The 87,362-nt window shown below is 73.4% G+C and carries 81 protein-coding genes and 3 tRNA genes (1 of these 84 running past the window's edge); 43 read left to right on the top strand and 41 right to left on the bottom strand.

The window, feature by feature from the left end:
* Window positions 1-519: 519 nt before the first annotated feature.
* From ABD948_RS13950 to rpmH, 8 genes are read right to left on the bottom strand one after another with little or no spacing between them, the layout of a single operon-like run.
* Window positions 520-1,569, bottom strand: coding sequence for a ParB/RepB/Spo0J family partition protein (locus ABD948_RS13950; protein ID WP_345266766.1), 1,050 nt, complete (start codon window positions 1,567-1,569; stop codon window positions 520-522).
* Window positions 1,566-2,624 carry a ParA family protein gene (locus tag ABD948_RS13945; RefSeq protein ID WP_345266764.1) on the bottom strand — a complete coding sequence of 353 codons (1,059 nt, stop codon included), beginning with the start codon at window positions 2,622-2,624 and terminating at the stop codon, window positions 1,566-1,568. Before ABD948_RS13945 ends, ABD948_RS13950 begins: the two co-directional genes overlap by 4 nt.
* Window positions 2,625-2,684: 60 nt before the next feature.
* Window positions 2,685-3,425, bottom strand: coding sequence for a 16S rRNA (guanine(527)-N(7))-methyltransferase RsmG (gene rsmG, locus ABD948_RS13940; protein ID WP_345266820.1), 741 nt, complete (start codon window positions 3,423-3,425; stop codon window positions 2,685-2,687).
* Between the two features lie 34 nt (window positions 3,426-3,459).
* Window positions 3,460-4,059 carry a Jag family protein gene (locus tag ABD948_RS13935; protein ID WP_345266762.1) on the bottom strand — a complete coding sequence of 200 codons (600 nt, stop codon included), beginning with the start codon at window positions 4,057-4,059 and terminating at the stop codon, window positions 3,460-3,462.
* Window positions 4,060-4,063: 4 nt separating this feature from the next.
* Window positions 4,064-5,050, bottom strand: a complete 987-nt coding sequence (yidC, locus tag ABD948_RS13930; RefSeq protein ID WP_345266818.1) for a membrane protein insertase YidC — start codon at window positions 5,048-5,050, stop codon at window positions 4,064-4,066.
* 36 nt (window positions 5,051-5,086) lie between these two features.
* The gene (gene yidD / locus ABD948_RS13925; protein ID WP_345266760.1) at window positions 5,087-5,422 is read right to left on the bottom strand and encodes a membrane protein insertion efficiency factor YidD; all 336 of its coding nucleotides are present in this window, start codon (window positions 5,420-5,422) and stop codon (window positions 5,087-5,089) included.
* A complete protein-coding gene (rnpA, locus tag ABD948_RS13920) occupies window positions 5,419-5,811 on the bottom strand; it encodes a ribonuclease P protein component (RefSeq protein ID WP_345266758.1) in 393 nt (130 codons plus the stop codon). The genes yidD and rnpA overlap by 4 nt, the downstream gene beginning before the upstream one ends.
* 20 nt (window positions 5,812-5,831) lie before the next feature.
* Window positions 5,832-5,969, bottom strand: coding sequence for a 50S ribosomal protein L34 (rpmH, locus tag ABD948_RS13915; RefSeq protein ID WP_345266756.1), 138 nt, complete (start codon window positions 5,967-5,969; stop codon window positions 5,832-5,834).
* A 573-nt stretch (window positions 5,970-6,542) separates the two neighbouring features.
* Here rpmH and dnaA point away from each other — a divergent pair.
* From dnaA to gnd, 3 genes are all read left to right on the top strand, one after another.
* A complete protein-coding gene (gene dnaA, locus ABD948_RS13910) occupies window positions 6,543-8,099 on the top strand; it encodes a chromosomal replication initiator protein DnaA (RefSeq protein ID WP_425576599.1) in 1,557 nt (518 codons plus the stop codon).
* 416 nt (window positions 8,100-8,515) lie between these two features.
* Entirely contained in the window at window positions 8,516-9,655 is a 1,140-nt protein-coding gene (gene dnaN, locus ABD948_RS13905) for a DNA polymerase III subunit beta (RefSeq protein WP_345266754.1), read from the top strand.
* A 71-nt stretch (window positions 9,656-9,726) separates the two neighbouring features.
* Window positions 9,727-10,635 carry a phosphogluconate dehydrogenase (NAD(+)-dependent, decarboxylating) gene (gene gnd / locus ABD948_RS13900; protein WP_345266752.1) on the top strand — a complete coding sequence of 303 codons (909 nt, stop codon included), beginning with the start codon at window positions 9,727-9,729 and terminating at the stop codon, window positions 10,633-10,635.
* Between the two features lies 1 nt (window position 10,636).
* Here the strand turns inward: gnd and ABD948_RS13895 are convergent, their stop codons facing one another.
* Both ABD948_RS13895 and ABD948_RS13890 read right to left on the bottom strand, forming a co-directional pair.
* Window positions 10,637-11,071 (bottom strand): DUF2752 domain-containing protein, encoded by a 435-nt coding sequence (locus ABD948_RS13895; RefSeq protein ID WP_345266750.1) that lies wholly within the window; start codon window positions 11,069-11,071, stop codon window positions 10,637-10,639.
* An 8-nt stretch (window positions 11,072-11,079) separates the two neighbouring features.
* Entirely contained in the window at window positions 11,080-11,676 is a 597-nt protein-coding gene (locus ABD948_RS13890; RefSeq protein ID WP_345266748.1) for an NINE protein, read from the bottom strand.
* Window positions 11,677-11,779: 103 nt separating this feature from the next.
* Here ABD948_RS13890 and recF point away from each other — a divergent pair, with 103 nt between their 5' ends.
* The 8 genes from recF (at window position 11,780) to ABD948_RS13850 (ending at window position 20,004) form a co-directional block, all read left to right on the top strand.
* Window positions 11,780-12,916: a DNA replication/repair protein RecF gene (recF, locus tag ABD948_RS13885; RefSeq protein ID WP_345266746.1), complete on the top strand. Its 1,137-nt coding sequence runs from the start codon at window positions 11,780-11,782 to the stop codon at window positions 12,914-12,916.
* Complete coding sequence (locus ABD948_RS13880; protein WP_345266744.1) at window positions 12,909-13,514, top strand: DciA family protein; 606 nt, start codon at window positions 12,909-12,911, stop codon at window positions 13,512-13,514. Before recF ends, ABD948_RS13880 begins: the two co-directional genes overlap by 8 nt.
* Window positions 13,515-13,846: 332 nt before the next feature.
* Window positions 13,847-15,997, top strand: coding sequence for a DNA topoisomerase (ATP-hydrolyzing) subunit B (gene gyrB / locus ABD948_RS13875; RefSeq protein WP_345266742.1), 2,151 nt, complete (start codon window positions 13,847-13,849; stop codon window positions 15,995-15,997).
* A 148-nt stretch (window positions 15,998-16,145) separates the two neighbouring features.
* Window positions 16,146-18,821: a DNA gyrase subunit A gene (gyrA, locus tag ABD948_RS13870; RefSeq protein ID WP_425576598.1), complete on the top strand. Its 2,676-nt coding sequence runs from the start codon at window positions 16,146-16,148 to the stop codon at window positions 18,819-18,821.
* Window positions 18,821-19,465 carry a DUF3566 domain-containing protein gene (locus ABD948_RS13865; protein ID WP_345266738.1) on the top strand — a complete coding sequence of 215 codons (645 nt, stop codon included), beginning with the start codon at window positions 18,821-18,823 and terminating at the stop codon, window positions 19,463-19,465. The genes gyrA and ABD948_RS13865 overlap by 1 nt, the downstream gene beginning before the upstream one ends.
* Before the next feature lie 151 nt (window positions 19,466-19,616).
* A tRNA-Ile gene (locus ABD948_RS13860) sits at window positions 19,617-19,690 on the top strand.
* 56 nt (window positions 19,691-19,746) lie between these two features.
* Complete coding sequence (locus ABD948_RS13855) at window positions 19,747-19,884, top strand: DLW-39 family protein (RefSeq protein WP_345266736.1); 138 nt, start codon at window positions 19,747-19,749, stop codon at window positions 19,882-19,884.
* Window positions 19,885-19,931: 47 nt separating this feature from the next.
* Window positions 19,932-20,004 (top strand) — tRNA-Ala (locus ABD948_RS13850).
* 25 nt (window positions 20,005-20,029) lie between these two features.
* Here ABD948_RS13850 and ABD948_RS13845 read toward each other — a convergent pair.
* Both ABD948_RS13845 and ABD948_RS13840 read right to left on the bottom strand, forming a co-directional pair.
* Entirely contained in the window at window positions 20,030-20,947 is a 918-nt protein-coding gene (locus ABD948_RS13845) for an HNH endonuclease (RefSeq protein WP_345266734.1), read from the bottom strand.
* 94 nt (window positions 20,948-21,041) lie between these two features.
* The gene (locus tag ABD948_RS13840; protein WP_345266732.1) at window positions 21,042-21,245 is read right to left on the bottom strand and encodes a hypothetical protein; all 204 of its coding nucleotides are present in this window, start codon (window positions 21,243-21,245) and stop codon (window positions 21,042-21,044) included.
* A gap of 92 nt (window positions 21,246-21,337) precedes the next feature.
* On the opposite strand from ABD948_RS13840, the gene ABD948_RS13835 reads away from it, so the two are divergent.
* Window positions 21,338-22,111 (top strand): enoyl-CoA hydratase/isomerase family protein, encoded by a 774-nt coding sequence (locus tag ABD948_RS13835; RefSeq protein WP_345266730.1) that lies wholly within the window; start codon window positions 21,338-21,340, stop codon window positions 22,109-22,111.
* Between the two features lie 29 nt (window positions 22,112-22,140).
* Here the strand turns inward: ABD948_RS13835 and ABD948_RS13830 are convergent, their stop codons facing one another.
* On the bottom strand, window positions 22,141-22,725 hold the full coding sequence (locus tag ABD948_RS13830) for a GrpB family protein (RefSeq protein ID WP_345266728.1): 585 nt from the start codon (window positions 22,723-22,725) through the stop codon (window positions 22,141-22,143).
* A 298-nt stretch (window positions 22,726-23,023) separates the two neighbouring features.
* On the opposite strand from ABD948_RS13830, the gene ABD948_RS13825 reads away from it, so the two are divergent.
* From ABD948_RS13825 to ABD948_RS13815, 3 genes are all read left to right on the top strand, one after another.
* On the top strand, window positions 23,024-26,407 hold the full coding sequence (locus tag ABD948_RS13825; protein WP_345266726.1) for a S8 family serine peptidase: 3,384 nt from the start codon (window positions 23,024-23,026) through the stop codon (window positions 26,405-26,407).
* Window positions 26,408-26,577: 170 nt separating this feature from the next.
* Window positions 26,578-27,030, top strand: coding sequence for a hypothetical protein (locus tag ABD948_RS13820; protein ID WP_345266724.1), 453 nt, complete (start codon window positions 26,578-26,580; stop codon window positions 27,028-27,030).
* Between the two features lie 40 nt (window positions 27,031-27,070).
* Window positions 27,071-28,726 (top strand): ABC-F family ATP-binding cassette domain-containing protein, encoded by a 1,656-nt coding sequence (locus tag ABD948_RS13815; protein WP_345266722.1) that lies wholly within the window; start codon window positions 27,071-27,073, stop codon window positions 28,724-28,726.
* Between the two features lie 46 nt (window positions 28,727-28,772).
* Here ABD948_RS13815 and ABD948_RS13810 read toward each other — a convergent pair whose 3' ends face one another.
* The gene (locus ABD948_RS13810; protein WP_345266720.1) at window positions 28,773-29,741 is read right to left on the bottom strand and encodes a TerC/Alx family metal homeostasis membrane protein; all 969 of its coding nucleotides are present in this window, start codon (window positions 29,739-29,741) and stop codon (window positions 28,773-28,775) included.
* A 278-nt stretch (window positions 29,742-30,019) separates the two neighbouring features.
* Here ABD948_RS13810 and ABD948_RS13805 point away from each other — a divergent pair, with 278 nt between their 5' ends.
* A complete protein-coding gene (locus tag ABD948_RS13805; protein WP_345266718.1) occupies window positions 30,020-30,985 on the top strand; it encodes a hypothetical protein in 966 nt (321 codons plus the stop codon).
* 9 nt (window positions 30,986-30,994) lie between these two features.
* Here ABD948_RS13805 and ABD948_RS13800 read toward each other — a convergent pair whose 3' ends face one another.
* The 6 genes from ABD948_RS13800 to ABD948_RS13775 all read right to left on the bottom strand — a co-directional run bounded on the left by ABD948_RS13800 (window position 30,995) and on the right by ABD948_RS13775 (window position 38,022).
* Complete coding sequence (locus tag ABD948_RS13800) at window positions 30,995-31,777, bottom strand: MBL fold metallo-hydrolase (protein WP_345266716.1); 783 nt, start codon at window positions 31,775-31,777, stop codon at window positions 30,995-30,997.
* Window positions 31,778-31,799: 22 nt separating this feature from the next.
* Window positions 31,800-32,528 (bottom strand): sterol desaturase family protein, encoded by a 729-nt coding sequence (locus ABD948_RS13795; protein ID WP_345266714.1) that lies wholly within the window; start codon window positions 32,526-32,528, stop codon window positions 31,800-31,802.
* Window positions 32,525-33,277, bottom strand: a complete 753-nt coding sequence (locus ABD948_RS13790) for a FadR/GntR family transcriptional regulator (protein ID WP_345266712.1) — start codon at window positions 33,275-33,277, stop codon at window positions 32,525-32,527. Before ABD948_RS13790 ends, ABD948_RS13795 begins: the two co-directional genes overlap by 4 nt.
* Window positions 33,278-33,434: 157 nt before the next feature.
* Window positions 33,435-35,792 (bottom strand): transglutaminase-like domain-containing protein, encoded by a 2,358-nt coding sequence (locus ABD948_RS13785; RefSeq protein ID WP_345266710.1) that lies wholly within the window; start codon window positions 35,790-35,792, stop codon window positions 33,435-33,437.
* Window positions 35,793-35,805: 13 nt separating this feature from the next.
* Window positions 35,806-37,047 (bottom strand): DUF58 domain-containing protein, encoded by a 1,242-nt coding sequence (locus tag ABD948_RS13780; protein WP_345266708.1) that lies wholly within the window; start codon window positions 37,045-37,047, stop codon window positions 35,806-35,808.
* Window positions 37,048-37,056: 9 nt separating this feature from the next.
* Window positions 37,057-38,022 carry an AAA family ATPase gene (locus ABD948_RS13775; protein WP_345266706.1) on the bottom strand — a complete coding sequence of 322 codons (966 nt, stop codon included), beginning with the start codon at window positions 38,020-38,022 and terminating at the stop codon, window positions 37,057-37,059.
* A gap of 65 nt (window positions 38,023-38,087) precedes the next feature.
* On the opposite strand from ABD948_RS13775, the gene ABD948_RS13770 reads away from it, so the two are divergent.
* Genes ABD948_RS13770 through ABD948_RS13755 form a run of 4 tightly spaced genes read left to right on the top strand, consistent with a single transcriptional unit; the run spans window position 38,088 to window position 41,298 of the window.
* Window positions 38,088-38,891, top strand: a complete 804-nt coding sequence (locus ABD948_RS13770) for an SURF1 family protein (RefSeq protein ID WP_345266704.1) — start codon at window positions 38,088-38,090, stop codon at window positions 38,889-38,891.
* Window positions 38,888-39,331: a DUF3817 domain-containing protein gene (locus ABD948_RS13765; RefSeq protein ID WP_345266702.1), complete on the top strand. Its 444-nt coding sequence runs from the start codon at window positions 38,888-38,890 to the stop codon at window positions 39,329-39,331. Before ABD948_RS13770 ends, ABD948_RS13765 begins: the two co-directional genes overlap by 4 nt.
* Window positions 39,332-39,343: 12 nt before the next feature.
* The gene (locus tag ABD948_RS13760) at window positions 39,344-40,225 is read left to right on the top strand and encodes a patatin-like phospholipase family protein (protein WP_345266700.1); all 882 of its coding nucleotides are present in this window, start codon (window positions 39,344-39,346) and stop codon (window positions 40,223-40,225) included.
* Entirely contained in the window at window positions 40,222-41,298 is a 1,077-nt protein-coding gene (locus ABD948_RS13755) for a 1-acyl-sn-glycerol-3-phosphate acyltransferase (protein WP_345266698.1), read from the top strand. Before ABD948_RS13760 ends, ABD948_RS13755 begins: the two co-directional genes overlap by 4 nt.
* 89 nt (window positions 41,299-41,387) lie before the next feature.
* Here ABD948_RS13755 and ABD948_RS13750 read toward each other — a convergent pair whose 3' ends face one another.
* Complete coding sequence (locus tag ABD948_RS13750; protein ID WP_345266696.1) at window positions 41,388-42,182, bottom strand: hypothetical protein; 795 nt, start codon at window positions 42,180-42,182, stop codon at window positions 41,388-41,390.
* Between the two features lie 186 nt (window positions 42,183-42,368).
* Between ABD948_RS13750 and ABD948_RS13745 the strand changes: the two genes are divergently transcribed.
* Window positions 42,369-42,878, top strand: coding sequence for a peptidylprolyl isomerase (locus tag ABD948_RS13745; protein WP_345266695.1), 510 nt, complete (start codon window positions 42,369-42,371; stop codon window positions 42,876-42,878).
* A 104-nt stretch (window positions 42,879-42,982) separates the two neighbouring features.
* On the top strand, window positions 42,983-43,804 hold the full coding sequence (locus tag ABD948_RS13740) for a rhomboid family intramembrane serine protease (protein WP_345266693.1): 822 nt from the start codon (window positions 42,983-42,985) through the stop codon (window positions 43,802-43,804).
* A gap of 262 nt (window positions 43,805-44,066) precedes the next feature.
* Here the strand turns inward: ABD948_RS13740 and ABD948_RS13735 are convergent, their stop codons facing one another.
* Entirely contained in the window at window positions 44,067-44,540 is a 474-nt protein-coding gene (locus tag ABD948_RS13735; RefSeq protein ID WP_345266691.1) for a cell division protein CrgA, read from the bottom strand.
* A 114-nt stretch (window positions 44,541-44,654) separates the two neighbouring features.
* Between ABD948_RS13735 and ABD948_RS13730 the strand changes: the two genes are divergently transcribed.
* Complete coding sequence (locus ABD948_RS13730; RefSeq protein WP_345266689.1) at window positions 44,655-45,464, top strand: DUF881 domain-containing protein; 810 nt, start codon at window positions 44,655-44,657, stop codon at window positions 45,462-45,464.
* On the opposite strand, the gene pknB is transcribed toward ABD948_RS13730, so the two are convergent.
* From pknB to ABD948_RS13695, 7 genes are all read right to left on the bottom strand, one after another.
* Window positions 45,454-47,352 (bottom strand): Stk1 family PASTA domain-containing Ser/Thr kinase, encoded by a 1,899-nt coding sequence (pknB, locus tag ABD948_RS13725; RefSeq protein WP_345266687.1) that lies wholly within the window; start codon window positions 47,350-47,352, stop codon window positions 45,454-45,456. The two genes, ABD948_RS13730 and pknB, sit on opposite strands and share 11 nt — an antisense overlap.
* Window positions 47,345-48,856, bottom strand: coding sequence for a serine/threonine-protein kinase (locus tag ABD948_RS13720; protein WP_345266685.1), 1,512 nt, complete (start codon window positions 48,854-48,856; stop codon window positions 47,345-47,347). Before ABD948_RS13720 ends, pknB begins: the two co-directional genes overlap by 8 nt.
* Complete coding sequence (locus tag ABD948_RS13715; RefSeq protein ID WP_345266683.1) at window positions 48,853-50,325, bottom strand: peptidoglycan D,D-transpeptidase FtsI family protein; 1,473 nt, start codon at window positions 50,323-50,325, stop codon at window positions 48,853-48,855. The genes ABD948_RS13720 and ABD948_RS13715 overlap by 4 nt, the downstream gene beginning before the upstream one ends.
* A 76-nt stretch (window positions 50,326-50,401) precedes the next feature.
* Complete coding sequence (locus ABD948_RS13710; RefSeq protein WP_345266681.1) at window positions 50,402-51,817, bottom strand: FtsW/RodA/SpoVE family cell cycle protein; 1,416 nt, start codon at window positions 51,815-51,817, stop codon at window positions 50,402-50,404.
* A complete protein-coding gene (locus ABD948_RS13705; protein ID WP_345266679.1) occupies window positions 51,817-53,292 on the bottom strand; it encodes a protein phosphatase 2C domain-containing protein in 1,476 nt (491 codons plus the stop codon). The genes ABD948_RS13710 and ABD948_RS13705 overlap by 1 nt, the downstream gene beginning before the upstream one ends.
* Complete coding sequence (locus ABD948_RS13700; RefSeq protein WP_345266677.1) at window positions 53,289-53,759, bottom strand: FHA domain-containing protein FhaB/FipA; 471 nt, start codon at window positions 53,757-53,759, stop codon at window positions 53,289-53,291. Before ABD948_RS13700 ends, ABD948_RS13705 begins: the two co-directional genes overlap by 4 nt.
* Entirely contained in the window at window positions 53,752-54,474 is a 723-nt protein-coding gene (locus tag ABD948_RS13695) for an FHA domain-containing protein (RefSeq protein ID WP_345266675.1), read from the bottom strand. Before ABD948_RS13695 ends, ABD948_RS13700 begins: the two co-directional genes overlap by 8 nt.
* A 257-nt stretch (window positions 54,475-54,731) precedes the next feature.
* Here ABD948_RS13695 and ABD948_RS13690 point away from each other — a divergent pair.
* Window positions 54,732-54,818, top strand: a tRNA-Leu gene (locus ABD948_RS13690).
* 348 nt (window positions 54,819-55,166) lie between these two features.
* Entirely contained in the window at window positions 55,167-55,667 is a 501-nt protein-coding gene (locus tag ABD948_RS13685) for a hypothetical protein (protein ID WP_345266673.1), read from the top strand.
* Window positions 55,668-55,682: 15 nt separating this feature from the next.
* Here ABD948_RS13685 and ABD948_RS13680 read toward each other — a convergent pair whose 3' ends face one another.
* The 3 genes from ABD948_RS13680 to ABD948_RS13670 form a co-directional block, all read right to left on the bottom strand.
* Window positions 55,683-56,939 (bottom strand): RNA polymerase sigma factor, encoded by a 1,257-nt coding sequence (locus tag ABD948_RS13680; protein ID WP_345266671.1) that lies wholly within the window; start codon window positions 56,937-56,939, stop codon window positions 55,683-55,685.
* 4 nt (window positions 56,940-56,943) lie between these two features.
* Window positions 56,944-57,132: a YciI family protein gene (locus ABD948_RS13675; RefSeq protein WP_345266669.1), complete on the bottom strand. Its 189-nt coding sequence runs from the start codon at window positions 57,130-57,132 to the stop codon at window positions 56,944-56,946.
* 288 nt (window positions 57,133-57,420) lie between these two features.
* Window positions 57,421-57,831: a hypothetical protein gene (locus ABD948_RS13670; protein WP_345266667.1), complete on the bottom strand. Its 411-nt coding sequence runs from the start codon at window positions 57,829-57,831 to the stop codon at window positions 57,421-57,423.
* A gap of 179 nt (window positions 57,832-58,010) precedes the next feature.
* On the opposite strand from ABD948_RS13670, the gene ABD948_RS13665 reads away from it, so the two are divergent.
* From ABD948_RS13665 to ABD948_RS13645, 5 genes are all read left to right on the top strand, one after another.
* On the top strand, window positions 58,011-59,417 hold the full coding sequence (locus ABD948_RS13665) for an MFS transporter (protein ID WP_345266665.1): 1,407 nt from the start codon (window positions 58,011-58,013) through the stop codon (window positions 59,415-59,417).
* 201 nt (window positions 59,418-59,618) lie between these two features.
* Window positions 59,619-60,596: an SDR family NAD(P)-dependent oxidoreductase gene (locus ABD948_RS13660; protein ID WP_345266663.1), complete on the top strand. Its 978-nt coding sequence runs from the start codon at window positions 59,619-59,621 to the stop codon at window positions 60,594-60,596.
* An 8-nt stretch (window positions 60,597-60,604) separates the two neighbouring features.
* The gene (locus tag ABD948_RS13655) at window positions 60,605-61,117 is read left to right on the top strand and encodes a hypothetical protein (protein WP_345266661.1); all 513 of its coding nucleotides are present in this window, start codon (window positions 60,605-60,607) and stop codon (window positions 61,115-61,117) included.
* A gap of 39 nt (window positions 61,118-61,156) precedes the next feature.
* Window positions 61,157-61,639 carry a glutathione peroxidase gene (locus tag ABD948_RS13650; protein WP_345266659.1) on the top strand — a complete coding sequence of 161 codons (483 nt, stop codon included), beginning with the start codon at window positions 61,157-61,159 and terminating at the stop codon, window positions 61,637-61,639.
* A 9-nt stretch (window positions 61,640-61,648) separates the two neighbouring features.
* Window positions 61,649-62,122 carry an SRPBCC family protein gene (locus ABD948_RS13645; RefSeq protein ID WP_345266657.1) on the top strand — a complete coding sequence of 158 codons (474 nt, stop codon included), beginning with the start codon at window positions 61,649-61,651 and terminating at the stop codon, window positions 62,120-62,122.
* A 27-nt stretch (window positions 62,123-62,149) separates the two neighbouring features.
* On the opposite strand, the gene ABD948_RS13640 is transcribed toward ABD948_RS13645, so the two are convergent.
* The 3 genes from ABD948_RS13640 to ABD948_RS13630 all read right to left on the bottom strand — a co-directional run bounded on the left by ABD948_RS13640 (window position 62,150) and on the right by ABD948_RS13630 (window position 66,620).
* Window positions 62,150-63,427 (bottom strand): FAD-binding protein, encoded by a 1,278-nt coding sequence (locus ABD948_RS13640; RefSeq protein WP_345266655.1) that lies wholly within the window; start codon window positions 63,425-63,427, stop codon window positions 62,150-62,152.
* 160 nt (window positions 63,428-63,587) lie between these two features.
* A complete protein-coding gene (locus ABD948_RS13635) occupies window positions 63,588-65,960 on the bottom strand; it encodes an MMPL family transporter (RefSeq protein ID WP_345266653.1) in 2,373 nt (790 codons plus the stop codon).
* A 45-nt stretch (window positions 65,961-66,005) separates the two neighbouring features.
* Window positions 66,006-66,620, bottom strand: a complete 615-nt coding sequence (locus ABD948_RS13630; RefSeq protein ID WP_345266651.1) for a TetR/AcrR family transcriptional regulator — start codon at window positions 66,618-66,620, stop codon at window positions 66,006-66,008.
* Window positions 66,621-66,811: 191 nt separating this feature from the next.
* On the opposite strand from ABD948_RS13630, the gene ABD948_RS13625 reads away from it, so the two are divergent.
* Window positions 66,812-68,170, top strand: coding sequence for an NAD-dependent malic enzyme (locus ABD948_RS13625; protein WP_345266814.1), 1,359 nt, complete (start codon window positions 66,812-66,814; stop codon window positions 68,168-68,170).
* Between the two features lie 279 nt (window positions 68,171-68,449).
* Here the strand turns inward: ABD948_RS13625 and katG are convergent, their stop codons facing one another.
* The 3 genes from katG to ABD948_RS13610 all read right to left on the bottom strand — a co-directional run bounded on the left by katG (window position 68,450) and on the right by ABD948_RS13610 (window position 72,040).
* On the bottom strand, window positions 68,450-70,690 hold the full coding sequence (gene katG, locus ABD948_RS13620) for a catalase/peroxidase HPI (RefSeq protein WP_345266649.1): 2,241 nt from the start codon (window positions 70,688-70,690) through the stop codon (window positions 68,450-68,452).
* A 57-nt stretch (window positions 70,691-70,747) separates the two neighbouring features.
* Window positions 70,748-71,188: a Fur family transcriptional regulator gene (locus tag ABD948_RS13615; protein ID WP_345266647.1), complete on the bottom strand. Its 441-nt coding sequence runs from the start codon at window positions 71,186-71,188 to the stop codon at window positions 70,748-70,750.
* A 210-nt stretch (window positions 71,189-71,398) separates the two neighbouring features.
* Window positions 71,399-72,040, bottom strand: coding sequence for a hypothetical protein (locus tag ABD948_RS13610; protein WP_345266645.1), 642 nt, complete (start codon window positions 72,038-72,040; stop codon window positions 71,399-71,401).
* 203 nt (window positions 72,041-72,243) lie between these two features.
* Here ABD948_RS13610 and ABD948_RS13605 point away from each other — a divergent pair, with 203 nt between their 5' ends.
* The 5 genes from ABD948_RS13605 (at window position 72,244) to ABD948_RS13585 (ending at window position 76,853) form a co-directional block, all read left to right on the top strand.
* A complete protein-coding gene (locus ABD948_RS13605) occupies window positions 72,244-72,627 on the top strand; it encodes a hypothetical protein (RefSeq protein WP_345266643.1) in 384 nt (127 codons plus the stop codon).
* 57 nt (window positions 72,628-72,684) lie between these two features.
* Entirely contained in the window at window positions 72,685-74,355 is a 1,671-nt protein-coding gene (locus tag ABD948_RS13600; protein ID WP_345266641.1) for a vWA domain-containing protein, read from the top strand.
* Window positions 74,356-74,476: 121 nt separating this feature from the next.
* Window positions 74,477-75,928 carry a fatty acid desaturase gene (locus ABD948_RS13595; protein ID WP_345266639.1) on the top strand — a complete coding sequence of 484 codons (1,452 nt, stop codon included), beginning with the start codon at window positions 74,477-74,479 and terminating at the stop codon, window positions 75,926-75,928.
* A 2-nt stretch (window positions 75,929-75,930) separates the two neighbouring features.
* A complete protein-coding gene (locus tag ABD948_RS13590) occupies window positions 75,931-76,122 on the top strand; it encodes a ferredoxin (protein ID WP_345266637.1) in 192 nt (63 codons plus the stop codon).
* An 83-nt stretch (window positions 76,123-76,205) separates the two neighbouring features.
* Window positions 76,206-76,853 carry a TetR/AcrR family transcriptional regulator gene (locus ABD948_RS13585; RefSeq protein WP_345266635.1) on the top strand — a complete coding sequence of 216 codons (648 nt, stop codon included), beginning with the start codon at window positions 76,206-76,208 and terminating at the stop codon, window positions 76,851-76,853.
* 15 nt (window positions 76,854-76,868) lie between these two features.
* On the opposite strand, the gene ABD948_RS13580 is transcribed toward ABD948_RS13585, so the two are convergent.
* The gene (locus ABD948_RS13580; RefSeq protein ID WP_345266633.1) at window positions 76,869-77,663 is read right to left on the bottom strand and encodes a GTP-binding protein LepA; all 795 of its coding nucleotides are present in this window, start codon (window positions 77,661-77,663) and stop codon (window positions 76,869-76,871) included.
* 208 nt (window positions 77,664-77,871) lie between these two features.
* On the opposite strand from ABD948_RS13580, the gene ABD948_RS13575 reads away from it, so the two are divergent.
* Window positions 77,872-79,155, top strand: coding sequence for a M15 family metallopeptidase (locus tag ABD948_RS13575; protein WP_345266631.1), 1,284 nt, complete (start codon window positions 77,872-77,874; stop codon window positions 79,153-79,155).
* Window positions 79,156-79,207: 52 nt separating this feature from the next.
* On the opposite strand, the gene ABD948_RS13570 is transcribed toward ABD948_RS13575, so the two are convergent.
* Together ABD948_RS13570 and ABD948_RS13565 are read right to left on the bottom strand one after the other, a co-directional pair.
* Window positions 79,208-80,050 (bottom strand): alpha/beta hydrolase, encoded by an 843-nt coding sequence (locus ABD948_RS13570; protein WP_345266629.1) that lies wholly within the window; start codon window positions 80,048-80,050, stop codon window positions 79,208-79,210.
* 36 nt (window positions 80,051-80,086) lie between these two features.
* The gene (locus tag ABD948_RS13565) at window positions 80,087-80,641 is read right to left on the bottom strand and encodes a DinB family protein (protein ID WP_345266627.1); all 555 of its coding nucleotides are present in this window, start codon (window positions 80,639-80,641) and stop codon (window positions 80,087-80,089) included.
* A gap of 114 nt (window positions 80,642-80,755) precedes the next feature.
* Between ABD948_RS13565 and ABD948_RS13560 the strand changes: the two genes are divergently transcribed.
* The 6 genes from ABD948_RS13560 to ABD948_RS13535 form a co-directional block, all read left to right on the top strand.
* Entirely contained in the window at window positions 80,756-81,721 is a 966-nt protein-coding gene (locus tag ABD948_RS13560) for an NADPH:quinone oxidoreductase family protein (RefSeq protein ID WP_345266625.1), read from the top strand.
* A 66-nt stretch (window positions 81,722-81,787) separates the two neighbouring features.
* A complete protein-coding gene (locus tag ABD948_RS13555; RefSeq protein WP_345266623.1) occupies window positions 81,788-83,752 on the top strand; it encodes a M13 family metallopeptidase in 1,965 nt (654 codons plus the stop codon).
* A gap of 106 nt (window positions 83,753-83,858) precedes the next feature.
* A complete protein-coding gene (locus tag ABD948_RS13550) occupies window positions 83,859-84,692 on the top strand; it encodes a hypothetical protein (protein ID WP_345266621.1) in 834 nt (277 codons plus the stop codon).
* A gap of 29 nt (window positions 84,693-84,721) precedes the next feature.
* A complete protein-coding gene (locus tag ABD948_RS13545) occupies window positions 84,722-86,446 on the top strand; it encodes a helix-turn-helix transcriptional regulator (protein WP_345266619.1) in 1,725 nt (574 codons plus the stop codon).
* Window positions 86,447-86,494: 48 nt separating this feature from the next.
* Window positions 86,495-87,031, top strand: coding sequence for a hypothetical protein (locus ABD948_RS13540; protein ID WP_345266617.1), 537 nt, complete (start codon window positions 86,495-86,497; stop codon window positions 87,029-87,031).
* A 60-nt stretch (window positions 87,032-87,091) separates the two neighbouring features.
* Window positions 87,092-87,362: the 5' portion of a hypothetical protein gene (locus ABD948_RS13535; RefSeq protein WP_345266615.1), read on the top strand. It continues 260 nt past the right edge of the window; 271 of the gene's 531 nt are visible here — the first part of the coding sequence; the start codon lies at window positions 87,092-87,094; its stop codon lies beyond the right edge, outside the window.

Raw genomic sequence — 87,362 nt, 5'->3', positions numbered from 1 at the left:
CATCGGCCGGATGCGCAACCACCCACCCACCATGGACTACGTCACCCGCCGACGCGCCGAAGGACTCTCCAATCCCGAGATCATCCGGTGCCTCAAACGACACCTCGCCCGCGCCGTCTACCGAGCCCTACGGACCGACCTCATGACCCCTTGACATCTATAGGACCGTTCCAGCACGGCAAGCGCCCTCCCGGGCGCCCAGCTCGAGGTGCCTACCCGTGAGTCAGGGGATTTCGACTCGCCTGACGCGGGTTCGCGAGCTCACCCGCGGGCTCGCTCAATCCTCACTCGCGACGCGTTGACCTCCGTCGTCGGTCAACGCTGTTCGTTGGCCGCTGGTTGGGCCGGGCGAGCGCCAGCGAGCCTGTGTCGAAACCCGGTGCGCAGACCGCCCTCCCGAGTGGCCCGACTCGTCGTCAACCGTGAGTCGGAGGATTTCGACGCGCTGACGCGGGTTCGTCCCTCACCCGCGTCGCTTGCTCAATCCTCGCGCACCCACGCCCCGACCTCCTTCGTCGGTCAGGACTGTGCGCTCGGGTCGATGGTGTCGACGATGCGGCGCAGGTCCTCGAGCGTGGCGAACTCGATGGTGACCTTGCCCTTGCGCTGCCCCAGGTCGACCTTGACCCGGGTCTCGAGCCGGTCGCCCAGCCGGTCGGCGATCTCGGCGAGTCCCGGGGCGCTGGGCTTGCGCCGCGCGGCACGCGGGCCGGCTCCGGCTCCGTGGTCGCCGACCGCGACGATCTCCTCGAGCCCCCGGACGCTGATGCCCTCCGCGACCACCCGGTGGGCCAGGCGGTCCTGCAGCTCGGGGTCCTCGACGGCGAGCAGGGCGCGGGCGTGCCCGGCCGAGAGCACCCCGGCCGCCACCCGGCGCTGCACGCCGGTGCTCAGTCGCAGCAGCCGCAGGGTGTTGGAGATCTGGGGGCGCGAGCGCCCGATCCGGGTGGCCAGCTCCTCGTGGGTGCAGCCGAAGTCCTCCAGCAGCTGGGAGTAGGCAGCCGCCTCCTCCAGCGGGTTGAGCTGCGAGCGGTGCAGGTTCTCCAGCAGCGCGTCGCGCAGCATGTCGTCATCACCGGTCTGCCGCACGATGGCGGGGATCCGGGTCAGGCCGGCCTCCTGGGTCGCGCGCCAGCGCCGCTCCCCCATCACCAGCTCGTAGGTCTGCTCCTCCGGATCGCCGACGCGGCGCACCACGACCGGCTGCAGCAGGCCGACCTCGCGGATGGAGTGCACCAGCTCAGCCATGGCCTCCTGGTCGAAGACCTCCCGGGGCTGGACGGCGTTGGGGCGGATCTGCTCGACGGGCAGCTCGGCGAAGTACGCCCCACCCACCAGGTCCTGCTCCGCCGGAACCACCGCTGCTGCGGGGGACGCCGCGTCGACCTCAGGCGTCGCGCCGGGCGCACCGACGCCGGCGCCGCCCTCCGGAGGGGGAGCGGTGCCCGTGCCTGCGTCCGACGCGGCGCCCTCGTCGGGTGCGCTCGCGGGCCCGGGCGCGGGGGGTGCCGGCGGGATGAGCGAGCCGAGGCCGCGACCCAGGCCGCGGCGGGGTGCGGGACGACTCACGGCGTGACTCCTGTCGCGGCGATCTCGCGCGCCGCCTCGAGATAGCTGAGGGCACCGGGGGAGCCCGGGTCGTAGGTCATCACGGTCTGGGCGTACGACGGCGCCTCCGAGACGCGCACCGACCGCGGGATCGCCGTCCGGAGCACCTGGGGGCCGAAGTGAGAGCGCACCTCCTCGGCCACGCCCGCAGCAAGCCGGGTGCGCGCGTCGTACATGGTCAGCAGGATCGTGCTGACGTCGAGCTCGGGGTTGAGGTTGGCCTTGACCAGCTCCACGGTCTCCAGCAGCTGCCCCAGGCCCTCGAGCGCGTAGTACTCGGCCTGGATCGGGATCAGCATCTCCTGACCCGCGACCAGCGCATTCAGGGTGAGCAGACCCAGCGAGGGCGGGCAGTCGATGAGCACGTAGTCGTAGCGGTCGTCGCCGACCTGGTCGGCGCTGCCCACGCGGGGGTGCGCCACGATCGCCTTCTTCAGGCGGCCCTCGCGCGCGACCACGCTGACCAGCTCGATCTCGGCGCCCGCCAGGTCGATGGTCGCGGGGACGACGAAGAGCCCCTCGACGTCGGGGCACTCCTGCTCGACCTCGGCCAGGGCCACACCGTCGACGAGCGCGTCGTAGGTGCCGGCCACGCCGCGACGGTGCTCCACGTTGAGTGCCGTGGAGGCGTTGCCCTGCGGGTCGAGGTCCACGACGAGGACGCGCAGGCCCAGCTGGGCCAGGCCGGCCGCGATGTTGACGGTCGAGGTGGTCTTGCCGACGCCACCCTTCTGGTTGGCCACCACGAAGACCCGGGTGGCGGGCGGTCGCGGGGGAGCGGGACGGCTCTTGGCGTCCGCGCGGGCCAGGACGCTGTGCTGAGCGGCGCGAGCCAGCGGTGTGGTGTCGTCCAGGTCGGGTCCGGCGACTGCGGCGACGTCGCCGGCGGTGCGGACGCCGGACCAGCCGGTCGTCGGCGTGCTGGTTTCACGTGAAACCGCGTCCGGCGACCCGGTCGTGTCTCCCTTGTCGAGAGTCCCCTCGACGGCGTCGTTCTGTGGATAACTGCCCTGCACCTGTGGATCCTTACGCTCAGCACTGTCCGGACGTCGGTGGATAACCTCTGCGCCGGATGGTCACGACCCGGGGCGGCCCCGCCGCTTGCGCCCCCGCGACCCGGACGACGAGCCGCCGGGGGAGCGCCCAGGGGCAGTCCGCCAAGATACCCGCGCCGGGCCCGCCCACGTAACTCGCACCAGCGTCGTGGCCGCCGCACCGGACCCGACCTCCACCACTGTCGGCTCGGCAGCCCCAGCCGTCCGGCACAGGGTCCGTACGGCCGCGACCTCCTCGGCGGCCCGCGACCCCTTCATGGCCAGCAGCGAGCCTGTCTCGGACACCAGCGGCATGGACCACGCCAGCAACCGGTCCAGTGGTGCCAACGCCCGGGAGGTCACCACGTCGAAGCTGCGTTCGCCGTGCAGGTCCTCGGCTCGCCCGCGGTGCACCTCCACCCCGGACAGCCCGAGGTCGGCGACGACCTCCTCCAGGAACGTGGTGCGTCGCAGGAGTGGTTCCACCAGCGTGACCGTCAGGTCCGGGCGCGCGATGGCCAGGACCAGACCCGGCAGGCCGGCTCCCGACCCGAGATCCGCGACGGTGGCGCCCTGAGGTACTGCCTCCGCGAGGGAGGCGCAGTTCAGCACGTGCCGGTCCCAGAGGCGGTCCCGCTCGCGCGGGCCGATCAGACCGCGCACCACCCCAGCATCCGCGAGCCACGCGACGTAGCGCTCGGCGAGATCCAACCCCGCAGGCGAGAACGCCCCCCGCGCCGCGTCGGGCGTGGGGGGCGTTTCACGTGAAACAGGCTCCGTCATCCGCCGGAGACCCCGTGCGTCAGGGCCGGCGACGTCACGCCGGCAGCACCACGACGCGACGACGCGGCTCGACACCCTCGGACTCGGACACGAGCCCGGCCTCGGCGACGGCGTCGTGGACGACCTTGCGCTCGAACGGCGACATGGGCTCCAGCGAGAGGGGAGCGCCGGACTCGCGAACCGTCGCCACCGCCTGCTCGGCCACCTCGACGAGCTCGCGCCGCTTCTCCGCGCGGAAGCCCGAGACGTCGAGCATCAGCCGGGACCGCACGCCGGTCTCGCGGTAGACCGCGAGCCGGGTCAGCTCCTGGAGCGCGTCCAGCACCTCGCCGTCACGACCCACCAGCTGCTGCAGGTCGGCGCCGACGATCGAGACGGCCGCGCGGTCACCCTCCACGTCCATGTCGAGGTCGCCGTCGAGATCGGCGATGTCGAGAAGCTCCTCGAGGTAGTCCGCGGCGATGTCGCCCTCGGCCTCCAGGTCCACGACCTTGCCGGACCGTCCGCGCGTACCACCCGGGCTCTCGGCGCCCGTCGCCTCCGCCGCCTCGTCGGCCTGCGCGGCCTCGGGGCTCCCGGGGAACTCCGGACCGGCGGCGTCCTCCGTGGTCCTGCTCGTGGGGCTGGTGCTCATGGGGCTACTTGCCTCCCTGCTTCTTGGTCGCCGGCCCTGCGCCGGGCGTGCCGCCCTGGCGTCGCTGGGCACGGGTCTGCTTCTTGGGCTGTTGGCGCTGGGTGGGCCGGCGGTCGGACTCCGGCGCACCGGTCTCGGTGATCACCGTGCCCTCGACCGTCTCGGGCACCTCGCCACGCTTGATCGCCTTGGCGCGGTCGCGCTCGACCTTCGCCTCGGCCGCGGGCGTGCCCGGCGCGGGATTGTTGCGGATCACGTAGAACTGCTGGCCCATCGTCCACAGGTTCGAGGTGGTCCAGTAGAGGAGCACACCGATGGGGAACGCGACACCGCCGAGGCCGAAGGCCACGGGCAGCACGTAGAGGAGGATCTTCTGCTGCTGGGCGTAGGGGCCGCTCAGCGCGTCGGCGGGCATGTTCTTGCTCATCAGCTGACGCTGGGTGAGGAACGTCGTCGCCGTCATCGAGAGCACCAGGATCAGCGCCACGATCATCACGCTGGTCTGCGGGTCCGCGGACCACGGCGCCGAGCGCCAGAAGGTCTCCGAGATCGGGATGACGCCGAAGATCTGCGACTGACCGAAGTCCAGGGCACGCTCGTCGGAGAGGAACCCCCGTCCGTTGCCCCGCGCCGCCTGGTCGAGCACCCGGAACAGGGCGAAGAAGATCGGCATCTGGAGCAGGATCGGCAGGCACGAGGCGAACGGGTTGGTCCCCGAGTCCTTGTACAGCTTCATCGTCTCCTCGGCCAGCTTCTGCCGGTCGTGGCCGTACTTCTTCTGCAGCTCACGTGCCTTGGGCTGGATGAGCTGCATGTTGCGGCTGGACTTGATCTGCTTGACGAACAGCGGGATCAGCAGCACGCGGATGACCACCGTCAGGCCGATGATCGACAGTGCCCAGGAGAGACCGCCGTCGGGCGCCAGGAACAGGCTGAAGAGCTCGTGCCAGGCGAGCATGATGCCCGAGATGGCGTAGTAGAGCGGCGTCATGATGAAGCTGCCGATGTCGCCGAAGATTCCCACGGGTCAGGCTCCTTGGAGGGGGTGGCTCGGGGAGGCGCCGCAACGGGCGAGTCCGGGGGACTCGACCTCCCGGGCCTCGGGGGTCGGGCACTGATCAGTGTGCCGGTCGGACGGCTGCCGGGGGGCCCGGGAGGGGACGTGGTCCACCCCGCCGGCCGCCCAGGGGTGGCACCGCGCCACCCGACGCGCCGCCAGCCAGCTGCCGCGCAGCGAACCGTGCACGCTCACGGCCTCGAGGGCGTAGTGCGAGCAGGACGGGTAGTAGCGGCACACCTGCCCGTACAGCGGGCTCACCACGCGCCGGTAGATCCGCAGCAGCGTGATCAGCAGGTGGCTCACGAGGCGGGCCGTCGCGCGCCGCGCGCCTCGAGGGCACGCGACCACGCCCGGTGCAGGTCGCGACCGAGCTGTCCGTGGCTGGCCTGCGCCGCCGCGGGGAGGGCCCGCACCACCACCACGCAGCCCGACGGCGTGCCGTCGAGCTGCTCGCGCACCAGGTGCCGCAGACGCCGCTTCACCCGGTTGCGGACCACGGCGCCGCCCACGGCCTTGCTCACCACGAAGCCCACACGGGGTGACGCCTCGTCGACAGCCTGGCCCACCGCCGCAGGTGCCGCACCCTGGTCGAGCACGTGCACGACCACGGTGCGGCTCGTCCCACGCGCGCCACGACGCCCGGCCGCGCGGAACGCGCCGGGGTCGGTCAGGCGGTGGGCCGGGGGCAGCACGGGAGCTGCGCCGCCGAGGCTCAGACCGCCAGTTCCTTGCGGCCCTTGCGGCGACGGTTCGCCAGGACCGCGCGGCCGGCGCGGGTGCGCATCCGCAGGCGGAAGCCGTGCACCTTGTGACGGCGACGGTTGTTGGGCTGGTAGGTGCGCTTGCTCACGACACTCTTCCTTCGGTTGCTTCGAGATCCGCCGGTAGGGCGTCACCCCGGGCCTATCCTGGCCCGGGCCCGCACGACGACGCCCGAGGGCACGGCATGCGGTCCGGATCGGCCGGCACCGCCCACCCACGCGGATCATCGTGGACATGCGGCACCGCTCGAGCCTGGCTGGTGACCGGCCAACGGTACGCGGCGCCGACGGAGGGGGTCAAACCGCGCCCGCACCCACGCCCCGCGGCCTCCCGCCGCCCCGTCGCCGCCCGGTGCACAACCCCGGGAGCAACCTGTGGAGAACGGCTTGCCGCCGACCGGTGCGCGGGTTAGGTTCACCGCACCCACGACGACGTCACGTCCCCGGTGCTCGTCGGGTGCGACCGGCCGGTCGGCACCTGCCGATCCTGCGGTCACACCGCTGTGACCTGCGACGACGTGTTGCGTGCAGGGCTGGAGGACCTCGGTGCATCCCTGCCGGGTCCCCCGGTGGCAGGTGACTGCACAGCCTGTGGAGAAACTTGTGGACGTGGGGACCCGACCCCCGTGACCGAGATCGACGAGAAGAGTGGGAGCGCCCCCGTGGTGGACCAGGACCGCGAGCCCGACGACGTCGAGCTGACCCAGGCCTGGCACCAGGTGACCGGCGAGCTGCAGCAGCACCAGCGCGCCTGGGTGAGCGACTCCGTGCCGCTGACGCTGCACGGCAGCACCGCGATCATCGCCGTGCCCAACGACTTCAACCGCACCCAGCTGGAAGGGCGACTGCGCTCGAGCCTCGAGGACGGTCTCTCCGAGCGTCTGGGCCGCGAGATCCGCCTGGCCGTGACGGTCGACCCCTCCCTCCAGCACGAGCCGCACCCCGGTGCCACGTCGTCCGAGACGTCGACAGGTGGCTTTGTCGACAACTCGACACTTGCGGGAGCCGCGCACAGCGACGGCGCCGCGGCCATGCCGGACGCCGCAGCGGTCGCGGACCTGCGCAGCGCCCCCACCGGCATCGGCTCCCCCTCACCGACCGCACCGGCGGCCCCGGCCACCGACCGGGCCCCGCTGCACCCCGACCACACGCCCACCGACCCGCACAAGCCCTCGGCGCTCGAGGCGCGGCTCAACCCCAAGTACACGTTCGAGACCTTCGTCATCGGCTCCTCCAACCGCTTCCCGCACGCGGCCGCCGTCGCCGTGGCCGAGGCACCGGGCAAGGCGTACAACCCGCTGCTGGTCTACGGCGACTCCGGCCTGGGCAAGACCCACCTGCTGCACGCCATCGGCCACTACGTGCGCAGCCTCTACACCGGGGCACGGGTGCGGTACGTCTCGAGCGAGGAGTTCACCAACGAGTTCATCAACGCGATCCGCGACGACCGGCAGGACCGGTTCAAGCGGCGCTACCGCGACGTCGACGTGCTGCTGATCGACGACATCCAGTTCCTGGAGGGCAAGACCCAGACGCAGGAGGAGTTCTTCCACACCTTCAACACGCTCCACAACGCCAACAAGCAGATCGTGCTCACCTCCGACCGGCCGCCCAAGCGGCTCGAAGCGCTCGAGGACCGGCTGCGCAACCGGTTCGAGTGGGGGCTGATCACCGACGTCCAGCCTCCCGACCTCGAGACCCGCATCGCGATCCTGCGCAAGAAGGCCGCGATGGACCGGCTGACCGCGCCGCCGGACGTGCTGGAGTTCATCGCCTCCAAGATCCAGACCAACATCCGCGAGCTCGAGGGCGCGCTGATCCGCGTGACGGCCTTCGCCAACCTCAACCGGCAGGAGGTCGACATGACCCTCGCCGAGATCGTCCTGAAGGACCTGATCCCCGAGGGCGGCGAGCCGGAGATCACCGCGCCGCTGATCATCGCCCAGACCGCCGCCTACTTCGGGCTCTCGATCGACGAGCTCACCGGACCCAGCCGCGGGCGCCACCTGGTGATGGCGCGCCAGATCGCGATGTACCTGTGCCGCGAGCTCACCGACCTCTCCCTGCCCAAGATCGGCGCCCAGTTCGGCAACCGCGACCACACGACCGTGATGTACGCCGACCGCAAGATCAACCAGCTGCTCGCCGAGCGTCGCGCGGTCTTCAACCAGGTCAGCGAGCTCACCAACCGCGTCAAGCTCGCGGCCCGCCAGTCCTGACGCCGGTCCTGACGCACGTCCCGCAGCTCGCGCGGGCGTGGACGCCGTCCGCCTGTGGACGACGCGCGCCCCGAGGTGCGAACTACACGGGGAGGATCTGTGCAGCCTGTGCACGAGGGCGGGGGAGGACCGACCGGGATCCACAGGGGGCCCACGGCGCCGCGGATTCCTCCACAGCGTCCTCCACCGGGGTGCACCCACCCTGACCGGCCAGGACACCGCTCCTCCACAGTTTCCACCGACGCTACGACTACGACTCACCTCCACCTGGATCGATCGACCGTGAACCTCACCCGGGCCCCTGCCTGTGGAGTGCCGACCGGGCGGGGTGGCAGGATGCGTCCTCCCAGACCACTGCACCTCGAGCGACCACCTCGAGCGACCTCGCAGCGACTCCTCGCAAAGGACCACACATCGTGAAGTTCCGTGTCGACCGTGACGTGCTCGCCGACGCCGTCGCCTGGGCCGCTCGCAGCCTCCCCGTGCGCCCCAGCTCGCCCGTGCTCGCCGGCCTGCTCATCGACGCCTCCGCCGACGGCCTGGTGCTCTCGACCTTCGACTACGAGACCTCCGCACGCGCCACGCTCGGCGCCGAGGTCAGCGACGAGGGCCAGGTGCTGGTGAGTGGCCGGCTGCTCAGCGACATCTGCCGCAGCCTGCCCGCCAAGCCGGTCGAGATGGTGCTCGACGGCGCCCGGGTCTCGCTGACCTGCGGCTCCGCGCGCTTCTCGCTGCAGACCATGCCGGTGCACGAGTACCCCGCACTGCCGCAGATGCCCGAGGCCTCGGGCACCGTGCCCAGCGACCTGTTCGCCCACGCCGTCGCCCAGGCCGTGACCGCCGCCGGCCGCGACGACATGCTGCCGGTCCTGACCGGTGTCCGTGTCGAGATCGAGGGCTCCTCGATCGCCCTGCTCGCCACCGACCGCTTCCGGCTCTCCCAGCGTGAGCTGGAGTGGGCGCCGCGCAGCACCGACGACTCGCTGGCCGCCCTGGTGCCCGCCAAGGTCCTGGGCGACACCGCCAAGTCGCTCACCGCTGGCGCCGAGGTCACCATCGCGCTGTCGGCGGGCGGCAGCGGCGAGGGCCTCATCGGCTTCGAGGGCACCGGGCCCGGCGGCGTCCGGCGCACCACCACCCGGCTGCTCGACGGCGAGTTCCCGAAGGTCCGCAGCCTGTTCCCCAGCGAGAAGCTCACCACCGCACGCGTCGACAAGGCCGCGCTCATCGAGTCGGTCAAGCGCGTGTCGCTGGTGGCCGAGCGCAACACCGCCGTCCAGCTGGCCTTCAGCGACGGCGTGCTCACCCTCGACGCCGGGTCCGGCGACGAGGCCCAGGCCTCGGAGTCGGTCGAGGCGGTGATCGAGGGCGACGACATCACCACCGGCTTCAACCCCCAGTTCCTCCTCGACGGCCTGACCGTGATCGACGAGGACGTCGTCGAGCTGGCCTTCACCCAGCCCTCCAAGCCGGTCGTGCTCAGCGGCTACCGCGAGGGCGGCGAGAGCGACGGTGGCTTCCGCTACCTGCTGATGCCGCGCCGACTGCTCTCCTGAGCCCACCGGGGTACAGGCACCCCTGATCATCGGCACCACCCACCCCGCACAGCACCGCGAAGGGATCGCACATGCACCTCGGACTCGTCGGCCTGGGCAAGATGGGCGGCAACATGCGCACGCGGATGCGCGAGCACGGCGTCACCGTCACCGGCTACGACCGCAACCCCGAGGTCTCCGACGTCGAGAGCCTCGAGGCGCTCGTGGCGGCGCTGCCCACCGACGCCCCGCGCGTGGTGTGGGTGATGGTCCCCGCGGGTGACCCGACCCGCGAGACCGTGCGCGCGCTGGGTGAGCTGCTCGGCGAGGGCGACCTGGTGGTCGACGGCGGCAACTCGCGCTACACCGACGACCAGTCCAACGCCGCGATGCTGGCCGAGCGCGGCGTCGGCTTCGTCGACTGCGGCGTCTCCGGCGGCGTGTGGGGACTCGAGAACGGCTACGCGCTGATGTGTGGCGGCTCCGACGCGGACGTCGCCAAGGTCCAGCCCGCCTTCGACGCGCTGCGGCCCGAGGGCGACTCCGGCTTCGTGCACGCGGGGCAGCAGCCCGGCGCCGGCCACTTCGCCAAGATGGTCCACAACGGCATCGAGTACGCCATCATGCAGGCCTACGCCGAGGGGTGGGAGCTGCTCGAGGCCACGGACCTGGTCGAGAACGTGACCGACGTCTTCGACTCCTGGCGCGAGGGCACCGTGATCCGCTCGTGGCTGCTCGACCTGCTCGTCTCTGCGCTGCGCGAGGACACCCACCTCGACCAGCTGCGGGGCTACGCCGACGACTCCGGCGAGGGTCGCTGGACCGTCGAGGCTGCGATCGACCACGCCGTCCCCATGCACGTGATCGCCAGCTCGCTGTTCGCGCGCTTCACCTCGCGCCAGGAGGACAGCCCGGCGATGAAGGCGGTCGCTGCGATGCGCAACCAGTTCGGCGGCCACGCCGTGCACACCCCGCCGCCCCCCGGCGGCGACGCGAGCTGACCTACAGCTCGCTGACCAGGCGCAGCACGCCGAACACGAGCCAGCCCCCGAGGAGCACCACCAGCCAGGGCCGGCGCACCAGGCCCTCGAAGTCCGGGAGCGGACGCCGCCGCATCGCCGCGAGGAGCACGACGGCGGCCAGCGCGAGCACCAGCGCCATCAGCACGGCTCCGAAGGGGTGGGCGGCGAAGGACGCCGCCGGGTCGCCGTGCACGAGCTGGACCCACGAGCGGGTCAGGCCGCAGCCGGGGCACGGCAGCCCGGTGACGGCGCGGAAGGGGCAGAGCACCGGGCCGTCGTCGATCGTGGCCGGGCTCAGCAGTGCGGCGACGCCGATCGCCGCCACCCCGGTGCCCGCCACCCACGCCGAGGCCGCGCGGGTGTGGGCACCGGCGAGGAGGCGTCGAGACGGCGGGGCACCGGGAGTGGCAGACATGGGAGCTGCTACTTCAGCGGGCGGCCCTGGGCGTCCGGCACCTTGCGCAGGATGATCAGGATCAGGTCGATGATCGCCCAGATGCCGAGGCCGCCGCAGGTGAGCAGCTTGGCCACACCCAGTCCGGTGTAGCCCAGGTAGAAGCGGTCGACGCCGAAGATGCCGACCAGCCACGAGATGATCGCGGTGGTCACCATCTCCTTGTCGGAGTAGAGCCCGGGCACCTCCTTGGCGGCGAACCAGGACTGCTGGCCCTCCATCCGCACCATCGTGTCGGGCTTGAGCTGGCCGGAGCTGGCCATGCCAGCCAGCTGCTGGACGTCGAGGGGGCCGTGCTCCTGGCCCATGTAGCCGATGTAGAACGGGCCGGTCGGCGCGCCGTACCCGTAGGCGGGCTGCTGGCCGTAGCCCTGCGGCGGCTGACCCGGCTGGCCGTACTGCTGGCCGTACTGGCCGGGGTCGGGCTGGCCGTACTGCGGCTGGCCGTACTGGCCCGGCTGGGGCTGCCCGTACTGGCTGGGCTGGCCGGGCTGGCCGTACTGACCCGGCTGCTCGGGGGGCTCGGGGGGCGGGGAGGCGAAGGGGTCCTGCGGAGGTTGGCTCATGGTCGCTGAGCGTAGACTGCGCAGGGCAGCTGGGGGCCCGGCCGCGCGGACCGGTGCCGGTGGGTGACGGGTCGGCCAGGGTCGAGCGAGAGGAGCCGGGCGCGTGCACGTCTCGCACCTCACGCTGCACGACTTCCGCTCCTACGCCGACGTCGAGGTGCCGCTCGAGGCGGGTGTCACGGCGTTCGTGGGTCGCAACGGCCAGGGCAAGACCAACCTGGTGGAGGCGATCGACTACCTCTCGCGGCTCTCCTCCCACCGGGTCGCGAGCGACACGCCACTGGTGCGCGCGGGCGCCGAGCAGGCGATCGTGCGCGCGGCGGTGGTCAAGGAGGGGCGCACGGCCGTGCTCGAGGTCGAGCTCAACCCCGGGCGCGCCAATCGTGGACGAATCAACAAGTCGACATTGCCGCGGGTCCGCGACCTGGTGGGCCTGGTGCGCACGGTGGTGTTCTCCCCCGAGGACCTGGCGCTGGTCAAGGGCGACCCCGGCGAGCGGCGCCGCTTCCTCGACGACCTGCTCGTGCTGCGCACGCCGCGGCTGGCCGGCGTCCGCGCCGACCACGACCGGATCCTCAAGCAGCGCAACTCGCTGCTGAAGACCGCCCGCGCCGGCAACCGCGCCGCCGCGGAGGCGACCCTCGACGTCTGGGACGACCACCTGGCGCGGGTGGGCTCGGAGCTGCTGGCCGCTCGGCTGCGCCTGGTCACCGACCTGGCGCCGTACGTGGGCAAGGCCTACGCCACCGTTGCCCGGGGCGCCACCCGCGACGACGCCCGGATCGCCTACCGGTCCTCGGTGCCGCTGCCCGAGCCCGGCGAGGACGCGGGCGACCCCGACGCCGCCGCGCTCGTGCCCGCCTTCCTGTCAGCGCTGACCGAGCGCCGTCGCGACGAGATGGACCGCGGCCTCTCGCTGGTGGGGCCGCACCGCGACGAGCTGCTGGTGAGCGTCGGCGAGCTGCCGGTCAAGGGCTACGCCTCGCACGGGGAGTCCTGGTCGGCGGCGCTGGCCCTGCGGCTGGCCAGCTTCGACCTGCTGCGCGACGACGGTGACGACCCGATCCTCATCCTCGACGACGTCTTCGCCGAGCTCGATGTCGAGCGCCGGGCGCAGCTGGCCGAGCTGGTGGCCGGCGCCGAGCAGGTGCTCGTGACCGCGGCGGTGGAGGCCGACGTGCCCGCAGCCCTGGCCGGCGCCCGCTTCGACGTCGCCGGCGGTGAGGTGACCCGTGCCTGACGAGCCGGAGCCGACCCACGAGCCCTCGGGGCCCGAGGCAGCCGAGGGTCCCGAGCCCCACGTGCCCGAGGGGCTCGAGCTCGCGCGCGACATCACCCGCGCCACGGCGGGGGCCGCCACCACGCCGGCGCGCCGACGGCGTCGACCGGGATCCGGGGGACCGCCACTGCCGGGTCGCTCGGACCGGGCCGAGGGCTTCACGACCGGGCGGCACCGGGTCAGCGGGGCCCACCCCGACGACCGGGACCCGCAGCTGCTCGACTCCACCCTGGCCAAGCTGGTGGGCGACCGGGGCTGGGAGCTCGACCTGCGCGTGCGCGGCGTGTTCGCGCGGTGGCCGGAGCTGGTGGGCGAGGAGGTCGCGCAGCACTGCCGGCCCGAGTCCTTCGCCGACGGGCGACTGGAGGTGCGCACCGACGCCACCGCCTGGGCCACCCAGCTGCGGCTGCTGGCGCCGCAGCTGGTGCGGCGCCTCAACGAGGAGCTCGGCCACGGCACGGTCACCGTCATCGAGGTGCGGGGACCGCACGGGCCCAGCTGGACCCGCGGTCAGCGCACCGTGCGCGGCGCCCGCGGCCCGCGCGACACCTACGGCTGAGCCCGCGCGAGCCTGCCCGGGACCGCCGCGCGCCACAGACGATCTGCGGGCCGCCCGGCCGTAGGGGGACCCCGCCGCACCCCCGCCCGGCGCTCGGATCGCCCTCCGAGGGCCGCTGAGAGGCACTTTTCGAGCGCTTCATCCACATGCGGTGGAGTCGAACCCTGGCCTGAGGCCCTGGGAGCGGTAGTATGGGCAGTGGCCGTCGGCGCCGGTGGAGGGACCTCCCACCACTTCGCTCGCGGCCGTCTGCCTGTCTGCCCTCCTGCCACCTCGCGTGCCCACCCCGGCCCCGCGCGGGTGGGGGGCACCGAGAAGTGAAGAGGTCCTGCGTGTCCGACGAGCCGACGACCGAGCCCACCGAGCCGACCAGTGGTGCGAGCGACGCGGGCACCCCGGGGGAGACACCCCCCCCCGTCCCGCCGGCGCCCGGTGTCGGCGTCGAGGTCGACTACGACGCCTCGGCCATCCAGGTGCTCGAGGGCCTCGAGGCGGTGCGCAAGCGGCCCGGCATGTACATCGGGTCCACGGGCGAGCGCGGTCTGCACCACCTGATCTGGGAGATCGTCGACAACGCGGTCGACGAGGCGCTGGCCGGGCACTGCGACCGGATCGTGCTCACCCTGCAGGCCGACGGTGGCGTGCGGGTGGAGGACAACGGTCGCGGCATCCCCACCGACACCGCGCCCGGGCAGGAGCTGCCGGCGCTGACGCTGGCACTCACCGTGCTGCACGCGGGCGGCAAGTTCGGCGGTGGTGGCTACAAGGTCTCCGGCGGCCTGCACGGCGTCGGCGTCTCGGTGGTCAACGCGCTCTCCAGCCGCGTCGAGGCCCGGGTGCGCAACCGCGGCCACGAGTGGCGCCAGACCTTCAGCATCGGCGTGCCCGACGGCGAGCTCGAGCAGGTCCGCGAGATGGAGCCGGGCGAGAGCACCGGCACCACGATCACCTTCTACGCCTCGGAGGAGATCTTCGAGACCACCGTCTACTCGCTCGAGACCATCACCACCCGGATCCGCGAGTACGCCTTCCTCAACAAGGGCCTGGAGATCGTGGTGCGCGACGAGCGCCCCGCGGCCGAGGACCTCGTGGACGCCGTGGAGGACAACACGGTCGAGGACGAGGTCGACCAGGCCGGGGAGGACGCCATCAAGCGTCACGAGGGCGGCGGGCTGGTGCGCACCTTCAAGTACGAGCGCGGTCTCGTGGACTACGTCGAGTACCTCAACCGCACGCGGCAGGTGGCCAACCCGACCGTCATCAACTTCGAGTCCGAGACCTCCGACAACGACGGCAACCCGATGAGCCTCGAGCTCGCGATGCAGTGGAACACCTCCTACACCGAGTCGGTTCACACCTTCGCCAACACCATCAACACCCACGAGGGCGGCACGCACGAGGAGGGCTTCCGCGCTGCGCTCACCTCGCTGGTCAACAACTGGGGCAAGGAGTGGGGCCAGATCAAGAAGCCCGAGGACGCCGTCAAGGGTGACGACATCCGCGAGGGCCTGACCGCGATCATCTCGATCAAGCTCGGTGAGCCGCAGTTCGAGGGCCAGACCAAGACCAAGCTCGGCAACACCGAGGCGAAGGGCTTCACCCAGCGCACCGTCAACGACCACCTCGGTGCCTGGTTCGAGCAGAACCCGGCCGAGGGGCGCGACATCGTGCGCAAGGCGCAGGCCGCGGCGCAGGCGCGGGTGGCCGCGCGCAAGGCCCGCGAGCTGGCCCGCAACCGCAAGGGCCTGCTCGGGGGCGGCGGTCTGCCCGGCAAGCTCTCGGACTGCCAGTCGCGCAACCCCGCCGAGTGCGAGGTCTTCATCGTCGAGGGTGACTCCGCCGGTGGCTCGGCCCGCCAGGGCCGCGACCCGCGGATCCAGGCGATCCTCCCGATCCGCGGCAAGATCCTCAACGTCGAGAAGGCCCGGATCGACAAGGTGCTCGCCAACACCGAGGTGCAGTCGATCATCTCCGCGCTCGGCACCGGCATCCAGGACGAGTTCAACCTCGAGAAGCTGCGCTACCACAAGGTGGTCCTGATGGCCGACGCCGACGTCGACGGCCACCACATCAACACGCTACTGCTGACGTTGCTCTTCCGTTTCATGCGGCCGCTCATCGAGCACGGGCACGTGTTCATGGCGCAGCCGCCGCTCTACCGGTTGCGCTGGAACAAGCCGGCCGAGCACGAGTTCGTCTACTCCGACGCCGAGCGCGACGCCCTGCTGCGCGCCGGAGCCGAGGAGGGCAAGAAGCTGCCCAAGGAGAACCCGGTGCAGCGCTACAAGGGTCTGGGCGAGATGAACGCCAAGGAGCTGTGGGAGACCACGATGGACCCCGACCAGCGGCTGATGCTGCAGGTGACCCTCGACGACGCCGCGCACGCCGACGAGATCTTCTCGATCCTCATGGGCGAGGACGTCGAGCAGCGCCGCTCCTTCATCCAGAGAAATGCCAAGGACGTCCGCTTCTTGGATATCTAGGGATCTACGGCTCTCTAGCCCTGATCCGATATTCCACTAGCGACGACGAGAGAGACCCAGACACGTGACTGAGACCCCCAGCGGCGGCACCACCACTCCCCCCGAGGGCCCCGGCGGCCGGATCGAGCCCGTCGAGCTGCAGACCTCGATGCAGCGCGCCTACATCGACTACGCCATGGCGGTCATCGTCGGGCGCGCGCTGCCCGACGTGCGCGACGGCCTCAAGCCGGTGCACCGCCGCGTGCTGTACGCGATGTACGACGGCGGCTACCGGCCCGACCGCGGCTTCTCCAAGTGCAGCCGCGTGGTCGGCGACGTCATGGGTCAGTACCACCCGCACGGCGACACCGCCATCTACGACACCCTCGTGCGCCTGGCGCAGCAGTGGGTGATGCGTGCGCCGCTGGTGCAGGGCCAGGGCAACTTCGGCTCGCCCGGCAACGACGCGGCGGCGGCGATGCGGTACACGGAGTGCCGGATGGCGCCGCTGGCCATGGAGATGGTGCGCGACATCGACCAGGAGACGGTCGACTTCCAGCCCAACTACGACGGCCGCTCCTCTGAGCCGACCGTGCTGCCCTCGCGGTTCCCGAACCTGCTGGTCAACGGCTCGGCCGGCATCGCCGTCGGCATGGCCACCAGCATCCCGCCGCACAACCTGCGCGAGGTCGCCGAGGGTGCCGCGTGGGCGCTGGAGCACCCCGACGCCACGCGCGAGGAGCTGCAGGAGGCCCTGATCGAGCGGATCAAGGGCCCCGACTTCCCCAACGGCGCCCTGATCGTGGGCCGCCAGGGCATCGAGCAGGCCTACCGCACCGGCCGCGGCTCGATCACCCAGCGCGCGGTGATCGACGTCGACGAGGACGCCGGCGGTCGCACGACGCTGGTGATCACCCAGCTGCCCTACATGGTCAACCCCGACAACCTGGCGCTGAAGATCGCCGAGCTGGCCGACTCCGGCAAGGTGCAGGGCATCGCCGACGTCCGCGACGACACCTCCGACCGCACCGGCCAGCGGCTCGTCGTCGTCCTCAAGCGCGACGCCGTCGCGCGGGTGGTGCTCAACAACCTGCTCAAGCACACCGAGCTGCAGACCAACTTCAGCGCCAACATGCTGGCGCTGGTCGACGGCGTGCCGCGCACCCTCTCGATCGACCAGTTCATCAGCCACTGGGTGGAGCACCAGGTCGAGATCATCCGCCGCCGTACCGAGTACCGCCTGCGCAAGGCCGAGGAGCGCGCCCACATCCTGCGCGGACTGGTCAAGGCGCTCGACCAGCTCGACGAGGTGATCGCGCTGATCCGTCGCTCGCCCGACGTCGCCGAGGCCCGCGCCGGGCTGATCGAGCTGCTCGACATCGACGAGCTGCAGGCGACCGCCATCCTCGACATGCAGCTGCGCTCGCTGGCGGCGCTGCAGCGCCAGAAGATCATCGACGACCTGGCCGAGCTCGAGCGGACCATCGCCGACCTGCAGGACATCCTGGCCAACGTCGCCCGCCAGCGGCAGATCGTGGCCGACGAGCTGGCCGAGATCGTCGAGAAGTACGGCGAGGACCGCCGCACCCAGATCATCGCGGCCGACGGGGACCTCTCCATGGAGGACCTGATCCCCGACGAGGAGCTGGTCGTCTCGATCACCCGCGGCGGGTACGCCAAGCGCACCCAGCGCGCGGCCTACCGCTCCCAGCGCCGCGGCGGCAAGGGCGTGCGCGGCGCGAGCCTGCGCGGCGACGACGTCGTCGAGCACTTCATCGCCACCACCAACCACCACTGGCTGCTGTTCTTCACCACCGCAGGCCGGGTCTACCGCACCAAGGCCTACAACCTGCCGGAGGCCTCGCGCGACGCCAAGGGCGGTCACGTGGCGGGGCTGCTCTCCTTCCAGCCCGACGAGCAGATCGCGCAGGTGCTGGCGATCCGTGACTACGACCAGGCGCCCTACCTGGTGCTGGCCACCCGCAGCGGCCTGGTCAAGAAGACCCGCCTGGCCGACTACAACAGCCCGCGCCAGGCCGGCGTCATCGCGATCAACTTCCGCGAGGACGACGACGTGCTGATCGGGGCCGAGCTGGTCGACCCCGACGACGACATCCTGCTCGTCTCGCGCAAGGGCTCGGCCATCCGGTTCCGTGCCGACGACGCCCAGCTGCGGCCGATGGGTCGCGCCACCTCGGGTGTGGCGGGCATGAAGTTCCGCAGCGACGACGACGCCGTGCTCTCCATGTCGGTGATCCGTGCCGACCAGGTGGCGGCCGAGGAGGCCGCCGAGGCCCAGGCCCAGGCCGAGGGCGAGTCGACCGCGCCGGGCGAGCTGCCCGGCGTCACCGAGCAGTTCGTCTTCACCATCACCGACGGCGGCTTCGCCAAGCGTTCTGCCATCAGCGAGTACCGCGTGACCAACCGCGGCGGCCTGGGCATCAAGGCGATGGCGCTGGCCAACGAGGACCGCGGCGTGCTGGTGGGTGCCTTCATCGTGCAGGACGGCGACGAGGTGCTCGTGATCACCGCCAACGGCCAGGTGACGCGCTCCCCGATCAACGCAGACTTCCGCCCGATGGGCCGCTCCACGATGGGGGTCAAGTTCACCTCGCTGAAGAAGAACGACTCCGTGGCCGTGGTCGCCCGCTCGGTGGAGTCCTCGGAGGTCGAGGACGACGCCGACGGTGAGACCGAGGCAACCGACGGGGCTGCCGGAGCGTCTTCCGAGGGTGGGGACGCCCCGGCGCCCGCGGGCGAGGTTTCGCCTGATAACGGCCCGGGTGTCACAATCGAAGAGTCCGAGCCCGACTCCGACACCGATCAAGGGGACAGTGAAGCCTGATGACCGAGCGTTCGGCAGAGACAGCGGCACGGTCCGGCAAGCGACCGTCGTCGGCCCCCGGCAGTGACGACACCGCCATCCGGCCCTCCCTCGCCGACCGCATCCAGGCCAAGCTGACCTCCGACGGCGGCGCGGAGAAGAACGGCGGCGCGGCGGAGCGCTCGAGCTACTCCCCGCCCGACGCCGCGCCGAACTCCGCGAAGGCGGCCAAGCCGGCCAAGTCGGCCGCAGCGACGCCGGAGAAGGCCCCCAAGCCGGTGACCGCGGGCCGCGGTCCGCGCCGGGCCCGGCTGCGGCTGACCCGGATCGACCCGTGGTCGGTCATGAAGACCTCGTTCCTGCTCGCGATCGCCTTCGGCATCGTCACCGTCGTCTCGGTGGGGATGATCTGGACCGTGCTCGACCAGGCCGGGGTGTGGACCTCGGTCAACGACACCGTGCGCGACACCATCGGCGGCGAGGACGGTGCGGCCTTCGACATCGAGAACTACGTGGGCACCTCGCGGGTCCTCGGCTTCACGATGCTGGTCTCGGCTCTCAACGTCATCCTGATCACCGCGATCGCCACCCTGGGCGCCTTCCTCTACAACATGTCGGCCGCCCTGCTCGGCGGCGTCGAGGTCACCCTCGCCGAGGACAACTGACCCACCGTCACCGACGCTGGTCGAGCCGGGCGAATGTCAGTGAGTCCGTGTCGAAACCCGGTGAGACGACCGCCCTCGCGCCTCACCCATCCCGATTTCAAGCGGCACCACCTGCTGCGGTAGTGTTCCGCGCTGGCGGCAGCCAGCACACGGGCCTATAGCTCAGACGGTTAGAGCGCTTCCCTGATAAGGAAGAGGTCACAGGTTCAAGTCCTGTTAGGCCCACCCAGCACGACCCCCGCACCACTCGAGCCAGCCGGCCAGCCGGTCTGCGGCACCCGATGAGGGAGACGCACATGAAGAAGATCCTGCTCCTCGCGCTGGCCGCCGGTGGCGCCGTGTTCGCGAAGAAGAAGATGGACCAGGGCAAGGCCGAGCAGGCACTCTGGGCCGAGGCCACCGACAGCGTCAAGCGCTGACGCTGGCTACACCAGCCTGATCCACCCGGCGGCGAATGCCGTCACCCGGGGCCTTGGCGCAATTGGTAGCGCACCTGCTTTGCAAGCAGGGGGTTAGGGGTTCGAGTCCCCTAGGCTCCACTCAGCCGACACGGCGCCGTGCGCATCATCCGGCGGCCTTGAACAGCTGGTAGCGGGCATCGAGAGCGGGCTTGTCCGGCCGTTCTGACCGGCGCTGAGGCACCACCATCAGTGCGCGGCCGTGGAACTCCTGGATGCCGTGCCGCAGCATCGGCCCGTCCACCTCGTGCAGGACGGCCTCGTTGACTCGCACCTCGTAGTCGGGGGTGATGCCGAGTATGTGCCGGTCGTATGCGGCGTGGTGCATCTTGCACAGCGCGAGCCCATTCGTGACGACGGGCCGACCGCCCTGCGCATCCTCGTGGATGTGCGCCGCATCCAGCAGGTCCCCGTGTCGGAACGAGCAGACGGCGCACGCGGTCTCGTAGGCCCGCAGGACTGCTGCCCGGAAAGGCCGCTGGTGCAGCCGCACCGTGGTCAGCCTCTGGCGGTAGGCGGGGTCGAGGTCGAGCTCCGCCGCCGGCCAGACGATGTCCGGTTGCGGCACCGCGCTGATGTCCACGACGAACTGCAGGGCGGTGCGCTCCTCCCCGACCAGGTAGATCGGGTAGAGGGCGCTGTAACCACCGCCCTGGACGCCGAGCCACCAGATGAGAGGTAGTCGGGCGACGGCGGCAGAGCGCAGTGCTCGATTCTCGTAGTGGTCCGGGTCCTCGCCGCGCATCTTGTAGCGGTACAGGCCGTCGCTTCCCACCGCGTCGTCGTAGGGGCGGGTGCTTCCCTCAGGTCGATACACCGTCCTGATGGACAGGGCTGCCTGAAGCTGGCTCGGCTTCCAGATCCCCTGTTGGGTGGGCATCAGGCGCATGGTCTGACCCGCCAGGACCACACCGCTGGTGTCGGCCTGGGAGAACACCTCCTTGCCCTTGGCTCGCTGCTGGTCGAGCCAGGCGAGAGCCGCGTGTCGGATCGCCAACTCAGCGAGGCGCTGCTCGGGGGTCACGACCAGATCGTGCCAGCTCGATGCGGACCGGGCACTGGATCTGGATGCAACCGTGATCGATGCCCGCCATCAGCTCATGGTGCGGACGGTGGCGTCAGCGACGTCGACCGTAGGTGGTCCCGGCCACGGCCGCGCCCGCCAGGGCGGAGACCACGGCCGCGTAGATGATCCACCGCGGCGCCTCGCCGTCGCCGGCGTCGAGGACGAAGTGGGTGATCACCAGCACGATGCCCACCACCACGAGCAGGATGCTCAAGGCTCGTGCGGTGCGCGGGTCCGCGGATCCGGGGGAGGCCATCGCACGACAGTAGGTCAGGAGGGCGCGCAGAGCGAGCGTCCGACGCTCGGGCCGCCTCCCGACGGTGCCCGACGCCCGGCACAGTAGGTGGCATGAGCACCCTGGACTACGACTTCTCCAACGGCGTCGCCCGCCTCACCATGGCAGCCGGCGATCGCGGCAACGCGCTGGACCTCGAGAGCACCACGGCGTTGCTGGAGGGGGTTCGCGGCGCCCACGCCGACGGGGCGCGCGTCATCGTGCTGCGCAGCCGGGGCCGCTTCTTCTGCGTCGGGGGCGACGTCGCCGGGTTCGCGGCCGCCGACGACCTGCCGCTGCTGGTCGACGACCTGGCGGAGATGCTGCACCGGGTGGTGAGCGAGCTCGCCCACTCACCGGCGGTGGTGGTGAGCGCCGTCCAGGGGCCGGCCGCGGGCGCGGGGTTCGCGCTGGCGGCGGCGGCCGACATCGTGGTCGCCGCCGAGTCGGCGTCGTTCACCCTGGCCTACACGCGGCTGGGGTTGAGCCACGACGGCAGCAGCACCCTGCTCGTGCACTCCCTCGGCCTGCACCGGGTGCTGCAGCTGGTGCTGCTCAACGACCGGATCAGCGCGGCGGAGGCCCAGGCGGCCGGACTGGTCGCGCGGGTGGTGCCCGACGACGAGCTGGAGGCGGCCACCGAGACGGTGGTCGACACGTTGCTCGCCGGGTCCGCGCCCGCCTTCGCCGCTGCCAAGCGGTTGATGCGCGAGACCGCCGAGCGCAACCCGGAGTCGGTGATGCGTCGAGAGGCGCTGAGCATCCGCGCGCTGGCTGCCACTCCCGACGGGCAGGAGGGGGTGGCCGCGTTCGCCGAGAAGCGGCCGGCGCGCTTCGGCGGCAGCTGAGCCAGACGTCGGTCCAGTGGTGTGACGGATCAGCGTGTGGGTGGATGCGCCCGGATCCGGGCCCGCTCCTTGATCGCCTCGACCACCTCGGTCTTGGCGTCCGCATAGGCGTTGGTGTCGGGCCAGTCGCGCTTGACCAGCTCGCGCTTGGTGTCCTCGTAGAGCTGGCGGTCCTCGGGGTCGGCGCGCAACTGGTCGCGCAGCAGCAGGTAGTCCTCGGCGGCCTGGGCGCCGACCTCGACCACGTGGATGTTCGCGTCCCGCTCCGGCGTGCGCACCAGCCGGTGCCCGGGCTCTCGCACCCGCAGCGGGAAGCCGGCCGCCACGAGGGGCTCGAGGTAGTCCTCCTCGGCGGTGATGTCGGGCACCGTGACCAGCACGTCGATGATCGGCTTGGCAGCGAGCCCCGGCACCGACGTCGACCCGATGTGCTCGACGTCGACCGCCACGTCACCCACCGCCTCCCGGATCCGCTGGGCGAAGACGGCGTAGCGCTGCGGCCAGGCAGGGTCGTGGTCGACCAGCACGAGCGTGCGCTTCTCGGTGCCGCCGACCAGCTCGAGCTCGGTGACGTCGGGGCGCCTGCGGTGCGAGTCCTCCGGGTGAGCGGCCACCGCGGCAGGCTAGTACGGCGAGCGGGTGGTGGAAGCCCGAGGCTGTGGCGCAAGAAGCCGCGAGTGACGGATGGGGCGAGCGGCGCCCCTTCGGTCGCACGTCACGAATTGGACACGGAACGATCATCTGGCCGCCGACCCGTTGACCAGCGTGTATCCGGTCACGTAGTCCTGAGACCGCGCGTCCGCGCGGGGATCTCGGCCCCATCGGGTTCCCTCATGTCATTTCGTCATCGATAGGGGAGTTCCCGACGTGATCCGTCGAAGCTTTGCCATCGCTGCCACCTCGGCATTGGCGGTGGGCCTCCTGGGCCCGGTCGCCTCCGCCGAGCCGGGCAGCGGACCAGCCGCGGCCGACCAGCCGACGAGCCAGTCGACCAGCCAGGCCACCGCCACCGAGAGCCGCGGGCAGGAGAAGTCCGGCCCCGTCATCTCGCTCGGCGAGGGCAAGGGCCGCGAGCTCTACATCGTCCAGCTCGACCGGGCCGCCGTGCCCAGCCAGACCGTCGGCGGTGCCGGTGCGCGCGCCGAGAACCGCACCTACCGCACCGACGGGTCCACCGAGCGGGCCTATCGCCGCCAGATCGTCGCCGACCAGGGCTCGCTGCGCCAGGAGATCAGCCAGGTCACCGGCCGCAAGGCCACCCCGACCTTCACCTACACCGAGGCGCTCAACGGATTCGCGCTGCCGCTGACCCGCACCGAGGCCGCCGAGGTCGCCGAGCTCGACGGCGTCTCCGGCATCTGGGTCGACTTCGAGCGCGAGCTGCAGACCGACCGCGGCCCCGAGTGGATCGGCGCCCCCAGCATCTGGGACGGCTCGGCCACCCCCAGCGGTGAGGGCAACAAGGGCGAGGGCATCGTCGCCGGCATCATCGACTCCGGCATCAACCCCGCCAACCCCTCCTTCGCCGACTCGGTCTCCGAGGCCGATGGCGGCGACGGCTACGACCACACCAACCCGCTCGGCAAGGGCAACTACGTCGGCGTCTGCAACCCGACGTCCGCGGTGCACATCCCGCGCTGGGGCTGCAACGACAAGCTGATCGGCGCCTGGGACTTCACCCCCGCCGACAGCACGAACCCCTACGACGAGGACGGCCACGGCACCCACACGGGCTCCACCACGGCCGGCAACCAGGTCGAGGCCACCACGTACAGCGCCGAGGAGGACCCCGCCGAGCGGTTCTCGGCCACCCGCACCATCAAGGGTGTCGCCCCGCACGCCAACGTGATCGCCTACGACGTCTGCTCCGGCGGCTGCCCCGGCACCGCGATCATCGCCGGCATCGACCAGGCCATCAAGGACAAGGTCGACGTCATCAACTACTCCATCGGCGCGGAGGCCTCCTCCAACCCATGGACCGACCCCGACGCCGTGGGCTTCCTCAACGCCCGCGCGGCCGGCATCCACGTGGCCACCTCGGCCGGAAACTCCGGCCCCGGCGGCGCCACCGTCGGCGCTCCCGCCGACGTCCCGTGGATCACCTCGGTGGGCGCCACGCAGCACGACCGCCAGTGGCGCGCCTCGGTGCAGGACCTCACCGCCGAGGGCGGTGCGACCCACCCCGACATCGAGGGCCTGGCCTTCGCCAACGCCACCGACGGCAGCTTCCCGATCGTCGACGCCGCGGCGCTGGACGCCCCCCTGTGCCAGACCGACGAGCTCGAGGCCGCCGACGTCGAGGGCAAGATCGTGGTCTGCGACCGTGGCGGCAACGGTCGCGTCGAGAAGGGCCAGGTCCTGGCCGAGCTCGGTGCCGCCGGCATGATCCTGGCCAACGACGAGGCCAGCGGCGACTCGCTGAACGCAGACCCGCACGCGCTCCCCGCCGTCCACATCACCTACGACGACGGCGTCGAGCTGCGCACGTGGATGGAGAGCGTCGAGGGCGAGCAGGGCTCGCTCTCGGGTGGCACGGAGTACATCGGTGACGACGTCGCCGACATCATGGCGGGCTTCTCCAGCCGCGGCCCGAACGGTGCCGTCGAGCTGATCAGCCCGAGCATCTCCGCCCCCGGTGTGGACATCCTCGCCGCCAACGGCGTCGCCAACGAGGTCTCCTGGGGCTTCATCTCCGGCACCTCGATGGCCAGCCCCCACGTGGCCGGCGCGCTCGCGCTGGTGGCCGCCGAGAACCCGGACTGGACGCCCGCCGAGGCGCAGTCGGCCATCATGACCACCGCGGTCACCGAGGTCACCGACAACGACGGCACCGCCGCGGACTGGTTCGACATGGGCTCCGGCCGCGTCGACCTGACCAAGGCCGCCGACGCCGGGCTCGTGCTCGACGTCACCGAGGCGGAGTACCTGGCCGCCAACCCCGTGACCGGTGGCGACGTGACCGCGCTGAACACCGCGAGCATGGCCGAGGCCGACTGCCTGCAGATCTGCTCCTGGACCCGCACGGTCGAGGCCACCGAGACCGGCGCCGGCACCTGGACCGCCGAGGGCGTCGCCGTCACCGACGGCATCGATGTGACGATCGAGCCGGCCTCCTTCGACCTCGCCGCCGGCGAGTCGCAGGAGATCACCATCACCGCCGACGTCACCGGCTCCTCGGTCGAGGACTACCAGTTCGGCAACGTGGTGCTCACGCCCGGCGCGGGCTCCGACGCCCCCGCCGCGCACCTGCCGGTGGCGGCACTGCCCGCCAACGGCGCGCTGCCCGACGAGATCGTCATCGACACCCGCAGCGACGAGGGCTCCGAGGAGTCCGACCCGATCCGGGCCGTGGAGATCACTGATCTCGACATCGAGGCCAACGGGCTGGTCCCCTCGACCATCGAGGACTTCACCATCCCGCTCGACACCACCAACCCCGACCCCTTCGACGGCAATGGCGTGGGCACCACCACCGTCCAGGTCCCGGAGGGTGCGACGCGACTGATCGTCAACCTCAAGAACGCCACGGCGCCCGACTTCGACCTCTACGTCGGCAAGGGAACCACCCCGAGCGCAGCCACCGCGGTGGCAGCCAGCGCCTCGGGCGGCTCGGCCGAGAGCATCGATCTCGCTCTCGGCGAGGGCGACGAGGGTCCGTGGTGGATCCTGGTGCAGAACTGGGAGGCCAGCGCGTCGGGCACCGACACCGTCGACGTCGAGAGCGCCGTGGTGGCAGGCGACGAGGGCAACCTGACGGCGGAGGGTCCTGAGACCAACCCGCTCAACGAGCCCTTCACCATCACCACCAGCTGGGACGAGCCGGCGATGGAGCCCGGCCAGACCTGGTACGGCTCGCTGAGCCTGTACTCGGCACCGGGCGGGACCTTCATCGGCACCCTGCCGGTGACGATCAACCGCCTCGGCGGCGAGGTCGTGCCGCCCCAGCCCGGCGCGGACCCGAAGGTCAACGTCGTCGCCCAGCGCAACGCGAGGGAGCCCCGCACCGACGGGCTCGTCGTGTTCCGCCGGCCGGCCGCGGCCAAGGGCGAGCGGGTGACCGTCACCTACAAGGTGCGCGGCTCGGCCAAGCAGGGTCGTGACATCCGGTTCATGGACCGCAAGGTGACCTTCGCCAAGGGCGCCACCACCGCCCGCGAGGTCGTCCGGGTCGTCAACCGGCCCGGCCGCCAGGGTCCGCGCACCGTGCGGATCGTGGTCGTGCCCGGCTCGGGCTACGCGGTCGGACCCAAGCGCACCGCGCTCGTCAAGGTGCTCGACGCCGGCCGGGGTCGCTGACCCCGCGCCACCTGCACGACCTGCACGACCTGCACGACCTGCATCACCCAGCAGCACCTGACCGGGCGGTCATCCTTCGGGGTGGCCGCCCGGTCGGCGTCCGGGAACCGTGGTGGGATGGGGGCCGTCCCACCCGGTGACCGCCTGCTCGTCGAGACCGAGAGGTTCCCATGACCCGACGCACCACCGCGCTCCCGACGGGGCTCGCCGCCCTCGCCCTCTGCCTGGCCCTCGCCGGCTGCGGCGGCCAGGACGACGACGACGCCGCGACCGACCCGGCGTCGAGCCAGAGCCCCAGCGAGACCCCCAGCGAGACCCCCAGCCAGCCCGAGGAGCAGGAGACCGAGATGCCCGGCAACGACGGTGCCGGCGGCGCCGCCCAGGACGCCGCGATCGCCGACCTGGCCCAGCGCCTCGGCGTCGCGCCCGAGGAGGTGACCGTGACCTCCAGCGAGGCCGTCACGTGGCGCGACGGCAGCCTCGGCTGCTCCGAGCCCGGGATGATGTACACCCAGGCCCTCGTGGAAGGCACCCGGATCGTGCTCGAGTCGGGGGGGACGAGCTACGAGTACCACGCCGGCGGCAACCGGGCGCCGTTCCTCTGCGAGAAGCCCACGCAGTAACGGGGTGCGACCGCGCGTCGCGGCCTCCTAGGGTGGGGTCGTGAGCGCGCACCTGGTGACGAAGGACCTCGCCGGGGGGCACGCCCACCGCACCCTCTTCGAGGGCCTCGACCTCACCGTGGCGCCCGGTGACGTGGTGGGGGTCGTCGGTGCCAACGGGGCCGGCAAGACCACCCTGCTCCGCATCCTCGCGGGCGATCTCGCGCCTCTGGGTGGAACCGTGAGCACTGCTCCGAGTGACGCCTTCGTGGGGTGGCTGCCGCAGGAGCACGAACGGATCCCCGGCGAGACGGTGGCGCAGTACGTGGCCCGGCGGACCGGCGTCAGCGCCGCCACCGAGGCCATGGAGCGCGACGCGGAGGCGCTCGGTGATCCCGACGGCGCCTCGGCCGCCGTCGAGGAGGCCTACGCCCGCTCGCTGGACCACTGGCTGGCCAGCGGCGCCCCCGACCTGGAGGACCGGCTCGGCCCCACCATGGCCGACCTCGGTCTCGACGTCGACGCCGCGACCCCCATGACGGCGCTCTCCGGCGGCCAGGCCGCCCGCGCGGCACTGGCGGCGCTGCTGCTCAGCCGCTTCGACCTGACCCTGCTGGACGAGCCCACCAACGACCTCGACCTGCCCGGCCTCGAGCGCCTGGAGGCCTTCGTGCGCGGCCTGCGCGCCGGGGTGGTGCTGGTCTCCCACGACCGCGAGTTCCTCGCCCGGGTGGTGACACGGGTCGTCGAGCTGGACCTGGCCCAGCACGCCGTCCACGTCTACGACGGCGGCTACGAGGCCTACCTGGAGGAGCGCGCCATCGCCCGCCGGCACGCGCGCGAGCAGTACGAGGAGTTCGCCGACACCAAGGCCGACCTGGAGCGTCGCGCGCGCGTGCAGCGCGAGTGGAGCAGCCAGGGCGTGCGCAACGCCATCAAGAAGGCGCCCGACAACGACAAGATCCGGCGCAAGGCCAGCGTCGAGTCCTCGGAGAAGCAGGCGCAGAAGGTGCGGCAGATGGAGTCGCGCATCGCCCGGCTCGACGAGGTGGCCGAGCCGCGCAAGGAGTGGGCGCTGCAGTTCTCGGTGGGCGCCGCGCCCCGCTCCAGCTCGGTGGTGGCGACCCTCGACCACGCCACCGCCACGTTGGGCACCTTCACGCTCGGCCCCGTCTCGCTTCAGCTCAGCGCCGGCGACCGGATCGGCGTCACCGGCACCAACGGTGCCGGCAAGACCACCCTGCTGCGGCTGCTGCTGGGCCGTCTGACGCCCACCACCGGCCGCGCGGCGCTCGGCGCCTCGGTGGCGATCGGTGAGATCGACCAGGCCCGCACGGGTCTCGACGACGCCCAGCCGCTCGGCACCGCCGTCGAGCTGGCGCTGCCCGAGCTGACGCCGGCCGAGGTGCGCACCCTGCTGGCCAAGTTCGGGCTCAAGGCCGACCAGGTCACCAGCACCGTTGGCGCGCTCTCACCGGGGGAGCGCACCCGGGCCGCGATGGCGCTGCTGCAGGCGCGCGGCGTCAACCTGCTCGTGCTCGACGAGCCCACCAACCACCTCGACCTGCCCGCCATCGAGCAGCTCGAGCAGGCGCTCGAGGGCTATGAGGGCGCGCTGGTGCTGGTGACCCACGACCGGCGGCTGCTCGACCAGGTGCGGCTGCACCAGCGCTGGCACGTGGACGCGGGCCGGGTCACCACCACGATCGTGGGGTGACCCGACCCGCGCTTGCTCGGCGTCGATCCAGGCTCAGGGCAGGGGCTCAGGCGCCGACGCGGTCGTCGTCCTCGTCCTGCGCCTTCGCGGCGGCAGCCTTCTCCTCGGCGGGGCTGGGGCGCTTGTCGATGAGCGAGGCCACGACGCCGATCGTGAGGATCAGGCCGATGCCGGCCAGGCTGACCTCCGGACCGACCTTGCCCCAGATCTCGCCGTAGACCATCTTCAGACCGATGAAGATCAGCAGGACGGCGAGCGCCGCCTTGAGGTGACGCAGGCGCTCCACCAGGTCGGCGACCAGGAAGAACAGCGGCCGCAGACCCAGCAGCGCGAAGGCGTTGGCGGCGAAGACGATGTAGGTGTCGCTGGTGATCGCCAGGATCGCGGGCACCGAGTCGACGGCGAAGACGACGTCGACGACGGCGATCGCGAACAGCGAGGCACCACCGAGGGTCAGCGCGCGCTTGCCGTCGATGCGGCCCAGCAGCTGGCCGGGCTTCTCGGCCTCGGCCAGCGGGAAGCGGTCGCGCAGCTTGGCGACCATCTTCTCCTCCGAGCCGTGGTCGCTGCGGTGGGCCCACATCTTCCAGCCGGTGTAGATCAGGAAGGCGGCGAAGATGTAGGCGACCCAGGAGAAGTTGTTGAGCAGCGCGGCGCCGGCCAGGATCATCACCAGGCGCAGCACGAGCGCGCCGACGATGCCGTAGGTCAGCAGGCGGTGCCGCTCGGCCACCGGTACGGCGAAGGCGGAGAAGACCAGCAGGAAGACGAAGACGTTGTCGAGCGACAGCGACTTCTCGACCAGGTAGCCCGAGAGGTAGAGCTGGGCGTCACCGCCGCCGCGGGTGAACAGCAGGACGGCGCCGAAGGCCAGGGCGATGGCGACCCAGATGGCGCTGGCGATCGCGGCCGCACGCAGGGACATCTCGTTGCGGCGGCCGACCACCAGCAGGTCGATGACCAGCAGCACGGTGATGCCGCCGGCCAGGGCGAGCCAGGGGAACAAGTCGTTCATGGGGAGGGTGAGTCCTCTCGCGAATCGGGAACACGGTTCGCGAAGGTCTCTCCGCCCCTGCGGGGCCGCGGGGACCGGGTCCGGCGATCTGCGCCGAGCCGTAGTGTCGATCCTCCGCCGACGGGATACTCCCCTTCGACCTTCTCCAGGGTACCCAGTGGCGCACGAGCGATTCCAATCGAGGACGTCGCGCGACGGCGGTCTGGACCGCCGCGGCGTCCGACCGGTGGGCACCGGGTTCTGCTGCCTGCCTCGGGTGCGGCTGGCACACTCGTCCCGTGAGGTCGGCGATGAGGGCCGCGGTCCTGACGTCGGTGCTGCTGGCCACCCTCGTCGGGTGCTCGGGCGACCCCGGGGAGCCGCAGCCGGCCCCGCCGCTCACGACCGCACCGACGGACGCGCCGGCCTTCGATCCCGCGGCGCCGCCGGCGCTCGGCGTCATGGCGCTGGTGCCGCGCTCGATGACCGACCTCGCGGTCAGCGACTACGAGCAGGTGCGCCTGGACCTCGGGGTGCCCGACCTGCAGGGCTCCGACCCGCGCGCGGAGAGCGACCGGTTCTGGGAGCGCGCCGAGCGCACCGCCTCCCTGCTGGGCCCCAACGTGCTGCGCGAGGTCGACGACCAGCTGGCCGCCGAGTTCGGCTGGACCTCCGACGACGTCGACTGGCAGGCCCTCTTCGGCGGCCCCGAGGGCACCGGCTGGGTGCTCAAGATCCGCGACGACCTGCCCATGGGCGACGTCTCCCGCGCGGTCGAGGCCGGCGTCGGACCGCTGGCGGGCGCCGTCGTGGTCGCCGAGAGCCACCTGGTGACCCGCAACGCCGAGGGCAACGGCGAGGCCAGCTGGGCGGCCGAGCCCGAGCTGACGGCGCTGGCGGGCGCCGAGAGCCCCGGCGTCTTCGTCAGCAGGACCTGCGTCACCGAGGACTCCCTCGTCCCCGAGGGCGAGCTGGCGCCGGTGCCTGCGGCCGACGTCGAGGACCTCGACGAGCTCGGGCCGTTCTCGCTCACGCTCGGCTCGGAGCTGGCCACCGCGCAGCTCGGCAGCGCCCGGCCCGACGCGTTCTCGCGGCTGGGCCTGCCCGGCGTCCTCCCGGCCACCGACCCCGACTTCGACGAGGTCTTCGTCCGCCCCGTGGCCGACCCCGGCGGTGGTCGGCTGGGCTGGGAGATCACCGACCCCGCCGCGGCCGCCGACCTGGCGCTGCGCCGGCAGCTGCCGTTCGCGGTGTGCGGGGGCTGAGCCCGCAGGTCAGGCGCCGGCCAGCGCGTCGTACTCCGCGGCGCTGTGGGCGCAGAAGACCGTGACCTCGTCGCCGTGGTCGCGGCGCAGCTCGCGCAACCGCTCGGTGTTGGCGCGTCGGGCGGCGTCGTCGGCCGCGAGCGCGCGCTGGACGACGGCCAGCCGCCGCGACCCGGCGGGCGGCGTCGCGGTGTCGCCGGCGTCGAAGTAGGCGTCGCCGGCGTGCAGCAGCCACCCACCCCCGGGGCGGGGGACGGCGACGCCCGTGTGGCCGCGGCTGTGGCCGTGCAGCGGCACCAGCAGCACGTCGTCGCCCACGGCCTGGGTGGCCTCGAAGCCGAGCCACCTCTCGCCGTCCGCCCGGTGTTCGACCCAGTGTGGACCGTGCGACCACTGCGCAGAGACGTAACGCATCCGTTCGCTGATCTTCGGGCTGCGCGCCGCGGCCAGCTCGGTGGCGTGCACGTGCACGCGCGCCTGCGGGAAGTCGCCGATGCCACCGACGTGGTCGAGGTCGAGGTGGGTCAGGGCGATGTCGGTGACGTCCTCGGGGCGGTGGCCCAGCGCGCGCACCTGCGCGAGCGCCGTCTCGGCGGCGTCGAGAGCCGGCCGCATGAAGGCCCGGAAGGGCGCGCCCAGCCTGCGCGGCTGCGCGAGGTCCCCGGTGCCGAAGCCGGTGTCGACCAGGAGCAGGCCCTGCGCACGCTCGACCAGCAGCACGTGCGCGACGAAGCGGCCGACGCCGGGAGGGCGGAAGGTGCCGCAGTTGAGGTGGTGGACGCGGGTGCTCATCCGGCGATGCTGGCAGAGAGGGTCAGCCGGCGTCGAGGTCGTGCAGCCGGCGGACCGTCGGCGAGGTGGGCACCTGCGCCGGCGTCGGGTAGGTGCCGAGCAGCCGGTCGGCGGTGCCGGCCGAGGTGACCGTGAACCAGTAGTGCTCGTTCTTGTAGTGGTGCAGGCGGTGGTTGCGCCACACCGCGCGGAAGGAGCGGCTGCGAGGCCGGTAGTCGCTGTGCACCAGGTAGTGCGTCCACTCGTAGCCCAGCTTGAGGCCGTAGATGCTCACCAGCAGCGTGAGCGCCGCCGGGAGGCTGGGGACCGTGAGCAGCGCGACCGCCACGTAGGCCGGGAGCAGCCACAGCAGCGTGCGCCAGGGGATGAAGACCAGCGGCACGTCGCGGGGGTCGGCGTGGTGGGCGCGGTGCTCACGCGCCAGCAGTGGGTCGATGCGCACCGGGCCGAGCTGCCGGGGGCGACCGTGCAGCAGCGCCACGTGGATCACCCGCTCGATCAGCGGGAACAGTGCCACCAGCGCTGCCGGGACGAGCAGCTCCCACCACGAGCCGCCACCCACGAGCACCCGCGCGACCACCGACCCCACCAGGAACGCGGTGATCATCGGCGGGCTCGGGTGGCGCCAGAAGTCCGCCCACGCCCGCCCCAGCGTGACGACGTCGCGCCGTCGCGCGCCGGTGATGCGGCGCTCGTCGGCGGCCAGGCGCGCGGCGGCCAACTTCTCGAGGTCGGGCTGCGGCGTCGTCATCGGGGCTCCTGGGTGGGGGAGTCGGGCTGGTCGGTGCTGTCGAGCGCGGCCAGCGCCGCGCTGAGGTTCTCGGTGGCGGGCCGCAGCACCCGCTCGGCGGCAGCGCGGGCCGTGCCGGGATCGCCACCCGCGACGGCGTCGGCGAGCACCCGGTAGGCGGTGAGCTGCCCCAGCTCGGCGGCCACCAGGGGGCCGAGCGCCTCGAGCGCGGGCTCGTATGCCGCGCGCAGGCTGTTGAACATCAGCCGGAAGACCGGCGAGTCGGCGGCGTCGACCAGCGCGTCCCAGAAGGCCAGCGCGTGCAGCTGCCGGGCGACGGCGTCCTGCGTGCCGGCCAGCCGGTCGAGCAGCTCGGCCAGGGGCTGGGCCAGCGCGGGGCCGCTGCGCTCCGCGGCGAGTGCCGCCACGGTGGGGCCGACGGCGAGTCGCGCCTCGAGGATGCTGCGGGCCACGGCGGGGTCGAGGCGTCCGCGCCGCACCAGCAGCTGGGGCAGCAGGTCGAGCCCGGCGGCGCGCCGGATGTCGCGGACCGTCGTCGCCCCACCCTGGCGCACCTCCAGCAGCCGCGCCTGGGCCAGGCGCTGCAGGGCCTCGCGCACCGCGGGCCGCGACACCCCGAGCACCTCGGCCAGCCGGCGCTCGCTGGGCAGCGCCTCACCCGCGCCCCACCCGCCGTCGACCACCTCGGCCAGCACCTGGTCGAAGACCTCGTCGGGCACGGAGCGTCGCTGGACCGGGTGCAGGGGCATGACCCGCACCCTGCCGCACCACCTGGCTGCTGGTCAACTGGTCAGACCAGTGTTCAGCGTCCAGCACGATAGTCCGCAGCAAACTGGTCGCTGTTCTCGCCCGAGCGCGACCATCTTGCTGCGGACTATCGGGGGTGGGGCCTGCTGGAGGTCCCGGCTATCGGTCGCGGCGGGGGAGCAGCGAGGCCGGGTTGAGCAGCGCTCGCAGGCGCCGGAGGGGGGAGCGGGCGGCGGTCAGACGCGTGCGCTCGGCCTCCACCAGCGACCAGAAGCGCTCGGCCTCCGCGTCGTCCGGCGGGTCGGGGGCGAAGACGAGCACGTCGGCGCGCTCGGCCATCGTGCCGACCGCAGCGCCGGCGCCGGGCTCCAGCCACTGCGCCTGCGCCGGCCGGGTCAGACCGCCGGGTACCGCGGTGCCCAGGTCGCGGGCGGCGTCGACCAGCTCCTCCCAGCCACCGCTGACCCGGTCGCTGGGCCGCGCGGCCAGCCGACGGCGCCGTCGGCGCCACCATTTGAGGGCCGGCACCAGGCCCACCAGCGCCACCAGCAGCACGACGACGAGCAGCCACCGCAGCACCGTGCCCAGCACTCCGGAGCCCTCCTCCGCGGAGTCCGCCAACTCCGAGTCCGCGGAGTCCTCCGGCTCGGGCTCGGGCCGCTCGGGCTGCTGGCGCGGCGGCGAGGTGTCGTCGGGGGTCTGCTCGGGGAAGATCCGCTGCGGCGGGGGCGAGCCGGCCGGCCGCTCCTCCTCCTCGCTCGGAGGAGGGCGGCGGCCCATGAACGCGGCGGTGGGCAGGGTGCGCCAGGAGCCGTCGGCCACCCGCAGCTCCACCCAGGCCTCGACGTCGCGCCCGCGCACGATGCCGCGCCCCGGCAGCACCGCGCCCACCACCACCCGGGCCGGGACGCCGAGCCGGTTGGCCATCAGGGCCATGGCGGCGGCGTACTGCTCGTCGTTGCCGGCGGTGGTGGCGGCCAGCACGAACTCGCGGCCCAGCCTCAGCTGTGAGTGCCCCGCGGCGTAGTCCTCCTCGCCGCGCGCGGCGCCGTCGGTGTAGTAGCCGGTGCGCTTGAGCCGGCGCGCCACCTGCAGCACCGCCTCCATCGGCGAGGCGGCTCCCGCCGACCACGCCTCGACGGCGGGGTCGAGGAAGGCCCCGGCCTCGGCCAACCCGGGTGCCAGGTCGGGGAAGGGCTCGTCGTCGGGGGCGGGCAGCTCGACCTCGGGCAGCCGCACCCGGGCGGCGTAGTCGGTGCCGGGCGCGAGCTCGGGGGTGGTCACCAGCCCGCTGCCGGCGGCGGGGTCGAAGCGCAGCTGCTCGGTGAGCGCCTCCCTCTCGGCGCCCAGGAACGTGAACCCCTGCACAGCCCCCGCGGTGGGCACCCACGGCACCGACCAGCCGCCCAGCGCCGTGACCACCGCCTCGGCCGGCGTGCCCGCCGCCGGGTTGTCGACGGTGCTGGCCAGGCGCAGGTAGCGGTCGTCGATGCGCGCGGGATCGGTCTGCTCGGCGGCGCTCCAGCGCTCGCCGTCGTAGGCCTCGAGCACGGCGATCCGCACGCGGGTGCCCGGCTCGACGCCGCGCACCCGCAGCAGTCGCGCGTCGAAGACGTTGCCCTCGGAGGCGGGTCGGCGACGCGTGTAGTCGCGGAAGTCGTCGAGCGGCGTGCGCACCGGTGCGGGGTCGTAGGCGGGCAGCGAGCCGCGCAGGACGCGCCGCTCGGTGAGCGGCGTGCCGCCGGCCAGCAGCAGCGCGACGACGACGGCGCCCGCCACCATCGCCGGTCCGACGGCGGCGCGCCCGGCCCCGGCCGGGAAGAGCGGCCCGCGTCCGCGCGAGCGGGTCGGGGGCAGAGCGCCCGGCTTCGGTGCCGCCGCAAGCCCGGGCGTCGTCCCGCGGCCGGCCGATCCCGACTCGGCCGACTCGCTCTGCCGGGTGCGGACCCGCAGCCACACCAGGGCCAGCACCACGAAGCCGATGCCGTGCGCCACCACGGCGACGGTCTCGGCGCGGGCGGCGGCGAGCACCACGAGCAGCTGCACCAGCTGCGGCAGCAGCGGGCGCCCGGGCACGTCGGAGCGCATCGCCAGGGCGGCGCTCAGCCCGGCCGCGAGCAGGCAGAGACCGGCGGGTGGCAGCAGCGTGGCGCCGGCGGCGTCGAGGGGCGGGTGGGTGCCCACCAGGGCGCGCCAGCCGTCGAGCGTGCCCGTGGTGCCGGCGCCGAGCGCGTCCAACCCCCACAGGGCGTCGACGCCTCCCCCCACCGGCCCCGCGGCCACCACGTAGACCAGCACCAGCGCGAGCGTGACGTGCTCGGCGCCGCCCCCGAGCGAGACCACCGTGACCGCCACCGCCAGGCCCACCAGCACCGCGCCGAGGCCGAAGAACCACAGCCCCGCTCCGCGGTAGGTGGCCGCCCACCCCACCAGGGTGGTGGCGGTGAGCAGCCCGGCGAGGCCGACGTCGTACCAGTCCTCGGCGAGCAGGGTTCGCTGGCGGTGCGCCCCCCTCACCGGAGCGCCGCTCTCACGAGACCACCCCGAGTGCGCCGCGGGCCGCGGCCGCCAGCAGCCGCGGCAGGTCGTCGAGGTCCGCGACCACGAGCGTGCCCGGTCCGCCGGGTCCGCTCCGGGCCTCCGGCGAGGTGTCGGCGCGGAGCACCAGCACCCGCACGTCGGCCGGGAAGACCGCCCTGGCCTGCTGCACCGCGCGCGCCTCCAGGCCGCGCCCGCCCACGAGCACCAGCAGGCTGGCGTCACGGGCCTGCGCCGCCAGCCGCCGGGCCGCGTCCACGAGCCCGTCGCCGGGGGAGCCCATCCGGGCGCGGCAGGTGGCGTCCAGCACGGCGCGCACCGGGCCGGTCGCGCGTTCGGCGCCGCACCCGAAGGTCAGGTCGACGCCGTCCTGCGCCAGCCGCACCAGCACCGAGGCGGCCACGCTCAGCGCCAGCTCCAGCTCGCGGGGGCCGCCGAAGGCCGCCGCCGTGTCGTCGACCAGCACGACGCCGTGCGAGCGCCGCGTGTCGTGGTACTGCCGCACGTGCAGCTGGCCCACCCGCGCGGAGGAGCGCCAGTGCACGTGGCGCAGGTCGTCGCCGCGCACGTACTCGCGCAGCGCGTGGAAGGACAGGTCGCTCATCGAGATCTCGTCGCTGGGCGTGCCCTCGAGGTCGCGCACGAAGCCGGGCCCGAGGTGCTCGACGCCGATCATCCGCGGGCGCACGTACAGCTCGACGGCGGCCGCCAGCGGCATCCGGCGCACCACCAGCCCGAGCGGGTCGGTGCGCCGCGTGGTGGCGGGCCCGACGCGGCGCACGCCGCGCTCCAGCGGCGGCAGGGCGAACCGCACCTGCCCGGGCGTCCCGCGGCGCAGCACCGGCAGCCGCACGGTGGCGGCCGGCGCCCCGGTGCGGCTGGGGCGCGAGACATCGAGGTCGAGGTCCACCAGGGCACCGCTCAGCGGCTCGCCGCCCTCCCAGACGGCGTGCAGGACCCCGCCGGCGTGCTCGCCGGCCGTGGTGCGGTCCGGCACCAGCTCCAGGCGGCCGCGGGCCCGCGCGGGGAGCCGCACCAGCCCCAGCGCCACGAGCAGCAGCAGCACCGCCGTCAGGCCCACCACGCGCAGCGCCGGCCAGCCGGCGGCCACCCCGACCACCAGGCCCACGACGCCCAGCAGCAGCACCGAGCGGCCCGACGTCGTCAGCACGCGCAGCGGCCGGGCGAACCGCCCCACCGGGCGGCCCAGGTCCGGGAGGCTGAGCTCGGCCACGCCCGCCGCTCAGCCCCGCCGCGTGGGCGGCGGCACGGCGGCGAGCAGCTCGGCCACCACGTCGTCCACGGCGACGCCGTCGAACTGCGCCTGGGCCTCGAGCACCAGGCGGTGGCACAGCACGGGCTGCGCGAGCTGGTGCACGTCCTCGGGCACCACGGTGGTGCGGCCCTGCGAGGCCGCCCAGGTCTTGGCGACCCGCACCAGCGCCAGCGCCCCGCGTGCCGAGAGGCCCATGGCCACCCGCGGATGCTCACGGGAGGCCTCGGCCAGCTGCCGCACGAAGCGCGCGATCGCGGCGTCCAGGCTCACCTCGGAGGCCATCTGCACCATCTTGGCCACGTGCTCGGTGGTGGCGATCGGCCGCACGAGCGTGGCCCGGTCGCGCAGGCCGGCGTCGAGGAGCAGCGCCTCGGTGGCGGCGGCGTCGGGGTAGCCCACCGAGATCTTCATCAGGAAGCGGTCCAGCTGCGCCTCCGGCAGCCGGTAGGTGCCGGCCTGCTCCACCGGGTTCTGGGTGGCGATCACCATGAAGGGGCGCGGCACGGGGTGGGTGACGCCGTCGACCGTGACGTGGCCCTCCTCCATCACCTCCAGCAGCGAGGATTGGGTCTTGGGCGAGGCGCGGTTGATCTCGTCGGCCAGCACGATGTCGTGGAAGATCGGGCCCGGGTGGAACTCGAAGGTGCCCTTGGCCTGGTCGTAGACCGTGACGCCGGTGACGTCGGTGGGCAGCAGGTCGGGCGTGAACTGGATGCGTGCGTGCGTGCCGCGCACCGTGGCGGCCAGCGACCGCGCCAGCATCGTCTTGCCGGTGCCGGGCAGGTCCTCGAGCAGCAGGTGGCCCTCGGAGACCAGGCAGGTGAGCGCCAGGCGCACCACGCGCTCCTTGCCGAGCACGGCCTGGCCCACGTTCTCGACCATCTTGGTGAAGGCGTCGGCGAACCACGCCGTCTGGTCGTCGCGGAGGGGCACCCGGAGAACGGTAGGGCACGGGCGGTGTCGCCGGGGTCGGTCCGGCCGCTCCGTACCCTGGAGGGGTGCGCCGCTACCTGACCCCCGTGATGGTCGGGGCTCACCTGCTCGCGCTGGTCTGCGTCACGGTGGCGGGTCTGCTGGGCTACTGGCAGCTGGACTCCTGGCAGGCGCAGCGCACCGTGGAGGCGCGCGACCTCACCGGCGCCACCCCCGTGCCCCTCGACGACGTGCTGGGCCCCGACGACGGCTTCCCCGGCGAGGAGGTCGGCCGGCCGGTGCAGGTGCAGGGCACCTGGCTGGCCGACGAGACCGTCTACGTGGCCGGTCGTGACCGCACGGACGATGCCGCCGGCGACGAGCCGGGCTACTGGGTGCTCACGCCGGTGACGACGACCTCCGGCTCGGTGCTGCCCGTGGTGCGCGGCTGGACGGCGCGGGTGGGCTCCAGCCCGCCGCCGATGGGCCCGGACGCCGACCTCACCGCCTGGCTGCAGCCCTCGGAGGGTCCCGGCGAGCCCCTGGCCGGCGACGACGCGGCCCGCGGCGACGTGCTGGGCTCGGTGCGCACCGCCGACCTGGCGCAGCGGGTCAGCACCGACTTCTACAGCGGCTACGCGATCGCCCAGGAGCCCAGCGGCGGCCTGGCCGCCGTCACGCCGGCACAGCTGCCCCAGCCCGACCGCTTCACCGGGCTGCGCAACCTGCTCTACGCCCTGGAGTGGTGGGTCTTCGGCGCGTTCGCGGCCTTCATCTGGTGGCGCTTCGTGCGCGACGCCGGCGAGGCCGCCCGAGTGGCCGAGGCCGCCGCTGCGACGGCGCCGCCACGGCGCGACACCGAGGACGACCCGGTAGGTTCGACACCGTGAGCGAGCTCGACCCGCACCCCGTGCAGGACCACCACGACCACGACCACCAGGCCCCCACCGCCGAGGACGTGCGCACCCCGCTGCGCGCCTACCGGGTGATGGCCACGGTCGTCGGCGTGCTGCTGGTGGTGCTGTGCCTGGTCGGCCTGCCGCTGCACTACGGCTACGTCGTCAGCGACGCCGCCTGGCTGGCCAAGGACTCCGGCACCGGGTGGCAGCTGGGCTCCGACATCTCCGAGTACCTCGGGGTGGCGCACGGCTGGCTCTACATGATCTTCCTGTTCTGTGCCTTCTGGCTCAGCCGTCGGGCCCGCTGGGAGCTCGGCTTCACCGCCGTCACGCTGCTCTCGGGCACCGTGCCGCTGCTGTCGTTCTGGGCCGAGCACCGCGCCACCCGGCGGGTGCGCGCGCAGGTGCCGGAGCTCGCGGCCGCTCGATGACGCCGTGACCCCGTGACCGCGCCCGGCGCCCCACGCACGGCCTTCGTGCTCGGCGGCGGCGGCGTGCTGGGCGCCGTCGAGGTGGGCATGCTGCAGGCCCTGCTGGAGGCGGGCGTGCGGCCGGACCTGGTGCTCGGCACCAGCATCGGCGCCCTGAACGGCGCCTTCGTGGCGCAGGACCCCCACCCGCGGATGCTCACCCGGCTCACCGACCTGTGGCGCAGCGCGGCCACCGAGGGTCGCGAGGTCTACGGCGACGGGCCGGTGCGCACCGTGCGCCGGGCGCTCGCCACCGGCACGCACCTGTGGTCGGCCGGACCGCTGCGCCAGCGGCTGGCCGACGAGCTCGGCGCGGTGCACCTCGAGGAGCTCGTCGTGCCCTTCCAGGTGTGCGCGGCCAACATCGAGCGCGCCGCCGAGCACTGGTTCGAGACCGGCCCGGTGGTCGAGGCGGTCGTGGCCAGCGCCGCCGTCCCGGGCCTGCTGCCGCCGGCGCGCGTCGACGGCGAGCACTACCTCGACGGCGGCATCGTCAACTCGATCCCGCTGGGTCGCGCGGTGCAGCTGGGCGCCACCCGCGTCTTCGTCCTGCAGGTGGGCCGCATCGACCGCCCGCTCACGCCCCCGCGCCGCCCCTGGGAGGTGGCGCGGGTGAGCTTCGAGATCGCGCGCCGCCACCGCTTCCACCGCGAGCTGGCCGAGGTGACCGACCCCGAGCGGCCCGGCGGCGCCGTCGAGGTGCACGTGCTGCCCGCGCGCGGCACCTCGGGCAGGGACGACACCATCTTCGCCACCCGCGACTTCTCCGGGGTCGAGCGGCGGATCGAGAGCACCTACGACGCGTGCCGGGAGTACCTCGCCCAGCACCTCCCGGACCCTGCGGGCGCTCCGTGAGCTCGCCCCCGGTGGCCCGCGCCGCCCGCTGGGCGGTGCGACGCTGGGTGCTCGCCCCGGCGGTGGTGCTGCTCGCGGTGCTGATGTGGGTGACCCTGCCGCTGTGGCTGCTCGCGGGAGCAGCGCTCTCGCCGTTGCTGCCGGGCCGCTGGCGGGCGCTGCGGCTGCTGTGGGTGTTCGTCGTCTACCTGACCATGCAGGGCGTGCTGCTGCCCGTGCTGCTGGGTCTGTGGCTGGCCAGCGGGTGCGGCCGTGCCGTGCGCCGGCCCTACTGGGAGGGGATCCACTACGACCTGGTGCAGGGCGTCATGTGGGTCTTCTTCCGCGAGGCGCGCCGGGTGCTGCACCTGACGATCGCCACCGACGGCCCCGACCCTGCCGCGCACCCCGGGCGCCCGCTGCTGGTGGCGTGCCGCCACGCCGGCGTGGGTGACTCCTTCGTGCTCGTGCACGCCCTGATGCACTGGTACCGCCGCGAGCCCCGGGTGGTGCTCAAGGACACGCTGGCCTGGGACCCCGTCATCGGGGTGCTGCTCACCCGCATCCCTGCGCGCTTCATCAGCCCCGAGCCCGGCGCCGGCGAGCAGCTGGAGGACCAGATCGCGGCGCTGGCCGGCGACCTCGACGACGACGACGCCTTCGTGATCTTCCCCGAGGGCGGCAACTTCACCTCGGCGCGCCGCCAGCGCGGCATCGATCGCCTGCGCGCACTCGGCCTCGAGCGCATGGCCGAGCGCGCCGAGGCGCTGACCCACGTGCTGGCCCCGCGTCCGGGCGGCTTCATCGCCGCGCTCGACGCCGCCCCGGAGGCCGACGTGCTGCTGGTGGCCCACACCGGGTTGGATCACCTCGACAGCGTCGGCGACGTCTGGCGCGAGCTGCCCATGGACAAGCGCATCGTGATGCGGTGGTGGGACGTGCCGCGCAGCGAGATCCCGGCGGGGCGCGAGGAGCGCATCGAGTGGCTCTACGACTGGTGGGGCCGGGTCGACGACTGGATCGCCGAGCACCGCCCCGAGGAGCTGCCGGTGCCTGCGCGTCGTCGCCCGTGGCGCCCTCGCCGAGACGGCTGACGACGGGCCGCTGACGACAACGGCCCGCCCGGCCCCGGGAGGGGCGCGGACGGGCCGTCGATGTCGTGCAGCGGGTGAGCCCTACGGCGTCACTTGGTGCCGGGGTCCTGGATGTCGATGACCTCGGCGGGCTCGTCGGGCGTCGAGACCGGGTGCGGCGCCTCGACGGCGTCGCTCAGGGCCTCGTCGGGGGAGGCGCCGGCGGTGTCGTCGACGCCGGCCTGCGGGGCCGACGGCGTCGGGGTGCCCGGGGGCGTGGCGGCGGGACCGGCCGAGGCCGGGCTGGCGGGAGCGGTGCTCGCGGGTGCCGGGGGAGGCGTCGGCTGGTAGCTGGACTGCCAGTTGTCGCTCTGGCCGCCACCCTGCAGCTTCTTGGCCACGAACGCGACGACGGCCGCGACGGCACCGAAGAGCACGAGCTTCTTGAGCTTGCCGCCCTTCTTGGGCTTCTCGCCCTTGATCTGGGCGACCTTGGCGTCGGCGAGCTCACGCGCGGTCTGGGCGCGGTCGGCCGCCAGCTCGCGGGCGGTGTGGGCGCGCTCGGCGGCGGCCTTGCGGGCACCCTCCACGACCGGTGCGGCCTTGGCGCCGGCGGTCGCGGTGGCGGCGGCGACGGCGGGCCCCGCCTTCTCGCGGGCGCTGTGGGCGGCCTCGCCGGCACGCGAGCGCGCCTCGGCCAGCTTGGGGGCGGCCTTCTCGCGGGCGTCGGCCAGCGCGGGGCCGGCCTTCTCGCGCGCGTCGTCGAGTGCGGGCACGACGGTGTCGTTCACGAAGTCGCGTGCCTGGTCCAGCGCGGTCTCGGCGGCCGGGCGGACCTTCTCGACGACGTCGACGGCCTGCTCCCTGGCCTGTTCGATGAACGTCTTCTTCCTACGCAGTCCCATCGCGGGCAGCTCCTTCGTGGTTGCCGGCGTCGCCATCATGGTCAGCCAGCTGGCGGGTGGTCCGATGTCCCCATCCCACCACGGGCCCGGTTGGGCGGCCACCCCGCCCGGCGGGCGGGTGAGGGGCGGGTGTGGGGGTGCGTGCGAGGATCGTCCGTGCATCAGTACCCACCAGGAAGGCAGCCCATGGCTGAGCAGCAGGCCGTGCTGAAGACGAACCGCGGCGACATCACCATCAACCTCTTCCCGAACCACGCGCCCGAGACGGTCGAGAACTTCGTCGGGCTCGCCAAGGGCGAGAAGGCCTACGACGCCGGCAACGGCCGCAGCGGCCCCTTCTACGACGGCCTCGGCTTCCACCGGGTCATCGAGGGCTTCATGATCCAGGGCGGCTGCCCGCTGGGCACCGGCACCGGCGGCCCGGGCTACACGTTCAAGGACGAGATCCACCCCGAGCTCGTCTTCGACAAGCCCTACCTGCTCGCGATGGCCAACGCCGGCCCGGGCACCAACGGCTCGCAGTTCTTCATCACCGTGGGCGCGACCCCGTGGCTCAACCGCAAGCACACGATCTTCGGCGAGGTGGCCGACCAGGCCTCGCGCGACGTCGTCGACGCCATCGCCACCACCAAGACCGGCCCGGGCGACCGCCCCGTCGAGCCGGTGGTCTTCGAGTCTGTCGAGGTCGTCGGCTGAACCCGACGCCCCCGCCGGCCGGGGTGCCGACCTGTTACCGGCACCCCGGCCGCGAGACCCACATCTCCTGCCAGCGCTGCGGCCGCCCGATCTGCCCGGACTGCATGACCGACGCCGCCGTCGGCTTCCAGTGCCCCACCTGCGTGGCGGAGGGGGCGCGCTGCACGCGCGCCGGCCGGGCCACCTACGGCGGCCGGGCCAGCAGCAACCCGATGCTCACCTCGAGCGTGCTGATCGGGATCAACGTGGTCGTCTGGATCGCGATCCTGGTCACCGGCGGCAACCGCAGTCGCCTCGTGGACCTGCTGGGCCTGCACACCGACGGCGGGTGCTTCTTCGTCACCGGTGACGGCCGCGCCAGCTTCGACGCCGGCGCCACCCCCGCCATGTGCGGGGACTTCTACGTCGGGGGCGTCGCCGACGGCTGGCTGTGGCAGCTGCTCTCCAACGCCTTCGTGCACGTGGAGATCTGGCACATCGCCGGCAACATGCTCGCGCTGGCCTTCCTCGGTCCGCAGCTGGAGGCCGTGCTCGGTCGCGCCCGGTTCGTGGCGCTCTACCTGCTCTCCGCGCTGGCCGGCTCCGTCGCCGTCTACCTGCTGGTGGGCCCCGCCACCGTCACCTACGGCGCCTCGGGTGCGATCTTCGGCCTGGTGGGCGCCCTGGTGGTGCGCACCCTCAAGGTCGACCGCGACCTCTCCGCGCTGCTGCCGTTGCTGGTGATGTCGGCGGTGTTCACCTTCGTCATCCCCGACATCTCCTGGCAGGGTCACCTCGGTGGCTTCCTCGGCGGCCTGGCCACCATGGCGCTGCTGGTCTACGCCCCGCGCGGGCCGCGCCGCACCGCCGTCCAGGTGGCCGCGCTCGCAGGCCTGACGGTGCTGCTGGTGCTCGTCGTCCTGGCGCGCACGCTGGTCCTGGCCTGACCCTGGTTCTCCCCAGCTGTGGAGAAGGCTGCGGATAACTACACGCGTGTAACTCTCCACAGGGTTCTCCCCAGGTGTGGAGAACCGTCGGAGTGCGACCCGCCGCGCTGACCGCCCCACTCGCCTGTGGACGAGAGGTGGGCCGAACGGGACGGGACCGGGCGCTCGATCACGGAACAGGGGGGCCAGAATCCTGGCCCCCCTGTTCCGCGATCCCACGTGGACGTGGGATCACCCCCGGCACCCACGCGCCGGCGCCGACTCACTCCCAGCGGGTGGCGAACGCGAAGCCGACGGCCATGAAGCCGATGCCGACGACCAGGTTGGAGTTGCCCAGGTCGTTCATCACCGGGATGCCGCCGGCGTCGGCGGAGTTGCTGAACAGGTAGAACGTGCAGATCCAGATCAGGCCGAGCACGAAGCAGCCGAGCATGCCCACGACGACGCCGCGGCCGCGGCCCAGCGGGGTGGTGGGGTGCGCGGAGACCATCAGGCCCAGGAAGAACGCGCCGAAGCCGATCACGTAGTTCCACCCGGCGAGGTCGGCCATGAACGCGGGACCGCCCGCCGCGGGGGCGGGGACCACGGTGGGGTCGACCCGCACCGCGGCGTAGTAGTAGGCGATCCACGCGAGACCGGCCACCACCAGCACGATCGCGAGCACCAGGCGCGCACTCACCACCGGCGGGCGGTTGGGGTCGACGAACTGCTGCTCGGACTTCTCGGTCTTGGCCACGGGGGCTGACTCCCTACCTGCGACGGCGTGCTGGATCGATGGGCGTGCTGGTCGACGGGCGTGCAGTCGACGGGCGTGCTGGCGTGGGCGCACGCCCCGGTTACCTTAGTGGGCGTGACCGACGTTGCCACGCGAGCCCCGGAGACGGGCCCCGAGCCGGACCCCGCCGAGGGCGGGGTCGCGGGTGGGCGACGTCGCGGAGCGTGGCGCTGGGGCACCCCGGTGGTGCTGCTGCTCAGTGGCGCGCTGTTCACGATCAGCTACGCCAACAGCGACGGCACCGACCTGCGGCCGGGCCGCTACACCGACCTGGCCGCCCTGGTGGAGGCCGAGTCGGACTCCTACGACGCGCTGCGCGTGGAGGTGGACGACCTCGACTCCCAGATCGAGCGGCTCAGCGCCGGCATCGCCGGCACGCGCGTGCAGCGGCTGCGCCGCGAGGTCGCCCGGCTCGAGCCGAGCGCCGGGCTGACTCCCGTGAGCGGCGAGGGGATCACCGTCAGCCTGGCCGACGGCCCCTCGGAGAACGTCGACGCCGCCGAGGCCGCCGGGTACAGCCTGAACCGGCTCGTGGTGCACCAGCAGGACATCCAGGCGGTCGTCAACGCGATGTGGCTCGGCGGCGCCGAGGCGGTCACCCTCCAGGGCCAGCGGATCGTCAGCACCACCGGCATCCGGTGCGAGGGCAACGCCGTCACCCTGCAGGGCATCCCCTACGCGCAGCCGTTCGTGATCTCCGCCGTCGGCGACCCGGACCGGCTGCAGGCGGCGCTGGAGGGCGACGCCGACGTGCAGGCCTACCGCGACGACGCCGCCAACCCGCTGCTCGAGATCGGCTTCGACCTCGACGCCGAGGACGACATCGAGGCCCCGGCCTACGAGGGTCTGCTCGACCTGGGCTACGCCCGCCCGCTCACGAGCTGACCGGTCGGACCCCACCGGCCCGACGACCGGCCCGACGACCCGCCCGCCGACCGGCCCGCGTGCCCGCCCCGCGCGGTGGCAGCGCCTGGCGCTGGGGCACCGGGTCCGGCGGCAGGGGCTCGGTGGGCTGGTCGGTGGGCTCGTCGGTGGGTGTCTCGGTCGGGGTCTCCGTGGGCGTGGGCTCCTCGGTGGGCTCCACGTAGGTGCTCACCACGATCGTCACCACCGTTCCCTGCGGCACCGGCTGCCCCACCTCGGGGCTCTGCTGGGCCACCTCGCCGTTGGGCACGTCCTCGAGCGTCGGGTTCTCCACCACCGAGGGCACGAACCCGGCCTCGGTGATCAGGCGCTCGGCGTCCTCCCGGGTCTCCCCGACGACGCCGGGCACCTCCTCGGGGCCGTCGGAGTAGAAGATCGTCACGGTGCTGCCGTCGGCCACCGTGGCGCCCGCGGCCGGGTCGGTGCGCAGCACCTGGTTCGCCGGCTCGTCGGAGTCCTCCTCCTGGGGATCGGGACTGAGGCCCACTTGGCGCAGCTGCGCCGCGGCCTCGCCGCGCGGGATCCCGGTGACGGACGGCACCTGCACCTGGGGTCGGCCCTCCGAGATCACCAGCGTCACCGTGGCGCCGGGGTCGACCATGTCGTCGGGGCCGGGGTCCTGGCGGATCACGCGACCCTGGGCCACGTCGGTGCTGGTCTCGGTCTGGATCGGTCCGACCACGAAGCCGGCCTCGGAGAGCATCTCGCGGGCCGTGGTCTCGGTCCGGCCGGCCACGTCGGGCGGGGACACCTGCTCGGGGGCCTGCTCGAAGAGCCGCGGCCACAGGAAGAACGCAGCCAGGATGAGTCCGACGACCAGCAGCCCGAGCAGCACCCACCACCCGGCACGGCTGCGCTGGGGCTCGTCCTCCGCGAAGTCCTCGTCCACGGGCAGCGGCCGCGGCGTCACCGGGGTGGGTGCGACGGCGCGGGGCTGCTGCTGCACCACCGTGGTGGGCGTCGGGTCGGGCGGGGGCGGCGGCACGCTGACGTTGACCGGACGCCCGGCCAGGTAGCTCTCGATGTCGCCGCGCATGTCGGCCGCCGACTGGTAGCGGTCCTCCACGCGCTTGGCGAGGCTCTTCATCACGATGGCGTCGACCTCGGGCGGCAGGTCGGTGTCGTGGTCCGAGGGAGGCGTCACCGGCTCGCGGACGTGCTGGTAGGCCACCGCCACCGGGCTGTCGCCCACGAACGGCGGGCGACCGGTGAGCAGCTCGTAGAGCAGGCAGCCGGCCGAGTAGACGTCTGAGCGCGAGTCGACGGTCTCGCCGCGCGCCTGCTCCGGGCTGAGGTACTGGGCGGTGCCGACGACGGCCGCGGTCTGGGTCATCGTCGAGGCGGCGTCGCTCACGGCGCGGGCGATGCCGAAGTCCATCACCTTGACGTCGCCGCTGGGCGTGAGCATCACGTTGCCGGGCTTGATGTCGCGGTGGATGATGCCCGCGCGGTGGCTGTAGTCGAGCGCCGCCAGGACGCCGCTGCTGATCTCCAGCGCCCGCTCGGGCAGGATCTTGCGTCCCTCGCGCAGGATGTCGCGCAGGGTCCGGCCCGCCACGTACTCCATGACGATGTAGGGCTGGGCGACCCCGGAGCCGTCGGTGGCGGTCTCCTCGCCGGTGTCGTAGACGGCCACGATCGAGGGGTGGTTGAGCGAGGCCGAGCTCTGCGCCTCGCGGCGGAACCGGGCCTGGAACGTCGCGTCGCTGGCCAGGTCGGTGCGCAGGCGCTTGACGGCGACCGTGCGGCCCAGCCGCGAGTCGGTGCCCTTGCGCACCTCGGCCATGCCACCGCGGCCGAGCAGCTCGCCCAGCTGGTAGCGCCCGCCGATCAACGGGGTGTCACTCACCTGGGACCTCCTCGCCCCGTCCCACGGGTGCGGCGTCGGGTGCGGTGTCGGGTGCGGTGCCGGGGCCCGCCGTCGGGGCCGCCGCGGGAGCGCTGGGAGTCGCCGGCAGCTCCTCGGTGGGCTCCTGCGTCGGCTCCTCGGTGGGCTCCTCGGTGGGCTCCTGCGTCGGCTCCTCGGTGGTGGGCTCCTCCGTGGGCTCCTCGGGCGTGGGCTCCGGGGTCGGCTCCTCGGGCGGGGGCTCCTCGGAGGGCGCCTCCTCGGTGGGCTCCTCGGCGGGCTCGCTCTCCTGCGTCGGCGCCTGCGAGGAGGGCTCCCGGGTGGGCCGCGGGTCCGGGTCCTCCTCGTCGTCACCGCCGCCCCCGAGGGCCAGCACCAGCACCGCGACGGCGGCGGCCAGCAGCAGCACCAGGCCCAGCACCAGCCAGACGCCGGAGCGGCGCCGCTCGGGCTCCTCGGGCGGCAGCGCCACCGGCACGACCGGCTCGGCGGGCGTGGCCGGGGCGGCCACCGGACCGGCACCGGTCGCGGGCATCACCTGGGTGGCCCCCGCGGCCGGCATCTCGGGTGCCACCGGCACCACGGGCGGCACCGGCGCCATCCTGACCGCGGTGGCCGGGTCGCGCAGCGCGACCGCGAAGGCGGTGCCGTCGGCGAAGCGGTCGGCGGGGTCCTTGGCCAGCGCGCGCTGCACCACCGCGGCCAGGTCGGAGGGCACGTCGGGGGGCAGGTCCGGCACCGGCTCGCGCAGGTGGGCCAGCGCCGTCGCGACGGGCGAGTCGGCCTCGAACGGACGGCGTCCGGCCAGGCACTCGAAGGCGACGACGCCCAGCGAGTAGACGTCGGAGCGCGGCGTCGCGGTCTCGCCGCGGGCCTGCTCGGGTGAGAGGTACTGCGGGGTGCCCATCACCGCGCCGGTCTGGGTCAGCCCGACGGCGTCCGCGGCCCGCGCGATGCCGAAGTCGGTGATCTTGACCTGCCGCTGGGGGGTCACCATCAGGTTGGCGGGCTTGATGTCGCGGTGCACGATGCCGGCCGCGTGCGCCGCGCCCACGGCGTCGCCGGCCTGCGCCATCAGGTCGCGCAGCACCTCGCGGTCCAGCGAGCGGCCGTCGTCGACGCCGCGGCGCAGCAGCGTGCTCAGCGGCTCGCCGTCGATCAGCTCCATCACGAGGAAGGGCCGCAGCGAGCCCGAGCCGTCGTCGCTCGTGCTCTCGCCGACGTCGAAGACACCGGCCACGTTGGGGTGGTGCAGCGCGGCGGCGTGCCGCGCCTCGATCTCGAAGCGCTGGCGGAAGGCGGGGTCGTCGGCGTACTCGGCCTTGAGCAGCTTGACGGCGACCTCGCGGCCCAGCGTGGTGTCGGTGCCGCGCCACACCTCGCCCATGCCGCCGGTGGCGATGCGGGAGTCGAGGCGGTAGCGGCGCCGGTCGTCGGCGAAGCGCTCGGGACCCCCGCCGGGGCCGGGCGCCGCCGTGGCCTGGGTCGGGGGGAGGTCGTCGCTCACTGGATCACCGCCTCCATCACGGCCTTGGCGATGGGGCCACCGATGCTGCCGCCGCCGATCTCGCCGCGCGGGATGTCGGCGGACTCGATCATCACCGCGACCGCGACCTGCGGGTCGTCGGCGGGAGCGAAGGAGGTGAACCACGCGTAGGGCGGCACGTCGTCGATGCCGGACTGGGCCGTGCCGGTCTTGCCGGCCACCTGCACGCCCTCGATGGCGGCGGGGTTGGCGGTGCCCTCGTCGACGGTGGCGACCATCAGCTGGGTGAGCTCCTCGGCGGTGGAGGAGCTGACCGCCTGGCTGAGCTCCTCCTCGTCGGTCTGCTCGAGGTCCTGGTAGTCGGCCGACTGCACCTTGTTCACCACGTAGGGGCGCATCACGGTGCCGTCGTTGGCGATGCCGGCGGCCACCATTGCCATCTGCAGCGGGGTGGCCGAGACCTCGAACTGGCCGATGCCGGTCTGCCCGACCTGCGGCTCGTTGGGGTCCTCGGGGTAGACCGAGGTGGCGGCGGGCCGGATGTCGCTGAACACGTCGGAGTTGAACCCGAACGCCTCGGCCTGCTCGAGCATGGCCTCCGAGCCGACCTCGACGGCCATCCGCGCGAAGACGGTGTTGCAGGAGTTGGCCATCGCGGTGGTGAAGCTGACCTGGTCGGTGTCACAGGCGGTGCGGCCGTCGTTGTCGATCAGGCCGGTGTCGCCGCTGGTCTGCGGCAGCTGGTAGCCGGGGCCCGAGGGCACGTCGTCGTCGGCCTGCAGGTCGAGGCGCTCGATGCCGGCGGCGGCCGTGACCAGCTTGAAGGTGGAGCCGGGGGGCAGCCGCTTGTTGATCGCGCGGTTGATCAGCGGCTCGGAGTCGTCGGCGAGCAGCCGGTCGTAGGTGTCGGTGACCGACTGCAGGTCGTGGGAGGCCAGCTCGTTGGGGTCGTAGGAGGGGATCGAGGCCATCGCCAGGATCTTGCCCGTGCTGGGCTCGATGGCCACGACCGACGCCTCGGCGCCCTGGGGCAGCTGGTCACGCAGCGCGGTGTAGGCGGCCTCCTGGGCGGCCGGGTCGATGGTGAGCTCGACGTTGCCGCCCTGGTTGCCCTCGTTGCTGAGCAGGTCGACCAGCCGGGTCACGAACAGCCGCGGGTCCTCGCCCGAGAGCACCTCGTTCTGGCTCTGCTCGAGGGCGGTCTGGGTGTAGAAGGAGAAGAACCCGGTCAGGTGGGCGTAGGCCAGGGGCGAGGGGTACTGCCGCTGGAACTGGTACTCGTCGTCGCTGGGCACGCTCTCGGCCACGGGGTCGCGGCCCACCAGGATCGCGCCGCGCTCGCGGGAGAAGGCGGCCTCGATGATGCGACGGTTGTTGGGGTCCTTGTTGTAGTCGCCGGCGGCCCAGAACTGCAGGTAGGTCGCGTTGGCCATCAGCGCCACGAACAGCAGCAGGCAGAACACCGCGATGGTGCGGATCGGCTTGTTCACGCGGGGCTCTCCTCTCGGGTGCTGGCCTGGGTGCTCAGGCTCGGGATGGTCTCGGACCGGGCGGGACGCGGGCTCCTCACAGCTTGATCACCTGCGTGCTCTGGTCGTCCACGGGCTCCTCGTCGTCGGCCGAGAGGTCGGGCACCGGGCGGCGGGCCTGGTCGGAGACCCGCAGCAGGAGCGCCAGGATCGCCCAGTTGGCCACCAGCGAGGAGCCGCCGTAGGAGAGGAAGGGCGTCGTCAGGCCGGTGAGCGGGATCAGCCGGGTGACGCCGCCGATGACCACGAAGACCTGGAGCGCGAAGATCGCGGCCAGGCCGGTGGCCAGCAGCTTGCCGAAGCCGTCGCGGCAGACCAGCGCGGCGCGCAGCGCGCGCTCCACGATGAGCCCGTAGATGAGGATGACGGCGATGACGGCGGTGAGGCCGAGCTCCTCGCCGATCGCGGCGACGATGAAGTCCGACTCGGCGTAGGGGATGCGACCGGGGTCGCCCTCGCCGAAGCCGCGGCCGACGAGGCCGCCCCAGCTCATGCCGAACAGCCCCTCGACCAGCTGGCCGCTGCCCGGCGTCTGGTCGAAGTACTCCATGGGGTCGAGCCAGATGTTGACCCGGTTCTGGACGTGGCCGAGGGCGGAGTACGCCGCTGCCGCGCCCCCGAAGAACAGCAGACCGCCCACGACGAGCCAGCCGGGCCGCTCGGTGGAGACGTAGAGCATCACCAGGAACAGGCCGAAGAACAGCAGGCTGGAGCCGAGGTCGCGCTGGAAGACGAGCACGCCGAGGCTGATCAGCCACATGGCCAGGATCGGCCCCAGGTCGCGGCCGCGGGGCAGGTCGACGAAGACCACCCGGCGACCGGCCAGGGCCAGCGCGTCGCGGTGCAGCACGAGGTAGCCGGCGAAGGCCACCACCAGCATCACCTTGGCGACCTCGCCCGGCTGGAAGCTGAACGGGCCGACGCCGATCCAGATGCGCGCGCCGTTGATCGTCTTGCCGACGCCCGGGACCAGCGGGAGCAGCAGCAGCAGGATCGCCGCCAGCCCCGAGGTGTAGGTGAACCGACTGAGCATCCGGTGGTCGCGCACCACCAGCAGGGTGATGACGAACAGCGCGACGCCCACCGTCATCCAGGTGAGCTGCTGCGGGGCGAAGGTGGTGTCCTCGGCGAGGTCGAGGCGGTTGATGACGGCCAGACCGAGGCCGTTGAGGCCGGCCACGAGCGGGAGCAGCACCGGGTCGGCGTAGGGGGCGACGAAGCGCACCACCACGTGGGCCCCCACCAGCAGGGCGGCCAGCCAGCTGCCGTAGCCGATCAGGTCGACCGGCACGGTGCCCTCGACGCCCAGCCCGACGGCGGCGTAGGCGCCGATGCCGACGGCGAGCGCCAGCACCAGCAGGAACAGCTCGGCGCCGCGGCGACGGCGGTGCACGAACCCCAGGAAGGTGGGTGTGGCCGCACCGCCCTCGGCCGTGCTCGCTCCGCGCGCCATCAGACCGATCCCTCCGCGGCGGCGTCGTCCTCGTTGCACGGCCGGGTCTCCTGCTCGGCGGCCAGGTCGGCCAGCTGCTGCACGAGCGCCTCGGCGGCCTCCAGGTCGGCGACCGAGACGCCGTCGGCCACCCGGTCGCGGTCGATCTGGCACAGCGAGGCCACCTCGACGTCGCTGGTGCTGTGCACGCGGTTGAGCTCCAGGCCGGGCAGGCTGGCGTCGACCCCGCGGAAGATGGCGACGCGGCCGTCGTCCTGGGCCACGTAGAACTGCGCCTGCGACCACGACCACGCGGCGGCGCCCGCGATCCACACCAGGCCCACGACCACGGCCAGCGCCAGCAGCCGCGATGCCCACTGGAAGCGGCGCGGCGGCCGCGGGGCGTAGCGGGCGGTCTCGGGGTCGACCGGCGGGTCCGCGACGACGGCGAAGGGCAGGTCGGCGGGGATCTCGGCGTCGATCGGCTCCAGCTCGCCGGTGTCACCGGAGCGGTGGCCGCGGAAGAGGCTGCCCATGCCGGCGGCCACGCCGCCGCCGCGGCCGACCCGGCGGCGCAGCTCGGAGGCGGCGCCCACCAGGAGCGGCTCCAGCTCGCCGTAGGCGGGGTCGGCCTCGGCCTGCTCGGCGGTGACGACGTCGGCCACCAGGCAGGTGACGTTGTCGGAGCTGCCGGCCTCGAGGCTGGCGCGCACCAGCTCGACGGCGGCGAAGTCGGGGGTGCCCATGGAGAGCACGTCGGCCAGGCGACCGTCGTCGAGCACGCCGCTGGCGCCGTCGCTGCACAGCAGCAGCCGGTCGCCGGCCACCAGCTCGAGCACGAACAGGTCGGGCTCGGCCTCGTGGATGCCGTCGAGGGCCTTGAGGATCAGGTTGCGGTGCGGGTGGGTGCGGGCCTCGGCCTCGGTGATCCGGCCCTCGTCGATCAGGCTCTGCACAAAGGTGTGGTCGGTGGTGAGCTGGCTCAGCTCGCCCTCGCGGAACAGGTAGGCACGGCTGTCGCCCACGTGGCCGATGCCCAGCCGGGCGCCGTCGAAGAGCGCGACGGTGGCGGTGGTGCTGGTGCCGTTGAGCGCGGGGTCCTCGTCGACCAGGCGGCCGATGCGCACGTGCGCCTCGTGCAGCTGGTGCGCCACGCGGTCGGTCAGCGCGCGACCACCCGAGGGGGCGGGCGTCCCGTCGGCCGGGGTGCTGGGAGCGGTGCTGGTGGGGGCGGTGCCCTCGTCGGTGACGGCGGGGGTGTCGACCAGGGTCTCGGCCGGCTGCCGGCTCTGCTGGGGGGCCGGCGGCGGCACGTCGAGCTCGCGCAGCTCGCTGACGGCGGTGCTGGAGGCGACGTCGCCCCGCGCCGCGCCGCCCACGCCGTCGCACACCGTGAGCAGCCAGGGCCCCGCGTAGCCGGAGTCCTGGTTGTCCTTGCGGACCCGCCCGACGTCCGAGATCGCCGAGTAGTGGAGCCGCAGGCCGGGGGAGGTCACTTGCGCAGCTCCAGGATCGTCTTGCCGATCCGGACCTGGGTGCCCAGCGTGATGGTGGTGGGCTGGGTGATGCGCACGGTGCCGATGTAGGTGCCGTTGGTGGACCCGAGGTCCTCCACGAACCACTGGTCGCCGGCGGCGGCGATCCGGGCGTGGCGGGTGCTCACGTAGTCGTCGTCGAGGCGGATGGCGGCGTCGGTGCCGCGGCCGATCAGGATGGGTGCCTCGGCGAGCGCGGCGGTGGCGCCCTCGTTGCCACCGGCGGTGACGACCACCTGGGTGGGCGAGCCGCGGCGCTTGGAGGGCTGCTTCTGCTTGCGGCCCTTCGGGGTGGCGTCGCGGCGGGCGTTCTCGGGCACGCGCGCACCGAACATGTCCGAGCGGATCACCGAGATGGCGGAGAGCACGAAGATCCACAGGATCGCCAGGTAGGCCATCCGGATCAGGAAGAGCGTGAGCTCAGACACCGGCTGCCCCCTCGCGGCTCATCCGCACGGTCATCGTCGTGTTGCCGATCTTCACGGTGCTGCCCTCGTGCAGCACGGCGCGGGGCACCTTGCGACCGTTGACCAGCATGCCGTTGGTGGAGCCCATGTCGTGCACCTCGAGCTCGGGGTCGGTGGTCTCGGAGCCCAGCGAGAGCACGAGGAACTCCACGTGCTTGCGGCTGACGCCGGGGTCGTTGATGCGCAGGTCGGCCTCGGTGCCGCGACCGACCACGAGCCCCGGGGGCTGCAGCGGGTGGCGGGTGCCGTTGACCTCGAGCACGGCACGGGCCCGGCTGACCTGGGTGTGCGTGCTGTGGCCGGTGACCTGCGCCTGGGCCTGGCTGCGCACCCGGAACCGGCCGGTGGTCAGCTCGTCGGTGGACTCGAACCCGATGCTGATGGGGCCCGCGAACACGTAGGACTGGGCGTCGGCGTGGTCCTGCAGCTGGTCGGTGAGCTCGCGGGCCAGCGTGGAGCTGTAGGGCGAGAGACGCTCCATGTCGGTCTGCGCCAGCTCCACGTGGAACGCGTTGGGCACCAGCCGGCGGTCGCGGGAGAGGATCTGCGCGTTGTTGTCGAGCTCGCGCTGCAGCGCGGCCGAGATCTCCACCGGCTGCACCGCGCTGCGGAACGCGCGGGCGAAGACCCCGGAGACCATCTGCTCGAGGCGGCGCTCGAAGTCCTGCAAGCCCACGGGGACCTCCTCTCGGCTGGCTCTCTGCTGGCGGGTCGGGTCGTGCTCGTCTCGGTGCTGTCTGGATGTCACGGCAGGCGTCAGCGACCCACCGTAGGTGAGGCCGGGTCGATCGTAGCGAGGTCGACGCCGCGTCCCGGGTACCCACCCGCGCGCGGGACGCCCCCTGCGACCGAGCCCGCGCAGGTCTCCGGCCGTGGCCGACCGGCCCGGTTTGGGGCCGGGCACCGCCCTGGGATAACCTCGGCGGGCTACTTGCGCGAGTGGCGGAATAGGCAGACGCGCACGGTTCAGGTCCGTGTGTCCGAAAGGACGTGGGGGTTCAACTCCCCCCTCGCGCACCAGATCACCACGACGGCCCCGGGAGCTTTCCCGGGGCCGTCGTCGTGTCACCGGCCCCTGTACCGTGGAGGTCGAAGGGGAGTACCCCGCCAACGGGCCGTCGTCATTCCGGTCGGCCATGCCGACCCGGTGGTCCGCCTCGTCCGACGGCGAGGTGGGGAAGACCTTCCGACTCGATCGGGAGGACACGTGCGCCACGACCCCTACCCCCGGCCGTACCCCCGGGCGGTGACCGCAGCGCGCCGGCGGGGCGCGGCGCGTGCCGGCGTCCCTCCTCCCGTCGTCTCCCGACGCCCTGATCCCGGGCGGTCCACCCACGGACGACGCCCACGACCCTGGAGACGAGAGACATGACGACGGACACCCCCACGAACAGCCCGGCCACCGCCCCGGCCACCAATCCGACCACCACCCCGACCGGCGAGCACGGCGCCGGGGGCGGCGCCGACCTGGTGGCGCGGCCGGACCGACCGGTCGCCGTCGACGGTCCGGCCCCCTGGCAGGAGCCGGCGGAGCTGGAGCAGGCCCGCGACCTGGGCTGGGTGCTGGTGGTGCTGAGCGCGACCTCGGCGCTGCTGGCCTCCTGGATGATGTTCCCGAAGGACGCCGTCGGGATGTCGGCGGGCTACTGGGTCTCCCTGCTGGCGACGATCGCGCTGGTGGCCGTGGTGTGGCTGCGCAGCACCCTGCCCGCGGCGCCGGCGATCGGGGTCACCCTGCTGGCAGGCCTGGGCATGACCCTGCTGGGCGTCCTGATGGACTACCCGACGACGGTCGCCGCGGTGATGGCTGCCGGTGGCGTCGGCATCGCGCTGGGTGCGCTGATGCAGACGTCGCGGCGTGCCTCGTGACGACCACCCGGGCGGTCACGTGCGGCCGTCCAGCCGCTGCAGCACCGGCCTGCTGACCGGCAGGCGTGCCGCGACGGCGTCCGCCTCCGCGGCCTCGTCGTCGCGGCCCAGCCGCCGCAGCAGCACCGCTCGGGCGGCGTGCCAGTAGGGGTAGTCCTGCAGTCCCTCGATGGCGTCCACCAGGGCCAGGCCCGTGGACGCGTCGTCCGCGTGCGCGACGGCGACAGCCCGGTTGAGGGCGACGACGGGGGAGGGGTCCAGGCGCAGGAGCACGTCGTACCAGCTGACGATCGCCGCCCAGTCGGTCTGCTCGAAGGTGGGTGCGAGGGCGTGGCAGGCGGCCACGGCGGCCTGGACGACGAAGCGGTGCGGGCGGCCGGCCGGGTCCGCCCCGGCGCGGCGCAGCGCCTCGCCGAGCAGCTCGACGCCCTCCCGGATCGCCTCGGCGTCCCACGTGGCGCGGTCCTGGTCGGCCAGCAGCACGGCTGCGCCGTCCGGGCCCACCCGGGCGGCGCGGCGGGAGTCCTGCAGCAGCGCCAGGGCCAGCAGCCCGAGCGCGCCGGCGTCGTCGGGTTGCAGCCGCACCAGCAGGCGGGCCAGGCGCAGCGCCTCGGCCACGAGCGGCGGCCGGGTGAGCGCCTCGCCCGACGTGGCGGCGTACCCCTCGTTCAGCATCAGGTGCACGGTGGCGAGCACACCCTCCCAGCGCTCCGGCAGGGCGTGGTCGGGCGGCACCGCGTAGGGGATGGCGGCGTCGCGGATCTTGGCGCGCGCCCGCACCAGACGCTTGGCCACGGCGTCGGTGGTGGTGAGCAGTGCTCTGGCGATCTCCGGCTCGGTCAGCCCGCCCAGCGTGCGCAGTGCCAGTGCCACGCGGCTCGTCGTCGGCAGTGCGGGGTGGCAGCAGGTGAAGAGCAGCCGCAGCAGGTCGTCGTGCAGCACGCTGGGCTCGAGGTCGGCGGTCCAGCCGGGGCGCAGCTCGGGATCGGTGGCCACGGCACGCTCCTCCCGGGCTCCGCGGCTGCGCGCCTGGCGCAGCAGGTCGATGGCGCGGCGGCGGGCGGTGAGCCGCAGCCAGGCCGTGGGGTTCGGGGGCAGGCCGTCGCGCGGCCACGCCTCGAGCGCGCGGAGGACGGCGTCCTGGACGGCGTCCTCCGCGAGACCGAGGTCGCCCACCTGCCTGGCCAGGGTGGCCAGGACGTCGCGACCCGACTCCCGCACGAGGGTCGCGAGAGCCTCGGTCTCGTGGGCGGGCGTCGGGTCGTCGGGCACGCGATCAGCCCATCGGGAGGACGGGCCGCACCTCGACGGCGCCGTTCCACGCGGCGGGGATGGTGGCGGCCACCTCGATCGCGTGGTCGAGGTCGGTGCACTCCATCAGGAAGAACCCGGTGAGCACCTCCTTGGTCTCCGCGTACGGCCCGTCGGCGACGACGACCTCCCCGCCCTTGCCCCGGGCCCGCACGGTGGTGGCGGTGCGGTCGGGAAGAGCGCGGCCCCGCCGCGCAGGATCTCTGCGGCGGAGGCGGAGAAGGCGCCGTACTCGCCCATCTCGGCGGCGTGCCCGGGGGCGGTCCAGTCGGTGTCGTGGGTGTAGATGATCGCGGCGTACAGCGGCATGTCGGCTCCTCGGGTGACGGGACGACCAGGTGCCGTCCTCACCATGCTCACGACGCCGACCCGGCCCGTCAGGACATCGGCGCCGGACGAGGTGCTCGTGGTCTGGACCGGTGGCGGTCGGCCAGAGCCGGACTCAGGCCACCCGCACCCAGCAGTCCTGCCCGCCGCGCTCCCACACCGGCTCGGGGAGCGTGACGCGCACCTGCAGCACCTCGGCGGTCTGCTCCGCGCCGGGCGCACCGTCGATCTCGAGGGTGCGGCTGGCGGCATAGCCGGTCTGCGTGCCGTCGTCGGTCGCGACGCCGGCGGTCACCTCCAGCCGCGACGGCTCGGTGGCGCGGGCGTCGACACGCACGGGGACGACGACCTCGGCCGCCTCGGCGTCGTAGCGGCAGGCACCGGCCAGACCGGCGGAGGCCTCGTCGGGCGCCGGCGGGGCCGCCGCGGCCCGCCACAGGCCGAGCGTCGTCCCGGCGAGCACCAGCAGCGCGACGACGAGCAGCGGACGCTCCCGCGCCCAGAAGCGGCGTACCTGTCCGACCACGTCTCCCCCCGGTGACGGTTCGATCTCGACTCCCTCGAACCTCTCAGCACCGGCGGGGTGACCTCAAGAACAGCCGGTCAACAACTCACCCACACTCCGCCCGACGCCGGATTGACCTCGACTGCGGTTGAAGTCCTACCGTCGAGGCCGATCGTGGACGTGACCGGGGAGGGGCGAGGATGAGCGACGTGACCGCAGCCGCCTCCACCTCCGTGCGCGAGGAGCTCGTGGGGCCGGGGAGGCGCCCGGTGACGGTCGGCATCGTGCTGCTGATCAGCCTGATCGCCTTCGAGAACATGGGCGTCAGCACCGCCATGCCGGCGCTGGTGGCCGACCTCGGCTCGGTGGACCTCTACGCCTGGCCGTTCGTCTCGTTCGTCGCGGCCTCGGTGCTGGGCACCGTGCTCGGCGGCCGCTGGTGCGACACCCACGGGGCCCGGTGGCCGCTGCTGGTGGCACCCGCGGTCTTCGGCGCCGGCCTGCTGGTCGCAGGCACCGCGGAGACCTTCGCCCAGCTGCTGCTCGGGCGGGTGCTGCAGGGGGCCGGCGCCGGCGTGCAGGGCGTCGCCGTCTACGTGCTGATCGCCGCGGTCTACTCCGCGGCGGCGCGGCCGGCGGTCTTCGGGCTGATCTCCTCCGCCTGGGTGCTGCCCTCGCTGGTGGGACCGCCGGTGGCAGGGCTCGTGACCGACACGGTCTCCTGGCACTGGGTGTTCCTCGGCCTGGTGCCGCTGGTCGTGCTCGCCATGGCGCTGGTGGCACCCGCCGTGCGGACCCTGCAGCCGCTGGCCCGCGGTGGCGACGGGGACGGCGACGGCGGCACGCGGCGTCCGCAGGTCCTCCTGCCCGCCACCGCGGCCGCGCTCGCCGTCGCGGCGCTCAGCTGGGCCGGGCAGGAGGCCGACGGCGGTGGCGCGGCGTCGTGGGTGGTCGGCCTGGTCGCCGCGGCGTCGCTCGGCGTGCTCGTGCCCGCCCTGCGCCGGCTGCTGCCGCCCGGCACCCTGAGCGCACGGCGCGGGGTGGCCGCCGTCGTGCTGTGCCGGGGGCTGATCGCCGGCGCCTTCTTCGCCACCACCGCCTACCTGCCGCTGCTGCTCACCGACGTGCACGGGTGGTCGCTGACGGCGGCCGGCACGCCGCTGATCGCGGGCTCGCTGGGCTGGTCGGCCTCCTCGGCCTGGCAGGGACGCCACCCCGACCTCGCCCGCCCGGTGCTGCTGCGGGTGGGCTTCGCGGGCGTCGCCGCCGGGGCGGCCGCGCTCCTGCTCGTGACGCCGACCTGGGGCGCCGCGTGGGTGGCCGTGCCCGCGTGGACCGTGGCCGGGCTGGGCATGGGGCTGGGCTTCTCGGCGATCTCCCAGCTGCTGCTGGAGGCCTCGCCGCCGGCGCTGGTGGGCGCCAACTCCGCCGCGGCCCAGCTGGGTGACGGCCTGGCGCAGGCCGTGTTCGTCGGTGTGGGCGGGGCGCTGGTGGCCACCGCCGCCACCGTCGCCCTCGGGCTGAGCGGCCTCGTGGTGGTGGTCGTGGCGCTGGCGGCCCTCGGCGTGTGGGTGAGCCCGCGCACCGCCGCACCTGCCCCGCGGTAGCCGGGGCGGGCAGTCTCCTCCCCAGGCGCGGGGCGGCCTACTGGTCCAGACGCCCACGGGGCCCTACGCTTGGCCCAACGGCGCCCTCGGGTGCCGTAGCGGCCCCTGGTCGACCGTGGGGGGAGAGCAGGGGCCGCGTCCCCCCGACCGGCGCCCCGTCCTGGGGATCGCACCTGGGGATCGCGCTCCTAGGCTGGCCGCATGCGCCCCTCCTCCGTGCTCGACGCCGTCCTCGACCGCTCGCTGGTCCTCGGCTACTCCAAGATCGGGCCGGCGCTGCGCCGCCGCTGGTGGCCGGCCGACCCGCCCGCCGGCGCCCTGGCCGGACAGCGCGTCGTCGTCACCGGCGCCACCTCCGGCATCGGCGAGGCGATGGCCCGCTCCTTCCTCGACCTCGGCGCCACCGTTCACCTGCTCGGTCGCAACCCCGAGAAGGTGGCCCGCTACGCCGCCGAGCTGCGCCGCGACGTGCCCACGGCCGAGGTCGTCGAGGAGGTCTGCGACGTCGGTGACCTCGACGCCGTCCGCGCCTGGTGCGCCGACCTCTCCGAGCGGGTCGAGGCGGTGCACGGCCTGGTGCACAACGCCGGCGTGATGACCAAGCAGCGCGAGGAGAGCGCGCAGGGTCACGAGCTGGGCCTGGCCGCCCACGTGCTCGGCCCGCACCTGATGAACGAGCTGCTGCTGCCGCTGCTGGGCGAGGGGGCGGGCACCGTGGTGTTCATGTCGTCGGGCGGCATGTACTCCGCCGGGCTGCGCACCGAGCCCGACGAGATCGAGTACCGCGAGTCGGAGTACGACGGTGTGCGCGCCTACGCCCGCACCAAGCGGATGCAGGTCGTGCTCGCCGACGCGTGGTCGCGCCGCCTGCGCGGCGGCCGGGTGCGGGTCGTGAGCATGCACCCCGGCTGGGCCGACACCCCCGGCGTCACCGACGCGCTGCCGGGCTTCGGCAAGCTGGTGGGCCCGATCCTGCGCGATGCCGCAGGGGGTGCCGACACCGCCGTCTGGCTCGTGGCGACCCGCCCCGCGTCCGCGCTGGAGGAGGACCACCAGTTCTGGCACGACCGTGCCCGCCGCCCCACCACCTATCCGGTGCAGCGGCGGCTCGACCCCACCGACGAGGGTCGCTTCCTGGCCTACGTCTCGCACTCCACCGACACCTCCGCGGCCTGGTAGGCGGGCTCGTGCGCAGCCGCGGCCGGGTGCTGCTGGCCCTGCTGCTGCTCGCGGTGGTGGTGAACCTGCCGGTGGTGCACGGTGCCTGGCAGCGCGCGCAGCTGGCGCGCGACGGCGTCGAGGTGCGGGCCCGGGCGCTGGAGGCGGGGGGTGACGGGTCGCTCGTGGTGCGGCTGCCGGAGGAGGTGGGCGATCGGGCGGTGCCCGAGACCGAGCGCGAGCAGTCGGTGCCCACCTCCGCCGAGGCCCTCGACGCCGCGCTGACCGCCGGGGAGACGACCGTGCGGGTGCTGCCCGGGCGGCCGCAGGTCCTCGAGCTGGCCGGCGAGGCGGGTGGCTCGGGCGGTGTCCTGGGTGTGGGCGGGGTGCTGCTCGGCGTCACGCTGCTCGCCGACCTGGCCCTGGTGCTGGCGGGGTTGCTGGCGTGGCGGTTCGCGGGACGCGTCGGCGTCGCCGAGCCCGAGGAGCCCGACGACTGGCCCTTCCACCCCGACCGGCGGCGACCGCCACCGGCCGGCTGAACCGGCGGGGCGCTGTGGTGGGGATGTCAGACTGACGGTATGACGACCTTGCACGACTTCACCGCCACCGCCATCGACGGTCAGGCCACGGACCTCTCCGCGTTCCAGGGCCAGGTGGTCCTGGTGGTCAACACCGCCTCGCAGTGCGGCTTCACCCCGCAGTACCAGGGGCTGCAGCAGCTGCACGACACCTACGCGGGCCAGGGCTTCACCGTGCTCGGGTTCCCGTGCGACCAGTTCGGTGGCCAGGAGCCGGGCGAGGACGCCGAGATCGCCGGCTTCTGCGAGCGCAACTTCGGCGTCACCTTCCCGCTGTTCAGCAAGGTCGAGGTCAACGGCGACGGCGCGCACCCGATCTACCAGTGGCTGCGCGACCAGAAGGGCGGCCTGATGGGCAGCAAGATCAAGTGGAACTTCACCAAGTTCCTGGTGGGCAAGGACGGGCAGGTCATCGACCGCTACGCCCCCACGACGAAGCCCGAGAAGATCAGCAAGGACATCGAGAAGGCGCTGGCCGGGTAACCGGCTCCCATGGCTACCTTCTCGGCGTCCACCTCCGCCCAGGCCGACGTCGACGCCGACCGTGCCGACATCTGGGCGGCCCTCACCGACCCCGCCCTGGTGGCGAAGCTGACGCCCTTCGTCAAGAGCATCGAGCCCGACGGCGAGTACTGGTTCTGGAGCATGAGCGGGTTCGACGTGCTCGGTCGCCGGATCTCGCCCGCCTTCACCGAGCGGATGGTCTTCGACGAGCCGCGCCGCATCGAGTTCCACCACGAGCCGCCCGAGGGCTCCCCCGAGCGCGCCGGCGTCAACGGCTGGTACGACCTCTCCGACGGCCCGAACGGCACGACGCGGCTCGAAACCAAGCTCGACATCTGCCTGGACGCGCCGCTGCCCAAGCTTTCCGCGCCCGCGGTGCGCACCGCGATGAAGGGCGTGATGGCGACCATGGGCGACCGGTTCAGCAAGAACCTGCTGGCCCACCTGGGCGTGCGGGGCTGACGGCGCGAGCCGCCGCTCGGCCGCGGGTCAGCCCAGCCCGAGCACCCGGCTGAGGAACTCGTTGCGGAAGCGGCCGGCGGGGTCGCGGCGGGCGACGACGGCGGCGGCCTCGCGCAGCCGGGGGTAGGCCGCGGCCAGCTGGTCGTGCGAGGCGGCGAACTGCTTGCCCCAGTGCGGGCGCGCACCCAGCGGGAGCAGCACCTGCTCGAGGAGGGCGACGGCCGCGGCGACCGCGTCGTCGTCGTTGCGCCAGGTGAAGTGCAGCGCCAGGCTGTCGCGCTGCCAGGCCGGGCTGAGCCACGCCTCGTCGGGCGCGACGCGGCGCACCTCGGCGACCCGCAGCGCCGGCGCCAGCTGCTCGCCCAGCCCGCGCAGCAGCTCGATCGCCTCGACGCCGCGCTCGACGTCGACGAAGTACTCGGTCTGGATCTCGTCGCCGACGCTGGGCACGCTGTCGGCCGAGAAGTGCGGGAGCCGCTCGTGCCAGGGGCCGGGCACGCCGCCCTGGGTGGTGACGCCGTCGGCCGGCACGCCGGGCACGGGGTGCACCGGCTCGTCGGCCTCGTGCCCGCCGAGCTCGTCCACGAGCCACTGGGGCCACCGGCTCGGCTGGTCGGGGGAGTCGACGGCGTGCTTGACCCAGGCCCGCACCGGCTCGCCCGGCAGGTAGCCGGTGAAGAGGCTGACGCTGTACGCGCTCGCCATCACCTCCTCCAGCTGCGGGAGGATCCGGTCCCAGGCGAGACCGCCGACGACGCGCTGCTCCACCTCGAACGTGGGCGCCAGCCGGTGCTCGACGGTGGTGACGACGCCGAGCGCGCCCAGGCCGACGACGGCGACCGGGAAGTCGGCGTCCTCGGCGGTGACGCGCTGCAGCTCGCCGTCGGCGTCGACCAGCTCGACGGCCACCACCGATGCCGCCAGCGCGGGGTTGCGCGCGCCGGAGCCGTGCGTGCCGGTCTGGACGGCTCCCGCGACGCTGAGGTGCGGCAGCGAGGCGAGGTTGGGCAGCGCCCACCCGGCGGCGTGCAGCTGCGCGGCCAGCGCGGCGTGGGTGAGCCCGCCGGACGCGCGCACGACGCGCGCGCCGGCGTCGACCTCCAGCTCGGCCGGCATCGCCGAGGTGGCCACGAGCACGCCGCCCGGCGCGCCGGCGTCGGCGATGCGGTTGAAGGAGTGGCGGCTGCCGACGGCGCGCACCTGGGCGCTGCTGCGCACCAGGGCCTGCAGGTCGGCCAGCGAGGTGGGGCGGTGGATCTCCGACGGGGTGTAGGTGACGTTGCCGCCCCAGTTCTGCACGCTCACAGGTGCCACTGTGCCCGGGTGGTGGTGGACGCCGCCGTCACACCCGCCCCACCTGCCTCGCGCGGGGGACCTGTCACGGACCGGGGGGCCAGAATTCCGGCCCCCCGGTTCCGCGATCCCACGTGGACGTGGGATCATCCCCACGCCCCTGTGCGCGCCCTCAGACCCCCGCGGAGACCGGCTCGCGGTCACCGGCGCCGGAGCCGGCGTCGGGGTCGCGTCGACCGGTGGAGCCGGCGGGGCGCTCGAGCTTCTCGCCCTCGACGTCGACGTTCGGCAGCAGCCGGTCCAGCCAGCGCGGCAGCCACCAGGCCTTCTCGCCGAGCAGGTACATCAGCGCCGGGATCAGCGTCATCCGCACCACGAAGGCGTCGAGGAACACCGCCACCGCCAGGGCGAAGCCCATGGACTTGATGATCGGGTCGTCGATCAGGATGAAGGCCGCGAACACCGAGATCATGATGACAGCGGCGGCGGTCACCACGCGGGCGCTGTTGCGGAACCCGTCGACGACGGCCTCCCGCGTGCCCATGCCGTGCACGTGCGCCTCGCGCATCCGGGTCACCAGGAACACCTGGTAGTCCATCGCCAGCCCGAAGACCAGCCCGATCAGGAAGATCGGGATGAAGCTGACGATCGGCTGGCCCTCCATGAGGCCGAGCGCACCCTCCTGGAAGATCAGGACGGTCAGGCCCAGGGTGGCGAGCACCGAGAGCAGGAAGCCCAGGGTGGCGGTGAGCGGCACCAGGATCGACCTGAAGACGATCATCAGCAGGATGAACGCCAGTCCGACGACGATCGCGAGGTAGATCGGCAGCGCGCTGGCGAGGCGCTCGGAGACGTCGACGGTGATCGCGGTCAGGCCGGTGACGCCGATCTCGGTGCCGGTCTCCTCCTCGATGCCCGACTGCCCGTCGCGCAGCGCCTGGAGCACCTCCTCGGTGTCCTGGTCCTCGGCGCCGGTGGCGGGCGTGACCAGCACCTGGGCGCCCGTGGCGGGGCCGGTCGGGGCGCCGTCGGCACCCAGGGGCGCGTTGGTGGCCACGACCTGGGCGTTGGCGACGCCGTCCTGGCCGCCCGCCCACTCCGCGACGGCGCCGAACGCGGCGCCGGCCTGCTCCTCGTCGAGACCGCGGGCGTCGACGACGACGGCGAGCGGCGCGTCGCGGCCGGGCCCGAACTCGGCGGCGATCAGGTCGGAGGCCTGGCGCTGCGTGGTGTCGCTGGAGGCGGTGGAGTCGGTCGGGAAGGCCAGGTACAGGTCGCGGATGGGCAGCGCGAGCGCACCGAGCCCGACCACGACCAGCAGGACGACGGCGACGGGGCGCTTGCCCAGGAGGCGGGCCCAGCGCACGCCGTTGTTGAGCACGCGGCCCTCGGCGTCGCGGGTGGGGCGGTAGCGCCGGACGACGCCCCCGAAGGAGCGCTTGCCCAGCATGCCGAGCACGGCCGGCAGCAGCGTGAGCGCCACCAGCACCGCGATCAGCACGGTGACGGCGGCCGCGATGCCCATGCTCGTCAGGAACGGGATCCGCACCACCGAGAGCGCGGAGAGGGCGATCAGCACGGTCAGGCCGGCGAAGACGACGGCGGAGCCGGCGGTGCCCACGGCGATGCCGATGGCCTGGCGCCGGTCGTCGGTGTGCTCGAGCTCGCTGCGGTAGCGGGCCAGGATGAACAGCGTGTAGTCGATGCCGACGGCCAGGCCGATCATCGTGGCCAGCAGCGGCGTGGTGGAGCCGATGTCGGTGAAGGCGGTCGCGGCGGTGATGCCGGCGACGCCGATGCCCACACCGAAGAGCGCGGTGAGGATCGGCAGGCCGGCTGCGACCAGCGAGCCGAAGGTGAGCACCAGCACCACCAGGGCCACGCCGATGCCGATCAGCTCGGAGGTCCCGCCCAGGTGGGGGATGGTCTGCAGGCCCGAGCCGTTGGCCTCGACGGTCAGGCCGCCCTCGCGGGCGTCGTCCATGACGTCGGTCAGCGCCTCCACGGTGGCGGGCTCGACGTCGGCGACGGTGTCGACGTCGAAGGTGAACGGGATCAGGCCGGTGGTGCCGTCTTCGCTGAGCGGGCTCAGCGCGTCGGCGTTGGCCTGGGCGACCTCCTCGGGCGTGCCGCCCTCGACGGCGGCGCCCACCAGCTGCTCGCGCTGAGCCTGCGCGGCGGTCACCGGGTCGGCCAGCGGAGCGACGTCGGCGGGCGGCATCTGCGGCAGCCCCTGCAGGGCGGCCACGAGCTCACCGACCTGCTCGGCGACGGCGGGGTCGCTGAGCTGCTGACCCTGCGGCGCCTGCACGACCACGGTGACGCTGGCCTGGTCGAAGGCGTCGACCGCGGTCGGGAACAGCTCCTGCTGCAGGGTCGCGGCCCGCTCGGAGGGGATGCCGGGGATCGAGAAGGTGTCCGACATCGGCTTGCTGAAGCCGGCGGCGAGCGCGCCGACGCCGATCAGGGCGACGAGCCAGGCGGCGACGACGACGGGCCAGCGCCGGTAGGCGGCCGATCCGAGTCGCTGGAGGAAGGTGGCCATGGGGTGGGGTCTCCTGGGTGTGGGGAAGGTGCGGTCTGGTGCGGGTCAGGCGAAGAGCTCGCGCGCGGCGGCGATCTGCTCGGTGAAGACGGCCTCGAAGGGCCGGTCGTCGGCGGCCTGCTCGGCGTCCGTGCGGGCGCCGTGCAGGGGGGAGGGCAGGCAGGAGTCGAAGATCGCGACGACGAGCCGGATCAGCAGCTGGGCCCGGCTGCGGCCGAAGTCCTCGCCCTCGCGGGCCAGGATGACGTCGACGTACTCGCCGACCATCAGCTCGAAGCGCTCGTGGGCGGCCGCGAGCAGCTTGGGGTCGCTGGCCACCACGCGCTGGCCGCGCTCGAGCTCGGCGCGGCCGAGGTCGTCGTCGGTGATCAGGCGCAGCGCCACGTGCACGACGTCGTCCATCAGCCGGCCCGTGGGACCGCCGGCGCGGAAGACCTCGACGCCCTCGTCGTCCTGCTGGGGGACGCCGCCGAGGACGGCGTCGATCTTGCTCGGGAAGTAGTTGAACAGGGTGCGGCGCGAGACCTCGGCGGCCTCGGCGAGGTCGTCCATCGTGAAGCCGTCGAGACCGTGCTCGAGGGTCAGCTCCTGGGCGCAGGCCACGATCCGGCGCTCGGTGGCGAGGCGCCGCGCCTCCCTCGTGTTTGCACTCTGACTCATGGAGTGCAGTTTTGCACCCTGCTCCAAATAGTGCAAAAATGTGGCGGCCGTCACAGGGGCTGCGTGGCCAGCTGTGGACGTTGTGGTCCTTGTGGTCGGCCCGGCGCGCAGGTGACTTGCTGGTAACGCACGTCACGCCCGAGAGTGGTCGCGTGGCCCGCTCTGCGACGACGTCCTCCTACTCGATCACCATGCGCCTGCACACGGCGCCCGACCACGGCGTCGTCGGCGCCGTGGCCACGGCCATCGCGGGGGCGGGCGGCATCGTCACCGCCGTCGACGTCGCCGAGTCGAGCAACACCCGGCTCGTCGTCGACGTCACCTGCTCGGCCGGCGACGCCGACCACGCCGCCGAGCTGCGCGCGGCCGTCGACGCCATCGAGGGCGTCGAGGTGTACAAGGTCAGCGACCGGACCTTCCTGCTGCACCTCGGTGGGAAGATCGAGGTGAGCAGCAAGGTGCCGTTGCGCAACCGTGACGACCTCTCGATGGCCTACACCCCCGGCGTCGGCCGCGTGAGCATGGCGATCCACGACAACCCCGAGGACGTGCGCCGCCTGACCGTCAAGGGCAACAGCGTCGCCGTCGTCACCGACGGCTCCGCCGTGCTGGGGCTCGGCAACATCGGCCCGGGTGCCGCGCTGCCGGTCATGGAGGGCAAGGCCGCGCTGTTCAAGCGCTTCGCCGACATCGACGCGTGGCCGATCTGCCTGGCCAGCCAGGACACCGACGAGATCGTCCGCGCCGTCGAGATGATCGCCCCGGGGTTCGGCGGCATCAACCTCGAGGACATCGCGGCCCCCCGCTGCTTCGAGATCGAGGCCCGCCTGCGCGAGAGTCTCGACATCCCCGTCTTCCACGACGACCAGCACGGCACCGCCATCGTGGTGCTCGCGGCGCTCACCAACGCGCTGCGCGTGGTGGGCAAGCAGCTGGCACAGGTGCGGGTGGTCGTCTCCGGCGGCGGAGCGGCCGGCACCGCGATCGTCACCCTGCTGCTCGCCGCCGGCGTCACCGACGTCGTCGTCGTCGACCGGGCCGGCGCGCTGGCCTCCGACGACGACACGCTCGCCCCGGCCCACCGCGAGCTGGCCGCTGCCACCAACCCCCGCGGCGTGCGCGGCGACCTGCAGACCGTGCTGCGCGACGCCGACGTGTTCATCGGCGTCAGCGCCCCCGGCATCCTCCAGCCGGAGTGGATCGCCGACATGGCCGACGACGCCGTCGTCTTCGCCCTCGCCAACCCCGACCCCGAGGTCGACCCCGCCGCGGCCGCCAAGTACGCCGCCGTCGTGGCCAGCGGCCGCTCGGACTACCCCAACCAGATCAACAACGTGCTGGCCTTCCCCGGCGTCTTCCGCGGCCTGCTCGACGCCCGCGCCTCCGAGGTCAGCGTCGACATGCTGCTGCGGGCCGCCGCGGCGATCGCGCACGTCGTCAAGGACGACGAGATCAACCCGACCTTCATCATCCCCTCGGTCTTCCACCCCGACGTGCCGCACGCCGTCGCGACCGCCATCAGCGGCCGCGACTCCGGCCACCACCGCTGACGTGGCCCAGCAGCCCTGCCGCGATGGCGGGGCGGGCTGGGCGGGCCGGGCGGGCCTGGCGGGTCGAGGGGCGCGGACTTGTCGGCCTGGTGTGCCACTTGTCGGCCAACGCGTTGGCCGACAAGCTCGGTGATACCCGGTCAGCCGGGTAAATCTGAGGCCTGCGTGACGCGTGGGACGAGTGCCGCCGAGCAGACGACGACGCCCGGCCCCCTCGCGGGGGACCGGGCGTCGTCGGTGTGCCAGGTGTGCCGGCCGTGTCAGCCGGTCAGTGGCCGATCAGCGGTGCAGGTCGAACCGGTCGTTCTCCATCACGGTGACCCACGCGTCCACGAAGTCGTGCACGAACTTCTCGCGCGCGTCGTCGCTGGCGTAGACCTCGGCGAGGGCGCGCAGCTCGGAGTTGGAGCCGAACACCAGGTCGGCGCGGCTGCCGGTCCACCGCACGGCACCCGAGGCGTCGCGCGCCTCGTAGACCTCGCGGCTGTCGTCGACGGCCTTCCAGGCGGTGCCGAGGTCGAGCAGGTTGACGAAGAAGTCGTTGCTCAGCGTGCCCGGACGGTCGGTGAGGACGCCCGTGCTCGACCCGTCGTAGGTGGCGCCGATGGTGCGCAGGCCGCCCACGAGCACGGTCATCTGCGGGGCCGAGAGGCCCAGCAGGTTGGCCTTGTCGACCAGCAGGTACTCCGCAGGCAGGCGGTTGCCCTTGCCGTAGTAGTTGCGGAAGCCGTCGGCGACGGGCTCCAGCCAGGCGAAGGACTCCTCGTCGGTGTGCTCCTGCGTGGCGTCGACGCGACCCGGCGTGAACGGCACGGTGACCTCGACGCCGGCCGCCGCAGCGGCCTGCTCGACGCCGACGCCGCCACCCAGCACGATCAGGTCGGCCAGCGAGGCGTGCGCCCCGCCGCGACCGTTGAAGTCGGCCTGGACGCCCTCGAGCGCACGCAGCACCTGCGCCAGCTCGTCGGGGTTGTTGACGGTCCAGCCGCGCTGGGGCTCCAGGCGGATGCGGGCGCCGTTGGCGCCGCCCCGCTTGTCGCTGGCACGGAAGGAGGAGGCCGCGGCCCACGCGGTGGAGACCAGCTGGGTGCTGGTCAGGCCGGTGGAGCCGATGAGCTGCTTGAGCTCGGCCACGTCGGCCTCGGCCAGCGGGGTGCCGGTGGCCTCGGGCAGGGGGTCCTGCCACAGCAGCGACTCCTGCGGCACCTCGGGGCCGAGGTAGCGCACGACCGGGCCCATGTCGCGGTGGGTGAGCTTGAACCAGGCGCGGGCGAACGCGTTGGCGAACTCCTGCGGGTTCTCCAGGAAGCGCCGCGAGATCTGCTCGTAGACCGGGTCGAAGCGCAGCGCCAGGTCGGTGGTGAGCATCGTGGGCTTGATCTTCACGCCCTCGTGGTGGGCGTGCGGGATGGTCTCCTCGGCGTCCTTGGCCACCCACTGGACGGCGCCGCCGGGGCTGGTCTCCAGCTCCCACTCGTACTGGAACAGGTGGGTGAAGTAGTCGTTGGTCCACTGCGTCGGCTGCGTGGTCCAGGTGACCTCGAGGCCGCTGGTGATGGTGTCCGCGCCGGCGCCGGTGCCGTGGCTGTTGCTCCAGCCCAGGCCCTGGGCCTCGAGCGGGGCGCCCTCGGGCTCGGCGCCGATGTGGGCGTCGGGGTCGGCCGCGCCGTGGGTCTTGCCGAAGGTGTGGCCGCCCGCGATCAGGGCCACGGTCTCCTCGTCGTTCATCGCCATCCGGCCGAAGGTCTCGCGGATGTCGCGCGCGGAGGCCACCGGGTCGGGCTTGCCCTCGGGGCCCTCGGGGTTGACGTAGATCAGGCCCATCTGGACGGCCGCGAGGGGCGCGTCGAGCTCGCGCTCGCCGGAGTAGCGCAGCGCGCCGCCGTCCTCGCCGCCGAGCCACTCGGTCTCGGGGCCCCAGTACACGTCGTCGTCGGGCTCCCACACGTCGTCGCGGCCGCCGGCGAAGCCGAAGGTCTCGAAGCCCATGGTCTCGAGCGAGACGTTGCCGGTCAGGACGATGAGGTCGGCCCAGGACAGGTTCTTGCCGTACTTCTTCTTGACCGGCCACAGCAGGCGGCGGGCCTTGTCGAGGTTGGCGTTGTCGGGCCAGGAGTTGAGCGGCGCGAACCGCTGCTGCCCGGCGCCGGCGCCGCCGCGGCCGTCGTGCACCCGGTAGGTGCCCGCGCTGTGCCACGCCATGCGGATCATGAAGGGGCCGTAGTGGCCGAAGTCGGCGGGCCACCAGTCCTGCGAGGTGCTGAGCACCTCGGCGATGTCGCGCTTGACGGCGGCGAGGTCGAGGCTCGAGAACGCCTCGGCGTAGTCGAAGTCCTCACCCATCGGGTTGGCCACCACGGGGTTCTTGGCCAGGATCTTGAGGTTCAGCCGCTCGGGCCACCAGTCACGGGCGCTGCCGTTGCTGGGGTAGGGCGTGTTCTGGGCGGTGTGGGCGACGGGGCAGGTGCCCTCGCGGGCCTCCTCGTTCATGTCGCCGACGACGGCGTCGTGCTCGGCCATGCTCAACCTTTCCGTAGCGATCTCTGGACGTTGCTGGTGCTGGGCTGGGTGGGTGGCTCAGGGGGTGGGCCCGGCGGCGCACGCGGCGCAGCGGCCCCAGTAGGTGACCTCGGCCTCGTCGACGGCGAAGCCGTGCTCGTCGGCCGCCACCAGGCACGGGGCGGCGCCGACGGCGCAGTCGACGTCGACGACGCGGCCGCACGCGCGGCACACGAGGTGGTGGTGGTTGTCGCCCGTGCGCGTCTCGTAGCGCGCCGTGGAGCCGGCGGGCTGGAAGCGCCGCACGAGCCCGGCGCGGGTGAGCGCGGCCAGGCAGTCGTAGACGGCCTGGTGGGAGACCGCGGGGAGGTCGGCGCGCACCGCGCCGAGGATGGTCTCGGTGTCGGCGTGCGGGTGGGCGTGGACCGCCCCCAGCACCGCCACGCGCGGGCGGGTGACCCGCAGTGCCGCGGAGCGCAGCTGGTCGGCCAGGGCGGCCGGGTCCGTGCGTGTGCTCATGGCCCCACCCTGCCACTTTTCTGGAACTAGTCAAGAAGAGCGGTGGGGTGGGCCGCGTGGCGGTCCCACGAGATCGTGGGAACGCCGCACTTCCCGACCGACGTATCGATCGGCGAGCTGGGCGATCGCCACCACCCAGGAGCTCACCCGTCACCAGGGCCCCATCCGCCCCGCCCATGGCCCCTGGGCGGTCCAGGACAGCCGCCCGACCTAGCCGCCCGCGGCCTCGGTGGACCGCAGGCGCAGCTCACCGGTACGCATCCGCACGGTGCCCACGGCGCGGTCGCGCGCCCGCGGCAGCTCGGCGGCCACCTCGACGGCGAAGGGCACGTCGGTGCGCGCGGCGACCACGAGGAACTCGCCGCGGACGCGACCCCGCCAGACCTGCTGGGGCGCCTCGCCGGGACCCACGGGGCTGCCGACCGCCGTCCGCCCGCCCGGCTCGCCGAAGCGTCGCTCCTGGTAGGCGGCGGCCTGCTGCGGGTCCGACATCCGGTAGTAGGTGATCCGCACCGCGTTGTCGCCCACCTGCGCGTTGCAGGTCCACGAGGTCGGGCGCAGGTTGGCGCCGTCGCCGGTGGCGAGGTCGTCGGTGCAGTCGAGGCGGTCGGGGTCGAAGGAGGGGAAGACCCATGCCAGCCCGGCCCGCCCGGCCAGCGGCGAGCAGTCCGCGGCGGTGCGCTCGGCCACCCCGTTCCAGCACACGACGCCCGCGCCGGTGCTGCGGTCCTCGCTGAGCATCATCCGCGCGCCGTAGGCACCGGCCACCGCGACGCCGCCCAGCAGCAGCGGCACGACCACCAGCGTGCGACGGCGCAGCGCGCCCCGCTCGTCATGGATACGCCCGCGCACGGGTGCGCCAGGAGGGCGGAGAGGTGCGGGGGACACGTGCCCATCATGCCGCCCCGCCAGGTGCGCAGGGTGACCTGGGCCACGAGTCACGCCCCGGCGTGCGGGGTTCTCCGCCACGCTTTACTGAACCGTTACCGCGCTGGGGGTGCGCTGTACCCGTCGCGCTGGCGGCCTATGCATCGCGCTCCAGCAGAATGCGGAGAGTGGCGTACGGAGTGCTGTTCTCGAGGTCTGGCCAGGTCCTGGTCGAGACCGGCGACGCCATGCCCTCCGGCGGCAGCGACAGCACCCTGCACCGCTTCCGGACCATGTGGGGGGCCATGTGGGTGCCGGGTCGGCTCACCCTCACCAAGCTGCACCTGAACTTCATCCCGCACCGCGCCGGGCGCGGCATGGCGATGCTCGACGTCAACCTGCGCGAGGTCACCGGCGTCGAGGTCGGCACCCGCCGCTTCTCGCGCAGCCTCGCGATCACCACGCCGGGCCACGTGATCCGGATCCGCTGCTCCGGCGCCCCGCAGCTGGCCGCCCAGGTCGAGGAGCGCATCGAGATCCTGCGCCGGACGCCGATCTTCCGCACGCTGTAGCCGCGGGGCCCCACCCCGGCGGGGAACCGGACGGCGGGCGCCGCCGTCCCAGCCGGCATGACCCGACCCCACGTCCGCGCCCTCGCCCTGGCCGCCGTCGCGTCCCTCGCGCTCGGTGCCTGCCAGCCCGCCCACACCCCGCGCACCGGACCCGAGGGTCCGGGATCCCTGACCCGCGGCATCGACGCCGCGGAGTACGTCCGGGACTACGAGAGCGCCGCGGCGGGTGACTCCGCCGGGTCGGTCTCGGAGTCCGCGCCCCGGAGCGCCTCCGCGGGCGCACCGCCGCCCCTGGCCCAGCCCGAGGGGCGCGGGCGGCCGCGGCAGCCGGAGCCCGGTCCGCTGGAGGACAACACCTTCCGCGAGGCCGGCACCAGCGGCTTCGTGGACGCCGGTACCGACGCCGCCTCCACCTTCGCCCTCGACGTCGACTCCGGGTCCTTCGGCGTGGCCCGCACGCTGCTCGCGCAGGGGTTGGTGCCGCCCGCGGCGTCGATCCGGGTGGAGGAGTGGGTCAACGCGATGCCCTACGCCGACCCGGCGCCGACCGACGCCGACCTGGGCGTGCGCACCGAGGCCGTGGCCGCTCCCGGCTCCGAGGACACCCAGCTGGTGCGCGTCGCCGTCGGTGCCCGCGAGGTGACGCCGGCCGACCGGCCGCGCGTCAACCTGACCCTGGTGGTCGACCGCTCCGGGAGCATGGACGTGCGCGAGCGCCTGGGGCTGGTGCAGTCCTCGCTGGCGCTGCTTGCCGACCGGCTGCGCGAGGACGACACCGTCTCGCTGGTCTCCTTCGAGGACCAGGCCCGTCCGCTGCTCGCGCCCACCCCCGTCTCCGAGACCGAGCGGATCCTCGACGCCGTCGAGCGGCTGACGCCCGGCGGCAGCACCCACCTGGAGGCCGGCCTCGCGCTCGGCTACGACCAGGCCCGGGAGGCCTTCGACCCCGGCGCGGTCAACCTGGTGGTGCTCGCCTCCGACGGCGTCGCCAACGTGGGCGCCACCGGTCCGGGCTCGATCACCGAGCGGATCGCCGAGGAGGGCGCCGAGGGCATCCACCTGGTCACCGTGGGCTACGGGATGGGCAACTACAACGACCACCTGATGGAGCAGCTGGCCGACCTGGGCGACGGGTTCTACGCCTACGTCGACACCTTCGAGGAGGCCGAGCGGCTCTTCGGGTCCGACCTGGTCACCACGCTGACGCCGGTGGCGGCGCAGGCCCGCGCGCAGGTGCGCTTCGACCCCGAGGTGGTCGAGGGCTACCGCCTGGTGGGCTACGAGAACCGCGAGATCGCCGACGAGGACTTCGCCGACCTCGACGTCGACGCGGGCGAGCTGGGCGCCGGTCACCGGGCCACCGCGCTCTACGAGGTGCGGACCGCCCCGGGGGTCGCCCCTGGCACGGTGCTCGGCGAGGCGGAGGTGCGCTGGCGCCCGGTCGGGGTCGGTGGCGCCGGCAGCGGAGACGGCCGTGCGACGTCGCCGATCGTGACCGGCGACCCGGGTGCGGCGCCGTCCTCGGACCTCGCGCTCGCCGACGCCGTCGCCGACCTCGCGCTCCTGGTCAAGGGGCAGCGGCCGGTCGCGGACCCGACCCTGACCCTGGGGGAGCTGAGGAACCGGGTGCAGGTGCTGGCCGACCGTGACGTGCGGGGTGCCGAGGAGCTGCTGGAGATGGCTCGCGACGCGGTCGCGGTCGTGCCGGAGCGGCTGGTCGTCGACTGAGGCCACCGGCTCCGCCGGGCTGGACCGGTGACTTTACATCGGCACGCCTCTTGTCAATCTGCTTTACAACCCTTACCTTCGTGTAAACCCGATCCCACCACCCCCGCACGAGGTGAGCGAGATGAGTACGCAGATCCCCCACGGCACGGTCCCGGCCGGCTCCACGGACGGCTGGACCGACAAGAAGCGCTACCTGTGGCTGATCGGCCTGGTGGTGCCCTCGCTGGCCTTCCTGGCCTACGGGCTGTGGCTCGCCACCGGCCTGGGCTTCTGGTTCTGGATCGGCCCGGTCGTGATCCTCGCGGTCGTGCCGGCCATCGACCTCGTGGCCGGCCTGGACCGCTCCAACCCGCCGGACGACGTCATCGAGGCGCTCGAGCAGGACCGGTACTACCGCTGGGTGACCTACCTGTTCCTGCCGATCCAGTACCTCGGCTTCGTGGGCGCGATGTACCTGATCGCCCGCGGCGACCCGCTGGGCATCGGTGGCGACCTCACGATCGTGGACAAGATCGGTCTCGCGGCCTCGATCGGCTGCATCGGTGGCATCGGCATCAACACCGCCCACGAGCTGGGCCACAAGCGCGAGGCCAACGAGCGCTGGCTCTCCAAGATCGCCCTCGCGCAGAGCTTCTACGGCCACTTCTACATCGAGCACAACCGCGGCCACCACGTGCGCGTCGCCACCCCCGAGGACCCTGCGAGCAGCCGGCTGGGCGAGAACTTCTACCAGTTCTGGCCCCGCACGGTCGCCGGCTCCCTGAAGAGCGCCTGGCACCTGGAGAAGAAGCGCTACGCCCGCAAGAAGACCCACCCCTTCCACCTCGGCAACGACGTGCTCAACGCCTGGCTGATGTCGGCCGTGCTCTGGGGTGCGCTGCTGGTGTGGCTCGGCGTCGGCATCCTGCCGTTCCTGCTGGTCCAGGCCGTGATCGGCTTCTCGCTGCTCGAGGTCGTCAACTTCATGGAGCACTACGGGATGCTGCGCCAGAAGGTCGGGCGCCCCGGCAAGGAGCGCTACGAGCGGGTCGACCCCTCGCACTCGTGGAACTCCAACAACATCGCCACCAACGTGCTGCTCTACCACCTGCAGCGCCACAGCGACCACCACGCCAACCCCACGCGGCGCTACCAGACGCTCCGCGACTTCGAGGAGAGCCCGGTGCTGCCCACCGGCTACGCCGGCATGATCGTGCTGGCCCTGGTGCCGCCGCTGTTCCGCAGGGCGATGGACCAGCGCGTCGTCGACCACTTCGGCGGCGACGTCACGCTGGCCAACATCCACCCGCCGAAGCGCGAGAAGATCCTGGCGCGCTACGGCGTCGCGGCCAGCGCCCCCGCCTCCACGCCCGCTGTTGCCGCGAGCCCGACCGAGACCGAGACCGTCGTCGACGAGGTGATGGCGATGCGCTGCCCCGGGTGCGGCTACACCTACGAGGTCGAGGTGGGCAACGAGCTCGAGGGCTTCGCCGCCGGCACCGCGTGGAAGGACATCCCGCGCGACTGGTGCTGCCCCGACTGCGGCGTCCGCGAGGCCGCGGACTTCGTCCCCGCCACGAAGGTCGAGGCGTGAGCATGAGGATCAGCGTCGACTACGACAAGTGCGAGGGCCTCGGCATGTGCGAGGCCATGGCGAGCGACTACTTCGAGCTCGACGACGACGAGCAGATGCACGTGCTCGACGAGAACCCGCCGGAGAGCGACCGGGCCCACGTGCACGCCGCCGTGCAGGCCTGCCCGGTGCTCGCGCTGACGCTGGCCGACTGACTGGCCGACCCCGACCTCGCGGCGGGCACTCCCCCCGGGCACGCCCCGCGCCCGCCGCGAGTCGCACGCGAAGGGAGCCCCAGGTGACGGCGACTACGCTGGCCGACGTGGAGCGCTCGGGGAGGGACGCGACGGCCGTGGCCGCCCCGCCGTCGAGCCCGCCCACCACCCGCGAGCGTGTCGTTGCCGCCGCGGTGGTGATGACCGCCGAGGTCGGCTGGTCGCAGGTGACGATGGCCAAGCTCGCCGAGCAGGTGGGCGTGAGCCGGCAGACGGTCTACAACGAGATCGGCACCAAGCCGCAGCTGGCCGAGGCGATGATCCTGCGCGAGCTGGACCGCTTCATGGGCATCGTCAGCGTGGCGTTCGACCGCCACCCCGACGACCTGGTGGCCGCCATCGGGGAGGCCTCGAGGCTGGTGCTCGAGCACGCCCAGGACAACCACCTGCTGCACGCCGTGGTCTCGGCGACTCACGGGGCCGACACCGAGCTGCTGCCGCTGCTGACCACGCACGCCGACTCGCTGCTCGACGCCGCCAAGCTGGTGATCGCCGAGCGGCTCGAGCCCTACGCCGTCGGCCTGGGCAGTGCCCGGCTCGGCGCCGCGATCGACATGGTGGTGCGGGTGGTGCTGAGCCACGTGATGCAGCCCTCCGGCACCCCCGGCGAGACAGCGGCCGACATCGCCTGGATCGCCGCCCGGGTGCTGCGCCCCGACCACGAGGGCTGACGCCGGCTCGCCACGTCAGGCGGCCTCGCCGGTGCGCGCGCCCTCGCGCGAGCGCTCCACGGCCTCGGCGAAGGCGCGCCGGACGTAGGGCGGCACCGCCAGCCCCCGCTCGCGGGCGAACAGCAGCTCGCGCTCCACGCGCGCGATCGAGGCCGTGAAGTCGTCGAGCTGCTCGGTGATGCCCAGGCTGGCCATCAGGTCACCGAAGTCGGCCGACTGGGCGGGGGAGTAGACGCCCACCGGTGCGAACGAGATGGCCCGCAGCCGCCGCACCAGCCACCGCTGCCAGGTGGCGAGGGTGGCCCAGTGCGCCCGCGCCGAGAGCCGGTAGAAGGCGAAGTGCCCGGGCTCCTGCCGCCTGATCCGTGCCACCGCGGTCTGCGCCACGGCGTGCTCGCCCATCTCCACGAGCCCCTCGTGGAGCAGGTTGTAGGCCAGCACCGCCGACCGCTCGGTGGCCACGTCGGTCAGGTAGTAGAGCATCCGGCTGACGTCCTGGAGCGCGGGAAGGTGCCCGAGCGCGCCGAGGACGCGGATCTTGGTGCCCACGCCGCCCAGGTCGGGCGCGGCGCCGTCGCGGCCGAGACGGCGCTGCGGCTCGTCGAGGATCTCGCCGTGGCGCACCTCCTGCGGGTGCCACACGTCGCGGAAGAAGCGCACGTCGATCTCGGGCGGGTCGGGCAGGAGCACCGCCAGCTCGACGACGTTGCGGTCGACCTCGAGCTCGACCCGCGCCATGTAGTCGAGCACGTGGCCGAACCGCTGCGCGAGCAGGTCGGGCCGGCGCACCTCGAAGTCCACCGCGGCCATGTCGATCGGGGGGTGCTCGTCTGCCAGCCGGTCGACGTGCTCCCCAGGCGCCGCTGCGCGACCTGCGGATCCACCCGCTAAGGCTAGGTCCACGCGGTGGTGGTCGTGAAGGCTCCCGTGACGGGCGCCACGTACGCTGGGCTGACCGCGGGTCGGGCTGCGGGTCCGAGACGAGCAGCAGCGGCGCGAGGGAGCGGGGGTGGTGGCGGTGCGCATCCGTCGCGCGTGGGCCTCGGTCGCCCTCACGGCGCTGGTCGTGGCCGGCGCCGCGTGCCAGCCCGGCGCCCGCGAGGGCGAGGACCCCGGCGCCGACGGCTCGGCGTCCGGGCAGCAGCCGGGGACAGATGATCCCAGCGCCAGCCCCGTGGGCGACGGCGCCGCCACCGCCCTGCCCGACGACCCCTCGGCCACCGCCATCCCACCCGGCACGACCATCGACCCCGCGATGGCCGTCGATCCGCCCGCACCCTTCCGCGCGCCCACGGCCAACCCCGACATCCTGATCGCGAGCGACGCCTCGCTCGACCCCGAGGTGATCACGCGGATCGCCGAGATCGACGGCGTCGCCGAGGTGCTGCCGATCGGGGTCGGTCAGGTCGTCGTCGAGAGCCGGGTCTACGACCTCGCGATCGTCGACCCCGGCACCTACCGCCGCTTCGTCAGCGCCGAGGCCGCCACCAACGACGAGATCTGGGAGCGGGTCGCGGGCGGTGAGCTGGGCGTGCTGCCCGCCGTCCAGCGTCGGCTGCCGATCAACGCCGAGGAGTTCGTCCGCCTGGGCACCGACGGCGAGGACCCCATCATCCACGTGGGCGCCTACGCCCCGCAGATCCCCACGATCGAGCTGGTCGCCAACGCCAAGTGGGGTGAGAAGCTCGGCATCCCGGAGACCAACGCGCTGCTCGTCTCCACCGGCACCGGCACCCCGCAGGCGGTGCGCGAGGAGGTGCAGGAGGCCATCGGCTCCGACCTCGCGCCGCAGATGCTCGACATCGCCAGCCGGCGGGGGCTCGACCCCGACGTGTTCCAGACCGTCGTGCCCGTGGGCACCTTCGCCGACGCCGTCGGCACCTTCACCTACACGCCCACCGGCGGCGGCCGCATCGAGCCGGCCGCCTCATGGGTGCGCGAGCACATCGTCACCGAGACCGTCCCGATCCTGGGCCAGGTGACCTGCAACAGGTACCTGATGCCGCAGCTGAAGGCCGCTCTGCAGGAGATCGTGACCACCGGGCTGGCCGACGAGATCAACCCCGACGAGTACGCCGGCTGCTACTACCCGCGCTTCATCGCCGGCTCCACCTCGCTCTCCAACCACTCCTTCGGCCTCGCCCTCGACATGAACGTGCCCGGCAACCTGCGCGGCACGGTGGGCGAGATGGACCGGGGCGTCGTCGCGATCTTCAAGAAGTGGGGCTTCGCCTGGGGCGGCGACTGGAGCTACACCGACCCCATGCACTTCGAGCTGAGCCGGATCGTCAACCCCGGCTGACCTCCTGGCCGACGCGATCGCGCTGCTCAGGAAGATCCGGTCCGAGGCGATCTCAGGTGCCGAGCGCCCGGCGCACCTCGCCGGCGACCATCGCCATCGTCTCCCGGGCGAGCGCCAGGTCGTGGGAGAGCCAGTAGTGGTCGGCGCCGGGGGTCAGGTGCAGGGTCACGGGGACGCCGGCCTCGCGCAGCCGGGCCGCGTAGCGCTCGCCGTCGGGTCGCAGGGTGTCGCGCTCGGCGACCATCACGACCGCGGGCGGTAGGCCGGTGAGGTCCGGCGCGAGCACGGGGGAGGCGTAGGGCTCCGAGCGGCGGGCGGCGTCGGGGAAGTACACGCGCCGCACCAGGGCGCGCAGCTGCGGCGAGATCATGCCCGGGCCGGTGGGCAGGTCGGAGGCGAGGTCGAGCGCGGGCACGCCCAGCACCTGCAGCACGGGGGTGAAGCTGCCCAGGTCGCGCGCCTGCAGGCAGGTCGCGGCCGCGTTGCCGCCGCCGGAGGAGAGCCCGCTGACGGCCACGGGACCGCCCTGCTCCGCGACCCACGCGGCGGCGTCGTGGCACTGCTCCTGCGCCACCGGGTAGGTGACGTAGGGCGCGGTGCGGAAGTCGACGTTGACGACGGCGCACCCGGCCTCGGCCGCCAGGTAGCGGCACCAGAAGTCGTCCATCGCGGGATGGCGCATCAGCCACGCTCCGCCGTGGAAGTGGACGACGCTCGGGGCCCCCAGGTCGCCGTAGACGTGCACCGGGATCCGGCCGTGCCGGGTGGGCACCCGGTGGCGTCGCGGCGCCGGCAGGTCGGTGCCGGCGAACCGCAGCTCCTCGCCGTAGCGCACGGTGAAACGCGCGGTGGCGTGCATCAGCGCGGCGGAGAGCAGGTCGGTGGGGCGTCGCACGCCGGGTGGTTCGGCGCCGACGCCCCACCGGACGGGTCAGCCCATCGTCTTCTGACCGTCGAGGGCCTCGCGCAGGATGTCGGCGTGGCCGGCGTGCTGGGCGGTCTCGCCGACGACGTGGGTGATCACGCGGCGCACGCTGCGGGTGCCGCCGGGCTCGAACCACGGGGCGGGCGGCAGCGGCCAGGCGTGGTCGAGGTCGAGGGTCGCCACCAGGCGGTCGGCGCGCGCGGCCACCTCCTCGTACTGCGCCAGCACCCCGGCCAGCGTCTCCTCGGGCAGCAGGGTGAACTCCGCGGCGCGCGCGGCCAGCTGCTCCTCGCTGGGGCCCTCGCCACCGTCGGTGGAGAAGCCCTCCGGCGCACCGTGCTCAGCGAAGTCGAGCCACCCCGCCTCGGTGAGCATCACGTGCTTGACCAGCCCGCCGAGCGTCAGCTCGCTGACGGTGGTGCGCTGACGCGCCTGGTCGTCGCTGAGGCCGGCCACGGTGTGGCGCAGGAAGAAGCGCTGGGTGTGCAGGCTCTCCAGCAGGTCGCGGCGCTCCTGGTCGATGTCGTCGGTGCGGGTGTCGGTCTGGTCGTGGGTCGTCATGGGTCGATCGTCGCGGCCGCTGCGGTCGGTTACCGGCCTCAATCGACATCCATCTCGACGACGTCGCGCCGTGGCCGCCGACGGCGGCTCGGCAGTGGCCGCTACCGTGCCCGCATGCGCGCAGTCCAGGTCCTCACCACCACCGGCCCCGACGACCTCCAGGTCACCGACGTCCCCGAGCCCACCGCCGGGGCGGGCGAGGTGCTGGTGGAGGTGCACAGCGTCGGCGTCTCGTTCCCCGACCTGCTGCTGAGCCGCGGCGAGTACCAGATGAAGCCCGAGCCGCCGTTCTCCCTGGGTGTCGACGTCGCCGGCACCGTGGTGAGCGGCGAGGGCTTCGAGCCGGGGCAGCGGGTCGCTGCGGTGGCCGGGTGGGGTGGCGCCCAGGAGCTGGCCGTGCTGCCGGCCGACGCCGTCTTCGCGCTCCCCGACGAGCTCTCCTTCGACGAGGGCGCCGCCCTGCCGATGAACTACCTCACCGCGCAGTTCGCGCTCGCCGAGCGCGCCGGGCTCGGCGTCGGTGAGACCGTGCTCGTGCACGGCGCCGCGGGTGGCGTCGGCACCGCCACGATCCAGGTCGCACGCGGCATGGGCGCGCGCACGATCGCCGTGGTCAGCACCGAGCAGAAGGGCGAGGTGGCCCGCGCCGCCGGAGCCGACGAGGTCGTGCTGCTCGAGGGCTTCAAGGACGCCGTCAAGGAGCTCACCGGCGGCCAGGGCGTCGACGTCGTGCTCGACGTCGTCGGCGGCGACGCCTTCACCGACTCGCTGCGCTGCCTGGCCACCCAGGGCCGCCTGCTCGTGGTCGGCTTCGCCGCCGGCCAGGGCATCCCCGAGGTCAAGGTCAACCGGCTGCTGCTCAACAACGTGGACGTGCGCGGCGTCGGCTGGGGCGCCTACGCGATGGCGCGCCCCGGCTACATGCACCAGCAGTGGGAGGCGCTCGTGCCGATGATGGCCAGCGGCGTCGTCAAGCCCCCCATCGGCGCCACCTACGCCATGGAGGAGTTCGGCAGGGCACTGGTCGACATGGACCGGCGCCGCACGCTGGGCAAGTCCGTCGTCCGCATCCGCGACTGACCCGCGACCGACCCGCGACTGACGGCGCCCCCGGCCCCCGCACGGGGCTCCTCTACGCTCGGTCGGGTGAGCATCCTCGACGACGCCCGCGCGGGCATGGACCCCGACATCCGGCCGCAGGACGACCTGTTCGGCCACGTGAACGGCCGCTGGCTGGCCGAGACCGAGATCCCCGAGGACCGCTCGGCCTGGGGCTCGTTCGTGCTGCTGGCCGAGGCGGCCGAGGCCCACGTGCGCGAGATCGTGGAGGACTGCGCCGCCGGCCGGATCGACGCCGAGCACGGCGAGGACGCCCGCAAGATCGGCGACCTCTTCGCCTCCTTCATGGACACCGCGGCCGTCGACGCCGCCGGCACCCGCCCGATCGCGCCGCTGCTCGCCGCCGTCGAGGCGCTGCGCGACGTGCGCGACCTGGCGGCGTTCCTCGGCGAGTTCGAGCGCATCGGCGGCTACGGCCTGTTCGGCTCCTACGTCGACACCGACGCCCGCGACTCCGACCGCTACCTCTTCCACCTGGGCCAGGGCGGCCTGGGCCTGCCCGACGAGAGCTACTACCGCGAGCCCAAGTTCGAGGAGACCCGCGGTGCCTACGTGGGCTACCTGGCCCGCCTCTTCGAGCTGGCCGGGCAGACCGACCCGCAGGCCGCCGCGGCCACGGTGCTGATGATCGACACCCGCCTGGCCGAGGGCCACTGGGAGCGCGCCGAGACCCGCGACGTGCAGAGGACCTACAACCTGCTCACCGGTGCCGAGCTCGAGGCGCTGTGCCCGGCGTTCGACTGGAACGCCTACATCACCAACCTGGGTGCGAGCGCCGCCGACATCGACGTCGAGCAGGTGCTCGGCGAGGTGATCGTGCGCCAGCCCTCCTACTTCGAGCACCTCTCGGGCGTGCTCCGCCAGGTCGGCATCGAGGACTGGAAGGTGTGGCTGCTCGCGCACGTGCTGCGCTCGAGCGCCGCCTACCTCACCGACGACTTCGTGGAGGCCAACTTCGACTTCTACGGCCGCACCCTCAACGGCACCCCCGAGCTGCGCGCCCGCTGGAAGCGCGGCATCACCCTGGTGGAGGGCGCGCTCGGCGAGGCCGTGGGCCGCGAGTACGTGGCGCGCCACTTCCCGCCGCAGGCCAAGGCCCAGATGGACGAGCTGGTCGCCAACCTGCTCGAGGCCTACCGCCAGTCCATCTCGCGGTTGGACTGGATGACCGAGGAGACCAAGCAGCGCGCCTACGAGAAGCTCGCCATCTTCCGGCCCAAGATCGGCTACCCCGACCGCTTCCGCGACTACTCGGCGCTGCAGGTGCGCTCCGACGACCTGCTCGGCAACGTCGCCGCGGCTTCGGCGTTCGAGACCGACCGCCAGCTGCGCAAGATCGGCGCGCCTGTCGACCGTGACGAGTGGTTCATGCTGCCGCAGACCGTGAACGCCTACTACAACCCGGGCACCAACGAGATCTGCTTCCCCGCCGGCATCCTGCAGCCGCCCTTCTTCAGCGTCGACGCCGAGCCGGCCGAGAACTACGGCGGCATCGGGTCGGTCATCGGCCACGAGATCGGCCACGGCTTCGACGACCAGGGCGCCCAGTACGACGGGCAGGGCAACCTCAACGACTGGTGGACCGCCGACGACAAGGCCGCCTTCGAGGTCAAGTCCCGTGCCCTGATCGAGCAGTACGACGGCTTCGAGCCCCGCACCCTGCCCGGCGAGCGGGTCAACGGCTCGCTCACCGTGGGCGAGAACATCGGCGACCTCGGCGGCATCACCATCGCCCACACCGCCTACCTGATCTCGCGCGGCGGCGAGGCCGACGAGGACGAGCGCCGCCGGCTCTTCCTCTCCTTCGGCAACATCTGGCGCACCAAGCGCCGCAAGGAGCAGGAGCTGCAGCTGCTCACCATCGACCCGCACAGCCCCGCCGAGTTCCGCGCCAACATCGTGCGCAACCTCGACGAGTTCCACGAGGTCTTCGGCACCCGCGAGGGTGACGGCCTGTGGCTCGACCCCGAGGCGCGGGTCCGCATCTGGTGACCACGGACGACCGGGGGTGACCCGTCCGGGTCATCCCCCGGCTCCGTTCGGACGGCGTCGCCACGATCCGGGCCGGCTCCGCGCGCGATCGGCGTAGGTTGCCGCGGTGACCCCCACCTCCCCCCGGGTGCGGCGGCCGGCGCGGACCCCCGCCGCGCTGACCGTCGTCGCGACCCTCCTCGGCCTCACCGTGCTCCTCGACCCCGGCCCGCCCGAGCTCGGGCGGACGACCCTGGTCCACCACGCCGACCCGCCCGGCCCGGTCAACGCCCAGAGCACCTACAAGTGGGGTCGCCCCACCTGGCAGGACGAGTGGGAGGACGGACGACGCGGGCCCTACCGCGTCGAGGGTCCCGGGCTCGTGCGCGCCCAGCACGGGATGCTGACCCTGAACACCACCGGCGCCGGCACGGTCACCGCCATCCGCCGGGTGCGCGGCCACGCCACCGGGCGGTGGGAGATCCGGCTGCGCAGCAAGCAGTTCTCCACCGGTGCCACTCCCTTCACCGTGCGCACCGAGCTGGTGCCCGCCGGCAAGCGCGAGCAGCACTGCGGCGCCCAGGACGTCGGGCTGGTCAGCTACACCTTCGGCGACAGCGACGCCGACTTCTGGGTGCGCAACCTGCCCGACCTCGAGCTCGGCGCCTCGGAGGCGCTCGACCTGACCGACGGGCAGTGGCACACCTTCGGCGTCGAGGTGACCGACCGCAGCGTCACCTGGTTCGTCGACGCCCACGCGGTGCGCCGCGACCGCCGCGCCGCCGCGCTCTCGGGCGTGCCGCTGACGGTGCGGTTCTCCATGCTCGCGCCGGAGGCGACGCGGATGAACCCGAGCCGGATGCAGATGGACTGGCTGCGCTACTTCCTGCTGGACCGCGAGAACGCCCTGCCCATCGACGCGCCGCGCCTCGCGCGGACCACCCACGAGGGCGCCTGCTGAGCGCCCGGCGCGAGCGCGACCTGGCGACGGTGCTCAGCGCCGTCGTCACGGGCGCGCCCGCGCCGACCGCCCCCGGGGAGCAGGAGGCGGCCTTCGCCGGCGTCCTGCAGGCGCTCGCGCTCGTGTGGTCGGGCTGCTGGGAGGAGGCGCACCGGGCGCTGGCCGCGACACCCGCGCCGGCGGTCGACGACGCCGGTGCGCGGTGGCTGCGCGCGGCCGTGACGCTGTGGACCGCCGCGGCCGACCCCACGTCCGGCTCCGCCGACGCGCTCGCCGTGCTGCAGGGCCCGCCGGACGGTCGGTCCGGCGACCTGCTCGGCGACCTGTCCGGCGACCTGTCCGGCGCCGTGCCCGACGTCGGGGACGCGGTGCAGCGCACCGCCGCCTACCTGTTGGTCGAGGGAGCGCTGGCCCACGCGCGGCTCGACCTCGCCCAGGCCCTCGCCGAGCGGTGTGGCGAGCGGCTCTGGCAGGCACCGCTGCTGCCCGGTGCCGAGGCCTTCGACCCCGTGGTGCAGCTGTGCCGTGCGCGCCTGGCGGCCTTCCGGGGCGAGGTGGATCTCGCCGAGCGCCTGCTCGCGGCGATCACGCCGCCCGAGCACCCCCGCGTGGCTGCCCTGGTGGCCGCCACGCGCTGCCTGGTGCTGGGCAACGCCCTGCAGCCGGCGCAGGTGCGCCGCCTGGTGGCCAAGGTCGACGCGCTGCTGCCCGACCCGCCGCAGGGCGACCTGGTGGTCGCCGGCTGCCAGATGCTCGTCGCGTTCGGGCTGATCGCGCTCGGCGAGGTCACGGCGGCCGCCCGTCGGGTCCTGCTCGCCGGCGGCGACGCCGCGCTGTCGCGGCTCGACGTCGTCGACCGGGCGCTGGGGCTGGAGATGCTGGTGGCCCTCGCGGCGGACGCCGAGGACCTCGACGCGGCGGAGGCGTGGCTGGTCCAGCTGCTGCCGCTGCTCGCCAGCCCCATCGCCGACTCCACGGTGCTGCGCGCCGTCAGCCGGGTGGCGCTGCTGGCCGGTCGCGTCGAGGAGGCGGTGGTGGCCGCGGAGGAGGCCGTCGCCCGGGCGCAGCGGGCCGATCGCCGGGTCGAGGCGGCCGAGGGCGGCATCGTGCTGGGGCGCGCCCGGCTGCGTGGTGGGTCGGGTGTGCGGGCGGATGCGGTGCACGCGCTCCAGGCGCTGGTCGACGACGCCGAGGGCACCGGCCTGCGGGCGGCGCGTCGCTCCGCTGCTCGCGAGCTGCGCCCGCTCGGACGGCGCCTGGCGCCGCTGGCCGGCAGCGGCTGGTCGAGCCTCTCCCCGCGCGAGACCGAGGTGGCGCGCCTGGTGGTGGCCGGTGCCACCAACCGCGAGGTCGCCGGACGGCTGCACCTCTCGCCGCACACGGTGCGCGCCCACGTCTCCCGCGTCCTGGCGGCCTTCGGCGTCGCCACGCGCGCGGAGCTGCCCGGGCGGGCGGGCGATGCGGCGCCTGGTGACACCGCGGTGGTGCCCGCCGGCGCCGCGGGCGGTGCGGTCCAGGCAGCGCCGCTGGGTCCGCTCACCGCGCGTCAGGCGGAGGTGGCGGTGCTGGTGGCGCGCGGACTCCCGGACGAGGCGGTGGCCGCCGCGCTCGGCATCAGCGTGCGGACGGTGCGCAAGCACCTGGGCGACGTCGCCGCCCGCTGGGGCCTGCACGGCCGGACGGCGGTCGCGCACGCGGTCGTCTCGGGGCGCTGGCGGCCCGGGGCTCCCCCCACCGGGGTGAGCGGCGAATAAGCCGTCCTGCCACTGTCGCGCCCGGGCGCGGGGCGCTGCACTGGTGGCATGCGCCCCGACCTCGCCCCGCGACGCCGTCCACGCTCCCGGGCGGTGGTGGCGCTGCCCGCGGTGCTGGTCGCCTGGTTGACCCTGACCGCGTGCGGCGGTGGAGGAGAGGAGGAGACCGGCGGCGGTGGGTCCGACGGAGGCTCGGGCGGGTCGGGTGCCGGGTCGGGCGGCGGTGACTGCGAGGTGTCGACGGAGGGCTACGAGCTGTTCAGCGACCCCGCGGTGACCACGGCACCGGAGGAGGGCGCGGTGTTCGGGGACGGCGAGAACCAGCTGACGTTCGTCGACTCGGGCTACGACGAGGCGCAGAGTCCCGCCTACGGCTACGACCTGAGCTACGTCGAGGACGGCCAGGCCTTCCCGATGTCGGGCGGGTTCCTCGAGGGCGAGGGCGGCGAGGTCACCACGGTCGACAGCGTCTTCACCTCGGAGGCCGACGGGCGCCCTGGCCTGCTGACCCTCACGCGCACGACCACCGACGGCGCGACCGCGACCCTGGGCGTCTACTGCATCACGATCGCCGTCGACGAGTAGGCCGGCATCCGTCCATCGGTGCAGCGCCTGACAGTTGTGCAAGTGTGTAATCATGTAAGCATGACCGAGGAGACCATTCACGAGCGGGTGCACGGCTGGTTCGCGGGCCGGCTGCCCGCCGCGTGGCAGCACACCCCCGTCGTCACCACCGTCGACCGCGAGGAGGTCACGGTCCTGCTCTCCGTGGCCGACGTCGAGCTGGCCGGGGCCGGCGAGGCCGCCCTGGCCGAGGCCCGTGCCGGCCGCGCGAAGGCCGTGCGCGAGGAGACCCGCGAGCAGCGCATGGAGATCGCCCGCGAGGCGCAGCACCGCTTCGAGCGCACGGTTTCGT

This window comes from Nocardioides nanhaiensis, from assembly GCF_039542785.1.
Taxonomy (GTDB): Bacteria; Actinomycetota; Actinomycetes; order Propionibacteriales; family Nocardioidaceae; genus Nocardioides; species Nocardioides nanhaiensis.
Note: the sequence above shows the minus strand (reverse complement) of the source record. Positions and strands in the feature narration are given on the sequence as shown.

Bases quoted from the DNA above. Each gene is read 5' to 3' on its own strand.
- rsmG (WP_345266820.1), bottom strand. From the start codon at position 3,425: ATGACGGAGCCTGTTTCACGTGAAACGCCCCCCACGCCCGACGCGGCG.
- ABD948_RS13935 (WP_345266762.1), bottom strand. From the start codon at position 4,059: ATGAGCACCAGCCCCACGAGCAGGACCACGGAGGACGCCGCCGGTCCG.
- yidC (WP_345266818.1), bottom strand. From the start codon at position 5,050: ATGACGCCGCTCTACTACGCCATCTCGGGCATCATGCTCGCCTGGCAC.
- gnd (WP_345266752.1), top strand. From the start codon at position 9,727: ATGCACCTCGGACTCGTCGGCCTGGGCAAGATGGGCGGCAACATGCGC.
- ABD948_RS13895 (WP_345266750.1), bottom strand. From the start codon at position 11,071: ATGTCTGCCACTCCCGGTGCCCCGCCGTCTCGACGCCTCCTCGCCGGT.
- ABD948_RS13890 (WP_345266748.1), bottom strand. From the start codon at position 11,676: ATGAGCCAACCTCCGCAGGACCCCTTCGCCTCCCCGCCCCCCGAGCCC.
- gyrA (WP_425576598.1), top strand. From the start codon at position 16,146: ATGCAGCGCGCCTACATCGACTACGCCATGGCGGTCATCGTCGGGCGC.
- ABD948_RS13865 (WP_345266738.1), top strand. From the start codon at position 18,821: ATGACCGAGCGTTCGGCAGAGACAGCGGCACGGTCCGGCAAGCGACCG.
- ABD948_RS13855 (WP_345266736.1), top strand. From the start codon at position 19,747: ATGAGGGAGACGCACATGAAGAAGATCCTGCTCCTCGCGCTGGCCGCC.
- ABD948_RS13840 (WP_345266732.1), bottom strand. From the start codon at position 21,245: ATGGCCTCCCCCGGATCCGCGGACCCGCGCACCGCACGAGCCTTGAGC.
- ABD948_RS13835 (WP_345266730.1), top strand. From the start codon at position 21,338: ATGAGCACCCTGGACTACGACTTCTCCAACGGCGTCGCCCGCCTCACC.
- ABD948_RS13820 (WP_345266724.1), top strand. From the start codon at position 26,578: ATGACCCGACGCACCACCGCGCTCCCGACGGGGCTCGCCGCCCTCGCC.
- ABD948_RS13810 (WP_345266720.1), bottom strand. From the start codon at position 29,741: ATGAACGACTTGTTCCCCTGGCTCGCCCTGGCCGGCGGCATCACCGTG.
- ABD948_RS13800 (WP_345266716.1), bottom strand. From the start codon at position 31,777: ATGAGCACCCGCGTCCACCACCTCAACTGCGGCACCTTCCGCCCTCCC.
- ABD948_RS13795 (WP_345266714.1), bottom strand. From the start codon at position 32,528: ATGACGACGCCGCAGCCCGACCTCGAGAAGTTGGCCGCCGCGCGCCTG.
- ABD948_RS13790 (WP_345266712.1), bottom strand. From the start codon at position 33,277: ATGCCCCTGCACCCGGTCCAGCGACGCTCCGTGCCCGACGAGGTCTTC.
- ABD948_RS13750 (WP_345266696.1), bottom strand. From the start codon at position 42,182: ATGGGACTGCGTAGGAAGAAGACGTTCATCGAACAGGCCAGGGAGCAG.
- ABD948_RS13745 (WP_345266695.1), top strand. From the start codon at position 42,369: ATGGCTGAGCAGCAGGCCGTGCTGAAGACGAACCGCGGCGACATCACC.
- ABD948_RS13740 (WP_345266693.1), top strand. From the start codon at position 42,983: ATGACCGACGCCGCCGTCGGCTTCCAGTGCCCCACCTGCGTGGCGGAG.
- ABD948_RS13710 (WP_345266681.1), bottom strand. From the start codon at position 51,817: ATGGCGCGCGGAGCGAGCACGGCCGAGGGCGGTGCGGCCACACCCACC.
- ABD948_RS13685 (WP_345266673.1), top strand. From the start codon at position 55,167: ATGACGACGGACACCCCCACGAACAGCCCGGCCACCGCCCCGGCCACC.
- ABD948_RS13665 (WP_345266665.1), top strand. From the start codon at position 58,011: ATGAGCGACGTGACCGCAGCCGCCTCCACCTCCGTGCGCGAGGAGCTC.
- ABD948_RS13660 (WP_345266663.1), top strand. From the start codon at position 59,619: ATGCGCCCCTCCTCCGTGCTCGACGCCGTCCTCGACCGCTCGCTGGTC.
- ABD948_RS13650 (WP_345266659.1), top strand. From the start codon at position 61,157: ATGACGACCTTGCACGACTTCACCGCCACCGCCATCGACGGTCAGGCC.
- ABD948_RS13645 (WP_345266657.1), top strand. From the start codon at position 61,649: ATGGCTACCTTCTCGGCGTCCACCTCCGCCCAGGCCGACGTCGACGCC.
- ABD948_RS13635 (WP_345266653.1), bottom strand. From the start codon at position 65,960: ATGGCCACCTTCCTCCAGCGACTCGGATCGGCCGCCTACCGGCGCTGG.
- ABD948_RS13630 (WP_345266651.1), bottom strand. From the start codon at position 66,620: ATGAGTCAGAGTGCAAACACGAGGGAGGCGCGGCGCCTCGCCACCGAG.
- ABD948_RS13625 (WP_345266814.1), top strand. From the start codon at position 66,812: ATGCGCCTGCACACGGCGCCCGACCACGGCGTCGTCGGCGCCGTGGCC.
- katG (WP_345266649.1), bottom strand. From the start codon at position 70,690: ATGGCCGAGCACGACGCCGTCGTCGGCGACATGAACGAGGAGGCCCGC.
- ABD948_RS13615 (WP_345266647.1), bottom strand. From the start codon at position 71,188: ATGAGCACACGCACGGACCCGGCCGCCCTGGCCGACCAGCTGCGCTCC.
- ABD948_RS13600 (WP_345266641.1), top strand. From the start codon at position 72,685: ATGACCCGACCCCACGTCCGCGCCCTCGCCCTGGCCGCCGTCGCGTCC.
- ABD948_RS13595 (WP_345266639.1), top strand. From the start codon at position 74,477: ATGAGTACGCAGATCCCCCACGGCACGGTCCCGGCCGGCTCCACGGAC.
- ABD948_RS13590 (WP_345266637.1), top strand. From the start codon at position 75,931: ATGAGGATCAGCGTCGACTACGACAAGTGCGAGGGCCTCGGCATGTGC.
- ABD948_RS13580 (WP_345266633.1), bottom strand. From the start codon at position 77,663: ATGGCCGCGGTGGACTTCGAGGTGCGCCGGCCCGACCTGCTCGCGCAG.
- ABD948_RS13565 (WP_345266627.1), bottom strand. From the start codon at position 80,641: ATGACGACCCACGACCAGACCGACACCCGCACCGACGACATCGACCAG.
- ABD948_RS13560 (WP_345266625.1), top strand. From the start codon at position 80,756: ATGCGCGCAGTCCAGGTCCTCACCACCACCGGCCCCGACGACCTCCAG.
- ABD948_RS13540 (WP_345266617.1), top strand. From the start codon at position 86,495: ATGCGCCCCGACCTCGCCCCGCGACGCCGTCCACGCTCCCGGGCGGTG.